The sequence below is a fragment of the Candidatus Enterococcus murrayae genome (genome assembly GCF_017315985.1).
Classification (GTDB): Bacteria; Bacillota; Bacilli; order Lactobacillales; family Enterococcaceae; genus Enterococcus_A; species Enterococcus_A murrayae.
Genome location: NZ_JAFLVR010000030.1, coordinates 1 through 115343, shown reverse-complemented (window position 1 = coordinate 115343; position 115343 = coordinate 1). Strand labels below are relative to the sequence as shown.

115 protein-coding genes (1 of these 115 running past the window's edge) are annotated in these 115343 nt (G+C 40.2%); 22 read left to right on the top strand and 93 right to left on the bottom strand.

Annotated features, from left to right (window positions below):
- The 3 genes from JZO85_RS13410 to JZO85_RS13400 all read right to left on the bottom strand — a co-directional run.
- Nucleotides 1–294 carry the 5' portion of a PTS lactose/cellobiose transporter subunit IIA gene (locus JZO85_RS13410; RefSeq protein WP_207109053.1) on the bottom strand. The gene continues 33 nt to the left of window position 1, outside the view, so only the first 294 of its 327 coding nucleotides appear in the window; the start codon lies at nucleotides 292–294; its stop codon lies off the left edge, out of view.
- Between the two features lie 4 nt (nucleotides 295–298).
- Nucleotides 299–2224 (bottom strand): BglG family transcription antiterminator, encoded by a 1926-nt coding sequence (locus JZO85_RS13405; RefSeq protein ID WP_207109052.1) that lies wholly within the window; start codon nucleotides 2222–2224, stop codon nucleotides 299–301.
- 253 nt (nucleotides 2225–2477) lie between these two features.
- Complete coding sequence (locus JZO85_RS13400; RefSeq protein ID WP_207109051.1) at nucleotides 2478–2795, bottom strand: DsrE family protein; 318 nt, start codon at nucleotides 2793–2795, stop codon at nucleotides 2478–2480.
- Between the two features lie 264 nt (nucleotides 2796–3059).
- Here JZO85_RS13400 and JZO85_RS13395 point away from each other — a divergent pair, with 264 nt between their 5' ends.
- A complete protein-coding gene (locus JZO85_RS13395; RefSeq protein WP_207109050.1) occupies nucleotides 3060–4826 on the top strand; it encodes a Na/Pi cotransporter family protein in 1767 nt (588 codons plus the stop codon).
- A 167-nt stretch (nucleotides 4827–4993) separates the two neighbouring features.
- Nucleotides 4994–5251, top strand: a complete 258-nt coding sequence (locus JZO85_RS13390) for a hypothetical protein (protein WP_207109049.1) — start codon at nucleotides 4994–4996, stop codon at nucleotides 5249–5251.
- Between the two features lie 44 nt (nucleotides 5252–5295).
- On the opposite strand, the gene ade is transcribed toward JZO85_RS13390, so the two are convergent.
- The 11 genes from ade to JZO85_RS13335 all read right to left on the bottom strand — a co-directional run bounded on the left by ade (nucleotide 5296) and on the right by JZO85_RS13335 (nucleotide 17969).
- The gene (ade, locus tag JZO85_RS13385) at nucleotides 5296–7035 is read right to left on the bottom strand and encodes an adenine deaminase (RefSeq protein WP_207109048.1); all 1740 of its coding nucleotides are present in this window, start codon (nucleotides 7033–7035) and stop codon (nucleotides 5296–5298) included.
- 173 nt (nucleotides 7036–7208) lie between these two features.
- Nucleotides 7209–8483, bottom strand: coding sequence for a S8 family serine peptidase (locus tag JZO85_RS13380; RefSeq protein WP_207109047.1), 1275 nt, complete (start codon nucleotides 8481–8483; stop codon nucleotides 7209–7211).
- A 345-nt stretch (nucleotides 8484–8828) separates the two neighbouring features.
- Nucleotides 8829–9710, bottom strand: a complete 882-nt coding sequence (locus tag JZO85_RS13375) for a sensor histidine kinase (RefSeq protein ID WP_207109046.1) — start codon at nucleotides 9708–9710, stop codon at nucleotides 8829–8831.
- Between the two features lie 20 nt (nucleotides 9711–9730).
- Complete coding sequence (locus tag JZO85_RS13370) at nucleotides 9731–10486, bottom strand: ABC transporter permease subunit (protein ID WP_207109045.1); 756 nt, start codon at nucleotides 10484–10486, stop codon at nucleotides 9731–9733.
- On the bottom strand, nucleotides 10486–11403 hold the full coding sequence (locus tag JZO85_RS13365) for an ABC transporter ATP-binding protein (protein WP_207109044.1): 918 nt from the start codon (nucleotides 11401–11403) through the stop codon (nucleotides 10486–10488). Before JZO85_RS13365 ends, JZO85_RS13370 begins: the two co-directional genes overlap by 1 nt.
- Nucleotides 11404–11495: 92 nt before the next feature.
- The gene (locus JZO85_RS13360) at nucleotides 11496–12182 is read right to left on the bottom strand and encodes a response regulator transcription factor (RefSeq protein WP_207109043.1); all 687 of its coding nucleotides are present in this window, start codon (nucleotides 12180–12182) and stop codon (nucleotides 11496–11498) included.
- 215 nt (nucleotides 12183–12397) lie between these two features.
- The gene (locus JZO85_RS13355) at nucleotides 12398–13843 is read right to left on the bottom strand and encodes an FGGY-family carbohydrate kinase (protein WP_207109042.1); all 1446 of its coding nucleotides are present in this window, start codon (nucleotides 13841–13843) and stop codon (nucleotides 12398–12400) included.
- A gap of 40 nt (nucleotides 13844–13883) precedes the next feature.
- The gene (locus JZO85_RS13350; protein WP_010743859.1) at nucleotides 13884–14660 is read right to left on the bottom strand and encodes an SDR family oxidoreductase; all 777 of its coding nucleotides are present in this window, start codon (nucleotides 14658–14660) and stop codon (nucleotides 13884–13886) included.
- A 41-nt stretch (nucleotides 14661–14701) separates the two neighbouring features.
- A complete protein-coding gene (locus JZO85_RS13345; protein WP_207109041.1) occupies nucleotides 14702–15628 on the bottom strand; it encodes an electron transfer flavoprotein subunit alpha/FixB family protein in 927 nt (308 codons plus the stop codon).
- Nucleotides 15628–16416, bottom strand: a complete 789-nt coding sequence (locus tag JZO85_RS13340) for an electron transfer flavoprotein subunit beta/FixA family protein (protein ID WP_207109040.1) — start codon at nucleotides 16414–16416, stop codon at nucleotides 15628–15630. Before JZO85_RS13340 ends, JZO85_RS13345 begins: the two co-directional genes overlap by 1 nt.
- Nucleotides 16417–16481: 65 nt before the next feature.
- Entirely contained in the window at nucleotides 16482–17969 is a 1488-nt protein-coding gene (locus tag JZO85_RS13335) for an FAD-binding oxidoreductase (RefSeq protein ID WP_207109039.1), read from the bottom strand.
- Between the two features lie 216 nt (nucleotides 17970–18185).
- Between JZO85_RS13335 and JZO85_RS13330 the strand changes: the two genes are divergently transcribed.
- A complete protein-coding gene (locus JZO85_RS13330) occupies nucleotides 18186–18899 on the top strand; it encodes a MurR/RpiR family transcriptional regulator (RefSeq protein WP_207109038.1) in 714 nt (237 codons plus the stop codon).
- Between the two features lie 38 nt (nucleotides 18900–18937).
- Here the strand turns inward: JZO85_RS13330 and JZO85_RS13325 are convergent, their stop codons facing one another.
- From JZO85_RS13325 to JZO85_RS13300, 6 genes are all read right to left on the bottom strand, one after another.
- Nucleotides 18938–19555: an ABC transporter permease gene (locus JZO85_RS13325; RefSeq protein ID WP_207109037.1), complete on the bottom strand. Its 618-nt coding sequence runs from the start codon at nucleotides 19553–19555 to the stop codon at nucleotides 18938–18940.
- Entirely contained in the window at nucleotides 19555–20463 is a 909-nt protein-coding gene (locus JZO85_RS13320; RefSeq protein ID WP_207109036.1) for an osmoprotectant ABC transporter substrate-binding protein, read from the bottom strand. Before JZO85_RS13320 ends, JZO85_RS13325 begins: the two co-directional genes overlap by 1 nt.
- A gap of 4 nt (nucleotides 20464–20467) precedes the next feature.
- Complete coding sequence (locus tag JZO85_RS13315) at nucleotides 20468–21088, bottom strand: ABC transporter permease (protein WP_207109035.1); 621 nt, start codon at nucleotides 21086–21088, stop codon at nucleotides 20468–20470.
- 11 nt (nucleotides 21089–21099) lie between these two features.
- Nucleotides 21100–22221: an ABC transporter ATP-binding protein gene (locus JZO85_RS13310; RefSeq protein WP_207109034.1), complete on the bottom strand. Its 1122-nt coding sequence runs from the start codon at nucleotides 22219–22221 to the stop codon at nucleotides 21100–21102.
- A gap of 72 nt (nucleotides 22222–22293) precedes the next feature.
- The gene (locus JZO85_RS13305) at nucleotides 22294–23070 is read right to left on the bottom strand and encodes an SDR family oxidoreductase (protein WP_242550361.1); all 777 of its coding nucleotides are present in this window, start codon (nucleotides 23068–23070) and stop codon (nucleotides 22294–22296) included.
- A gap of 203 nt (nucleotides 23071–23273) precedes the next feature.
- Nucleotides 23274–23840, bottom strand: a complete 567-nt coding sequence (locus tag JZO85_RS13300) for a glycerol-3-phosphate responsive antiterminator (RefSeq protein WP_207109033.1) — start codon at nucleotides 23838–23840, stop codon at nucleotides 23274–23276.
- A 420-nt stretch (nucleotides 23841–24260) separates the two neighbouring features.
- On the opposite strand from JZO85_RS13300, the gene JZO85_RS13295 reads away from it, so the two are divergent.
- The gene (locus tag JZO85_RS13295) at nucleotides 24261–25520 is read left to right on the top strand and encodes an MFS transporter (RefSeq protein WP_207109032.1); all 1260 of its coding nucleotides are present in this window, start codon (nucleotides 24261–24263) and stop codon (nucleotides 25518–25520) included.
- Between the two features lie 47 nt (nucleotides 25521–25567).
- Here the strand turns inward: JZO85_RS13295 and JZO85_RS13290 are convergent, their stop codons facing one another.
- Entirely contained in the window at nucleotides 25568–25975 is a 408-nt protein-coding gene (locus JZO85_RS13290; protein WP_207109031.1) for a pyridoxamine 5'-phosphate oxidase family protein, read from the bottom strand.
- 12 nt (nucleotides 25976–25987) lie between these two features.
- The gene (locus tag JZO85_RS13285) at nucleotides 25988–26884 is read right to left on the bottom strand and encodes a diacylglycerol/lipid kinase family protein (protein WP_207109030.1); all 897 of its coding nucleotides are present in this window, start codon (nucleotides 26882–26884) and stop codon (nucleotides 25988–25990) included.
- A gap of 190 nt (nucleotides 26885–27074) precedes the next feature.
- On the opposite strand from JZO85_RS13285, the gene JZO85_RS13280 reads away from it, so the two are divergent.
- Complete coding sequence (locus JZO85_RS13280) at nucleotides 27075–27398, top strand: DUF960 family protein (protein ID WP_207109029.1); 324 nt, start codon at nucleotides 27075–27077, stop codon at nucleotides 27396–27398.
- Between the two features lie 26 nt (nucleotides 27399–27424).
- Here the strand turns inward: JZO85_RS13280 and JZO85_RS13275 are convergent, their stop codons facing one another.
- Nucleotides 27425–27862: a universal stress protein gene (locus JZO85_RS13275; protein WP_207109028.1), complete on the bottom strand. Its 438-nt coding sequence runs from the start codon at nucleotides 27860–27862 to the stop codon at nucleotides 27425–27427.
- 210 nt (nucleotides 27863–28072) lie between these two features.
- Here JZO85_RS13275 and JZO85_RS13270 point away from each other — a divergent pair, with 210 nt between their 5' ends.
- Nucleotides 28073–28444 (top strand): hypothetical protein, encoded by a 372-nt coding sequence (locus JZO85_RS13270; RefSeq protein ID WP_207109027.1) that lies wholly within the window; start codon nucleotides 28073–28075, stop codon nucleotides 28442–28444.
- A 276-nt stretch (nucleotides 28445–28720) separates the two neighbouring features.
- On the opposite strand, the gene JZO85_RS13265 is transcribed toward JZO85_RS13270, so the two are convergent.
- Entirely contained in the window at nucleotides 28721–28963 is a 243-nt protein-coding gene (locus JZO85_RS13265; RefSeq protein ID WP_207109026.1) for a hypothetical protein, read from the bottom strand.
- A gap of 599 nt (nucleotides 28964–29562) precedes the next feature.
- Here JZO85_RS13265 and JZO85_RS13260 point away from each other — a divergent pair.
- On the top strand, nucleotides 29563–29817 hold the full coding sequence (locus tag JZO85_RS13260) for a DUF5960 family protein (RefSeq protein WP_207109025.1): 255 nt from the start codon (nucleotides 29563–29565) through the stop codon (nucleotides 29815–29817).
- A complete protein-coding gene (locus JZO85_RS13255; protein WP_207109024.1) occupies nucleotides 29804–30064 on the top strand; it encodes a hypothetical protein in 261 nt (86 codons plus the stop codon). Before JZO85_RS13260 ends, JZO85_RS13255 begins: the two co-directional genes overlap by 14 nt.
- Nucleotides 30065–30099: 35 nt before the next feature.
- Here JZO85_RS13255 and JZO85_RS13250 read toward each other — a convergent pair whose 3' ends face one another.
- Both JZO85_RS13250 and JZO85_RS13245 read right to left on the bottom strand, forming a co-directional pair.
- Nucleotides 30100–30525, bottom strand: a complete 426-nt coding sequence (locus JZO85_RS13250) for a universal stress protein (protein ID WP_207109023.1) — start codon at nucleotides 30523–30525, stop codon at nucleotides 30100–30102.
- Between the two features lie 453 nt (nucleotides 30526–30978).
- A complete protein-coding gene (locus tag JZO85_RS13245) occupies nucleotides 30979–31239 on the bottom strand; it encodes a hypothetical protein (RefSeq protein ID WP_207109022.1) in 261 nt (86 codons plus the stop codon).
- Nucleotides 31240–31363: 124 nt separating this feature from the next.
- Here JZO85_RS13245 and JZO85_RS13240 point away from each other — a divergent pair, with 124 nt between their 5' ends.
- Nucleotides 31364–32038, top strand: a complete 675-nt coding sequence (locus JZO85_RS13240; protein WP_207109021.1) for a hypothetical protein — start codon at nucleotides 31364–31366, stop codon at nucleotides 32036–32038.
- Nucleotides 32039–32176: 138 nt separating this feature from the next.
- Here the strand turns inward: JZO85_RS13240 and JZO85_RS23505 are convergent, their stop codons facing one another.
- From JZO85_RS23505 to JZO85_RS13210, 6 genes are all read right to left on the bottom strand, one after another.
- Nucleotides 32177–32320, bottom strand: coding sequence for a DUF4368 domain-containing protein (locus JZO85_RS23505; protein ID WP_488350009.1), 144 nt, complete (start codon nucleotides 32318–32320; stop codon nucleotides 32177–32179).
- A gap of 477 nt (nucleotides 32321–32797) precedes the next feature.
- Nucleotides 32798–33274 carry a GyrI-like domain-containing protein gene (locus tag JZO85_RS13230; RefSeq protein WP_207109019.1) on the bottom strand — a complete coding sequence of 159 codons (477 nt, stop codon included), beginning with the start codon at nucleotides 33272–33274 and terminating at the stop codon, nucleotides 32798–32800.
- A 17-nt stretch (nucleotides 33275–33291) separates the two neighbouring features.
- Nucleotides 33292–34080 (bottom strand): class I SAM-dependent methyltransferase, encoded by a 789-nt coding sequence (locus tag JZO85_RS13225; protein ID WP_207109018.1) that lies wholly within the window; start codon nucleotides 34078–34080, stop codon nucleotides 33292–33294.
- Nucleotides 34081–34090: 10 nt separating this feature from the next.
- The gene (locus JZO85_RS13220; RefSeq protein ID WP_207109017.1) at nucleotides 34091–34597 is read right to left on the bottom strand and encodes a GyrI-like domain-containing protein; all 507 of its coding nucleotides are present in this window, start codon (nucleotides 34595–34597) and stop codon (nucleotides 34091–34093) included.
- A gap of 267 nt (nucleotides 34598–34864) precedes the next feature.
- Entirely contained in the window at nucleotides 34865–35347 is a 483-nt protein-coding gene (locus JZO85_RS13215; protein ID WP_207109016.1) for a hypothetical protein, read from the bottom strand.
- 139 nt (nucleotides 35348–35486) lie between these two features.
- Nucleotides 35487–36569: a hypothetical protein gene (locus JZO85_RS13210; protein ID WP_207109015.1), complete on the bottom strand. Its 1083-nt coding sequence runs from the start codon at nucleotides 36567–36569 to the stop codon at nucleotides 35487–35489.
- A 103-nt stretch (nucleotides 36570–36672) separates the two neighbouring features.
- On the opposite strand from JZO85_RS13210, the gene JZO85_RS13205 reads away from it, so the two are divergent.
- Entirely contained in the window at nucleotides 36673–37506 is an 834-nt protein-coding gene (locus JZO85_RS13205; RefSeq protein WP_207109014.1) for a helix-turn-helix domain-containing protein, read from the top strand.
- 385 nt (nucleotides 37507–37891) lie between these two features.
- Here the strand turns inward: JZO85_RS13205 and JZO85_RS13200 are convergent, their stop codons facing one another.
- From JZO85_RS13200 to JZO85_RS13190, 3 genes are all read right to left on the bottom strand, one after another.
- On the bottom strand, nucleotides 37892–38650 hold the full coding sequence (locus tag JZO85_RS13200) for a MerR family transcriptional regulator (protein WP_207109013.1): 759 nt from the start codon (nucleotides 38648–38650) through the stop codon (nucleotides 37892–37894).
- 123 nt (nucleotides 38651–38773) lie between these two features.
- Complete coding sequence (locus tag JZO85_RS13195) at nucleotides 38774–39202, bottom strand: universal stress protein (protein ID WP_207109012.1); 429 nt, start codon at nucleotides 39200–39202, stop codon at nucleotides 38774–38776.
- Between the two features lie 155 nt (nucleotides 39203–39357).
- Nucleotides 39358–40080, bottom strand: a complete 723-nt coding sequence (locus JZO85_RS13190; protein WP_242550360.1) for a C39 family peptidase — start codon at nucleotides 40078–40080, stop codon at nucleotides 39358–39360.
- 273 nt (nucleotides 40081–40353) lie between these two features.
- Here JZO85_RS13190 and JZO85_RS13185 point away from each other — a divergent pair, with 273 nt between their 5' ends.
- Nucleotides 40354–40503: a hypothetical protein gene (locus JZO85_RS13185; protein ID WP_207109010.1), complete on the top strand. Its 150-nt coding sequence runs from the start codon at nucleotides 40354–40356 to the stop codon at nucleotides 40501–40503.
- 313 nt (nucleotides 40504–40816) lie between these two features.
- Here JZO85_RS13185 and JZO85_RS13180 read toward each other — a convergent pair whose 3' ends face one another.
- Nucleotides 40817–41245 (bottom strand): universal stress protein, encoded by a 429-nt coding sequence (locus tag JZO85_RS13180; protein ID WP_207109009.1) that lies wholly within the window; start codon nucleotides 41243–41245, stop codon nucleotides 40817–40819.
- A gap of 76 nt (nucleotides 41246–41321) precedes the next feature.
- Nucleotides 41322–41753 carry a universal stress protein gene (locus JZO85_RS13175; protein WP_207109008.1) on the bottom strand — a complete coding sequence of 144 codons (432 nt, stop codon included), beginning with the start codon at nucleotides 41751–41753 and terminating at the stop codon, nucleotides 41322–41324.
- A gap of 545 nt (nucleotides 41754–42298) precedes the next feature.
- Between JZO85_RS13175 and JZO85_RS13170 the strand changes: the two genes are divergently transcribed.
- Together JZO85_RS13170 and JZO85_RS13165 are read left to right on the top strand one after the other, a co-directional pair.
- Nucleotides 42299–42514 carry a hypothetical protein gene (locus tag JZO85_RS13170; protein ID WP_207109007.1) on the top strand — a complete coding sequence of 72 codons (216 nt, stop codon included), beginning with the start codon at nucleotides 42299–42301 and terminating at the stop codon, nucleotides 42512–42514.
- Nucleotides 42515–42600: 86 nt separating this feature from the next.
- On the top strand, nucleotides 42601–43332 hold the full coding sequence (locus JZO85_RS13165; RefSeq protein ID WP_207109006.1) for a class I SAM-dependent methyltransferase: 732 nt from the start codon (nucleotides 42601–42603) through the stop codon (nucleotides 43330–43332).
- Nucleotides 43333–43371: 39 nt separating this feature from the next.
- Here the strand turns inward: JZO85_RS13165 and JZO85_RS13160 are convergent, their stop codons facing one another.
- The 3 genes from JZO85_RS13160 to JZO85_RS13150 all read right to left on the bottom strand — a co-directional run bounded on the left by JZO85_RS13160 (nucleotide 43372) and on the right by JZO85_RS13150 (nucleotide 45065).
- A complete protein-coding gene (locus tag JZO85_RS13160) occupies nucleotides 43372–44055 on the bottom strand; it encodes a peptidoglycan amidohydrolase family protein (RefSeq protein ID WP_207109005.1) in 684 nt (227 codons plus the stop codon).
- Between the two features lie 82 nt (nucleotides 44056–44137).
- Nucleotides 44138–44353, bottom strand: coding sequence for a BhlA/UviB family holin-like peptide (locus JZO85_RS13155; protein ID WP_207109004.1), 216 nt, complete (start codon nucleotides 44351–44353; stop codon nucleotides 44138–44140).
- 322 nt (nucleotides 44354–44675) lie between these two features.
- Nucleotides 44676–45065 carry a DUF722 domain-containing protein gene (locus tag JZO85_RS13150; protein ID WP_207109003.1) on the bottom strand — a complete coding sequence of 130 codons (390 nt, stop codon included), beginning with the start codon at nucleotides 45063–45065 and terminating at the stop codon, nucleotides 44676–44678.
- Nucleotides 45066–45283: 218 nt separating this feature from the next.
- On the opposite strand from JZO85_RS13150, the gene JZO85_RS13145 reads away from it, so the two are divergent.
- Together JZO85_RS13145 and JZO85_RS13140 are read left to right on the top strand one after the other, a co-directional pair.
- Entirely contained in the window at nucleotides 45284–45610 is a 327-nt protein-coding gene (locus JZO85_RS13145; RefSeq protein ID WP_207109002.1) for a helix-turn-helix domain-containing protein, read from the top strand.
- A gap of 4 nt (nucleotides 45611–45614) precedes the next feature.
- Nucleotides 45615–46085: an ImmA/IrrE family metallo-endopeptidase gene (locus tag JZO85_RS13140; protein WP_207109001.1), complete on the top strand. Its 471-nt coding sequence runs from the start codon at nucleotides 45615–45617 to the stop codon at nucleotides 46083–46085.
- Nucleotides 46086–46139: 54 nt separating this feature from the next.
- Here the strand turns inward: JZO85_RS13140 and JZO85_RS13135 are convergent, their stop codons facing one another.
- The 16 genes from JZO85_RS13135 to JZO85_RS13065 all read right to left on the bottom strand — a co-directional run bounded on the left by JZO85_RS13135 (nucleotide 46140) and on the right by JZO85_RS13065 (nucleotide 61720).
- On the bottom strand, nucleotides 46140–46373 hold the full coding sequence (locus JZO85_RS13135) for a hypothetical protein (protein ID WP_207109000.1): 234 nt from the start codon (nucleotides 46371–46373) through the stop codon (nucleotides 46140–46142).
- A 78-nt stretch (nucleotides 46374–46451) separates the two neighbouring features.
- Nucleotides 46452–46652 (bottom strand): cold-shock protein, encoded by a 201-nt coding sequence (locus JZO85_RS13130; protein ID WP_028020787.1) that lies wholly within the window; start codon nucleotides 46650–46652, stop codon nucleotides 46452–46454.
- A gap of 376 nt (nucleotides 46653–47028) precedes the next feature.
- Entirely contained in the window at nucleotides 47029–47529 is a 501-nt protein-coding gene (locus JZO85_RS13125; RefSeq protein ID WP_207108999.1) for a hypothetical protein, read from the bottom strand.
- 71 nt (nucleotides 47530–47600) lie between these two features.
- Complete coding sequence (locus tag JZO85_RS13120; RefSeq protein WP_207108998.1) at nucleotides 47601–48593, bottom strand: DUF4767 domain-containing protein; 993 nt, start codon at nucleotides 48591–48593, stop codon at nucleotides 47601–47603.
- 248 nt (nucleotides 48594–48841) lie between these two features.
- The gene (locus JZO85_RS13115; RefSeq protein WP_207108997.1) at nucleotides 48842–49954 is read right to left on the bottom strand and encodes an ABC transporter ATP-binding protein; all 1113 of its coding nucleotides are present in this window, start codon (nucleotides 49952–49954) and stop codon (nucleotides 48842–48844) included.
- A gap of 24 nt (nucleotides 49955–49978) precedes the next feature.
- Nucleotides 49979–50620, bottom strand: coding sequence for a beta-phosphoglucomutase (pgmB, locus tag JZO85_RS13110; RefSeq protein WP_207108996.1), 642 nt, complete (start codon nucleotides 50618–50620; stop codon nucleotides 49979–49981).
- Nucleotides 50613–51734: a glycerate kinase gene (locus JZO85_RS13105; protein ID WP_207108995.1), complete on the bottom strand. Its 1122-nt coding sequence runs from the start codon at nucleotides 51732–51734 to the stop codon at nucleotides 50613–50615. Before JZO85_RS13105 ends, pgmB begins: the two co-directional genes overlap by 8 nt.
- 4 nt (nucleotides 51735–51738) lie before the next feature.
- The gene (locus JZO85_RS13100; RefSeq protein WP_207108994.1) at nucleotides 51739–53910 is read right to left on the bottom strand and encodes a glycoside hydrolase family 65 protein; all 2172 of its coding nucleotides are present in this window, start codon (nucleotides 53908–53910) and stop codon (nucleotides 51739–51741) included.
- A complete protein-coding gene (locus tag JZO85_RS13095; RefSeq protein WP_207108993.1) occupies nucleotides 53907–54938 on the bottom strand; it encodes a Gfo/Idh/MocA family protein in 1032 nt (343 codons plus the stop codon). The genes JZO85_RS13100 and JZO85_RS13095 overlap by 4 nt, the downstream gene beginning before the upstream one ends.
- Nucleotides 54939–54977: 39 nt before the next feature.
- Nucleotides 54978–55778: a sugar phosphate isomerase/epimerase family protein gene (locus JZO85_RS13090; protein WP_207108992.1), complete on the bottom strand. Its 801-nt coding sequence runs from the start codon at nucleotides 55776–55778 to the stop codon at nucleotides 54978–54980.
- Nucleotides 55779–55818: 40 nt separating this feature from the next.
- Nucleotides 55819–56868 (bottom strand): zinc-dependent alcohol dehydrogenase, encoded by a 1050-nt coding sequence (locus tag JZO85_RS13085; RefSeq protein ID WP_207108991.1) that lies wholly within the window; start codon nucleotides 56866–56868, stop codon nucleotides 55819–55821.
- Between the two features lie 22 nt (nucleotides 56869–56890).
- Nucleotides 56891–57730 carry a carbohydrate ABC transporter permease gene (locus JZO85_RS13080; protein ID WP_207108990.1) on the bottom strand — a complete coding sequence of 280 codons (840 nt, stop codon included), beginning with the start codon at nucleotides 57728–57730 and terminating at the stop codon, nucleotides 56891–56893.
- The gene (locus JZO85_RS13075) at nucleotides 57723–58598 is read right to left on the bottom strand and encodes a carbohydrate ABC transporter permease (RefSeq protein WP_207108989.1); all 876 of its coding nucleotides are present in this window, start codon (nucleotides 58596–58598) and stop codon (nucleotides 57723–57725) included. Before JZO85_RS13075 ends, JZO85_RS13080 begins: the two co-directional genes overlap by 8 nt.
- A 9-nt stretch (nucleotides 58599–58607) precedes the next feature.
- Nucleotides 58608–59897 carry an ABC transporter substrate-binding protein gene (locus JZO85_RS13070; RefSeq protein WP_207108988.1) on the bottom strand — a complete coding sequence of 430 codons (1290 nt, stop codon included), beginning with the start codon at nucleotides 59895–59897 and terminating at the stop codon, nucleotides 58608–58610.
- A 16-nt stretch (nucleotides 59898–59913) separates the two neighbouring features.
- A complete protein-coding gene (locus tag JZO85_RS23330; RefSeq protein WP_277988939.1) occupies nucleotides 59914–60039 on the bottom strand; it encodes a hypothetical protein in 126 nt (41 codons plus the stop codon).
- Nucleotides 60040–60049: 10 nt separating this feature from the next.
- Nucleotides 60050–61720: a sugar phosphorylase gene (locus JZO85_RS13065; protein WP_207108987.1), complete on the bottom strand. Its 1671-nt coding sequence runs from the start codon at nucleotides 61718–61720 to the stop codon at nucleotides 60050–60052.
- Between the two features lie 173 nt (nucleotides 61721–61893).
- Here JZO85_RS13065 and JZO85_RS13060 point away from each other — a divergent pair, with 173 nt between their 5' ends.
- Nucleotides 61894–62913: a LacI family DNA-binding transcriptional regulator gene (locus tag JZO85_RS13060; protein ID WP_207108986.1), complete on the top strand. Its 1020-nt coding sequence runs from the start codon at nucleotides 61894–61896 to the stop codon at nucleotides 62911–62913.
- An 86-nt stretch (nucleotides 62914–62999) separates the two neighbouring features.
- On the opposite strand, the gene JZO85_RS13055 is transcribed toward JZO85_RS13060, so the two are convergent.
- The 3 genes from JZO85_RS13055 to JZO85_RS13045 all read right to left on the bottom strand — a co-directional run bounded on the left by JZO85_RS13055 (nucleotide 63000) and on the right by JZO85_RS13045 (nucleotide 66826).
- Nucleotides 63000–63764: a MurR/RpiR family transcriptional regulator gene (locus JZO85_RS13055; RefSeq protein ID WP_207108985.1), complete on the bottom strand. Its 765-nt coding sequence runs from the start codon at nucleotides 63762–63764 to the stop codon at nucleotides 63000–63002.
- A gap of 129 nt (nucleotides 63765–63893) precedes the next feature.
- On the bottom strand, nucleotides 63894–65231 hold the full coding sequence (locus JZO85_RS13050) for a 6-phospho-alpha-glucosidase (protein WP_207108983.1): 1338 nt from the start codon (nucleotides 65229–65231) through the stop codon (nucleotides 63894–63896).
- Nucleotides 65232–65266: 35 nt separating this feature from the next.
- Nucleotides 65267–66826: a PTS transporter subunit EIIC gene (locus tag JZO85_RS13045; RefSeq protein WP_207108981.1), complete on the bottom strand. Its 1560-nt coding sequence runs from the start codon at nucleotides 66824–66826 to the stop codon at nucleotides 65267–65269.
- Between the two features lie 838 nt (nucleotides 66827–67664).
- Here JZO85_RS13045 and JZO85_RS13040 point away from each other — a divergent pair.
- Nucleotides 67665–68672 (top strand): hypothetical protein, encoded by a 1008-nt coding sequence (locus JZO85_RS13040; RefSeq protein ID WP_207108980.1) that lies wholly within the window; start codon nucleotides 67665–67667, stop codon nucleotides 68670–68672.
- A gap of 201 nt (nucleotides 68673–68873) precedes the next feature.
- Here JZO85_RS13040 and JZO85_RS13035 read toward each other — a convergent pair whose 3' ends face one another.
- From JZO85_RS13035 to JZO85_RS12970, 14 genes are all read right to left on the bottom strand, one after another.
- A complete protein-coding gene (locus JZO85_RS13035; RefSeq protein WP_207108978.1) occupies nucleotides 68874–70274 on the bottom strand; it encodes a YfcC family protein in 1401 nt (466 codons plus the stop codon).
- A 40-nt stretch (nucleotides 70275–70314) separates the two neighbouring features.
- Nucleotides 70315–71817 (bottom strand): amidohydrolase family protein, encoded by a 1503-nt coding sequence (locus JZO85_RS13030; protein ID WP_207108977.1) that lies wholly within the window; start codon nucleotides 71815–71817, stop codon nucleotides 70315–70317.
- 25 nt (nucleotides 71818–71842) lie between these two features.
- Nucleotides 71843–72553 (bottom strand): GntR family transcriptional regulator, encoded by a 711-nt coding sequence (locus JZO85_RS13025; RefSeq protein WP_207108974.1) that lies wholly within the window; start codon nucleotides 72551–72553, stop codon nucleotides 71843–71845.
- Between the two features lie 68 nt (nucleotides 72554–72621).
- Nucleotides 72622–73437, bottom strand: a complete 816-nt coding sequence (locus JZO85_RS13020) for a fructoselysine 6-kinase (protein WP_207108972.1) — start codon at nucleotides 73435–73437, stop codon at nucleotides 72622–72624.
- A gap of 14 nt (nucleotides 73438–73451) precedes the next feature.
- Nucleotides 73452–74420, bottom strand: a complete 969-nt coding sequence (locus tag JZO85_RS13015; RefSeq protein ID WP_207108970.1) for an SIS domain-containing protein — start codon at nucleotides 74418–74420, stop codon at nucleotides 73452–73454.
- A 288-nt stretch (nucleotides 74421–74708) separates the two neighbouring features.
- On the bottom strand, nucleotides 74709–75320 hold the full coding sequence (locus JZO85_RS13010) for a hypothetical protein (protein WP_207108969.1): 612 nt from the start codon (nucleotides 75318–75320) through the stop codon (nucleotides 74709–74711).
- Nucleotides 75317–76678, bottom strand: a complete 1362-nt coding sequence (locus tag JZO85_RS13005; protein ID WP_207108968.1) for a sensor histidine kinase — start codon at nucleotides 76676–76678, stop codon at nucleotides 75317–75319. Before JZO85_RS13005 ends, JZO85_RS13010 begins: the two co-directional genes overlap by 4 nt.
- Nucleotides 76662–77330 (bottom strand): response regulator transcription factor, encoded by a 669-nt coding sequence (locus JZO85_RS13000; protein WP_207108966.1) that lies wholly within the window; start codon nucleotides 77328–77330, stop codon nucleotides 76662–76664. The genes JZO85_RS13005 and JZO85_RS13000 overlap by 17 nt, the downstream gene beginning before the upstream one ends.
- 116 nt (nucleotides 77331–77446) lie before the next feature.
- Nucleotides 77447–87355 carry an InlB B-repeat-containing protein gene (locus JZO85_RS12995; protein ID WP_207108965.1) on the bottom strand — a complete coding sequence of 3303 codons (9909 nt, stop codon included), beginning with the start codon at nucleotides 87353–87355 and terminating at the stop codon, nucleotides 77447–77449.
- A 192-nt stretch (nucleotides 87356–87547) separates the two neighbouring features.
- Nucleotides 87548–88294 (bottom strand): winged helix-turn-helix domain-containing protein, encoded by a 747-nt coding sequence (locus JZO85_RS12990; protein WP_207108963.1) that lies wholly within the window; start codon nucleotides 88292–88294, stop codon nucleotides 87548–87550.
- A 713-nt stretch (nucleotides 88295–89007) separates the two neighbouring features.
- A complete protein-coding gene (locus JZO85_RS12985) occupies nucleotides 89008–90120 on the bottom strand; it encodes a tyrosine-type recombinase/integrase (RefSeq protein WP_207108961.1) in 1113 nt (370 codons plus the stop codon).
- Nucleotides 90121–90323: 203 nt separating this feature from the next.
- A complete protein-coding gene (locus tag JZO85_RS12980) occupies nucleotides 90324–90665 on the bottom strand; it encodes an ATP-binding cassette domain-containing protein (RefSeq protein WP_347401798.1) in 342 nt (113 codons plus the stop codon).
- Between the two features lie 53 nt (nucleotides 90666–90718).
- On the bottom strand, nucleotides 90719–91258 hold the full coding sequence (locus JZO85_RS12975) for a helix-turn-helix domain-containing protein (protein WP_207108960.1): 540 nt from the start codon (nucleotides 91256–91258) through the stop codon (nucleotides 90719–90721).
- Between the two features lie 686 nt (nucleotides 91259–91944).
- Nucleotides 91945–92340: a VOC family protein gene (locus JZO85_RS12970; RefSeq protein WP_207108959.1), complete on the bottom strand. Its 396-nt coding sequence runs from the start codon at nucleotides 92338–92340 to the stop codon at nucleotides 91945–91947.
- Nucleotides 92341–92748: 408 nt separating this feature from the next.
- Between JZO85_RS12970 and JZO85_RS12965 the strand changes: the two genes are divergently transcribed.
- From JZO85_RS12965 to JZO85_RS12945, 5 genes are all read left to right on the top strand, one after another.
- A complete protein-coding gene (locus JZO85_RS12965; RefSeq protein ID WP_207108958.1) occupies nucleotides 92749–94134 on the top strand; it encodes an APC family permease in 1386 nt (461 codons plus the stop codon).
- Nucleotides 94135–94137: 3 nt separating this feature from the next.
- A complete protein-coding gene (locus JZO85_RS12960; protein WP_207108957.1) occupies nucleotides 94138–95748 on the top strand; it encodes an amidohydrolase in 1611 nt (536 codons plus the stop codon).
- 177 nt (nucleotides 95749–95925) lie between these two features.
- Complete coding sequence (locus JZO85_RS12955) at nucleotides 95926–96201, top strand: CD3324 family protein (RefSeq protein WP_207108956.1); 276 nt, start codon at nucleotides 95926–95928, stop codon at nucleotides 96199–96201.
- Nucleotides 96202–96365: 164 nt separating this feature from the next.
- Nucleotides 96366–96512, top strand: a complete 147-nt coding sequence (locus JZO85_RS12950; RefSeq protein WP_207108955.1) for a hypothetical protein — start codon at nucleotides 96366–96368, stop codon at nucleotides 96510–96512.
- A 366-nt stretch (nucleotides 96513–96878) separates the two neighbouring features.
- The gene (locus tag JZO85_RS12945; RefSeq protein ID WP_207108954.1) at nucleotides 96879–100427 is read left to right on the top strand and encodes an InlB B-repeat-containing protein; all 3549 of its coding nucleotides are present in this window, start codon (nucleotides 96879–96881) and stop codon (nucleotides 100425–100427) included.
- Nucleotides 100428–100497: 70 nt separating this feature from the next.
- Here JZO85_RS12945 and JZO85_RS12940 read toward each other — a convergent pair whose 3' ends face one another.
- The 20 genes from JZO85_RS12940 to JZO85_RS12845 all read right to left on the bottom strand — a co-directional run bounded on the left by JZO85_RS12940 (nucleotide 100498) and on the right by JZO85_RS12845 (nucleotide 115318).
- On the bottom strand, nucleotides 100498–101079 hold the full coding sequence (locus tag JZO85_RS12940; RefSeq protein WP_207108953.1) for a hypothetical protein: 582 nt from the start codon (nucleotides 101077–101079) through the stop codon (nucleotides 100498–100500).
- Between the two features lie 143 nt (nucleotides 101080–101222).
- Entirely contained in the window at nucleotides 101223–101477 is a 255-nt protein-coding gene (locus JZO85_RS12935) for a DUF7336 domain-containing protein (RefSeq protein ID WP_207108952.1), read from the bottom strand.
- Between the two features lie 162 nt (nucleotides 101478–101639).
- Nucleotides 101640–102071, bottom strand: a complete 432-nt coding sequence (locus JZO85_RS12930) for a DUF4279 domain-containing protein (protein ID WP_207108951.1) — start codon at nucleotides 102069–102071, stop codon at nucleotides 101640–101642.
- Nucleotides 102072–102329: 258 nt separating this feature from the next.
- Nucleotides 102330–102683, bottom strand: a complete 354-nt coding sequence (locus tag JZO85_RS12925) for a DUF3969 family protein (protein WP_207108950.1) — start codon at nucleotides 102681–102683, stop codon at nucleotides 102330–102332.
- 108 nt (nucleotides 102684–102791) lie between these two features.
- Nucleotides 102792–103328, bottom strand: coding sequence for a DUF2716 domain-containing protein (locus JZO85_RS12920; RefSeq protein WP_207108949.1), 537 nt, complete (start codon nucleotides 103326–103328; stop codon nucleotides 102792–102794).
- A 139-nt stretch (nucleotides 103329–103467) separates the two neighbouring features.
- Nucleotides 103468–104160 carry a hypothetical protein gene (locus tag JZO85_RS12915; RefSeq protein ID WP_207108948.1) on the bottom strand — a complete coding sequence of 231 codons (693 nt, stop codon included), beginning with the start codon at nucleotides 104158–104160 and terminating at the stop codon, nucleotides 103468–103470.
- A 47-nt stretch (nucleotides 104161–104207) separates the two neighbouring features.
- Nucleotides 104208–104621, bottom strand: a complete 414-nt coding sequence (locus JZO85_RS12910) for a hypothetical protein (RefSeq protein WP_207108947.1) — start codon at nucleotides 104619–104621, stop codon at nucleotides 104208–104210.
- A gap of 230 nt (nucleotides 104622–104851) precedes the next feature.
- A complete protein-coding gene (locus tag JZO85_RS12905; RefSeq protein WP_207108946.1) occupies nucleotides 104852–105271 on the bottom strand; it encodes a DUF4279 domain-containing protein in 420 nt (139 codons plus the stop codon).
- A 168-nt stretch (nucleotides 105272–105439) separates the two neighbouring features.
- Nucleotides 105440–105796 (bottom strand): DUF7674 family protein, encoded by a 357-nt coding sequence (locus JZO85_RS12900; protein ID WP_207108945.1) that lies wholly within the window; start codon nucleotides 105794–105796, stop codon nucleotides 105440–105442.
- Between the two features lie 103 nt (nucleotides 105797–105899).
- Complete coding sequence (locus tag JZO85_RS12895) at nucleotides 105900–106202, bottom strand: hypothetical protein (RefSeq protein WP_207108944.1); 303 nt, start codon at nucleotides 106200–106202, stop codon at nucleotides 105900–105902.
- Nucleotides 106203–106300: 98 nt separating this feature from the next.
- Entirely contained in the window at nucleotides 106301–106666 is a 366-nt protein-coding gene (locus JZO85_RS12890; RefSeq protein ID WP_242550358.1) for a hypothetical protein, read from the bottom strand.
- Between the two features lie 448 nt (nucleotides 106667–107114).
- Nucleotides 107115–107342, bottom strand: coding sequence for a DUF7336 domain-containing protein (locus tag JZO85_RS12885; RefSeq protein ID WP_207108943.1), 228 nt, complete (start codon nucleotides 107340–107342; stop codon nucleotides 107115–107117).
- Complete coding sequence (locus JZO85_RS12880) at nucleotides 107335–107550, bottom strand: hypothetical protein (protein WP_207108942.1); 216 nt, start codon at nucleotides 107548–107550, stop codon at nucleotides 107335–107337. The genes JZO85_RS12885 and JZO85_RS12880 overlap by 8 nt, the downstream gene beginning before the upstream one ends.
- A gap of 194 nt (nucleotides 107551–107744) precedes the next feature.
- A complete protein-coding gene (locus tag JZO85_RS12875; RefSeq protein WP_207108941.1) occupies nucleotides 107745–108494 on the bottom strand; it encodes a hypothetical protein in 750 nt (249 codons plus the stop codon).
- A 489-nt stretch (nucleotides 108495–108983) separates the two neighbouring features.
- Entirely contained in the window at nucleotides 108984–109592 is a 609-nt protein-coding gene (locus JZO85_RS12870) for a hypothetical protein (RefSeq protein WP_207108940.1), read from the bottom strand.
- A 319-nt stretch (nucleotides 109593–109911) separates the two neighbouring features.
- Complete coding sequence (locus JZO85_RS12865) at nucleotides 109912–111159, bottom strand: zinc metalloprotease (protein ID WP_207108939.1); 1248 nt, start codon at nucleotides 111157–111159, stop codon at nucleotides 109912–109914.
- 192 nt (nucleotides 111160–111351) lie between these two features.
- Nucleotides 111352–111945, bottom strand: coding sequence for a DUF805 domain-containing protein (locus tag JZO85_RS12860; protein ID WP_207108938.1), 594 nt, complete (start codon nucleotides 111943–111945; stop codon nucleotides 111352–111354).
- A gap of 96 nt (nucleotides 111946–112041) precedes the next feature.
- Nucleotides 112042–112563, bottom strand: a complete 522-nt coding sequence (locus tag JZO85_RS12855; RefSeq protein ID WP_207108937.1) for a hypothetical protein — start codon at nucleotides 112561–112563, stop codon at nucleotides 112042–112044.
- A gap of 391 nt (nucleotides 112564–112954) precedes the next feature.
- Nucleotides 112955–114352: an MFS transporter gene (locus JZO85_RS12850; protein ID WP_242550357.1), complete on the bottom strand. Its 1398-nt coding sequence runs from the start codon at nucleotides 114350–114352 to the stop codon at nucleotides 112955–112957.
- 15 nt (nucleotides 114353–114367) lie between these two features.
- Complete coding sequence (locus JZO85_RS12845) at nucleotides 114368–115318, bottom strand: nucleoside hydrolase (protein WP_207108936.1); 951 nt, start codon at nucleotides 115316–115318, stop codon at nucleotides 114368–114370.
- Nucleotides 115319–115343: the final 25 nt, after the last annotated feature.

The following is a 115343-nucleotide window of genomic DNA, read 5'->3' as shown; positions in this document are numbered from 1 at the left end:
TAACATACCGATCATTTCTTCAATCAAATCACGAGCCAGAATACTGGTCATCAAGTGATCCTGTGCATGAACCATTAATAGGCTTGTTTCAGATTTCTCACCGTTGATCTCGCCAGTAATCAATTTGGTTTGCACATCATGGGCGTCGATGCTTTTTTCTTTGGCCTCCTGCATCTTAGCCTCAGCCTCGGCAAACTTCCCTTTGCGGGCCAATCGTAGGGCTTCAAAGGCGGAACCGCGTGAATCTCCTGCCGCGGAAATAATTTTGAAAATGTCCATTTCTTGTTCGTTCATTGTTTTATCCTTCTTTCATTAAGCTTTTCATATAAGACATAAAGTCTTGGAAATTGGTAATTTTTACTAGTTGATTGTCCAGTGTTGGATCATCCATCATTTTGATCATCAAACGACTGATTTCTTTATGCAGATTCAAATGGTCTTTCTTAATGTTGATCAAAAAGATGACCCTTACCTGTTTTTCACGATAGCTCAACGGCTTCTTCAATAAAATCACATCGATGACTTCCTTGACTGCTGCCTGCTCCATCGGATGGGGCCCTGCGATTCCCTGTTGATAGATCGTATCGATCATCTTTTCTCGTTCTAAGACACTTTGCTTAAACCCGGCCTCGACCAAACCATCGGTCTCTAAGCGATCACTCTCCGCTTCTAAAAGATACAGATAATCTTCTGCTTGCGTATTGATTTGGAACCAGCTTGGGTCAAATAAGCTGAGAACGAACTGCTGCACATCGACAGTCTTATTTTGCGATTCTCGCAAAAGATTCAAATCCTTTTCGATTTTCGTCAGCTCGGCAGGATTCAAGATCGGCTTCGTGTAAATAATCGGAATGTCAAACTGCTCCTGCTGAAGCGGCACCGTCGAAATAACCAGATCAAAAACCGAATCAATCTGATCGATTTCATTTAAGGCAAAGGTCGCGACTTCGGCGTTGCTGAACAACCGCTCTAGATTGACCTTTAATAGGTAGGAAGCCCCGCCGCCAGTCGAACAGATGACCGCGATTTTCTGATAGTCATCGATTACTTGATTGGACTGCTTTTCCAGACTTGCCGCAAAATAAATAGCGACATAGCCAATCTCATCCTTGCTGATATCCGCATCCAAATCCTTGTTCAACTCATTGATAAAGCCCATTGCTACATTAAATACATTGGCGTATTGGGTATAGATATCGTCAATGATGGGATTTTCCAACTGATGCCCTGTATAGAGCCGCTGCAGCAGTGGAGCTACATGCATCAACAAGGCGTTGGCCAGATCCTGATCTTCACGAAACTGGGTATGATAACGCCGATCGACATGCTCTAAAGCCTTTTCGATCGCCTGCTTTAATTGCTGGTTGCTGGCGGCATCGTCTAACACTGCAAATTTTCCCCGCAGCTGTTCCTCCAAATAATTCTTTTCGGCATGAGAAAAATCAATATGATACGCAGCTTCAACATAAGCCACTAATTCTTCGGTTAAACGATCATAGCTATCGCTGATTTTCAGCTCCTCGAATTCTTCATTATTCAAGGTATTGTTCTGCATGATGCGAAAACTCAACAAGCGAATATGCTGAACAATGTTTTCAAAGACAATATCACTGATTTTTAACTGATTCTTTTGAAGCTGCTCCTGCAAGAAACGTCGCAGGTCCGCTTCATCAAAGACAAAATTGAACTCCTTGTAGCGTTCTGTCAGCACCGGTGTATGAATCGTGTTGCGGATCAAGTATAAAATCGCCCGCCGTTTTTTACTTTCAGTTCCGATAATTTTCAACCCGTAATGGGCTTTACTGAAAAGCGTAAGCTCATAATTCTCGCAAAACTGCTCCACCTGCTTGATATCTGCTTTGACTGTCGATAGACTGACGTCCAGCCACTCTGCAATTTGCTGCATTGTGATGTACTCCTCATGAAACAGCAGCAGCAGCTCGATATTTTTGATTCGTTCCTGTGGGCTGGCACTGTCTATCTGTTCCTTGTGCTTTGTCTGCGACAAGTAATTGCCAAACCGCGGCTCATCGAGGATCTTCAGCTGATAGCCCTCCGAACGTATTCGTTCAACAGTAAACCCTTCTGCTGGACCAATTTCCTTCAGCCATTTCATATCATTTGCGAGTGTTCGCTCCGAGATTTGAAACTCAGCGGCCAATGCCTTGGGAGCAATCGCTTGCTTCTTTGCATATAAATACTCAACAATTTTTTCTTGTCTCATAATGACCTCCCGCTTACAACTAAACTATACAATGTAAGCCCTTTACTTAAAATGACAACTTTTTCAAATTAAAAATGCAAAAATGACCTCAATCAAAGGTGCTTCACTATTAAAGCATAGGCTGCCCTTATTCGGAAGTCATTGGTGAAAGGCAAAAAAAATAAGCCCTTCTCATCCCAGCATCTCTAAAAGTTCGCTAACGGAGCCAAACGTTTGAAGACACTGGAGGTTGAAGGACTTTTTATCTAATTTTCTAGCATTTGATATAGGAATATCCCTGCTCTTGCAAATTGACTAAACCAATCACACCTGACTCGATGATTTCGACCTGCTCGTGCATCTGCTTTGAACGAACATGGAAATTACGCATGGAATGGTGGCACGCCTGATAGGTAATATGGGGATATTCTTTCATGAATTTGATTACTCGCGGCAACAGATAGCCTTGGATTGCCTCGCCGTTCATCAATAGTACGATTTCAGCTTTTGGCTCTGACAATAATATATGCTCAATATCATGACGGGCCTCTCGAATCATTCCTAACTCATCGACATGAAAAACAACTTTCATCTAAATCGCCTCCTACTTTAAAAAATGCTTTTTTTTGAACAGAATAAAATTATTCCTACTACTTTAAGAGTAGCTGAAAGCGCTAAAAAATACAAAAGAATTCCATCCATTTAATCGTCAATTTCCGCTTTTTCTTCGAATCGATTCAAAATAAGGCAACTATTTCAAAAAAAATAGCTCTTTTTTAAATAAAAGACTTTCTTTTTACTGATGAATCCATTATTTTGGTAGTAGCATGCAAAAAAATTTAGCGGAGGACGCATTATGTCTTATCAAGAAATGCTTTTCACCTTCTTAGGTGGATTAGGAATTTTCCTTTTCGGGATCAAATATTTAGGTGACGGCCTGCAAAAAGCCGCCGGAAACCGCTTAAGAGAAATTTTGAATCGTTTCACGTCAACACCTTTTCGCGCTGTTTTAGCCGGAATTATTGTAACCGGTCTGATCCAAAGCAGCTCTGGCACGACTGTTCTAGCAGTTGGTCTAGTCAGCGCCGGCTTCATGACGCTGAAGCAAGCCATTGGGGTCATCATGGGAGCGAACGTGGGGACGACTGTCACCGCTTTCATCATTGGGTTCAATTTAAGTGAATATGCACTGCCCATTATCGGCGCGGGAGCAATTTTATTATTCTTTTCAAAACGAACGTCTCTACAATCAATCGGCCAGATTCTTTTCGGGTTTGGCGCACTTTTTTATGGATTAAAACTAATGGGAACCGCTATGGACCCGCTAAAAGATCTGCCGCAGTTCAATCAATTAATGCTTAGTGTCGCGGATCACCCTGTTTTAGGTGTTGGTATCGGGACCCTGCTCACGATGGTCTTGCAAAGCTCTAGTGCGACCATTGGGATTTTACAGCAGCTTTATATGCAGGGCAGTGTGACACTGACTGCTGCTTTACCTATTCTTTTCGGTGATAATATCGGTACAACGATCACTGCGATCATCGCCTGCTTAGGTGCAAGTGTCGCAGCTAAGCGGACAGCCGCTTCTCACGTGATCTTCAACTTAGTTGGGGCAATCATTTTTACTATCCTGCTTGCGCCATTTACGAAGCTGGTCATGTTTTTCGCCAGTTCGCTGGGGCTGAATCCGGCAATGCAGATCGCCTTTGCCCACGGACTTTTTAATATTTCGAATCTAGCCATCCAATTCTGGTTTATTCCGCAAATTGAGATGCTCGTGAAAAGAATCGTCCCAGGCAGCGAGAAGAATCTGAATATCCGCTCAGTAACCCTGAGTGAACCGATCATCCACACCTCTTCTGTCATGGCGATCGAACAAGCGAAAGGCGAAGTCATCCAGATGGGAAATTATGTATTGTCTTCGGTAAAGGCCGCACGAAAATACTATAATGATACCAAAGAAGAATGGCGCGATGATGTTTTGCAATATGAGGACGCCATCAATCAGTGTGACATTGAACTAACTGAATATCTCGTGAAGATCTCAGCGACTGAACTGACTCCCTTAGAAAGTCAGGAACAAGCCATGCTGCTGGAATTCACGAAAGACTTTGAGCGTATGGGCGACCACTCCATGAACATCATTCGTTATGTGGAAGAATCCATTGCCCTAGAAGAGAAGCAACGAGCGAAGGATAAACGAAACAAGACGAAAACAACGAATAATCGTCAAACCTTCCTGCTCCATGATGAGGATCTTGAACGACTTTTCGATAAAGTATTAAAAAATATTCGTGATGCGATGCAGGTTCTAGAAAATGATGACGTTGAGCTGGCTCAAAAAATGCTGGATCGCGAAGAAGAAATCAATCAATTGGTTGAATTGCTGCGTAAAAAATACATCAAACTGATGACGAAAGGCGAAGGCCGTGCAGCAGACGGCGTTCTGTTGATCGATATCAGTTCGAACCTTGAACGCTCTAGTGACCGTACGCTTCATATCGCGAAGTATTTCTTGGGGAACAAATACAACTTCAAATACGATACGTCGAACTTCCATTACCAAGACCCGGCAGGCTCTGCCGAAGCTGCTCTTGATAATGCTAGTGAAGCCTTAGACTAAACGTTTAGGCGGAGTGGAGCAATCCACTCCGTTTTTTTGCATTGATTCCCCTTCTATTCATGAGCTCTTCTACCTTTCACGATTGTAAGCTTGCACAGCTTTTCGTAAGTATTCTCCCCTTTAATTCCTTGGTATGATGAATTTATCAAAGAAAGGGAGTTGAAAAAATGGATACTATTACAATTACTTTGTTGGGTTGGGGACTTTATTTACTAATTACTTATTTTGAAAAACGCGGAGCACGAGGAAAAGCGATTATTGCGACCTTGCTTGTCAGTCTGGTAATCATTTTATCAAATGTCTTTGGTAATTTTGCCAGCGCTTCTCAGTTGGGACTGCCAAAACTATTACTGACAGTTGGAGCCAGTGTAATGATTCTTTCCTTTTTTCTTTTTCTACCTGCCTTTTTTAAAGCAAAAAAATAAGTTAGGGAAAAGATCCATTTCTGGGTCTTTTCCCTAACTTTTTCTTATTCCTCCACTGATACCGGCACAACCTCAAATTTTGTGACATCCACCAATCCAATATCAGTGATTTTCAAATTAGGAATGACCGCTAAAGACATAAAGCCTAGGGTCATGATTGGATCGACCTGCTCTGAAACACCTAATTTCTGATGAGCCAAACGATTGATCTCCGCTTCTTGAGTCGCGACCTCTTCTCCCGTAAGATCACTCATCAATCCCGCGATTGGCAAAGCCATGCTTCCGATGACCTCTCCTGCTTCAACTAATACCACACCGCCCTCTTGTTCCTTTAAGGCTTGGACAGCTGCCGCCATGTCTTCGTCATTTGTTCCAGTGACGATCAGGTTATGAGAATCATGAGCGATCGATAAACCGATCGCGCCTTTTTTCAAGCCATAGTCCTTCAATAATCCGACAAACACATTGCCTGTATTGTGATGACGCTCAATCACCGCGATTTTGGTCACATCCTGCTGCGGATCAAAAATGAAGTTTCCTTGCTCATCTCTTTGAACTGACACGATTGCTTCGTTCGTCAAGGCCTCCTGCGGGACCACTTCAACCGCACGTGCTTTTTGACTGATCAGGTTAAGCACTAATTGCTCTTTATGGAACTTGTCGATGTGCACGCTTGATTGCACTTTTTCCGTTGAAACACGTTTGATTGCTGGAAGATAGTTTCCCTTTTCGGCCATCAATTTCCCTGCGATATACGTCGCTTCGATCTCTATCTGTGATAGATCAGAGAAAATCACCAAATCCGCTCTCAGGCCAGGAGCAACAGCTCCGCGATCCTTCAACTGACAGCACTGAGCCGCATTGATGGTCGCCATTTGGATCGCTTGAATGGGTGAGACTCCTTCTTCGATACAAATACGAATACTATTATCCAAATGTCCTTTTTCCAAGATCGTTTTGGCCTGCAAATCATCCGCCGATAACACACAGCGCTGATAGTTCTTCGCCGTCACGCCCTTCAACAGAGTCCGCAAGTTTTGAGTGACCGAGCCTTCTCGTAAAAAGACGTACATGCCGCGAGCGATCCGATCCTTCAATTCCTGGACGGTCGAGCATTCATGATCGTTGGCGATCCCTGCCGCCGCATAAGCATTCAATGCCTCATTGAAGACCATTGGCGAGTGTCCATCGATCCGCAGGTTGCGTTCTTTTGCGGCCAGCAACTTGTCCAACACCGCGTCCTCAGCGTGGATCACACCAGGAAAATTCATGAATTCAGCCAGTCCATCGACCTGCTTCTTCTCGAAGGCTGGAAGCATATCCGCAGCTTCCACGACTGCCCCGGCGTTTTCCATGTTAGTTGCCGGCACACAAGAAGGCATCATATAACGGATATCTAACGCTGTTTCTTTTGCGGCCTCTGCCATATAGTCCAAACCGGGCAGACCCAGGACATTGACGATCTCATGAGGATCAGCCAACACAGTCGTCGTTCCGTGTGGCACCAGCAGCCGGCCAAACTCTTCTGGTGTTACATAAGAAGACTCCACGTGGATATGAGGATCGATAAATCCCGGCGCTACAAATTTCCCCTTCAAATCAATCGTTTCTTTTCCTTGATATTCTCCGCTGATGCCGGCAATCGTTCCATCCACGATAGCTAGATCGCCATGGATCGTTTCCCCCTGATATACATCGATCACATTGGCATTCTTTAACACTAAATCAGCCGGAACACGTCCCGCTGCTGCATCAATTAATCGTTTTAATGTTGCTTTGTCCACTTCCCTCGCCCCTTTTTAAATATTTTTTCTATTATAGCAGGGTTTATCGCTTGATTCACTAGCATTCAGTGGATTATTTGAAATAATGCTCACATAAAAAGAGGATTTTTTGTCAGAAAGTAAAAAGCGGTAAAAAATTAGGGCTGAGAAGGTGTATTCTCCCAGCCCTAATCCTATTCATTTTTAATAGTGTAAATCAATTGTTCTGGGTCAATAATCTGCTTGATTCTAAATGGTTTCCCCTTATTTTCTACCGTTTGCGCATTCGATGTTGCAACTGCTTGAGTCAAAAATACTTCAGGTGTTATCGCAGGATTTACCTGATAAGCTAATGCATACAGTCCCGCAAGATAGGGCACGGTCCAACTGATACCGCCACTTGTATCATATTGATAGTTGTCCCTGCCATAGACACCCGCATAGGTTCGGCCATCCATCGGCAGAAAAAGACATTCTTGATAGCTCGCAGCCTCTTCTTTGATCCAAGAACCGACTGAGTATGACCCCAGCTCATCAGGATCAGCCATCATTTTTCTTCCCAACCCTGCCAATCCAATTCCATATTCTTTATCTAACGACGCAGTAACGACTAAAACCTGTTGTTCTTTAGCTTTTTTTAGAGCCCTTTGAAATAAATCGTAACCATCATCCTTTTTATTGAAGCCTCGAGAAATAGAAATGACACGGATTTTTTCCTTTTCCGGCAATGTCTGATTCAACTCAAGAAAACGTTCAATTGCTTGTGCATAGTATTTATAAGTAAACCCCTTTGACGACATATTCCCAGCAGAATCATTATTTGCTTTATTCAGCATCATCGCGCCTAGGTTATTAGAAAGTCCCGCAGCAATGTAATACAAGTGTGCTTCTGGGGCAACACCCGTCGTTTTTCCTAATGCTAAGGAGGCAACCGCGGCTCCGTGCATTTCGGGTGTTTTTGATAAAAGATGGATTTCTTCGTAGTGCTTCAAGCGATCGGCATATTGTTCATGCTCGGTGAACAAGGTATGATCAATGATCCCAATCGAGACACCTTTGCCTGTGATGCCGGCTTGATGAAGATCACGAACATGCAGACCAGGATTTTTTCCAAATGCTAAACACGCTTCTGAATCAAAACCGGCTGGTAATTTTTTGGGCCATTTCGTAGCGGAATCAAAAATGGCATAATCCAGCTTCTCTTGCTGATGAGTCAGATCGAGCTTCGATAAATCCTTTGAACGCAGGTCTAGCTGAGGAAAACTGGAAAAATTTGTATTCGGTTGGGCTATTTTTTTCATCTTTACGACTTTTTTTGTATCCGCAGTTGTCTTTCTAGCGATGCCAACCTCTGTTCCTTTTGTACGGCTATCGATCGGTTGAATCCAAAGAATATAGATGGCGACGATCACGAATAACGCTGCTAAACCGGCTAGAACAATCAAACTGATTTTTTTCATTCTTTTCATTTTTTTCCCTCCTGTTCAATTTTTTTATTACTGGTCATTAATCCTCTGTTTTAAACTCTGCCGAGGCTTTCTTGACGTTTTCAAGTGAAGCCCCTTCCGCACGGCACGGCAATCAATTGGCGGACTTTATAGTACGAGAATACTGCCGCCAAAAAAAAGCCAACAGGGACGGTCATAAAAATGCAAACGACTGTTTTGAACTTCTCCCACATAATGTTTCCTCCTACTCTTTTTCCTACAATCATTTTAGGAAAACCTCCTCAATCTACCATCAAGGATTTATCAAGAAACCATCAAGTTTAATTTGAGATACAAAAAAATAGCTCCTCCGATAATCAGAGGAAACTACTTTCTAGGAAAGATTATTCGAATTGTGAAATCCGTGTCGCTCACTTCCGCGGCAACCTTGATACTTAATTTTTTACTCAATAATTCCACGATGGCTAAGCCTAACCCATGACCATTTCTAGTATTGCTGCCGACATAAAAACGCTGAAAAATTCGTTCTGGGTCAATCTGTGCATCATTTTCGTACTTATTTGTAAATGATAGAACGGTCTGGTCCTGCTGTGTTAGCTGGATTCGCAGTTGGTCTTTCCCATGCTGCAGCGCATTCGCAATCACATTTTGAAGGATCCGCGTCAGCAATTTCTCATCTGAAATGATCAGGCACTCTTCTTGAATTTCCAGTTCCGGCTCAATTGCTCGCTGCTCAAAGGTCGCTGCTTCCTTCAGCACTTCATTGATTAAAAGCCGACTCAAATTGATTTGCTGCAGTTCAGGCTCTACTGTTTTTGATTCATAATAGGATAGTTCGAAGAAGGCTTGGGTTAATGATTTCATAGCAAGAGATTTATCTAATAGGATTTGGATAGATTCCTGCTGCTCTAATGAGAGGTTCTCTCTTTCTAAAAGCTGCAAATAACCGATCATCGCTGTCAGTGGTGTCCGCAAATCATGGGAAATCTCAGAGATTGTCTCCTTCAACTCCTGTTCACGTTTCACTGTATCGATTCGCTCCATGCGCTGCTCCATAATCTGCTGATTGATGGTTTCCGTTAATTGATCGATCATCGGATTGAATAGATTGATTTCAACCAATTGATTGCTTTCTGAATCAATCTCTTTAATCCGTTGATTCAGTTTGCTGATCTCACGCTGTGTCAGCAAGATGAAAAAGAGGAGGATGAAAAGAAGGAGCAATACAATTATCAGCAACAATTTCATTTCCTCGCCTCTTTCACTATTTATCGTAAATCTTGTCGTTCAAAAAGGAACACTGACGCGCCAATTGAGACGAGCCAGAGGATGAGCGCCGACAGCAGCGCCTTCCCCAATTGGTTAGCAGACAAATGAACCTGTGCAACAACAGTCATTTGCTGCAATGGGAAATACTTATAAATATCGCCAAGTTGAGTCATTCTATCTGCAAACCAACCGCCCAACTCGATCACTACTAACGTAAATAACGCGCCCATAATCAATGTTTTCGGAATGTCTCTGCAAACAAAAGAGATCAGGATAAAAATACTCACCACCGACACATTCAAAACAGTTACAAGTACAACCACCCGCAGGATATAAAGCAGATCATCCACATGAAACGGACCACCCCAACCATTGACGATTGAAACAACCACTGTAGTTAAAAGTGGTGTAAGCAACAATAGAAAAGCTGAAAAGCTGCTATAAACGATTGTTTTCGCAAAAACAATACTCCGGCGGCTGTGCCCGTTGGCAACCTGCTGATGAAGGGTCCGATTAGTGAAATCCGAACCTAAGAAAAACCCTGCTAAAATGACTGGTCCGAAAATTGTTAAGCTAACGGAAAAGCTGTTGGCAAAGGTCGCTTGTCCACTTTGCAAAAATGAGCCTGGCAGAATATCACCAGTCAGCACCTTGTCGAGAACCGTGTAAGAAAAAAAAACAGCCAATAAAATCAGCAGCGGAACGGACCAAAGCTTGAACAATCTGCGGTATTCAACATTAACTAAATTAATCATCACTGATCCCCCCTGACTCTCTGCACAAAGTAATCTTCTAAACTTTCTTCGGCAATCGTCAGCGAATGGATCTCAATATTATGAGCAACTAAACACGTCAGCACACGATTCAAATCATCGACGTAATCATAGAGCTTGATAGAATGATCCGGCATAACTCGATAATTGGTGGTCGCTAAATATTTCTCGATCATCACCACTGCCGATGAAGGGTCATTCACTTTCATTGCGATATGGCGTCGGCAGCGTTCGTGGAGTTCTTTTTGACTGATTGCTTCAATGATTTTCCCTTCATTAATAATGATGTAATCAGTCACTAGCTGATGAAGCTCTTCTAAAATATGACTGCTGATCAGCATCGTTACCTTTTTTTCACGATTGATTCGTAACAGCATTTCTCTGAGCTCAACGATACTCACTGGATCTAAGCCGTTGTTTGGCTCATCCAAGATCAGGATATCTGGTTCGCTGACTAAGGCCTGGGCGATCCCTAAACGCTGCTTCATCCCAAATGAAAAATTCTTAGCCTTCTTTTTACCGGTATCAGCCAGTCCCACCGCCTCTAATGACCGATCGATCAATTCTTTGTTGGGCAGTCCCCGTGAAAGACGCACCATATTGATATTCTCATAGGCGCTCATCTCCGGATAGATCGCTGGTGCCTCGATCATACTGCCGATTCGTTTGCGACTCTGGCACAAACCTTTTTCACTTGATTGATTAAATAGCATGACCTTTCCCGAATCACTCTTGATCAGAGCCATCAAGATATTCATCAAGGTCGTTTTTCCAGCACCGTTCAAGCCAATGAAGCCATAGATTTTGCCACCCTCAAGTGCGATAGAGACATCCTTTAGGACCTTCACCCCGCCAAAACTTTTGGTGATTCTGGTTGTTTTTAAGACAATTTCTGACATAAGCTGTCTATCCTTTGCTAAATGATTTGTTTCTATCGTTCATTTTAGTTATGAGGTGTCAAGAAAGGCTCAGTGAAATTGTCAAGAATCTATCAAGATTCCAGTCTGCCTAATCGGTAGCCCACGCCCCACACTGTTTCAATGTATTCACTTTCTGGAGCAATAGCCGCAAGCTTGGTTCGCAACGAACTGACATGCACATTGATCGTATGACCATCATCGCGGTATAGATCCTGCCAAACGCTTTCAAAAATATTTTGCTTTGAAAAAACCTTATTTGGATGCAGCATTAATAATGCTAGTATTTCAAACTCGGTACTAGTTAATTGCAACTCCTGCTGATTCAAAACGGCTCTGCGCTCCTCGCGGTTCAGAGTTAGCTGTCCATGCCGCAATTCTGCGAAAGTTTCCTTTTTGATCGGGGTATTTCTTCTTAGTACTGCCTCCGCTCGTGCTGTCAGCTCATCAATATCAAAAGGCTTCGTCACATAATCATCAGCACCGATTTTCAGCAGATCGACTTTGGTAGTCACCAGCTCTTTAGCTGAAATAATGATCACCGGCACATCCGAAAACGTCCGCAGCTTCACTAAGACGGAATCGCCGCTTTTATACGGCAAGTTCAGATCCAGAAAAACCAAGTCAAAGGACTCTTTTTCTAAATAATCGATCCCCGCAAGTCCATCATAGGCAACTATACATTCCCAGCTATTTTTTTCCATCACCTTTTTTAACATCGAACATATCGCTGGATCGTCATCAATGATCAATACTTTCATGCAAGTCCCTCTTTTCTTTAGCAGATCGGCCATGTTTCTTCTCATTACTTCTATTATATACAAGTATCAATTATCTGCCTATCCAATGTCGAGATCCTGCTGACCGAAGCTAGTTCATTTTAAGGCGTACATTTTTCGAAAAAAACGAAAAATTACACTAAAAAAGCCGCTCCATTTAAGTCTGGAGCGACTTCCTACTATCAATAATGCTTTAATTATCCTTCTGGATGCAATATATTGTGCGTCTTTTTTAGGACCTCGTCAGTGTAGTCTGTCAAGCTTTGATAAACTTCTTCATTCAACCGTTGATAGATTGCCACGTTTTCTGGCTCTGGTGTGAAGACATCTTTCACTTTAACCATTTTTTCAACGGCCTCTTCATACGATTCATAAATCCCTAAACCAACTGCAGCGTTGATTGCAGCTCCGACACTGGCACTTCCGTTGACAACGTTTCTCTTGATTGGCAAATTAAAGACATCCGCAAAAATCTGCATCAACAGGTCACTATTGGAACCCCCACCGGTAACGATAACCTCATCGATTGGGTGCCCCATTTCATCCGTCATTTTCGTGACATTATTTTTCATCGTATAAGCGATTCCTTCCAGAATCGAACGATAGAGATAACGATAATCATGATGAGCATTAAAGCCGATCATTACGCCGCGCTTAAATGGTTCCCAAGGATTGGCTAACCAATCCAATTTCGTCATCAAGCCATCACTTCCGGCTGGAATATTAGCCGCTTGCTCATTTAAATATTCCTCTTCACTAATCCCTTGGTAGTTAGAACGAATACTGATTTTTTCGCCCAAAAGATCTTTGAACCAAGAAACAGTCCACATCCCGCGGCGAATCCCATAGCCTTCATAGATATAACGACCAGGCATCGATGACAGGATTCCCCAATAATTCACAGCATCGCTAGGCGGCATTTGCTTGCCCATCATCATACTGCAAATATACGTTCCTAAAGAAACGACAGCGCTCGTATCCTGGATCAGGCCTGCACCTAACGCTTCAACCGCTTTATCACTGGTCGTCGCGAACACCGGCAGCCCTTCAGGAAATCCAGTCTTTTCGCTTGCTTCTTTCGTAATGGTCCCCAGCTGTTCGCCAGGCTTGACTGCTTCAAACAACATGTCTTCTGGTAAGTTGTATTGCTTTAGCACTTCCTCATTAGTCGACCAGTCCCATGACTCATAATCAACCGGCCATTGACCAAAGTTGTTGCCAATATTATCTTTGAACTCACCCGTTAATCGATGAGTGATATACCCGCTGGTCGATGTCACATATTGAACATCCGGATTATCATGAACATAAGGTGTTGAGGTCCGCTTGTCCATCCAGCTGATTACCGGCTGAGCCAATGTACCGTCCTTTTTCAATAGCACACGGCAGCAGCGGATAAATCCCAGCCCGATCCCTACGATATTTTCTTTACGTACGCCAAACTCATCCATCGCTTTATTCGCTGCAACGCATAGCGAATCCCACAAATCATCACCTGGGTGTTCCACGACGACATCCTCGCCTAAATGCATCGGACGCAACGCCTCTTTGCCCTCGCCTACAATATTTCCTTCTAGATCAAAAATGACGATTTTCGTACTTTGGCTTCCGCCGTCAATCCCGACAATATATTTCTTCTCCATAGTCTCTCCTTGATATTTTTCTTCTATAATAATAGGCGAACTAACGGACTAAGAATCCACCGTCGACTGCCAAGATATGTCCGTTAACAAAGTGTGACGCTTCTGATGCTAAGAAGGCTGTTGCTCCCATCAAATCTGCTACATCGCCCCAACGTCCTTCTGGTGTATGATCAACGATCCATTTGCTGCGTTCTGGGTCTTCAATGGATGCTTTTGCTGCATGGGTCTTGAAGTATCCTGGTGCGATTCCGTTCACTTGAATATTGTATTGCGCTAACTCATCACAGTACGCTTTCGTTAACCCAGCCAAGCCATGCTTAGACGCTGCATAAGCGGGTGCCCATTGTCCGCCCAAGAAAGAGAACATAGAACAAATGTTGATGATTTTCCCGCTCTTTTGAGGGATCATTACTTTTGCGGCTTCGTGACTCATATCAAAGGCTGCAGTTAGATTGATGTTGATTGTTGGATCCCATTTATCGCGGCCATAGCTCACTACATCATCACATGGGCAAATGCCTGCACAGTTTACTAAAATATCAACCGAACCAAATTCAGCGACACATTTTTCTACCACTTCCTGGCATACGCCATCTTTTGTGATGTCCGCTTCCATATAAGCCGTTTTTGCTCCGCGTTCTGCTAAAACTGCGTTAAATTCTGGATCATCAGGCATGATCGACGGCATGAAAATATTCGCTCCTGCTTCTGCTAAAGCCAATGAAAAAGCTTGTCCTAAGCCAGTATTCCCGCCTGTTACGATCGCGTTTTTGCCTTTGATGTGAAACATATCCATTTTAAAGTCTTTGATTTCCATTTTTCTACCTTCTTTTCTTTTATTTTTTTACCCGTCTTGGGCTATTCCTTAAGTTTGCTGCTCAGCTTCCTTGCAAATTCTGCCGCATCGCCATGGACGACGATACTAGCTAAATAATTCATCGGTGCACCAAGATCTGTATTCACCGAAATGACCTCTTTTACATTTTTTAATCCTTCGATATGTTGAGTCGATCCGTAAATTCCTAGTGCCAGATAAAGATCAGGACTGACTGTTTTACCTGATTGCCCTACCTGAATCTCCCTAGGTGCTTTTTTTCGATCAACCAGCTGCTTCGATACTGCTACAACACCCTTCAGCTCATCCGCCAAATCCTGCAATTGCTCAATCGGCTGCGTAAAACCGCCGCCCGCCGAAACGATCACCTCTGCCTCACGAATATCGACACCGTTTTGTTCACTCTCCACGATCTCCAACACTTCAATTGATGACGCTTTCAATTCTTCTGGAATAAAATCAATATACTCTGGTTCTTTAGTCAGATGCTCCCCATGAAAGACATTCGGATGGACACTGGCCATGATTGGTGATGATTCGCACACGATACTTGCCATAATATTGCCTGAAAAAGCCGGACGTACCAGTTTCTTGCCGCGTTTGTCGACGTGAATATCCGTAATATCAGCCACTAATCCTACCTCAAGCCGCATCGCTAATCGTGGCGCCACCATTCGCCCAAACTCTGTTGCTAGAATGATTATACTGTCAAACTGATACTTCCTGTGAACCTGTTCAATGATATCTGTTAATACGCGACTGTCCTTTGAATGGATCGCCGGAGCCTCAACATTGATCACTGCATCAAGTCCTTTTACTTTTTCAGTCAAATTGATCCCTAAACCATAAACGAAGGTCTCTTCTTCGCCAGCTAAACGATTGACTACATCCATCAAATCTAATGAATAATCGATTTGATCGTTATCTATCAGAATGAGTCCTTTAAACATTACAAGTACCCCTTTTCTTTTAGAAAATGAACCACTTCGTCGATGCCTTCATCGTCGACCTTCACCACTTTGTGTTCCACCTGTTCTCTTTTTACAACGACATTTTTTTTCACCTTGGTTGGTGAGCCCTTGCCGCCAATTTGTTCCGCTGGTAACTGCAGCTCCTCATTCGTTACCAAGGTAAATTGGTCATCCACATTTCTCCCGATATTTTCATACCTTACAAATCCTAGACGCAAATTCATTTGATGAGTGACACTCAATACGCTGGGATTATCGATTTTCAGGCGATACATTTTTTCCTCTTGCAATGCCTCAACGATCGAATACTCCGGCGTTGCTTCTTTGATCGCGACAATATTCGAAAATTGATTGATTCCCATCGTTTCTGCGATCTGCGGTCCAACATGGCCGGTTCCGCCATCTAAAGTATGGGTACCGGTAAGCAGCAAATCATAGTTCTGGGAGGAAAGATAGCTGGATAAAATTCGACTCGTTGCCAACGAATCACTGCCGGCAAAACGGCGATCACTGATCAATGTCGCGTGATCCGCACCCAGTCGGACAAAATCCTTCATCGGCTCTTCCAGCTTCATCGGTCCCATAGTAACGACTTCGACATAAGCAGCAGGGTTCTGCTTTTTATACCTCATGGCGAAAGCCGCCGCATTCCTATCATCTGGATTTAGAATCAGACGAGAAGCTTCACGATTGATCTTGTCTGTTTCATAATCATATTCAAATTTTTCCGTATCTGGAACGTATTTGACTAAGCAAATGATTTTCATACTTGCCCTTCCTATCACTTCACTCCCTTCAAGGACGAGTGTTCGCCCTTGAAGGAATCAGATAATTATTTTTGATACTTCAAGCCTTCTTGAACTGGATAGATATTTCCGAAGCTCATAACACCCTTCGGATCAAAGACTTCTTTCAAGCTTTCCAGCATGTAATAGGCTGATTGGTGCTCTTCTTTGGTCCATTCGTTACGATATTTCCCAATTCCGTGATGGTGACACATCGATCCGCCTAATTTCAGCGTTTCTTCTACAATGATCGCTTGGATCGGATGATGATAGATCTTCATTTCATCTTCTGGCTCACAATTGATGTCGTAGTTGTAGACGAAGTACATGTTCGTTCCGTTTAAGTAGCTGTGAGAAGAATGACCACCCAGCATAGTTAAATCCTCGGCACGAGGAAACTCGTTGCGAATTCTGTCAATGACGTTGTTATAAATTTTTGTGATGGTTTCCCAGTCTGCAGAAACTTCTGTTGTATAGCCATCGTGCTTGTCATTATCAATCATGCCTTGAATTTCGTCATCAATCGTTTGCTGTGTCCAGTTTAATTGGTTAAACCAGTTTTCAATTAATTGAGAATCTACTTGCTTCACGATACCTTCTTTAAATTTCTCGACCGCTTCTTCGATTCCCTTGCCTGTTGCTTCAACGATTCCTTCCGGGCCTTCCGCCATGAAAATCAAGACACATTTGCCTTCGTAGAAATGATAGAAGTGCTGGCGCGCATCCTCTGGTGAATAGGTCCGGGCAACCGATGGACGATAGCCGTTTACCATTACTTCGCGAAGAATCTTCACTCCATCTTCTACATCATTCACTAGATAACCAAAGAATTTATTATTATCTGGATAATATTTAAAGATTTTCACTGTGACTTCTGTGATATAGCAAAGCGTTCCTTCATTTCCAATCACAATGTGGCGAATATCAGGACCGCCTGCACGGCGAGAGATATTTTTGATACGAGAGATATGACCATTTGGGAAGACGCATTCAAGCCCTACCACCATATCCTCGATGCCGCCGTATAAAGTTGAAAATTGTCCGATTGAACGAGTCGCGACCAAGCCGCCGTATTGTGCGATCGGTTTTGATTGCGGCGAATGACCTGTGGTATAGCCGATTTTTCTAAGCTCATCTTCTAAAGCCTGTAAAGGAACCCCTGCTTGAACAGTTGCCTGCATGTTGTAAGGATCGATTTTCAAAATCTTGTTCATATGAGAACCGTCGATCACTAATGCCAAATCTTTCCAGTTTTCCAAACCGCCTTCAGTTGCGGTCTGACCACTTCGAGGAATAACGTTGATGTCATTTTCGTTACAATACATCAACAGTTCTTTAACTTCTTCTGCATTGTCGGGATAAACGACTGCAGTCGGCAGCGGATTGTCTAGAACCCCTTTAGCTTTCATATATTTACGATAGCGGTCAGAGGCAGCATCATATAATGTTGCATGATCTGTTACTACCTGCTCCTCAGAGACGATCTTTTTCACGTCCTTAATGATTGCTTCTTTCACCAATGTTTCAGAATTCATTCCATTAACTCCATTCATCTTTTTTTCGAAAGCGCTTTTCCTGAGTTCAGTATAAAGGGTTCATTCTCGTTTTACATTAAAATTTGATTAAATTTTCTATTTTATTCCATCTTTTTTACCCTTTATGGAAAATTTTCCATAATATGTTTGCTTTTTAGATTCTGGCTATGCTATTCTGAATTCAAGATAAAATACTGAAAATAAGGAGGCAGTCCTATGAAAATACAATTGGATCGTTTAAACGATTTAGAAATAACCATCCATAATCGCTTGTTGAAGGAAAGCCAAGAAAATCCAAGCTTAACAATCACTGAAGCCGCGAAGCTGACAGAGGTCTCTCCCTCAAAGGTCTCAAAGCTGGTCAAAAAAATGGGCTTTTCCGGCTATAAGGAATACTCCCGCTTTTTGACAGGCAAAGAATTAGTCAAGCAAAAAAAGTTGAACAGTGAGTTTGCCCGCATCAAAGAGTTCATTGAAAATTTTGATGAATCAACCGTTGATTATTTAGCTGACCTGATCCAGCAGTCAGAAAAAATTTTGCTTTTTGGGTATGGCCCGACAAGCTTTTGCATGGAATACTTTGAATACAAGCTGAACTTCACCTTAAACAAAAATGTCATTCGTGTAAGTCAGCCTTCCCTGATTCCTGACCTTCTGACAAAAGACTCCCTGCTGCTGATCTTTTCAGTTGCTGGGAAGTTCGCCAACTTCGATCCGCTGTTCGAGGAAGCCAAAAAGCATCAAGCAAAATCCCTGCTGGTAATGGAGGAGCTGAACACAAACCTATCTCTGGATGCCAGTGAAATCATCTTTTTGACAAAATCACACCAAGACGAGCACTTGAAATCCCATGAAAAAACGCGGACAATCCTGTTGATGTACATCGAAGAAGTTATCCGTAAACTAATGCAAGAAGACCTCCGCGAATAAAATCGCAGAGGTCTTCTTCATTTTTCACGATCAATCAGCTATTTCATGATCCAATCAAACAGCCAATCCATCATCATCGCAATAAAGGCACACAAAACGGCACCAACAATAATAATCGGACCGCCGTCAGTGATCGCGATTCCCCGCAAGATCACATCGCCGACTCCACCAGCCCCTACAAACGAACCAATTGTCGTGATACCCACTGAAATTACCAGTGCATTTCGCACACCAGCTAAAATCACCGGCAGCGCCAGCGGGATTTTGATCATATAGAGAATCTGATAACGATTCATGCCGATTCCTTTGGCACTATCGACATACATCGGATCGACATTGATCAGCCCAACATAGGTATTTTTAACGATCGGCAGCAAAGAATAGAGAACCACTGTCGCAACGACTGTATTTTGCCCCAATCCCATCAAAATCAAAAGGACGGTCAGCATCGCGATCGAAGGGATCGTTTGAATCACATTGATAATTCCGATCACGATATCAGAAAGCTTTTGCCGCTCAGACAATACGATTCCCAATGGAAATCCAATCAAGAAGGTCAATACAACACCAATCACCGAGATATAGACATGCACACCAAATTGTGTAATCAAGTACGAAGAGTTTTCACTTAAGTATTGCATCAGATTATCAATCATCAGCTTCCCTCCTCAAAAAAATTATGCTTTTCCAAAAAGCGCTGAGCAATGATTTTCGGCTCTAACAATTCATTGTCCGACTCATAGTTCAATTGCTGCATCGTTTCCGTATCGATCGTATCCTGCAATTTCAATAAAATTGGTTTCAATTCTGGATATTTTTTCAAGGTATCTCCCGAAACAACGACGCTCGCAGTGTACGGCGGGAAGAATTTCAAATCATCCTCCAGCATTACAAGATCATAGCTGCCTACTCGTCCATCAGTTGAATACCCCAAGATCACGTCTAATTCCTTCGAAACCAGCGCATCATACAGCAACCCCACCTGCATCGGATATACCCGTTGAAATTTTGTGTCATACGCTTCGGTATAGCCCTTATAGCCATCCCCTTCACGTTTATACCATGTCTGGTCAGAACCCAAGCGCATTTTCCCTGCGTGTTTTTTCAGATCGCTTACTTTTTTCAAGCCATATTTTTGCGCGGTTTCCTGAGTGACCATAAAAGTAAATTGATTAGAAAAGCCGTAGCTTGGAAACCAATCAAAACCAAAGCGTTGATCAAATTCCCTTTGGACGATTTTTAATGCCTTCGCAGGATCCTTTTCTGTCGGCAGTCCCAAAGTGCCAATTAAATCCGTTCCTGTATAACGTGTCGGCGCTATATCTAAGTCTCCCCGCACCATGGCCTCATGCATCAAGTTAGCCGAACCCAGGTTATTCAGATAGACAATATTTTTATCAGTGGCATGCTGCAGCAGCTCCACCACGATGTTCCCTAAAATCTGAGATTCGGAAGTTACTCCGCCAGCCACTGTGATCGTATCGTCCTTGTTAGAAAAATTCCCCATGATGAAGCTTCCGAAAAGCAGGAGCGTCGCCGCGGCTAGAAACATTCGCTTTTTCATCGACTCACCCTCTATCCATCGTTAATTTTAATTCTGAACGCTTCAACAGTGCATCCGAAAGCAGCGCCAGCAATGTAATCGGAATGGTTCCCATCATAACAAGATCCAGCCGATACAAATTCAGTCCGTTAAAAATGAAATCGCCTAAGCCGCCGGCACCAATATACGAAGCCAGAGTCGTCCAAGAAATCACGTAGACGGTAGATACCCGAATGCCTGCCATGATGACACCCATTGCCAGTGGCAATTCAATCTGCAGCAGCCGCTGCATTTGCGACATGCCCATTCCCTTAGCCGCATCTAAATAGGTCCCATCTACTGATTTGATACCAACATAGGTATTTCTTAAAATCGGCAGCAGCGAATATAAAAAGAGGGCGATCACTGCTGGAACCTTTCCAATTCCAAAGAAAGGAATCATGATCGATAGCAGCGCCAGCGATGGGATCGTTTGAAAGACGCCAACCACTTTGATCACCGTTTCCGAGCCTTTTTCTACGCGAGTCAAAAGTGCACCTAAAGGAACCGCTACAAGGATGCCAAGAAAAATCGCTAAAAAGGACAAATAGAAATGCTCCCAAAACTTCAATAAAATCTCATTCCCGTATTCAGTCCAAAAATTCATGTCATCACCTCCTATTGCCATTGTTCCTGTACGAGCGACACCAATGATGAGCGGGTCACGATGCCCACCAGATGATTGTCATCATCCACCACCGGCAAATATTTGAAGACATGGTTGATCAGCGGTTCGATCACATCAGCGACTCGGTCATTTTGATTGACACTCGCCGTATCCGTCCCCATCACATCGAAAACAGAAGTAGTTGGTTTCAATTTGGACATATTTCGTTCAATAAAATTGATATCGACAAAGCCCTTCAAGCAGTTTTGATCATCCACTACTAACAAAGTATCGACCTTTTTCTCTGACATTTGACGAATCGCGTCAGTAATCGATTTGCTTATTGAGATGGCTTCGACGCGCCCCACCATCAAATCAGACACCGTCATTTCGTTATTGTAATAGCTGTTGCGTTTGCGTTTTCCAATTAATTCTTCAACAAAGTCGTTGGCGGGATGTGCCAAAATCGTTTCGACTGTGTCGTATTGAACAATCTCGCCATGATCCATGATAATGATTTTATCTGCCAGCTTGATCGCCTCGTCCATGTCATGGGTGACAAAAACGATCGTCTTTTTCATCTCCTGCTGCAGTCCTTTAATCATTTCCTGCAAGGCATCCCGGGTAATCGGGTCCAACGCACCAAACGGCTCATCCATCAAAATGATGTCCTGACTGGCTGCAAGTGCTCGAATCACTCCGATGCGCTGCTGTTGACCCCCAGAAAGATTTTTAGGCTTGCGCTCTAAATATTCCAAAGGCAGATCGACACGCTGAATCAGCCGTTCGGCGATCCCTGACTTTTTTTCCTCGCTCCACTTCAAAAGCTTAGGCACGATCATAATATTTTCTCTGATTGTCATATGGGGAAATAGACCGATATTTTGGATAACGTAGCCGATTTTTCTCCGCAGCTCATCCTCATTCAACTTGGTAACATCTTGCCCGTTGATCTTGATGCTGCCCTCAGAAGGTTCAATCATCCGATTGATCATCCGCACCAAGGTGGTCTTCCCGCTCCCACTCGTGCCGATCACACAAATGAATTGATTGTCTTCAATCGTTAAATCAAAAGGATGGACTGCGATCGCCTTCTCACCGTACCTCTTTTCTACCTGTTCAAACTCGATCATACCAATGATCCCTCCATTTTTATGTAATTGTCGTGACAGACTGTCCTTGCCACGACGAACAAAATTATCTGATTACCTTACTAAATAGCCGCCGTCGACTGATAAAATATGACCATTCACAAAATTTGAGGCCGGGCTTGCTAAATAGACCACGGCTCCCATTAAATCTGCTTCCTCTCCCCAATAGCCAGCTGGAACATGAGCCAGAACGCTTTGATTAGCCGCTGTATTTTCCTGATCGCTTTTTGTCATGTCTGTCGCCAAATAACCGGGGGCGATCCCATTTACTTGAATACCATACATGGCTAACTCGTCACAATACGCTTTAGTTAAACCAACCAACCCATGTTTGGCTGCCGCATTTGCCGGCGATTGCTGCCCACCCAGAAAAGAAGCCAGTGAACAGATATTGATGATTTTGCCGCTTTTTTGCGGAATCATGACCTTTGCTGCTTCATGAGACATGTCAAAAGCAGCGGTCAAATTTAATTGGATCATCGGGTCCCATTTTGAGCGGTCGAAGGGAAGAACATCTGCTGAAAGATGCATCCCAGCACAATTCACCAGCACATCTACCGTCCCGAACACGTCAACACAATGTTCCACCACCTGCTGCGGCACCCCTTCTTCGGTTAAATCAACCTCCATGAAGACATAACAGGAGCCGATCTCTTCGATAATTTTCTGCGTTGTTCCATCATCATCGATCAAGCTTGGAACAAGAATGTTCGCCCCGCTTCTTGCCAAGGCTAATGAAAATGCGCGACCAATACCGGTATTTCCTCCGGTCACGATCGCAGTTTTTCCGGCTAGTGAAAAAAGATCCATACTGAATTCTGTGATTTCCATTTGTATCCCCCCATTGATATAAGCTTCATGCTAGAAATAGTTCCATTCTTTGTAGTACTTGTCGTTTTGTTGAAACGTGGATTGAAGACACCGCTCGCACTTTACGGTGTATTCATTTTTCGAAAACCGCAAAAAAAGCGAACACCAAATAAGCTGGTGTCCGCTTTTCTCTGTCCTCTTAGCATCAACTACCGTTTTTTAGTTTATATTTCCCAAACATCCATGTTTGTCGTTGAAATGGCTACCGCCCCTGCCTGTAATGCTGTCATGACTAATTCCTTATCGCAAACGAGTCCGCTGGCCACAATCGGAACGTCGACAACATCCTGTACCCAAGATAAAACCTTTGGCATCGCCCCAGGTAAAACCTCCACCACGTCTGCTTTTGATGTTCCCAATTGCTTCGGCAAATTATGAAAGGACTTTGAGTCGATTAGGAAGAAGCGATGGATGGTAAATAACCCTCTGGCATTTGCCGCCCGCAGCAGAATTGATTTTGAGCTGATAATGCCATCTGCTTTAGTCGCTCGCTTCAAATAATCAACTGCTGTTTCCTTCGTTGCCAATCCATCGATCAGATCCACATCTACCATCACGATCTTGCCCGCTTCCTTTAAACGATCGACGATATCCACGATACTGCAAACATCGCCATACAAGACGAAAATGATATCACTTTCGCAGGTCAAGGCCTTCTCAAAACTGCGCTTGCTGTTGATAGCGGCAATCAGCGGATTGTCCTCCATCATCTGAATAATTTTTCTTTTCATTTTTATCCTTATCCCTACTAAGTAATTTAATACGCTTTCATTCTAGCATACCTCACAAAGACTTACATGAGAAACCCCAGGAACATCTGCCCCTTTTTCTTAATATTTTTCTGCGATTTCACGATGCAGCTTCATTTGAAAAACTAGTATTTTCTCAGTCTAAGGGAAAACCAGTTTTTCGTCAATCAGCAAAAAGAAATTTCATCCGATTAAAAACGTTGAAATACCAAGGTTTTATTTGACTTTCAAGTGGCGTTTCTTTGCATTAAAAAAATTTTTGCATGGAAAAAGATGTTGACATCGTTTTCATATGCTTCTATACTTTGGGTGTTACTGGAGACCAGAGAGAAGTAACGCTTACTTAAGCGTTGCTTCTTTTTTGTTTTTTTGTAAAAGAATTCACAATCAGGAGGGTGTTATATGAACAAGCAAGCAGTAAAAAAATGGGGAACGTTGTTGCTACTGTCGGCCGGCGCTGGAATTATCTTTCAGCTTCCTTACATTCGGGAGACGTTTTATGTGCCGATCCAAAAAGCGATGAATCTGACCAACGCACAAATGGGGATGCTTTCGTCAGGCTACGCTACCATGGCGACCTTTTCGTACTTTATTGGCGGAATCGTAGCCGACAAATTTTCAGCTCGTAAGTTGCTGACCTTTTCATTTTTGGTGACAGGTGTCTTAGGCTTTTGGTTCTCAACTTTTCCAAGCTTCCAGATCGCACGGCTGATTTTCGTCTTGATGGGGATTTCCACCATCATCACCTATTGGTCCGCGGCTATCAAAGCTACTCGGATGTTGGGCGACAGTTCAGAACAAGGTCGGTTATTCGGTTGGCAGGAAGGTCTGCGGGGACTGTTGAACGCGTTACTGGTATTCGGTATGACTGCTGTCTATAGTCGTTTTTCAAACGAAGTCTTAGGAACTACTTGGGCTATTCGTGTTTGTGCAATTACTGTTATTATTATTGGTATTTTAAACTGGTTTGTTATTGAAGATACAGCAGCAGAATCACATACCGAACCGATCTCTAAAGTAGCGATCGGAATGTTCAAGACGTTAAAAATGCCCCGTACATGGGTATTAGTTGCCATTGTATTCTTTGCTTACAGTATTTACGGTATCTTAGGCTACATCAATACTTACGCAATCAATGTCTACGGTTTGTCTGTTGCAGGCGGAACTACACTAGGAGGAATACGTTATTTAGTACAAGCAGCCGGCGGGATCATCGGTGGGATCATTGCCGATAAATTAGGGTCACGTATCCGGATTATCATCGGCGGTGCTGGCTTATTAACACTTTGCTTCGCTGGGTTCCTAGTATTGCCGGAAAGTGCCGGCTTACTGTCAGCAGTTATCGCAAACTTTATCTTTGGATTGTTCCTTATTTACGTAGTCCGCAGCCAATACTTCGCAATCATTGATGATGCAGGATTCCCAGTTGAAATGACTGGTCGTGTATCCGGGATTGTTTCATGTCTGGGCTACTTGCCAGATGTTTTCATGTACACTATGATTGGCGGCTGGCTAGATTCAAATCCAGGTAAAGCGGGCTTCAACATGATGTTCATGTATGCGATCGCAATGGGTGTGGGTTGTATCATTTTCTCTCTGGTTCTCACTGCCATCATCAAAAAAGACAAAGCGGCAAGTGTTGCCTCTGCTAAAGTCGATTAAACAAAAAAGGTTTCATCCCTTCAGGTTTAAAGGGATGAAACCTTTTTTTATTTTTCTGGCACATCTAAAAACTCACCATGCATATTCTCATAATGCTTCACACTCAAGGTCTCAAAAACAGCAATCATTGGATGCTCATAATTCAACTCTTTTTGAAATTCATTCAGCTGTGCAGCCAACTTCTTATATTCAACCAGTTCTTCCGCAAACAGATACCCCTTCAAAGCGATGCTCTCATGCTTTTCTTTATCAAAACAAAACAGACTGCCGGAACGATTTTGTTGAATATTTTCGGCTGTTCGGCCATCACCGTTGATATAAAACTTGAAATAATAAAAACCATTTCGTTCAAGCGGCGGTGATACAGCGATCGCATGTGGAAAACCGCGATGATCAATCGTAATCAATGTAAAGGTGTCAGCTCTGGCTAGCAGCGTTTCCATGTTTTTATCCAATTCGAAAACCCCCTATCTCTCATTTTTTTGGTGTTCTGGTACATATAGCGGCATAAAATCTGCCAAAAATTCCACTGTTAAAGGCAATGCAGGTCCCTTGTCACCATCGATCCGAGAATAAATTTTCTTGTCCGTCAATGGCTTTAACGCTAATTTGTTGGTCTCCAGATAAGTGACGGTATCAGAATCTTTTAGACGTCCTGTAAAAATAAATCGTATGAGTTCAAGTAATTTTCGAAAGTGCATGTTGTGTAAAATACTAACATGCAATTCATCATAATCAGAATCCACATAAGGTCTCCCGCCGATTGAGTGAGTCGTCGTTGCTAAAGAAAACCAGACTTTTAACTTTTCATGATAATCATCCGCTGTAATCTCCACAGGATAGGACGTATCCTTCCCGATCTGTTTGATGGCCTTCAATGGATAGACGATCAAACCAAATTTTCGTTTCTCACTCTGGCGAACTTCATTCGAGATATCTGCAAAGGAGCCAAAGGTAAAGGAGCTGATTACGGCTTTTTGCCGATCTTGGCAAGCTGCAATCCCTACTTTTCGTTGGTGTCCCGCGATAATCACATCCATCGCCTCTTCTTCATCCATTGGCAAGTGCCAGCGCTTAGCAAAATTATTGATTGTCCCACCAGGAATAATTCCTAGTGGCAAAGATTTCCCGGCTTGAAGAAAAGCCGTTCCAACAATATTCAATGATCCATCCCCGCCGATCGCTACGATCCCGTCGAGTTCATTGACTGCTTTTTTTATTGTTTCGATTGCTTGTTCTGGGTCAGGCGCTGTTAAATACTCTGCTGAATGACCCGCCTGTTCAAATTTTTCACGCATCTTCTCTGCTAATTTTTCTGCGTCCCCGCTTCCTGCATTAGGATTAAAAAATATTCCGTAACGCATCTTTCTCACCTTCATTCAAATACTTTAAACGCTTATATCTAATACTATTTTATCTAACCTTTTCTATTTCACTTTATCATTTTTAACCTAAAAAAACTGTTTTAACGAACTAAATTTTTATAAAATGATGGCTTTTACTTTTTTTCTAAAAAAAACCTGCTATGATGAAACAAAGAGAGGGTTGAGAAATATGTTTGAACCGACAAAACCACGACGAAGTGATGTCCCTTTTGACGTCGTTCCTGAGCATATGCAGCAGGAAATTTGGCATATGATTTTCATGCGCCCTTTAAAAGGATTACCTCTCACTTCACCACAGCGGTTTCATTTTTTTAAAAACAAAATAGCTCGAACATTAAGTGTCGTTTACTCCCAAAGTGATCCTTACTTTTCTGACGGAATCACCGCACCCTATGTCGAGGCTTATGAAGAAATAGAATTTCCAAAAATCATGTATGTCTATGATGACGGCTACGAGCTGATAATGACTCTAGACGAAAAAGCGCCTGATTAAAGTCAGACGCTTTTTATGTTAGACCCTTATTTTACGACCATGACATTGCATGGTGCCTGATTCACCACATAAGCCGTTGTCGAACCAACGAATAACAAGGACAGGGCACCTAGTCCGGTTGCCCCCATCACGATCAAATCTGTTCCCAATTTTTCTGCCAGCTCGATGATCTCACGTTTAGGATTTCCAGCGATGATCTGGGAGGTCATATGGACCTCTTGCTCCTCTGTTACGCGATGCTGCTCCAGCTCGGTAATGATATTCTGGGCTTTTTCGTGGACTTCCTGCATTAATGGAATCGAATTTCCTCCAGTTGTCCCGGTAAAACTAGCCGTATCGATCACTGTCACTAAGGTCAGTTTGCCCTTATTTCTTTTCGCGATATTGATTGCCTCATCGAACGCTTTTTTAGATTGTTCTGAACCATCTACAGCAACTAAAATATTTTTATATTCATCAACCATTTTTACCGCCCCTTTCAGTCCTAGTTTATCATTCCAGCGATCGTTCGAAAAATAATAATCAACGATTCTTCTTGTTTTTTTAATTTTGCTAATGATTAAAACTGCTTTAAAGACGGTTCGATAAATTGTTCTTTCCTCTTCAAGATGCTAAACTTTCTTCAATCGACAAGTATAACATTCCAAAAATACTACGAGTAAGGAGTTCCTGCAATGAATAAAAAACAACGAAGAAAGGCCCATTTGATTATCCATAGTGCTTCTACTGCCGCGGCAGGCGTTGGCGCCGGAATGGCTCAATTACCGTTTCCTGACGCAACGATCTTATTACCGATCCAGACTGCAATGGTGATCGCTTTGGGCAAAGTCTTTCATATCAAATTAGAAGAAGGCGCAGCAAAGTCCTTGGCAACTCAATTTTTAGCTCAAAAAGCCGGCCAAATGACCGCTCGTTTTTTGGCTGGAAAATTGCCAGTTGTCGGTAATATCGTGAACGGCTCCACTGCAGCAGCCATCACTGAAAGCTACGGCTGGATGATTGCGAGAGAATTCTCAGAGGAGTATGATAAAAAAATCAAAGTATAATATTTTTTTAATTACATATGATTCTCTTTTAAATAGTCTCTATCTTCGCTATACTAATAGACGTGGATGAACTTGGTGTTTTACTCGTTCAATGAAGTAGTCCGCATTTAAGAAAGAGGTGCTGGTTCGATTCCAGCCGTCCACGTACTTATAATAGTTCATGATTGAAGAAGCTGAATAGCTTCTTTTTTTATTACTCTAGAAAGCACCCCTGCAGCCAAATTAAAACACCTCCGCTTGTATTTTCACAAGTGGAGGTGTTTTACGCGTAAGTTCCTAAACTGCGGTGTTACTCAGCAAGCTTTCGCCTTTTTCAGATAGGAAGAAAAAACGAAACGGATTTTTAACAGACCCGTTACTATCAAAGATATTTCCTTGAATAAAGCCGTTTTTCTTTAAATCAGCGATACTATTGTCAAATTCTGTTTTAGAAATTTCGAAAAACTGGTGGGTTAAGTTGCTAAAGTTTTTATTCGCGATTTCATCCAAAATGACATACTCTAAATCCTTTATTTCCATATGACACCCCCTTTCTGGAGGATCATAATACCACTATTTGATCAAATTTGAGATTTATTTCACATTTTTTTCTTTTTACAAAAAAATTCTTATTAAATTAACAGGTTAATTCTAGACTTTCTGTCAGTATATCACCATTACTTTATAAACAAACTGTAACGTTTCTTCGTTTAATTGTTTAGGAAAACCCATTTTTTTCGCTTTAATTAGACTATATATCACGATATTTTCTTAATTTCCGCCGTCTACAGGTATATTTTTCCTCTCATGCACTTTACTTCTTCCCTTCAATACGGTAGCATTCCTGTTGGTAACAGATTTTCTGTTAGAAACACTGGATAAAAGGATTTTTTATATGAAAAAATTTTGTACTTGGCTCTATCGCCAGCCCAGATATACCATCTATCGAATAGTGATTATTTTCTGTCTGCTGTTTTGGCTTGCGATCTATTTTCTCTTAAAATAATGATTCGAAAGAAATCTCTATTAAAGTGGAGGTTTCTTTTTGTTTTTTGCGTATCTTTTTAAGAAATAATTTTTTCAGCTTCCTACTTTACTTTCCGAACAAATGTTCGTATAATGAAATTGAGGTGATGACCATGTCTATGATTAGTCCAGATTCTGTTGAAATTTTTTATCGAACTTATGATTCCTTAGTGAAGGATTCACTGCCATTAGCATTATTTTTGAACCAAATTACTGCCAAGATGGATGAAGAAAATCGTGATTACTTTGTTATCCCTGCCAAAAAGACCGGTCGCAAAAAAGATATTTGTTTTCAGTTTGAACGGAAGGACAATGAACTCGTTTTTAAAGGTATCCATACGAGGAGGAAAAGCGATGGAATCTCTTAAAGGAACCGTCACAAAACTAAAGATCGTTCAATTTTCCCAACAGCCTCTCGTTTATTTCCAATTAGCAGGTACGAATTGCCTGATCGCTGCGCATTCACTGAATTTTCTCGCAGACGTGGAAAATGGGATGAAGATTCTTGTTCTCGGAAAACGCAATGCCCGCGGACAATTGATTATCGCTAAATATGCGGTGTTAGGAAAAACCAAACTCATGAACGATTTCCAAACCTATCAGACAGCAAGCTAAAAGCCAGCACAAAATTGTGCTGGCTTCTTCTTTATTTATCGAACCACCATCACGTTACAAGGAGCATTATTTACGACATATGCGGTCGTCGATCCTAGTAATAAACGTGAAAAAGTCCCTGTTCCGGTAGCGCCCATTAAAATCAAATCGATCTTTTCCGCTTCGGCGTAAGCAACAATTTTGGCTTTTGGATTTCCATCATCAACGATCGAGGTGAAGGCGATATCTTCTGGAATCGATTCTTCTAAAGCTTCTACGATTGCTCCCGCAGCCTTCCTTGCTTCCTTGACAATGTGGTCTACTGCATAAGGTTCGGACCCTAGATGATTGGTGTCTGATACGATCAAAATATACAAATGTGCTTCATTTCTGCGTGTGACTTCGATGGCTTCTTGAAATGCGCGGCGTGCCTGCTCCGATGAATCCACTGCAACAAGTATTTTTTTGTAAGACTCTTTCATGGTAAGACCCCCTTTCCCTTATTCTCTTTAATTGTAAGCCAACTCGGCTAGAAATATCAAGCGCTTTCATTCGCCGTCCTAATCCTCTTTGTCCAAAAATAAAAAAAGCACCTTGATTAACAAGGTGCTTAAAGGGGATGCTAGTCAAATAAAACTAGCTAAGAAAGATTGAGAGAGGTCTTCCTCATATTCATATTTTAACAGATTTTTATCCTATTTTGGTGATTTTTTGAATTGTTTTTTTAACATTTTTAAATTTATTCTGAATGTTACTAAATATTTTCATTCCGTTAAAATGTCTATTTTCTATAATTAAGCAGAATTAAAATTACCAAAATAATTATTTTCACGCCCTAGTGACAGTTTAAAGCAATTAAAAAAACCTCGCAGCTCATTTACTGCAAGGAATTTATTCCGCAACTTTGATACATTTTTCACAAAAACAGGTAAAAATTAAAGCTTTACATATTCTAATTCAAAGCCTTTTGAATCATTCTTCATAGCAACTTGATACGCTGTGGCTAATGTCTCCAGCGTAGCAGGATCTAAAGCCAATTTCATAAAGGTCGGCAAGTCCATTTTCTCTACATCCGCTTCTTGCTGTGCAGCTAACGGTTGCATCATTTTAGCAAAGCCGCCTGTGATTGAAATATTTTGTTTCTCGCAACGAATAGCATCTCTTAGCTCCATCGGATTCGCAACTATTTTTTTCATTCCCATCACCTCTTCTTTTTTTTGATCATAGCATAGCATTTATCAGAAATCAATCGTTTTGTGAACAAAAGCACAAATTTTTCAATTTCAACTTCTGTTATACTGTAAAAAAGGAGCGAAATCCATGAATACCTATTTACAAAGAAAAAAGCGCGGCTGGGTTGAAGATAGTGAACTAGCTGCTCATAAAAATAAAGCTGTCGATGAACTAACTCCCCTGCTTTTCTCCAAAAAGGCCAGTGAAAGAACTCTTGCCGCCAAGCTTTTGCCACTAACTTGTGAAACTTCGGACAACTTATTGATTTGCTTAAAAACAGAACCTGCACTCTATACTCGCCTAGCGATCACTGAGAAATTAGAAAGCGGCAATCAAACGACGGCGTTAAAAATGATCGATTTTCTCGCGATCATCGGTGATAATCAGCATCGTTCGCCCGCCGCACCTTCAAAAAAGAAAAGCTTTCCCTTACCGCGAGATCTGATGGCTCGTTCTTTGGGGCGAATGACGCCGGAAATTTTTCCGACATTACTGGAGGCCGCGGACATACTTCCACTGCCACAGCTCAGTGAGCTGATTGACGCGATCGGCTATATGGCCTTTTATCATCCTGCATTAGCAACCACAGAAAATTATCAGCGGCTTTTACAAATCAAAAACACCTATAGCAATGAACCCTTGATTCAATGGAAATTTCTGATTTGCTTTTCTGCGTTTCCTCAAAGTAAATCGTTACTGCTGAAGGAGGAACAATTCGCAGCAGAAGCACAACGTTCAATAAATTTACTGGCATTAAAATAAGAATGTTATCGTGTTTTTTTGAAAAAGGTTTAAATTGGTGATCATCACAAGAATCCCGCATCAGTGGCGGCCTTTTCATTTCGCTTCACGGTCACCTGTATAGTAGGAATTTCTGGTGGGCCTATTATGCAAATGAAGTTATAGTAAATTTCGATTTTCTGTGTAGCTTTTTTTGGCGTGTTTCTTGTTCCGCTTGTGAACATCAATCAGCTCATTCACGATTTCGAGAGTGAGCTGATTGATGTTGGTGTACTTTTTCACTGTAGCTAAAAACTTATTCACGTTCACTGTCTTGCACTCTTGTATATACTGTCATAAAATGAATAGCTCCACTATGGTCCATGATTTTTATCTGAATATAAAAGCCAGATATTTTATGAAGCACATCCGACCTTTAATATTTACACGCTAGAGCGAAAATATCATTATGAGGTATTCTCGATCTATGTTACTTCACCAATCAGTGAAACTTATATGCTAGACTTTGATAGTATAGACAGCTTTGTGCAGTATATGAGCATTACCATTGATCGCTCATTTATCTGAACAGACACCATTCTGTACAGCACGGACAGATTAGTTACACTATTAACTTGCGACTATACCTATGATGTTGCTCGGATGATAGTACATGCTGTGTTCCATAAAGGAGGCAATAATTGACACAATATGCCAGTGATTAGGATGTCTGTAAAGTCAGCTTCGTGTTGTTCGGCAAAATAATCTCAGATTGAATAAATCCTTTTGTATCTATTGTTCTTAAGCTTTTATTTTTGCTGAAATCCAAATCTCAGATATATCTCCGGAATAGTTCCCATCTCCACAGGGGTATACTTCCAACTGATATTCAGATGGTTCGTATTTTGATGCGGGAAAGAAATCTGAATAAATATATGTCCAAATATCCTTATCCGCAGTATCCAAAACAAAACTTGAATACTTAAACTTAATCCACAAGGACGCTGGAAGGTTGATAATTGTAAAACCGTCAGAAATAGTTTCTCCATCAAAAGGTGTGGCTACATAATACAAGTAACTTTTCCCATCATAGGACGAAGAATCGGCTAACCCAATTAGTTCTTTGTCCAACGAAGTTGATCGTGTCGTAAGTTGCGTTAATGTGCCATCTTGTTTGCATTTGTTCCAAAAAATGTTTGCTTGAACATTGCCGATAAATTGTCTTTCCGCCTTACCCATTAGTTGGATTGAATCCATTGTTTCTATGCGATATACCATTATCAACCTTCCTTTTTTTATGATTTTCGACAGACCAAAACGGCATGGTTACTGGTGCCAGTACAGGAACCGCTACCAAACATGAAGTCCATAATTTCAGTCCAAGCCGCATATTGTTGATCATTCATTTTGTTTATGTCAGTGGGACTAAATGAATAGTCCACTCCTGCGTTACGAACCACAGTAAGTCCCTCTTGCTTCACATCATGCTCGATTTCTTCCGGCATGGTGAAGTAAAAAACTTCTGGTAGTTTATCATCAACTCCATGAACAAGGACAGACTTATTTGTCTTTGCGTTTGGATAGCCCGCTTTCATATTTTCATCTATACACGCTCGTAAGTAGGCTCCTATTTTATTGATGTAGGCAAACATAATTACGCCACCATTTTTACATATCCGCTTGCTTTCCAATATAACTTTTTGACGCTCGACATGCGGCAAATGATACATAGGCCCTAAAACCAAAACAACATCATAGGTATTATCCTGAATTTCAGGCAAATGCGCCGCATTTCCCAATGATGCACTAACGTTGCGCAAGCCTTGTTCGTTGATTTTAGACTGAAACTGTTCTATGTGCTTGGGAACAATGTCAATGCCTTGATAGGACTTGCATCTACCGGATAAATAAAGACCATAGTATCCAGTTCCACATCCCAACTCAACTACAATTTTGTCTGAAGCAATGTAATGATTAAGAAGCCGCTTTGTGTATATAAACTCTATATGCTCAGCTCTGCTTCCAAAAGCTCTTTGATCCTCGTCAAAGTCAGAGTAGTTTGAAATAATTGGATTACTATTCATTTTCTTCTCCTTATAAAAAGTTTTCTTTTTTACAGGGACAAATATAATGGATGGTTCCATTTTTTGCATCAAAGGACAAATCCTTTGGATAGGCTTCTGCGCTCCAACCGAAAGAGTAATCCGGTATAAATCCCACTACTCGGATGCCTTTTACAGTCATATTATGGGCTTGCTCGAAAACTTCCCCACCTGCAAAGCAACAGTTGATAGTTCCTAATCCAACCTGACATGATGCAATACGACGGTAAGAGAAGTCTTCTGGAATACTGTATCCTGTGGGCATTAGTAGTCCTGCAATATAGGTGAAAGTGCCACTGTCCTTGAGATACTCACCCATCCACCCAATATATAAATCCAGTATTGCTTGTTCTATAGGTAATTGAGCTAGTAGATTTTCCTGAAAGATCTTCTCCCATAATGCAGGTACTTGGTTCTGTCCTACGCCATTAACGACCTCGTACCCGACTATCATCGCGTCTGGTATCGTAATAATGTCTGTTTTCACTAAATTGGCCATATCATTTTCTCCCTTTAAGATGCCTGCTTCTCATTTCACACTGTATGCTTTTGGCTCTCTAATCCAGAAAGGTTCGTTCCACCACTTCTTTTGTTGGCAATTCTATTCGCCATATTGGAAAGCGGCCATTGCTATAAATGTTCAGAATATCAAAGAAAGTTTGTATATTGCTGAATATTGATACAAAACAGACATTGTAAACACAGTTTCACCTCGTTTTTTGCTGTTCATCAAATATTATAGACCAAATGCTGTATCGCAGATCAATCACTTGACGGGCATTAACTCAATGTATCCCCGTGTGCCAATAGGCTCCAACTGAATGCGAGGATTTGATTTATCCCAAGCAAACCCTAACGACACTGGGTTGTATCTGTTTATGGCAGACTGAACCTCCATGATGGCTTGGCCATAGTCTTTCTCCTCAAAGGGTTCCCCCTGAAACACGAGGTATTTTGCGGTAGGAAGATCAATGAGATCGAACCCTTCCGGAATTTCATCATTGAAATCAGCAGGCAGTTCCACTCCTTGAACATACTCCGAAGTGCCGGATTTGATGTATTGTGGAGGAAGCCAAAGACAGACTGGCTCACCCTCCAAGGTCTTGATACGAGTGAGTAGTTCCCACACGTCACAACCTACTTCCTCACAGTATGCGAAATACCCTGTTGCTTTTATCCCTCGTTTAATAAGAACCTTGCGAGCGGACTTTTCGATAGTCCGAATGAATACTGTTTTTACTTTTTCCATTATAATACCTCTCTAATTTTGAAATAATCAGTATGTGTGAGTAGATCAGTAAATGTTGAAGATCGTGTTTTTTTCAATAATCATTTGTACACTCTCTGTAGCCTTTTAAAAGATTGAACTCATAGAAAGTTGAACATTATCATTGAAGCGCATAGGCGATACAATCGGCCATTATCCCGTCTAATGTTCGACATTTTTCAATATCTTTAACTATTTTTTTCCGTACCTCCCAATCATATAAGGCGGTGTTTCCTATTTCAGTTTCATTAACGATTGAGTGGACATCCCACATCAAATTATGGATTTCATTACCAGCATCTACCGCCAGTAAAAGTTTCTCAGTGCAAAGCATATCTCCAACCTTTTTCAGAAATTCGGCACCATAGACACGGCGTTCAGCTAAATCAAAGATTTCAGGATATATGTAAGGAAATCCTTTAATATTTCCTGTCCAAAAACTCTCATCCCTCAGACCCTTAATCCAGTTATCATAATAATCCATATCCAAACCGTAAGATTCGCTACGGTGCTCTCTTAAAATTCTTTCGTTACGTATAAGCCCCCGGCGACAAATGTCAACTAGAACTTCCGCTTTTGGACGTTTAGCTTTCGACTTAACAATCGCAACTGCACTAATGTCTTGATACCATTTTGAAATATACAGGCAATCTTGGGGTGAAAATGTTTTATTCGGAATATCATTGCCAGATGAAAACGTCCAAGCAATTAGAGTATCACCATAATTCTCAAAACCGATAGCCAAAATTACCCGTTCTATTTTCTTTTGTCCTAAAAGCAACACTGGGAAACCTTCACATAGATTCTTCAAAACAAGGTTCTTTAATTCTTCCTTAGATGTACATACTCCATCAATACCATAAACCACTTTGGCAGAATATAAATCGCAAGTTAAGCCTATGGCTGAAAAACAATCCCGTATCGTTGCCGCCCCGTCTATCATAGAAATCTTAGAGTATTCTACCGTGTCAAACATAAAACGAAATGCTTCGCCAGAAATACCCATATGCAAGTTATGGTCATGATCCATTCGCCAAGTTCTTCCATGAGCTTCAATCAAGGTAGTATCGTGTTTGAGACCCATTAGTACGCCCAAAGACATCATTGCAGATGGAAAAGCGTTTCTATGGGGAACCAAAGGCTCTTGCGTGCGGTCTACAGAACCATTAAAAGAAATTAGTTTACTCCTTGGATACCTTTTCATGATTTCCCCCTTTCCAATATTACGTAACCATTGATATCTTAATATGATATAATACTAACATGATACAAAACAAAAAAATGAACCCAAATTGCGGAGATTTCCTGTGTCTATTGTTACCCAAATCAATAATACTTTTGAATATATTGAAAAAAACTTAAACAATTCAATTTCACTCGAACAGTTATCTTTGACTGCCAATCTAAGCATTTTTCAGTTGATACGCTTATTTGACCGTTTTACAGGAATGACGCCTATGGCTTATATCCGGGCCCGAAGGTTAGCTACCAGCCTGCCACAGTTATTGGCAGGTGATAAAATACTTTCTGTAGCATTAGATTGTGGATTTCAGTATGAACAGTCTTATATTCGCGCTTTCAAGGATAGCTATGGCATTACTCCAGCACGTTTCCGTAATTATGGTGACAGTATCGAGATAGTAGAAGTCCCATCCTTAGAGCGTTTTACTGTTTCAGCAGATGGTATGATTGGCGAAGCAAAGTTGTTGGTTCGTCCAGCATTTACTATATCTGGTGAGCTAAGACGCTACCATAACCTTGATAACCTGCTATGGGGGAAAAGTCTGTTAGAGGGCATTGAGCGTTGTACATCAACAATTTACACAGCCGCATGTAAGAATTTATCGCCGGGAGAATTTAGCCAACATTACTTAATCCAAAACAAAACGAATACTATCAACTCGGTTGAGTGGCGGTTTGCAAGCGGACAATGGGCTAGTTTTGAATATTTCGGCTTACATCCTTTGAATGGTACAGGCGTAACACGTATTAGAATTTTAATGTCACAGGTTATTGGCAATTGGTTTACAGATAATGCTATTTATTGGGATGGCAATTTTACCGAGTCGGTGAATTTAGATAAATGCTCCGACAATTACTGTGAAGTTACATTTACTTGTCATACCCAAAAATTTTCATAAACCAAGATCAAGATATAGTGGAACAGTTTGCAGCAAAGTAGGACACTTTGCTTTTTTTTCCAACAAAGTGTCAAATTGAGCCATATAGTCGGCCTTACCAATAAGAACGAAGGAGATAGTCTGCACAAAGTATTACAGCTTGTTCAGGGTTGTGTGCTGACCGAGAGATTTGTATAAAATCAATCCAAACCTCCCTAAAATCATGAAAACACGACTTTCAGGAGGCTTCCAATATGAATCGAGAAAACAAAAGAAAAACCTATAAAAAGGGTCATTATAGAAACCATGCCTACACGTTGATGAAAAGCCTGGAGATAGGGCATCAGACTGTGGGGTGCCGTTATAGACGCGCGCGGGCGGGAAGCGCTAAGCCACTAAATCCTTTTTAGCTTGTATAATACTGAATGATCTGACACAAAGCTTCCGTGGCTCCGACGCCGCATTTTTCATCGTAGTAGCGGGTAAAGCGCTCATCTCCTAAATACATCTCAGTCAGACCTCTGTGGATCTCCTTAGTGTATTTTTTCCAGCTGAATTGCAACCAGGTTTTGTGCAAATCAACTATCTCTTCCGCTAATGGGCTGGGTAGTTTTCCTTCTGCTAGATATTGAGTCAACTTGCTAAATAAAGTCGCTTCAGTTTCTTCCATTTTTTGATAATCAAGCTCAGTCATTCCCAGCCATTTTTGATTAGAGGCTTCCACTGCCTCTTCCCCATACTTCTCACGGATCTCTTGTCCATATTTTTCTTCATTTTCCAATACAGCTTTCTTTTTGAAAGCGTCAAATTTTTCTTCAGCTGTCATTTCAATCTCTCCTTTGTAATAAAGTAATGTCTTGTCGAGAACTTCCAGCAGCTGATCCAATTCATTTCTTTTTTTCACCACTTCAACTCTTTGCTCCAGCAACGTTTGCTGAATTTTTTCAGCGGGACGGTTAATTAATCCTCTGATGGTTTTCAACGGAACCCCTAGAGAGCGATATAATAAAATTTGCTGCAGGCGATCAACTTCTTTTTCAGTATACATACGATAACCGGCCTCGCTTAAAAACGCCGGCTTTAATAGGTCACGCTCATCATAAAAGCGCAAGGTGCGGGTACTCACACCGGATAGCTCGGCCATTTGTTTAATTGTATAGTTCATCTGATTCCTTCTATCTTTCTTTTATAGGGTTATTTCATCTACTGATTTCTCTCTCGACAAAAAATATCTTACACCTTGACGTAACGTGAAGGTCAAGGAAGAAAAGAAACTTTTTGCTGGCATCTATTTGACGACCATTACACTACACGGTGCATTGTTGACGACATAATCAGTGGTCGATCCCACCAGTCTGCGTTCGATCGCGCTTTTTCCAGTTGCTCCTATGTAGATCAAATCAATTTTATAGGTTTCCGGCAAATCAAAACAAAGGGCCTTTTTAGGACTTCCAACACAGGTTATCATCTGCTTATTATAATAATCAATTCCGGCAACCTCTTCCTCTAATAATTTGATTGCCGCACGGTTTTCTTCTTCGATCAGCTGAGAAACAGGCGTTGCACGGTTCATTAACATTCCAGCACTGTTGACAACTTGGGCAATGTACAGACGAGCGTTATTTCTACGCGCGGTTTCAACTGCCTCCATCAATGCCTGATGAGCCTGCGGTGATCCATCTACTGCGGCTAAAATATTGTAATAGCGTTCATTCATTGGCCCCTCCTCCTTTTCTTCCAGTATAGCAAGCCAAGATAAAATTGTAAGCCCTTTTTGAATTCAAAAGCTTATTCTATCAGTGTCTATATTGGGTTTTGATTTTTTATAAGTACCAAAAAACACCTCGAAAAATTTCGAGGTGCCGGTGCTGTTTAATTCTTTTCTAAATACAAGGATTGCTGATCAGATTCCTGGTAGATTTTTTTCATGTCCGACCAATCGACTTCTCGATTTTGATACCCATATGGATCGTTTACATACACGATGTTCTTCTCACGATCAAAACCCGTGATCACAGCAGAATGAATCAACGGTGTCACATACATACTGCCTTGATCCGTTTCCCAAAGCAGCCAATCATCATCCTTCGGGACCTGAAAATCCACCGTTGCAACGATCCAAACAGGCTTGCCGCTAGCGACCACATTTATAATTTTATTGAATGAAGCTTTCTCACCTGCTATGACGCGATAGTCATCTCCGACATATTCCTTCGCTAATTTTGCGATTGGCTCAACAGCAACACCCATCGCCTCATCTCCACCAGTAATGTCTCCTACAAAACCTAAATGGGGATTTCCATGATTTCCAGATTCTGTAAACAAAGGCTGATAATCTAACTTATCAGCTAACTCATTTTTATTGGTATCATAACCATAATACTGCAATAGCATCGATAGCGCAGTAACTTCACACCCATTTTCCAACGCATCTCCATCAAATTGACTTTCTACTGGAACGTCCAAAACCAGTTTATTTTTTTGCTGAGAGGGCTCCAATAATTCCGTGATCTCATTTTTTTCTTTCGCAAAATAAATCCCGCCGCTGATTAATGCTATAAAAATCAGCAGTATCGTTATCCTTTTTTTCTTCATCTCATCACCTAACATTAATAGTCCATCGGAAATTATACGGTCTATTAGGAAATGGACCAAAGAAAAACCCTCGGGGCACCGGAATTTTAAAGTATTTTAACGTTTTATCTTCTCTAATGGAGCAAGTCTTAAGGATTTGATAAATTCAATCCTTTATAGAGCGTTTACAAACTTTTTGTTAGTAAATAATGCCGTTCTATGATATATTAATAACTGGAATTTCGTTATCAACGTAATAGTTGCCTTTCGTCACAATAAGAAAGGAGAATGATTATGACATTCGATAACACAAACATGCAATACCGTGTCACATTGAACACTGACTTGAATCTTTTTATCGTTTTCGACAAAAATGATCAAAATCATGTAGCAACTGGCGTAACGATTGAAAAAGCGGTACAAGAATTGCAAAAAACGAAATAGGATCTCAATTCCACTTCGATCTTTAAATCGACTAAATGATTTCCTTAAAACGAATTAGGATCTCAGTTCCGCTTCAAGCTTTAGATTGATTAGCGGAATGACATACGTGGTGAGAATTAGACTCATTTTTCTCAAAAAATGATTTCCTTAAAACGAATTAGGAGTGACTCCTCAATGAAAGACGCGAAATTGCGTTAAAAGCACCTGCTGTGAATCCACGGTAGGTGCCTTTTTTGTCTTTTATTCAGCTAAAGGAGCGGCAAGGCCAATTCAAAAAAGGTTTTGACGAATAGAAACTCGTCAAAACCTTTATTTATCTTACAACCATCACGTTGCATGGGGCGTGATTAACAATATATCCACTCGTGGAGCCGACTAACAACCGTTGGAAACGCCCTTTACCGGTGGCGCCGACATAAATCAAATCGATATCATACTGCTTAGGCAGCTCTTCGGTCAAGGCTTTCTTAGGATTGCCGATGTATTGAATCGTTTCCATATTTTGATAACGACCACGTTCAACCAGCTTTGCTAAATACTGCTTCGCTCGCTGAGTTTCCTCTGCTAAGATATCATCCATCGGCTGCGCACTGCTCATTAAAATACTGGAATCATCAATTACCTGAACGACATATAGCTTTGCTTCATTTCGTCTGGCAGCGCCGATCGCTTCGAAAAAAGCCCCTTCCGATTGATCCGATCCATCCACTGCTACCATAATATTCTTATATCTGCTGATCATTGTATCCCCTCCTCATTCAAACCAATGTGCGGATTCTTCTAAAGAAACACACCTATTGTACCTCTCATCTAAAAAATTACCGAACCACCGTTACACTACATGGCGCATGATTCACAACATAGGCTGCGGTAGAACCAATTCGTGCTAAACTGATTTCTCCTTTTCCCGTAGCACCTAGATAAATCATATCAATGTCATTCTCTTTAGCAAATTCAACGATTTTTTCCTTTGGATTGCCTAAATCAACAAAAGGTTCAATATTCTCTAGTTCTTTTCGAGACGCATCATGAATTTTTTTCAACATTTCTTTTTCAACTTGTTCTTTTTCTGCCGCATAAATTTTACTGAAAGAAAAAGCACTGGTGGAGAGCTCGCTGTCATTAATGATTGAAATAACATTCAGTTTGGCATCATGGCGCTTGGCTGCTTCAACGGCTTCCTCAAAAGCGTGTTCTGAATGCTCCGATCCATCAACTGCTACTAAAATATTCTTGTATTTACTAATCATTGTAACCGCCTCCTTTATTAAATTATAAAGGAAAATAAGCTATCTGTGAAACGATAGCAACTTTTTGGATTTTTATTTTTTGTGTGCAAATAGCTGTTTTTAGATTTTAATCCATCACGTTACTCAGTTTCCGCTAAAATTATTTTTACCTGTGAGCATTTTTCTTGTATCTCTTTTGGCAATCCGTTAAAGTTACAGTAGTTCATTTGTTTATCCGAGTTCCTTCCCAGGACTCCGGCCGTCGTTGCCCTGCGACGGCTTTTTTTTTGAGCAAATTTTTTGCAAAGAAAGCCTTTTCCTATTATAGTAAAAAGCGGGTATTACCCATCCTTTATAGAATTTGTTTTTTCACTTGCGGACCGCAGCCAAATTTTTGGCCGGTCTTTTTTGTGCTCACTTCCTGCAGTACTAAAATTTAGACAGTATGACTGTTTTGTTTAATAGAGGCATATACATGACATTTCACATCAAGATTGCCCCTCTTTCTACAGCCTTTGTATGTTAAACTAGGTACGTTGACACAATGGGTAATTGGAGGAACGGGCATGTATAAAGCTAACTTAAGAAATATCCTGACTCGGAAAGAAGAACGGACGATAGATCTTTCTTTGATCCCTCATGTAGGAGATACACTGCAATTGAGGGAACCAGATAAATTTTTACTGGTTCATGGTGTAACTCAAATTATTGAAAAAGAGTCTATTGAATTCGAAATTTTTGTCGAACCAATTGACCGTACGTATTGGATGAACGAAATCTAACGAAAGCGAGGAACTAAAAATGATCGCTCACAAAAGAGGTCGACTCCATGTAGTTTAAAAAAATACAATTACATGGAGGAATTAGAATGAATACTATTTATGATAATGAGAAATTTTTTGAAAGCTATAGCCAAATGACTCGTAGTCAACAAGGCCTGGACGGTGCTGGTGAATGGCAGACGTTAAAAGAAGTGTTGCCTGATTTTGAAGGAAAATGCGTGCTGGATTTAGGCTGCGGTTATGGCTGGCATTGTCTTTACGCAGCAGAGCATGGCGCAACCTCTGTCATCGGTGTAGATCTCTCAGAAAAAATGTTGGCGGTTGCTCGTAAAAAAAATACTTTCAGCAATGTCACCTATCTACAGGCCAGCATTGATGACGTAGCTTTTGAACCGAATAGCTTTGATTTCGTTATCAGTTCTCTGGCGATCCATTACATTGCCGATTTTGAGAAACTGGCAAAAAATATTGCGAACTGGTTGGTCGCTGGCGGTCAGCTGATTTTTTCCGTCGAGCATCCGACTTTCACTGCAGAAGGTTCACAAGACTGGTTCTATGACGAAGCTGGGAAAATCGCACACTTCCCTGTCGATAATTATTTTTACGAAGGTAAACGAACTGCCCATTTTCTCGGCAGCGACGTCACGAAATACCATCGAACGCTGACTACTTATCTAGACAACTTATTAACTAATGGCTTTCAGCTCAAACGGATCGTTGAACCAATGCCCCCGGAAAATATGATGCACATTTCCGGTATGAAAGATGAAATGCGCCGGCCGATGATGCTGATTGTTAGGGCGGAGAAGAGTGAATAGAAAAGAATCCCTGAANNTTCAGGGATTCTTTTCTATGCTTTACTTAGTTGCATAATATTTAAACTCCACTAGTTCGGTAGTTGCTTCAATAGATAAAACCATGAACCCGTCATTTCCATACCAATTTTCATTAGTTTTACCTGTATAATATTTTACTAATGATCTACAAGCCTGCAACAAAGTATCATCCTTGATATACATTCTCTTATTCCCATTCACAAAATACCCATCATAGTTTTTTGATCCAATTTTTTGTTGCTTCCAATAAATATACATCATTATCTCTCCCTCTTTTTCTGTATTTTCTTCTGATCCACTATCTGCATTTTTCAATCTATAATATTCAATAGGTTCGTATCCCATGTATCCCCCATCTGCTGGAGTTGTGTAAATTCCATTTCTTCCATATGAACAATGAATGATTGTTTTATTATCTACAAAAATCCCTGTATGTCCGTCATTTGCCCAGTATTTTGATAAAAAGATATCTCCCTTTGTACATTCAGAACGAGCTATTTTTGTAGCAATTGGCGGAAGTGTTGTATCATGTAAAGAACCTGTCCATCCCATACTACCTGAGGGAATGAAGCCCCCGGCTGCTAGTGCAAAATAAACTGCGGAGCTACAATCATAACTATTCGGCCCCATGCGATTACTTTGGCTATAGGTTGTCTTACCTTCACGATCCTTCATCCATTGAATCATTTTATTTATATCTCCCATTTTTTCACCCCTTATCTATACTTTTTTAATACTTCGCTTACTATACTTTTTCACGACTTCTTAGATCAGACTATCCAAAACCTCACCCCTGATCTCCTATTCTTTCATTTATATGATTGACCGTTGTCTCAATTCTCTCGACTTGCTTAAGCGCTTCTGTCAAACCATCGATGGTGTTTAAGTAGCGTTCTTCTCGCGCATTATTCTGCTTCATCACCCATACTAAGAGAAATACAAAAAGCACTGGAAATCCGATGCTTTCAGGATTATTGAGAAACGTTGAAATAAAGTTATCCATGCTCCACCAGCTTTCCTGTATTGATTCTGTTATTGACCTTCTAGACAATTCAGAAGAACAAATTGATCCAATGAGTGAGTTCGTCATTCGCCATACATGCTGAAAAACAATCCATTAAACATCGAAAAATAGGAAAATCATTTGTCAAAAAACTTCCGAACTATCTAATTTCTTTGCTTGCACTCCCCCTCAAACATGCTTTGATGTTTTCCCGCCCATATTCAATGCAAACAATCGTTTACGCATACGCTTCATCCCTTTCTATTTGATCTATCTACACTATATACGAACTTATGTTCGTTTTGTTGCCAAAAAAAAGACATCAAATGCCAAGATGTTCAGCTAATTCTTCAAAAAAATGATCGCGTAGGCGCATCACTTGTCTTTTACTTAGGAAGACCTGATCAGCAACTAAATCAAGACTAGCTTTCTGCTTATCAGACAGATACAGTCGCTCGATAATTTCTTTTGTCTCTGCTGTTGCATTTTCTAAACACTGTGCAATGACCTTTTGATTTCGTTCCAAATTGATCAGCTGTCGATCCAAAGAAATAGAAATCAGCATTTTTTTATTTTGGGTCTCTGTAGTCGAATGCGGGTGTGTTCCTTTTGTATGAAAAAGTAGTTTTTCCTTCCTTTCTAAATAGTAATCCTCCATTTTAGGATAATCTCGCAGAATTCCTTTTAAATAGTCCTTCTTCCATTTTTCCATGAGCTCTCCCCCTTAAAATAACTATTACTAGAAGCAACAAGAAAATAGTCGATTATTTTTAATGCTAAATTTCCTCTATAAAGTATTCAAAATTAGTTTTGTAGCTTAATGGTAATACATTTCGCGTACCTTGTAAATCATTTTGTCGACGAATCGTCTGTTTTTTATAGAAATAGTTCGACGATTCGTGTTACTATACTATAGAAGGGAGTGTCACTATGTTTGCACAACAATTGAAAGAGCTGAGAAAAAGAACACCCCACCTCACCCAGATGGATATGGCAAAAGAGCTGGGGATCGCAAAAACCACTTACGCTTCCTATGAACAGGGAAAGCGGACGCCGGATATAGAAACGCAGAATAAAATTGCGGATTTCTTCAATGTCTCTTTAGACTATTTGCATGGTCGCGAGCAAAAGAGCTCTTTTTCTACTAAACAGAGGACCGTGGCAGCGCATATTGATGATGAAGTGACCGAAGAACAGATGGAAGATATTCTAAACTATATTGATTTTATTAAACAAAAACATGCAAAGAAGGACTGATCGAATGGATAAAGCAGAAAAATTGATGGCTCATTTTCAAGGAATCAATTACATCTTTGACCCTTCTATGCCTGATGGGCAAAAAGGACTATATATCGATAATCATGTTTATCTAAATCCCCGTCAAACAACGGAGGAGCTGACAGATACGGTCGCTGAGGAGATCGCCCACTATTTAACGAGCTCAGGTGACATCACACAGCAGGACACCAATGAAAAACGCAAACAAGAGCAGAAAGCCCGCGATGTTGGGGCTACTTTAATAGTGACTCCGCAAGATATCATTGATTGTTATAAGGAACGCTTTTCTACTGTTTGGGAATGTGCCGATTATTTAGGGATCAAAAAAGAATCGCTGGAGCATGCAGTCAAGGTCTACGCCCGAACCTACGAAGAGGGACTTTCCTATAAAAACTATCGCATTCTTTTTCGAGCAGATGGAACTATCGGGGTATTTGAGTTTTTTGACGAATAAAAATGACCTTAGCAGGCACGCTAAGGTCATTTCTTTTATTATAAATTAAGATGATTAAAAATTGGTCTCAGGATCGACTAGTTCACCATAACTAATAACCGTCGTAAAATCAATAAAGTCTTCTGTTTCACTTTTAATAATTTTGACGATCGCAGAATTGTTCAGTTTATTCTTTACAACCCCTAGTTGTGTTTCCTTTTTATATTCGAAAAATACTTCTTGTCCGATCGAGAAGCGCTCTCCTAAAAAAGAGGGCTGTGGAGATTTGAATCCATAGGTGTTCGCCATTTGAATATCCTCCTTCAAATATTATAAAAAAAGAAGATCGTCTCCGATCTCCTTAGTCATCCGTCAATACAACAATTCTTAGTCTTTTACAATGTTTGAAGCTTGTAAGCCGCGTTGGCCTTCTTCAACATCAAAAGTCACTGCTTGACCTTCGTCTAAAGATTTGAATCCGTCGCCTTGGATAGCTGAGAAATGTGCGAATACATCATTTCCGTCTTCTCCAGTAATAAAACCGAATCCTTTGTCTGCGTTAAACCATTTTACTGTACCTTTATTCATGTAAAGTACCTCCAATTACACATCACTGTGTTTATTTGTAATAAAAAATGACGTGTAATAAAAAAGTATCTTAAATTTCTTATAGATAACCAACTAGTCACATATCAAAGTATTACTTAGTTACCATACCATGAATGAATGGAAAAAGCAAAAAAACCTGAACATTGGTCGTTTTATCCACATATATTATTAAGTTTCACTGTTTTTTCTTAATAACTATAACCAAGCCTTGTATTCCCGTTTCTTTTCATAATAGCAAATAGGAATAGGCTGTTTACCATTCTAAAGAGCTAAACACGAACAATCAATCTGTAAAAAAGCATGCTGCCCAAAAATCAGACAGCATGCACTAGTACCTTTTAAATGTAATTTTCAACTATTCAGCGGTTTCTGCGTAAAAGCCAATCCCTTCTGAACGCCAGCCTACTCTTACCAGATGGTCGCGTTCGTTTGAATCCGGCGTATAGTGATGCGCGCCTGTTTTTGCATTAGGATTGTATAGGCGATAAATAGGAACTCGTGGTTGATTTGAAAAAGCAGATACAAAAGCCGTTCCTTCATCTCGCCAGCCCACTCGCTCTAAATGAGCTGCTTCATAGCTGTTCATCGTATAATGATGGTCTCCTGCATTTGGATTATATAAGCGATAAACAGGGGCACCCGTATGGGCATTCGGGGCAAACCAGCCGATCCGCTCTTCTCGCCAGCCAACACTTCTTAAATTTCTCGACTCCGACAAATTGGACGTATAAAAATGCTCACCAGAATTTGGATTGTACAAACGAAAAATGGCAACACTTGCGGAAGCTTCAAGAGAAAAACCAACTAGTAAAAGACCACTGAAAAAAAGTCCGACAACTACTGTAACTTTCTTCATCGCAAACGCCTTCTTTACTTAATTATAGAGGCATTTTCAGCATTGATAAAGTACTTTTTCTGTTTCCACTCCTACTTCTCATAGAGGTTTTCAGCTTGAATAACCTTATGCCCTTCATTTTGAATCGTATACCGTACACTAGGATCATTGGGATAAGCAGCATTCCCGCCATAAACAATCAGCTGCGTTGTCTCTCCATTTTTGAGGAATTCATCGTAGCTGCCGCCAGCACCTCCAATATTCGCCCAATGTAGTACCATCCGATTCCCGCTTTGTTCAACTAGACTCCAACATTTCCGGTCATAATTTTCCCAAATCATCTCTAGGTTATTCTCAGGATTCTTATACACGGCTTCATAAAACGCCATCGCCTCGTCCATGGATCTCCATGTGTTTGCTGATTGGTCTGCCTTTGGTGCGGCCACTGTGCCGCCATTAACGATACTTAAAAAGCCATTTTTTAACTCTTGATTTTCTGTCTCACTAAAATGAAATGCCTTATCTGGCATCCCTTGATTTTGCATTGAAACTAAAACAAGCGGCTGCTGATCATGAAAAGCAAAAAAGTAAACATGCTTTGCTGCATACGGAGCTGTTTCAGCATCAGAATAGACGGCAACGATCGAATACTCACTGGAGGATGTTCCTGTCTCTGACCATTCGCCAGTAACAATCTGTTCATCCACTGCCATCGGCTGCGTTTTAGTCCCCTCGATCACCCCATCCGGCAAATCTAATCCATAAAAATCAACGGACTGCTTAGGATAATACGCCTTGTAGGTCTGCCCCATCGTCTGTCCCCAGCTACTCATGAACTCTTGAAGCTTAGCAGATTTGTCTGTGCTCCAAAGGTCATTCATGGATGACTTAGCTGTTTTTCCAGTTTTTTCTTTAGTTTTCTCTGTAGAATTCTTAGCAGGCAAACTGCTTGTGGATTCCGTGTCAGATCTGCTGGTTACTTTAATTTTTTGTTCAGCAGGCTGTTCCTTTGATTTTTCTTGTTTACAGCCGGCGAAAAGCGACAGAGTAAGTAAGAATACCATACTTAAAATAGCCTTTTTCATAATAGCACCTCTTCCCATAAATAGAATATCGAACTGCTTGTTTTGAAACAAGATATATTTAATATTTATTATTTTTAATTTTATTTGTAGGAAAAAAGAGGATGGTCCTGATTATTATGTATCATGCTACACATTTTTTGTTAAGGCAAGCTTGTCAAAATGACAAAGCAAAAAAAGCACCTATATTCCTCATTTTTAAGGATATTTGAGTGCTTTTATTCTCAACTTCTGCTGTTTCTATAAAAGAATTAATTTTTCAAAGAAATGACTTCCTGTGTTTCTTCATCAAAGAAATGCGCTTTGCCTAAATTAAAGGCCAGCTCTACTCGTGCTCCCGGTTTGTGGAAATCGCGAGCGTCAACCTTAGAAACGAATTCTGTTTCACCGACCTTGGTATACAGCAGCGTTTCTGCGCCCAATAATTCGGACACCATAACTTCCGCTTTTACAACCGCTCCATCAGAGGAATCAATCGCAATTTGTTCACTATGAATATCTTCTGGACGAATGCCAAATACGAGCTTTCTGCCTTCGTATCCTTTGCGAACCAATACACTGTTTTCCCCCTCAGGAATTTTCAAATCCAACCCATGCCCGTCTTTGATAAAGCCTTCCTGCAAGGTGACTTCGAAGAAATTCATCGCTGGAGAACCAATAAATCCCGCCACAAATACATTTCGCGGTGTATCGTATACGTCTTGCGGTGTTCCCACCTGTTGAATAACGCCGTCTTTCATAATGACGATGCGGTCAGCCATCGTCATAGCTTCCGTTTGATCATGAGTAACATAAATGGTCGTCGTTCCTAAACGTTGATGCAATTTCGCAATTTCCGCTCGCATCGAAACTCGTAATTTTGCGTCTAAGTTGGACAAAGGTTCGTCCATCAAAAAGACCTGTGCATCGCGAACGATCGCACGTCCTAAAGCGACACGCTGGCGCTGGCCTCCTGATAGAGCCGCAGGTTTTCGCTTAAGGTATTCGGTCAGCCCTAAAATATCCGCCGCATTTTCTACCCGCTCCTTTATTTCGGCTGGATCGTATTTTCTTAATTTTAATCCGAAGGCCATATTGTCAAAAACAGTCATATGCGGGTACAACGCGTAGTTCTGGAAAACCATCGCAATATCACGGTCTTTAGGGGCAACCTCATTCATGATGCGATCCCCGATTTTTAACTCGCCTTCTGTAATATCCTCCAGCCCCGCTATCATGCGCAAAGTGGTGGATTTCCCACAACCTGAAGGTCCGACGAAAACGATAAATTCTTTATCGTCTATTTCTAAATTAAAGTCATTGACTGAATAATTTTCGGCATTATCATATTTTTTATGAATATGCTTTAGTGAAAGCTGCGTCATTTGAAATCCCATCCTTCTTATTATTTAAAGCTCCGATAATTCTATCTCTTCCAAACTTTCGACCAGTCTATCCGCATTTGGCAGGTTGCTTTTCGTTCCTACACCAATCGCCAGCATCCCAGCGTGTTTAGCAGCGGCGATTCCCGCTTTGGCATCTTCGAACACCATGCACTGGCCAGCAGGAATCCCTAGTTTCTTTGCACCCAATAAAAATACTTCCGGATCAGGCTTCGCCCTTGAAACATCATTTCCATCTACGATCGCATCAAAATAGTGCCGCAGCCCTGTCTTCTTTAAAATAATTCCTGAATTTTTACTCGCGGACCCGAGGGCAATTTTTATATTTTTATGCTTCAATTGTTTTAACAGCTCAACCACACCAGGTAAAATCTCAGTTTCATCCATTTGCTCAATATAGTGAACATACACCTTATTTTTTTGTTCCATAAAGTGTTCGCGTTCCTTTTCTGTATAGTGCTTGTTTCCCAATGATAGCAGGATATCTAAAGACTTGACTCTAGACACCCCTTTTAATCGCTCATTGTCTTCTGCTGAAAAAGGAATCGTTAGTTGCTCCGCTAATTGTTTCCACGCTAAATAATGGTATCTTGCAGTATCAACTAAAACACCATCAAGATCGAAAATAGCTCCATGATAGTTAGTCAAAAGATTGGCTCCTTGCTTTTTTGATTAAACGAGCAACATTCAAGCCCGTTCTTTGTAAATTTACTTCGGCCTTTTCTAATGCCTCATCCAAGCTGGCTGGCTGACCAATAATTGGAAAGCAGGCGGTGATTCCGTAGTCAGAAAAATCAAGCACCTGCTGGTCAACACTGCCGCAGATCGCGATCACGGTAGAGGTTTCCGGTGCACGTTGAGCGATCCCCACAGGGGCTTTTCCCGCCATGCTTTGCTGATCCATTTTCCCTTCTCCAACAATAATCAGATCGGCAGCCTCAGCACGCTGATCAAACGCCAGTACGTCTAAAACAAAATCAATCCCGTGAATGATTTTTCCTTTAGCAAAACCGGCAATACTCGCTGCTAAGCCGCCGCCCGCTCCACTTCCCGGAACATCAGGCAGCTTTTCATCGACCAAATCATAGACCTGTCGTAGCGCCTGGTCTGTTGTGGCCAATTCCTCTGATTTCAGCCCCTTCTGAGGGCCAAAAACATAGCTTGCGCCTGCCTCTCCGCATAAAACATTTTTTACATCCGTCACTGCGTAAATCTCTGTTGTCAGCATAGGGACATTTGAATCATCGATCCTCGCGATTTTAGCTAGGCTCCGACCATTTGGCTGTAGCAAATGGCCTGCTTTATCATAAAATCGATAGCCCAATCCAGCTGCGAACCCGATTCCGCCATCCACAGTCGCACTGCCGCCAATTCCGATATAGATTTTTTTAATCCCCATCGTCTGCAGCTGAAGGACCAGCTCTCCTAATCCAACCGTCAAGAAATCCAGCGGTCGTCTTTGTTCCTCGGAAAACATGGGCAATCCAACCAAATCGGCCATTTCAAAAAAGGCTTGCTCCTGAAAGTGCATGTATCTCATTGAAAAGGGCTGGCCATCCCAGCCGCTGACCGTTTGCCACTCTTCTTTCATCGTGACATTTTGCGATAATGCATCGAGTGTGCCTTCCCCTCCATCGCCAACTGGTAATAACTCGATCTGCGCTGATGGAAAAACCTGACTAAAACTTTCCCCTAAGATCCATGCCACTTTTTCAGCAGAAAGGCTGCTCTTGAACGAATCTGGCATCATCAAAATTTTCATTGTTTTACTTTCTGCTCCATTCTAGTTTTTCTTCCAATGAATAAGTCGCTCCCTCGATCACAATCGGCAATTTCTTTTTCGTTTTCTTCGTTAACACAAGCGTATCTTGCGTTAAATCAATAGCCATATTTTCACCTTTCCAATGGAACTGGAATGACATCCGCTTCCAAGCCTTTGGCAGCTGCGGATTGATTTCCAATACTTTATTTTTGGTGATTCCTGCAAAACCAAAAATAGCTGCGAGCCAAACTGCGCCTAATGCAGCGCCATGAATGCCTTCATCACTCGTATGGGGCAAATCGTTCAAGTCGATTTTGCAGGCGGCTTGAAACATTTCATAAGCCCACTCCGCCTCGTGGATTCGTGCCGCAACGATCGCATGGATCGCCTTGCTCAAGGAGGAATCATGAATCGTTCGATCCTCATAATAGTAAAGATTTTGCTTGATCGTCGCAAAATCAAATACATAGGGCTGTAAATAAAACAGCATCACCAGATCCGCTTGCTTCAAAATCTGCTGATCAATCACTTCTTGACGCGAATAATCGCTAAGGATCAGTTGATTCCCGGCTTGCTCCTTGTATGTTGATAGATCAATCACTGGTTTGCTCAAAAATGTATCATCCTGCGGAATCAACCCCTCCGCATTTATATTCGGTAAATACAGGTGCTCGAGAAAATATTCAAACTGTTGATGCAGCTTTGGATCACCCACCTGCTGCTCCAAAGCGGACCGCACGTTATGAGCTGCTAAATAATTGGTGTACGCATTATTATCCACATGCTCCGTATATTCATCTGGACCAATCACATCATGAATCTCGATCCGACCATTTACCTCTACACCGCGACTTAGCCAAAAAAGGGCGGTTTCTTTCAACAATTCCTTCCCGTACTGATCCATAAATTCTTGATCAGCGGTCGCTTGATAGAGATCCATCACAGCATACGCGATATCCGCGACGATATGATGCTCCGCTGCTGCCGAAGAAATGATCTGACGTTTGCCGGTGCGAATATTTATCGCTGCGTATTTAGGCGTCTCCTCGTAGCCCGTCAAGGCACTTTCCCAAGGAAACAATGCCCCTTGATAATCGTTTTGACGCGCCTTTTCTTTGGCTCCTGCCAGCCTAAAATAGCGATATTTCAATAAGCTTTTTGCGATCGCGGGTTTGTTATGCAGAAAGAAAGGAAGAATGAAAATCTCTGTGTCCCAGAAAACATGCCCCTTGTACCCTTCTCCAGTCAAGCCCTTAGCCGCCACACTAAACTGAGGATCGTCAGGCGTCATAATTTGCAGATGATAGCAAGAAAAATCTAGCGCTAGCTGGTCAAAAGCATTTTCACTGTCAATCACTACACGATGCGCCAACCAAAACTCGGCCCAAGATTCTTTTGCCGCCGCCGCAATTTCTTCATAAGTTATTTCCTGTTGCGCAGCCTTTTTTGCTGCCTTAAAGGGATCGTCGGTTTCTAAGCTAGAATAAACATAAACCACTTTCTCAAAGACAAAGGCATCCTTTCGTTGACAAGCTTCTTGGATGCTCGTTTGAATCTTTCTATTTTTTGCAGAAATAGCTCCTGATTTATTTAGCCGCATCGCTAATCCTAACGATAAATGACTCTCGATAGTCTCGTAATCAGCTACTAATACGCATTCATCATAGACACGCAGGTCCCGCTCAATTAAATGCTGGTTGCCGCCATTAGAAACCTGACCATCAATCCCTGCCTTGACTGAGAGAGTACAGTCCCTGCTTAATGGTTCAACAATCAGCTGAAAAGCGATCTGTTCTTTCTTTTTTTGACTGACTATTCGTTTATTAGTAATTTTGAACCAATCGCCCTGTTCTGTTTGCCACTTTAAGGAACGAACTAATTCACCTGTCGATAAATCTAAAAAACGCTGATAGTCTGTGATCTGAGGACTGTTTAGAGAAAAAATTTCTCCATTTATCCGTAATTCCAGTTCAGTGATATCAGGCAGATTCACTAACTCGGCGGTTTCTGTCCCAACTGTTTGGTCGAAGATTCCGCGAACGAAGAATCCCTGATCCTGATTCCGATACTTCTCCTCATGAACCGCCCGAACACCTAAATAGCCGTTGCCTGTGGTCATAAGTGTGGCTTCCTTATTGATCATTTCCTCATCAAATTGATTAAATTCTATTTTCATAGCTCTACTTTTCCACCTATTTCAGCCGATTGATATAATGCTTCGATCACTCTTTGAATAATGAACCCTTGTCTGCCATCTGCAATCATTGCATGAGGATCACCCGCAAGTTTACGGCAAAAATGATCTATACTTGTAAAATGATTATTGCTTTCTGTACTGGCGATTTCTTTGAGAATCTCAAGCTCACCTGCTTGATCCGTATAAATTTTTCCAGGATAGAGGTTCGCTCCAGCCTGATCACCGCAGAGCTGGACATCTAAAACTCTGTCGGACTGGATATTTAAAGCAAATGAGGTATTAAGACGAAGTATTCCGCCTGCTTCAAATTCTACTGTTCCAAACAAAGAGTCCTCCACTGTATATTTTTTTGGGTCCCAAGAACCAAGAGTACCCTGATTCTTCTTAGGCCCAATTTTTTGATATTGATAGGCTGAGACCGCCTTGATCGTTGGAAAATCCAACAGGTATAACGCTGTATCCAGCATGTGGATTCCATAGTCGATCAATGGTCCCCCGCCTTGTAATGCTTTATCAATAAAGTTGCCCCAGCCGGGAACCCCCGAACGTCTCAAGGCATTTGCTTCACTGTAATAAATATCTCCCAGCAAGGAAATATTTTCCTTCAGCATCTGAGCCTCTGGTGAATAGCGGTGTTGAAGATCATAGGCTAAAACGACGCCTTTTTCCTCCGCCCGCTTCCACATAGCTTGGGCCTCACCGCTAGTCATCGCTGGCGGCTTTTCGCAAAAAACAGAACAGCAAGCCTCCAACGCATGCATCACATTTTCATAATGAAACCGATTCGGCGTACAAATACTGACAATATCCGGCTGCACTTCTATCAGCATCTTTTCGATCGCAGTATACGCCTTCTGAAATTGATTTTTCTGGCAAAAAAGTTCTCCTCTTGCCAAATCTGGATCAACTACTGCTGCTAAATGAAATGCTTCGGGTTTTGTTTGATAGTATGCGGCATGGACTTTTTCTGCCACTTGGCCGGCACCGACAATCGCTACTTTTTTCATCTTTCGTTCCTTTCAAGAAAAGCATAGTTGAGGCTTCAACTATGCTTTTCTCATACATTCCTTCAAAAAGTTGATAGAATCTTGATAAACACTTGGAAGATCCTCGCCCCGTAAACGGCATTCGTATACTAAACAACCTTGATAGTTTAATTCTTTGATTGTTTTAAAGTGCTCGACAAAATCGATAGCTCCCGAACCCGGTTGATACCGATGATTGTCTGCTAAATGAATATGACCAACGTAATCCTTCTGCTCAATCAGGGCTTTTGAAATACTATCCTCTTCAATATTCATATGATAAAAATCAGCCGTGATCTCAACGTTCTTCAATTGATTTTCATCAATGTATTTACGCGCGTCGGCTAATAGGTTGATCATATGATCTTGATACCGATTCAATGGCTCCAGATATAGTTTTGTGCCCGTTTCAGCCGCGACTTTATCCAATTGGAGCAAAGAATCGCTGACTGCTTTAAAGTCGCCTGCTTGGCTTCTTGGAGAAACCATTGGCGGTAAGCGGTACGTAAACATCCCCCAAGCTGCGGGGACCACCATTCCTTTTCCGCCGACTTCAGCCAATGCCCGCAAAATTCCAGAAATTTGCTCGATTCCGCGTAAACGGCGCTCCTCGATGAAATCTCCGATCCAGCCGTCATAGCCATTACACGCCGTTTCAACTGTAATGCCCGTTTCCTTGATAGCTTCTTTAATTTCTTCTGTGTGCTCTAATAGCAGCTTTCCATCAATCTCGTAGGTTTCGAAGCCTAGCTCCTTAATAAAACGGAATTTTTCTTTGATAGACGTTGGGAAAAACGCTTGATCCTGTGTTCCAAATTTCATAACGAAATCTCCTTATTCGTAGTATTCTGGTGATTATGGTTTATAGTTCAACGCCCATTTTGACACTCAGTGAGGGCTCCTGATCAATATAACGCATATAGGCTTCCGCACTTTCAGCCATTGGGACAATTGGCGCAACGATCTCTGAACAATCCAAGTAGCCGCTCATCAATAAATCCCAGCAAGTATCTTCAATCCGTTTACGATCCCAGCGCGGGTACTCAGGATTGGGCTCACTTGATGCACGAGCAAAGACGATCTGCGCATTATTGAAGTGCGCCTCACGCCCAAAATTCAATCCTTCAGGAAACGGTTTGGCAAAGGCCACGTAAGAAATGATTCCACCATAAGCAAGACCACGAAGCGAGGCCTGCAGAGCACTGGCTGCACCGCTGGTTTCAATGACAGAGTCGACCCCTCGCTTATTGGTCAGCTCCTTCAATTTGAAGCCCACATCTTCTGTGATTGGGTTTAAACAATGACTCGCACCGAATTTTTCTGCTAAGCGGCAGCGTTCTTCGATTGGATCAATGGCAATTACTTTCGCGCCGGCATTCACCGCGATCTGAACTGCAATTAAGCCAATCGCTCCCAAGCCAAAAATCGCCACAAAATCACCTGCACGGACATTGGCCGCTCGTGTACCGCCCATCGCAAATTGGGCCGGATCATAGCATACGGCATTTTTCCAATTATCCAGGCTTGCCATCTTGCGCAACTTGTAATTATCGACACCTTTAGCAATGACTGTTTCCCGAATCGGACCGTACGTACAAACAATCTCTCCTAATTGATAGTCTGTCACGGCACTACCGATTTCTGCTATTTCTCCGACAACCATATTTCCTAATGGCAAATCACCGAATTCGATCCCGCGAGGACTACCTGCTTCACGAGGCATAAACATATTCCATTCAGAAGAAAACTCATCATCAATAAAAGGACTGATCCCTCTAAAATCGACGACCTCCGTGCCGGGTTTAGGAGAAGCAAATTTCACTTTGATCAAAACTTCGTCTGCTGAAATGGCTCTTTCTTCATATTCTTTTACTCCTGCGACTCTTGGTTCAAGTGCAACTAATTTTTTCATGTCTTTTCATCCTCTTTTTTTATTATCCTTTGACGCCGCCTTCAATGGCTCCGCCTTTAATAAAGCGCTCTGAAAGTGAGTACATAATCACTACCGGCAGCGCAGTAATCAACGAGGCCGCCATCATTCTGCCCCACACATAATCTGGCGTACTAAATAGTGTATTCAGCCCGATCGGCAGGGTAAACTTGTCTGTTGATGATAGGAAGATCGATGCAAATAGAAAATCATTCCATGAAACCATGAAGCAGTAAACGAAAACGGAAATAATCCCCGAAAAGGCTAAAGGTATCATGATTTGAATGATTATCTGAAAACGACTCAAGCCATCAATCATCGCCGCCTCTTCAATATCCTTTGGAATCGTTTCAAAATAGCTGCGCAGCATAAAAATAGCGGTCGGCAATGTTTGAACAACCATCGTGATGACTAAAGAGGTTCTTGTATCATACAACCCTAATGAAGAAATAATTTTGAACAGCGGAACGACAATCAAAATCCCAGAGAACATATAGACTGTATAGAAACTCGCATTGATTTTATTGCGTCCTTTAAAATTTAACCGAGCCAACGCGTAAGCCCCGCCGATCCCAATAATCACGGCAATGACTGATGCGAATAGAGAAATGATGAAGCTATTTTTGAAGTAGTCGACAAACGGAAAAATTTCCGGATTGAAAATGTCGACAAAATGCTCTGTTGTAAATTGACGAGGTAAAATCGTCGGAGTTGTTGATATTGCTTCACTGCTGCCTTTAAATGCCGTCATCAACATGATCCAAAATGGAAACAGGTTGATCGCTAAAAAGCAAATGACCATGGCATAAAAGAATATCCGTTTTGCTTTCTTATTTTTAGCCATTGTTTAGATTCACTCGCTTTCTTGAAATTAAAATCACGACGGCAATAATCACAAATAAAATCACCGAAATAGCCGAAGCCTTTCCTAAGTCATTAAAAGCAAAGGCCGTTTTATAAAGATACACCCCTAATATATCCACCTTATTCGTCAACAGATACACATCGGTGAACATATAGAACATCCAAATTGATCGCAAAACAATGACTGTCGCAAGAACCGGTTTGATGGCTGGCAGCGTAACGATTTTGAACTTCTGCCAAAAGTTTGCGCCATCGATATCCGCCGCCTCATACAAGCTTTTATCGACTGTTTGTAAAATCGCTAAGAGAGAAATGAACGCATAGGGATAGTATCGCCAGATCGCAAAAATCACCACCAAAGCAAAGCTGGAGCCTGGATTATCAAACCACAAGGGTGCTTCACTAAATAGATGCAGCTTATCCACTAAAAAATTATTGATAATTCCATACCCATTGTTAAACATGTATTTCCAAGCAAAGATCAATGAAATCGAAGGCGTAACATAACTCAAAATGATCAAAGAACGGACTAGCCCACGATATTTAAACTCACGGTTGAATGCGATCGCCACTGCCAATCCTAAAGCAGTACTTCCAAAAACAACCAGAATAGTATAGGCGATCGTCAAACCTAACGATTGATAAAACGCAGGATCTTTTAAAATATCCAAGTAATTATTTAAGCCAACAAAAGTAGCTTTTAGATTTGCGTTTAACGGCAAATCTAAAAAACTAATTTGAATGTTGGACAGCATCGGAAAGAAAACCAAAACAGCTAATAAAATCATGCTGGGTGCTAGTAACGCAATAGCAAATTTTGTATCAGCCTTTTTTGCTACATTCTTCATAGGCCACTCCTACTTTTCAATCGATTCTTGAGCAGTTTTTAAAGCTTTCTCCGGATCTTCTTTTCCTACAGTTGCACTATTGACTGCTTTGGAAATCGCACCAGAACTAGTGATATCACCCATTTTTGTAAAGTTTTTATCACCAACCAAACCAAACACCTGCACTTTATCAAATGAGCTGGCAATTTCTTTTGGAAGCTCGCCAAAAGCACTGATTACTTTATTTGATTGATAAGAAGAACTGTCTACCACTTGTTTATTAACCGGCTGAGCACCGCCAGGAGACATCAATACCCATTTTTCCATGTTTTTAGCCTCAGACAGATATTCAACAAATTTCTCAGAAGCTGCTTTTTGCTCTTTATCTAATCCAGCGGAAATCGTCAAACCAGAAACTGTTCCATAAACTGCCTCTTGCTTATTCGTCGGAATCGCAAAGCCGATATCATCCGCTTTTCCTTCTTCAAAAACGGAAGGCAAAATATACGTCGAGTAGATGGCCATTGGCGCTGAACCATTCATGAACGCGTCTTTAATCTCGGTAACGTCATTCGAACCTGGCATTGTGAATTGCGATAGTTCTTTATAGTATTTCAAAGCTTCGGTCATTTCCGGTGTGTTGATCGTCACTTTTCCTTTTTCATCTAAAACATTGGCCCCATTTGAGAGGGCAAATTGTGAAAATGCCTGCTCTGCCATCGTACTGTCCGCTGTCGGCATCGCGATCCCATATTTTTTATTCCCTGCATCATTGAAATGCTTAGCGATTTCTAAGACTGATGCCCAAGTGGTCGGCTCAGAAAATCCTGCTTCACTCAACGTTGCTTTGTTGTACCAGATTCCTTGAACCCATCCGCTGATCGGAGCTGCGATGTAGCCTGAACCATCCTCCGTCCGAACCAATTTCTTGGCACCGGCATAATAGTTGTCTTCACCGGCTTTTTTCATCACATTTCCAACAGCCTTTTGATCAATCAATTCGTCCTTGTCCATTACTTTCGCAAAATCCTGACTGACTTCAATAACTCCGGGAAGTTTATTTGAACGAGCAAGTGTAACAACTTTTGTATTGTAGGCATCTTCTTCAACAGGAATCTGCTTCACTTTGATCTCAGGATTTTCCTTTTCAAAATCAGCAACCAGCTTGTCGATTACTTTCAAGCGGTCCTGTTCAACCGAAGAATGCATAAATTCGATGGTTGTTTTCCCCTCATCCTTTGCACTTCCTCCACCACATGCCCCCAACGTCAGAGCAACCATTGCCAGTGCTGTACCAAAAATCATTTTTTTCGCTTTCATTCCACTATCTCCTTTTTCAATTTAATGTATGCTTTTTTTCCAAAACCACGAAGGATCGCTGCTCATTCGATGCTGCTAAATCACTCGTGTATTTTTTAAACTTTCTAGTTAAATAGCCCGCTGCCAATAAAATCTCCTGCAAAAAGTCAGCCTCACAGCTTTTTTAACCAAATAAAATCGTAAGGCTTCAAAGTAAGTGCTTCTTCGATCTGGCAGTCCGTTTTAGTTAATAAATTGATGTATGCTCCTGTCTCGAGTGAAATAGTCTGCGTCTGATTGCTCATATTGTGCAGCGCATAAACCTCTTCATTACGAACCAGTCCAAATGTGGCATCCGAGGTAGCAAGCACTCGCATTGTATGATTAGGATGGAAGGCTTCCTCCTCCCGCCGAAGCTGGATCAGTTCTTGCAGCTGATGGTAGACCAGATTGTTTAACGAGCCTGTCTCTGTCAAGCTGTGACGAATCTCTGACGCTTCGTATTTCTCCCGATTAATGGTGCGATTGGCGCCGGTACGCTCAACTCCCTCATAATAGTTCCGACCGCCTAAAATACTTTGAACATAAACAGCGGGTATCCCCACGATCGTCAATAGAATCGAATGAGCCAGCATGAAGCGTTTCACACGCAAGTCATCTTCATCCGCTTGATTGCTTAAGGCATCCATATAAGTGGTGTTGATCTCATAGGGGCTAAGAGAACCATCCGGATTTTGTTTGTAGTTGACTAAAGCGCCTTCTTTTTCTAAGTCAGCAACTAGGTTAAGAATTTCCTCTTCCGCGATAATCCCGCGAATCGGATTCATTCCGATCCCATCATGAGAGGCCAAGAAATTGAAAAAGCTGGTTTCTCGCGTCGGCGGCTGAACTTCACTTGCCCACTTCTGTAAATAGCTGGCGTTTCCGGTGCGAATCGCATGCAAGACCAAAGGCGGCAACGGAAACTGATAAACCATTTGTGCTTCGTTCGTGCCGTCTCCTAAGTAGCTGATATTTTCCTTGTGGGGCACATTCGTCTCAGTAATCAATACTGTTCCTGGTGCAACCTCATCAACGATACTTCGGAAAAGCTGAATGACTTGATGCGTTTCAGCAAGATGAATACTGCTGGTTCCAATTTTTTTCCATAAAAAGCCCACCGCATCCAGCCGTATGAAGTCTGCTCCCTGATCCACATAAAAGAGCAAGACATCGATCATTCTTAGCAGAACCTTTGGATTGGCAAAATTCAAGTCAATTTGATCGTCACTGAAGGTCGTCCAAATGTTTCGTGCCTTTCCAGCTTCATCAATAAACGCTGAAAGCAGTGGCGACGTTCGCGGTCTTGTGACCATACTTAAGTCTGTCGCAGGATCGACCTCAATAAAGAAGTCCTTATAAATGGCTTGGTTTTCTAAATAGCCTTTGAACCAGTTACTTTTCGCAGACATGTGGTTGCAAACAAAGTCAAACATCAAACGGGCTTCACGATTCATTGCCTGAATATCTGCCCAATCACCAAGCTCTGGATTTACCTGCTCATAATCAATCACTGAAAAGCCATCGTCTGAACTATATGGGAAAAAAGGCAGGAAATGCACGATCGGAAATGTATCTGAGAAAAATTTTTGATAGATTTCTTTGAAAGTCGTTAGCTTGGACTCCCCCTCTCGATAAAATTGATCGCCGTAAGTGATCAAAAAAACATCATCCTGATCCCATTGAGCCTTTCTAGTCCGAGAATTCTTATTTTTGTAGCTGTCAATTCTTTCAGTAATCGCTTGGTTCAAAAATGCCGCATCGGCTTGCTTTGGAACAATTTCCTGAATCAATTGTTCAATCAACAACAAAACTCCTTTCTGTGGGAGCGCTCCCATCTCACACCAAGATAATAGTATAGTAAGCGGTTTCTGTCAATTGTTTTTTTCGCGAATTTATCTGATTTTGTGGACAAATATCAAATAATCCAGTACTATTTAGCTGTGGTGGTACCGCTACCAGTGTTAGGAGGATTTTTTTGAAACCAACAATTTATGATATCGCGAACAAATCTGGCGTCTCCAAATCGACCGTTTCTCGCGTATTAAACAATCAGGAGAATATTTCACCAGAAGCGAAGGAAAAGGTTTTAGCAGCCATTAAAGAATTGAACTATATGCCGAGCAAGCTGGCTCGAGGTCTTACTGGCAATGGCTTTGACGCGATTTTAACCCTTTCTCACCGCTCAGTTAGCTCAACAAGCGGAAACCCGTTCTTTTCCGATGTTATTCAATCAATTTCAGCTGTAACAGAGAAACATGATTTTGATTTGATTTTGCAGACCTCTAAAAATAATCAGGAAGAGGCTCAAAAAATTAAAAATAAGCTGAATGAGAAGCTGATTCGCGGCATTATCATACTGAGTGCCTCTCAAGATGAACAATACTTAGAGGAATTGGATGCCCTGCAAATACCGATCGTCATCATTGGGAAGCTGGAAAAGGAATACGAGTATATCTACTCAGTCGATACGGATAACTATAGTGACAGCTACAAAATGATCCAAACATTGATCGATCTGGGACATAAGGAGATCGCTTGCCTGCACGCACCGCTGGATATTCATGTATCAGCTGATCGGGTAAACGGCTATCGCAAAGCTCTGTTCGATAACTATCTGGATATAAAAAATGAATGGATCATCGATGGCGGCTATGTACTTGAAGAGTCCATTCAGGCTGCCAAAAAATTATTTAGCGACAAACAGTTGCCTACTGCTATATTTGCTACAGATGCCCTAAAAGCCTTGAGCCTTTTCCAAGTCATTGAAAAAGAAGGCTATAAAATTCCGGATAATTTTTCCTTGATCGCCTTTAATGATGAGTCCTATTCTGCCTTTTTCACCCCGCGTCTTTCAGGAATCAATGTGCCCACAAATATTTTAGGTACAAAAGCCACCGAGCTGCTTTTCAAACTGATCGATGGTGAGAAGGATCTGCCAAAGAAAATCATCATACCCACAGAGTTGAATCTAACAAACTCTGTCTCAAAAAAATAACTGAACAAGCTATATGGGTTTTCCTAAAAATGAAAAGCCCCTAACCAACCTGTGACGCAGGGCTGGTTAGGGGCTTTGTTCGTTTTCTATTTTCGTCGGCAATAATCAACATAGCCGAAAGCGAAGGCTTCAATCAATAAGAAAAAGGAAGAAGAGGTTTGCAGCCACCAGTCGGTCGGATTGGGACTGCGGCTGCTTGAGGCGTAAAGTGAATAATCAGATCTGCCTGACAGCAAATTATTCTGCATATTCGTAATTGAAACAATCGTTGAACGGTAGGTCGAAAGGACATTCAGCACATTAAAAAGATGCTGGTTTTCACCTGACAACGACAACACAAAAATCAGGTCGTCCGCTGTGATATTCTCCATGATCCGCTTGAATTCATTGGATTGTGAAGAGGCAGGAATCATTTGGGCCGGCTTCCCAATCAGCAACAATAAGCGCTGTAGTTCCGCTGCTTGATTTTGCTGCGTGACACCGGTGCCCAACAAATAAACATTGCGGCTGTTTTCAAGCGCACGATAAATCGTTTCCCAATTATTATCTTCCAAATATTTGATCGTTCGTTCGGCATCAGAAAAGATTCTTTTTTTGAAGGTGGTTTCTTTTCCCCCGTCACCAGGATTATTTTGCCATTTCAAAAAATTGCGCAGCTCGCTGAACCCCGTAAACCCTAGCTTTTGTGTAAAGCGAATCACTGACGACTTTGATGAGTGACAAATCTTCGCAAAATCATTGGTCCCCATCGTAGTCATTTCTTTCGGATGCGCGTTGATATATTTAACCATTTGGATATCTACTTCATTTAACGTGTCATAGTGCTGATTAACAATATCAGAAAAAAGCATCTTCAGCCCCTCCTATCGTTTAGTCTTATTTTACCCTACAGAAAAACGAATTCAACTTCCTCCAATATCTAGGATAAGAAAAAAGTATTAATGATCGTTTCCAATCATTAATACTTTCGTTGGCAGAAGTTAGTTCAATTCTGGCCACCAGTCACCGTTTGCTTCAATCATTTCATCTAGGATTTGTTTAGCGACTGCTGCTGAAGGAACCGTCTTGGACAGCGTCATTGCCTGCCATAATTTTTGATACGATTTTTCTTCAAACGCGTCGACCACTAATTTTTCGACAGCAACCTGCTGCTCGATCATTCCTTTTTGGAAATGCGGAATTTTACCCATACATAACGGTTCATAGCCGCGCTTGCTGACAATACAAGGAACCTCAACCATCGCATCATCATCCAAATTAGCGATTGCTCCTTCATTTTTGACGATCAGCAGCATCCGTTCATACGTATTATAGGCTAAGGCACCAGCCAATTGAACGATAAACTCCGCGTGTTCGCCAGCTTCGATCGTCGTATCCTCTGCCGTTTGAGCCGCCGCGATCCGTTCGCATTCAGCGAAGACATTTTTCTCGCGGTTATCCATTACCTCATTCGCCCGAGTATAATTAGGATCTGCGTGGGCCACAACGTAGTCAGGATATAGGTAATATTTTAGATACGTATTTGGCACTGTTGTTGGATCGACCGCATAAACATCTTTTACCTTCTGGAAAGTATCCATCCAGCTAGTTTCTTCCAATAACGGATTGCCTTCGCCTTCCGCTGCAGCGTATCCATATTTAGCCACATGCTCTTTTAATTTTGGCATTAAATCATTGCCTTGCTTATCCGTCATTTCCGTCCACCAGCCAAAGTGATTCAATCCATAATACCGATCAACAATGTCACTTTCGCTTTCTAACCCAACAATATCAGCGATGGATTTTTTGATCGCGACAGGCATATCGCAAATATTGATGATTTTGGCATTTGGCCGCATTCTTCGTGTCGCTTCCGCTACGATTGCCGCTGGATTGGAATAATTAAGCATCCAAGCATCCGGTGAATATTTCTCCATATAGTCGATTAATTCCACCACTCCTGGAATAGAGCGCATGCCATACGCCATTCCGCCAGGGCCGCAGGTTTCCTGACCTAAAACACCGTATTTCAATGGGATTTTTTCGTCTTTTTCACGCATAGCTAATCCGCCGACGCGAATATGCGCCATCACGAAATCAATATCGGTAAATGCCTCTTCGGGATCCGTCGTTGCCAGAAATTCAATCTCTGGTGCCCGTTCTTTGACGATCACCTCGCAAGCCTTTGCGACAATATCCTGACGCTCTTTATCATTATCGTAAAATTTCAGCTTGCGCAAAGGGAACTTATCCTGATTTTCAATCAGCATCATGACGATTCCCGCAGTATAGGTACTGCCTCCTCCTGCTATTACAACTGACTGTTTTTCCAACTTCATCCTAATCTTCCTTTCAGTTTCAAGTTTCTAAATTTCTATGATTCACTTATACCTAATCTTTCACAGATATCCTCTTTAAATCCTTGAACACCCATGCCGATGATGACTTGGACATTCGTCCCATTTAGCACGACACCCTTTTGCTGAGAAATTTTCTCTAATTGGGCAGAATCTACTAATGCCTCATCCTTGACCGTCACTCGTAATCTAGTGAAGCAGTTTGAGATGCTCTCGATGTTTTCTTTTCCACCTAAGCCGCCAACAACTAAATCAAAATCATTGCCATTGCTTCCGCTAACAGCTGCGGCTCCAGTCGCGTCGTTTGGCAAAACAGCTTCTTCTGCAAGCTCGTCTTCTCTGCCCGGTGTTTTGATGTTCAATTTATTGATCAGTAAAACAAAAACAAAATACCAGATAACTGACATGATGATTCCAACGATGATTACTAAGTAAAATTTGGTGACTGAAGGACTGAAGACCGAATTCGAGACAAACGTATCGATCAATCCATACAGCATATACGTTCTTGCTCCGATTCCCCAAAGAATCGTTTCAGAAACAGCTGTCATCAAGCTGTGAACCAGCCACAATAATGGAGAAGCAAACAGGAATGAGAAATCTAACGGCTCCGTGATCCCTGCCACAGCCGCCACAAACATTGACGGCAAAATCATTCCCTTTACCTCTTCCTTGCGGTGCTTCTTAGCACAATGGATGATCGCCAAAGCCACTGCGATCGAACCAAATATTTTTACAAATCCGAAAGTCGCAAACCGTAAAGATGGATCTAAACTCGTGATAGAGCCCGCATTCGCCATTTCCGCGTAAAAAATATTGGCTGCCCCGTTATAAACCTGTCCGCCAATTTTGGCCGTTCCTCCTAAAGCAGTAAAACAAAACGGCATCCACAGCAAATGATGCAACCCTGTCGGAATCAAGAAACGATTGCCAAATGAATAGATGAAAACACCCAACAAGCCAGTCGTTAAAATGAAGCCTGATAATGAAGAAATCCAACTATTCACTACCGGCCAAATATAGCTCATACCGATCGCAGTAACTAAAATAACTGGAATCAAAATCATAAAGGAAAAACGAGACCCGCCATAAATACTTAAAAAGTCCACAAACTCCTTATCTGAGAAGCGGTTGTGAATAAACGCTACGATGCAGCCAACCAGCATTCCTAAAAAGACATTCATATCAACAACCTGAAACCCTAGTACAACGGCCTGGCCGGTACCGAAAAGACCCATTTCGCCAGCTTCAGCCAGCTGATTGGTCAAGGTCAACCAAGCATTATTCGCAGCTAAAAAGAATAAAAACGCGATCAATGAAATAAGAGCTGCCTCAACCTTTTTCTTCTTAGCTAAAGATGCTGAGATCCCCACACAAAAGATCAATGCCAAATTGTTTAACATGCTGTCCATCATTGTTTTGATTAGCCCACCAAACGTTTGCAGCACATTCGGCATGAATTCCAATTGTAAAATAACAGAAACTGCTAAAAACAACCCCATTACCGCCATAAACTTCACTGGAACGATTACTGCTCTAGAAAAGTCCTGCATTGTTTGAGAAAATTTATTTTTCATCATCTCTCTCCATTCACTTTATTGAGTATACGTATCTCTTGACCTTAGACTACCAACTTTTGAAACCAGTTACAATATCTCCTTGAACCTTTGGACCTAAGTCCAAAGGTAGGAACCAAGAAGCAGAGAAGCCGATTTTTAATAACAAGTCTTTTTATATAAGATTTTTTTCAAGTACAAAAAAACCTTTTGAGACAATTTTTAATCTCAAAAGGCGAAGCTTCTCTTTATACCGTCGGCTCTTCTCTCAGCAGCTTCTTCATAATCTTTCACCTCAAGTACAAACTATTGGAATAACCCTACCATGTTGCGACTTCAAGTCAAACAATTTCAAGTTTGTGAGCTTGTTCATACTGAAATACAAACAGAACCGATAATAAGCTTCTCAAAACGGTTTTGTTCAATGGCTAAGAAACGAGTTGCAACTCCTCTTGGCCCTCGTCCCACTTCCAGCAGCGTTTGCCCTCTCAAAGAATAGTCCTGCCACAAGAGTTTTTCATTCATTATGAACAACGATCTATTTTTTTATGCAAAAAAATTATAACAAGATAGATTACTTGGCAACAGATAAAAAAGTGAAAAAAACAAATAAACGTTCCGACCCTTTATCTACCTGCCACAAAAATCATCATTTAGTTATTTTAAAAACATCATGTCAAGCTATTTTTCACGGATAAAGTCTCTATTGACCTTACTATTAAACTATTTAACAGATAGTAAAGAAAAAAAGTATTCCCGTTTTCTATTTACAAATTCGTTATCAAACGCTACTATTTTAACTAAATAAATTGGAAACGATTACAGGGGTTAAATAATGATCTAGACGGGGGTACAAAAAATGGATGTAGTGAAGCTTGGGTCAAGACAAATTTTTGGAATGAAGAAAGAAACATTGATGAAAAGGGTTCTTCGTTATTTTGAACAAACACAGCAAGCAGCAGAAGTAGTGGAATACCTTGTGGCGATTCTCTTTCGTCACGCGCTTTGCGTGGGGGATTTTTCCCTTCAGCCGCTAAGCGAAATGATCCGTCAAATCTTTTTGACGGCGGCACCAAATGGTACCCTGCGCCGGCACTGTGTCTACTTTGAGCACTTCTTCTCATTAGAAGAATGGCAAACCGTGATTCAGCGCTTATTTTCCAGTGATGAAGAATATCAACAATTTACCAAGGAAACTTGTTTGTATAAAAAGCTATTAGAAAAGAAGAGCCTTGAAACTCATGAAATAGCCGAATTTCAATTCGATCTCGTGTCGATTTTTAAAGACGCCAACGGAAAACGCCATACGTGGACGCTCCGTGATACGAAGCAAGTACGTTCCGAAGAGGAAACCGCCAAAGTCTTGGGCGTTTTGACTACCTTGACGATCTTCCGCTCCTCAGGCATCCGCCGCTTCGCTGAATATGTGAAATTCAAAAGTAAAAAAGGCTGTATCGATGCAGAACACGAAGCCGTTCAAGCAGAGCCAGAAGAAGCTGTTCAAGAAACAGCTGTTGCAGAAGAACAACCTCGCGAATCAAAACCGACATCAAAAGCAGCTGCCTCAGCTGCCAGCAAAACCGCTCACGCTCAGTCATCCCGCGGTTCCGAATCAAATACGCTGACCCGCAAAGAGACAGATACGACCTCGCCGCTATCAAGTGACACACCGCCGACCCAATCAAAAGAAAAAGAGCCTTCTGCGGAGTCCAGTGAGTCCAAATCAAGTAAAAAAACGAAAATATCTTCGGAAAAATTGGATACATCCGATAAACATTATGGCAAAAGTAAAGAAAAGATCCAAGAAGAACGAGATAAACGAAAATGGAAAAATAGAGTCAACAAATTCTTGGGCAGAAAGAAATAAGAATGTTTTTTTAGCTGTAGGCTAGATATTCTATTGGGAGCTATTGACTACCCCTGCTATTTTTGAAGAAGATAAGAAACGGTGAGTAGCCGTTTAATAAATTAAAGACTCTTTTGCTGAAAAGCACTTCCTAAATAAGCGAAATATAGACGTAAAATCTCCCCTTGAGATACAACATCTGCAAGAGGAGTCAAGCTATCTCTATAGTAGTGTAGCGATATAAAGTAATATTGCCGAAGCAACTAATAAAATGACAAAAATTTTCGATCCAACTTTCAACCATTTAGAAAAATTGATTTCAGCAATCGCTAGACCAGCTAATAAAACACCCCCTGTTGGAGAAATCAGATTCATTAAACCATTGCCGAATTGATTGCTCAGTACGACTACATCACGATTGATATGGACTAAATCTGCCAATGGTGCCATTACCGGCATCGTTAATGCAGCAGCTCCTGATGAAGATGGGACAAAAAAAGTAACAATTATTTGAGCAATCAATAAAATAGCTGAGAACATAAATTTAGGCAAACCACCTAATAAATTGGCTAAACAGTTCAAAATAGTATCAATAATCATCCCGTTTTCCAAAATAACTAAGACACCACGTGCAAGTCCAATGATTACTGCTGCATAAGCAAAATCGGCACATCCATCAACAAATGCTTCAGCAATCTGCTTTTGATTAAATCTAGCAACGATTCCGGCATAAAGTCCTAATCCTACAAACAACGCTGAAATTTCGACCATGTACCAGCCTTGGGAAATAATTCCCCAGATCATAATCATTAAGCCGAAAATAAATCCGCCAATGATCCATTTATCACTCGTACTAAACGGCTGATCTATTTCAAAATTTTGGAATTTATGCTTCACCTTTTGGTCATTTTTATAAACAATGGACGATTCAGGATTTGCTTTGACCTTTCTAGCATAATGCATAGTAAATAGGATCGAAATTATTGTTATCACTGCCCAACAAATCACGCGATAGATTAACAGCGGGTTTCCATGAACATCAGCCACCCCTTGAGCAATCAAAACATTGAATGGATTGATTGTTGAACCGATGTACCCAGCCTGAGTCCCTAAAAATAGAATAAGAATAGCTGTCATTGAGTCAAAGCCCAATGAAAACATCAGGGAAACAAAAACAGCAAACAATGGAATGACTTCCTCACTCATCCCAAAAGTAGACCCGCCTAAGCTAAATAGGATCATGGATAGCGGAATAACCAATATCCCTTTATCACCAAGTGACTGAGCTAAAGTAAATAGTCCTCTATCTACCGCTCCAGTTTTTAAAATAATCCCAAAAGCTCCGCCAACAATTAAAACAAAGGCAACTACTTCTACTGCATTAATTACCCCTGCTGCTGGAGCTTCTAAAATCGCTCCAATTCCTTGCCCATAGCCAGCCTTATCGATCTGATGATAGGTGCCTGGCACAACCGTTGTTTTTTCCATCCCGTTGATGTTTTCAACGACTGTTTTGAATTGTCCGCTTGGAATAAACCAGGTTAATAAGGCAGCTATAATAATTAAGAGAAAAATCAACGTGTAGCTATGGGGAAAAACAAACTTACTTTTCTTGAGTTCCATACTTATTTAACACTCCTTATATCGTATCATAACGTTATATTTAAGGTAACACTTTTTCATATACGACAGAACCATCTATATAGGTCATTATCGTCTCAGCAGCCGCGACTTCTTCACAATCCCCTTGGGTCAAATCTCGATCAAAAATGGCAAATGTGGCTGATTTTCCTGGCTGAAGAACGCCATAGCGCTCTTCTCCGTTAACCAAAAAGCCATTTTTAGTAAAGCTTTGCAACAGCTCTAGCACAGAGAGCCCCTTCTCATACTGCCATGTTTCTTGACCTTTTGGAAAACGACGAAAACAAGCACGCATGATTGATTCCGGTAAATTGGTTATAAAAAGCGGCAAATCAGTCCCACTTGTTACTTGAATATCGGCTGAACGCAACAATTGATAATTAAAGAAGGCTCCTTCCGCTCCTGCTATAATTTCTGGCATGTAAGCCTCCTGATAAGAAGGATTCAATCCTAATATTTGAGGATAGATTTCCGCAACTACCCTGCCTTCCACCATTTCTTGAGTCATTTCCTGAGTAATCATTTCTAAATCACTGATGGAATTCCATACGTCTTTAGGTAAGCGCTTACCGAAATGACTAAGCATTTTGGCAGCCTTAAGCCCAGCCCTATCCCCTTCTGTAGTTAGACAGCAAGGAATACCTTTTTGATTCCATTTATCAACTTCATTTGCGATGAATTGATAGTCGATTTCCGGCCCTTTTTTTCCTGAAGCATATTCTCCGGTAATGTCGCCTGTTTCATCGGCGACAACACCATCCACCATTATTTTTACTCCCCCAAAAGCAACTTTAACGGGAAAATCTTCTGCCTTATACTGCTCTACTAATGTTGTTGAAATGGGACGTTCAACCGATTGAATATAAAAATGAGTCGCCAATTTTCGCGTATTGATTTTCTTCAGGAACTCAGCGTCATCGAAAACAATTTCCTTGATCGAAACGACTCCTCTAGAAAGCAGCAATTGCTCAAACTTTTGATAAACAGTTTGCAGCAAATCCTCATTAGCCAGCATTTCCTTGATAAGACGAAAACGACTTTCCGCACTCGTCTCGGTTTCATCGAATCCGTACCGTTGTTTCGCCTGCTGATTCATCCAGCAATAGGATCGATCCTTTGCAATGGCAGTAATAGGCCCATCATAATGAAGCTGGTTTAATGATTCCTCGGTAGGCAATGTGCCAAAAGCTTGCGGTGACCAGCCATAAGCATAGATAGGAACATCTTCTGCTTGCTCAAGGGCTGCTTCGATCTGTTCCAGAGCCTCTAATTCAGAATTTGCTTCTGTTAGATCAATTCCAGCGTGCATACTTAGATATCCGCTGAAAAAGACATGATTATCATGTATGCCCGGCATAATAAAATAGTCATCATATTCCAAAACGTTTGTGTGTTCATCCACTAAATGTTGATAGGACCAATCTTTCTCTATTTCTTTGATCGTATCCCCTTCAAATGCAATATATCCCTTAAAAGGAGAATTTTCTCCATCAAAAATATATTTTGAACGAAGTATCTTGCGCATCTCACTCACTCCTATTAACGGAAAATTATAGACTGAACTTGTAGACTTCGCTCAAATAATATTGATGCCCCACGTGAACAGGTCGTTCATTTTGATCATTAATCAGTGTATTCACGTAGAAAAATGGGGTGCCGATTCCAACCTCCATTACTTTTGCTAATTGGTCATCTGCGATCGCCATTTCAAGCGTCGTCTCACCTGGGTTAATTGCCATAATATCTTGCTTAGCCAAAATTTGGTAAAGAGAGCCCGTCAAATCAGACGTCATTAATGAGGCAAAACGTTTTTTATCGAAATAATTATTTTCCAATAAAATTGGCGTACCGTCCGCCATACGCTTCCTTTGAGTATAAATGACCTCATCCCCTACATTCAATTGCAGCTTCTTAGCAATCTCAGCAGTCGCGGGAATAACCTTTCGTTCTAAAAGCTCGCTAGACGGTGTGAAACCATTGGCTAGACAGCTTTCACTGAAACCAATCACATACTCGATTTTCCGAAAAACCTTATGCTGGCTTACAAAGGTTCCCTTCCCTTGCTTTTTAATCAAATAGCCTTCTTTTACCAAGTCTTGGATCGCTCTACGGACTGTAATCCGACTAACAGAATAAATTTCCGTCAATTCTGGCTCAGGTGGAATCTTTTCATTTTCCTTGTATTCTCCGTCTCGAATTTTACTTTTAATTATTTCTTTTAATTGTGTATATAAAGGTAATTGTGCATCTGCATCTAACATGGAATAGTCCTCACTTTTCTAGGTTATGTCTCCTAGTTAGAGTATCAAATGCCTTTTGATAAAACAAGCTACTCGTAAGAAACTCCATAGCCAAAAGAGCCTTCAACCATGCATGATTCACCCGCGAACTCATTGCCGCACTTCATCGCTGAGGCAATGTCATTTCCTTTAAGATAGTGAATCAAAAATGCGGTCAAGAAAGAATCTCCCGCAGCCATTGTATCCACAGGTTCTCTTAAAACTGGAAGGACTTCAAAATATTGGTTCCCATCGTAAGCGATAGCTGCTTTATCACCTCTAGTAGCAACTAGTACTTCATTTTTAGAGGAGAAATACTTTTTTAAAAATTCTTTCGTTTCTACATCTGATAAATCACTAACTGAGAAGAAGCCAAAATCTACCTTATTGATTGCTCGTAAAATATCCTCCTCAGTAAAATCATCTGAAAAGTCATATGAGATTTTTCCTCTAACCTCTGTCAGTTCCTCCAGTAAGTGATTGACATGGCTGTATAGTCCCATATGAATCAATGCAAATTGGTTTAAATAATCACGGTCATCTTGTGAGAGTTGGATAGGATGTTCACGTGTGACACCGCCTTCATTACTACCTAAAAAAATGCGGTCACCCTCTTTTATCTCTACTCGCGCGCACCCATTCTCTCCATTTTGAAAACGAGAATGACTATATTCAATTTCTAAATCCTTAATAGCTGATAAAACATGTGTCCCTTCTGCATCCGAACCGAAAACACCCATGAAGCTGCTGTCTTGACCAAGTTTTTTGGCAAAGACAGCAAAATTCAACGCGTTTCCTCCAGGATACATGATTGCAAGGTTTACATATTTATCAACAACATTGTCTCCTAAACCTAAAACTTTCATGCTTCTTCCTCCTATTAGTATTCAACTTTTCCCATGTACCGACGAACATCCAGATCATGATTTCGATTATTAGCTAAAGCTGAGCGATATTCTGACAATACACTATAAAACAGAATAGGATTGAAAAATTCGGAAACCTCGTCTGGAATCAAATCTAAGCCCAACTCCTTAGCGTCGACAACTTCTACTTTTTCAGCATATTTATCAAGGAACACTTTTGCCCGCTCATCAAGAGGTCGTGTGCGTCCTTGACTCATTAACAAGATAAACATCGTATCTTTGTCTGTCACTTCAAATGGGCCGTGGAAAAATTCGCCCGAATGAACCGAAGTTGAATCTAACCATTGCATCTCCATTAATGAACAAATCGAAAATCCATAGGCGTGGCCATAGCTTGGTCCGCTTCCTAAAATGTAATACATTGTTTCTTCCTGATACTTATCTGCAAAAACCTTAATACGATCCTGCACTTGTTTTTTCGCATTATCTACAACTGTGTCAATAATCGTCATGCCTTCACGGAATTTATCATATGAGGAATACCCTTCTGTCGCATTAACTAATGAAACGGTCAAATCCAAAATAATTGCCATAGGATTATTCAAAACCTTCGCTCCATCGCCCCATTCGTATAAGAAACTATAATCCGAAACTTTCAACAGCTCAGCATGCTTATTATGAGTCAAACCAATAGTAATTGCACCTCTTTTTTGTGCAACTTCTCCTGCTGCAACAGATTCTGGCGTATTGCCGCCATGAGAGCAAAGAATGACTACAGAATGTTCGTCCAAACGTTTAGGAACAACTTGAACAAACTCATTAGCAGTGTATAGACCTGTACCCGCTTTCAAAACTTCTGCTTTCATAAAATAATCTGCAACATACATATCCACTAATGAACCACCACAAGCAACGAAATATATTCCTGATAGCTCTCCTCCATTCTTCTTAACTATTTCAGCAACTACTTTGTTCACATCCATCAAAAAATCCTCCTTTTAGTTATAACGTTATATGACGTTATGTATACTCATATATTAATTTCTTGCGAATAGAAAGTCAATCTATTTTTCAAAAATATTTTTCTAGTGTCATACATTTTTATTACTAAAGAGTTTTGTTTCATATTCACTCCATATAAAAAAGCCCAACCATCAAGTAAAAACGATGATTGAACTCAGCTAACCTAGCATTCTTTTTTGGCGAATCGCGTTTATCTAAACATTTAATGTAGTTTATTGAACTTTTTTGAGCTTCGAGGTCAAAAAAATTTACTTGGAAAAAATCTCAATCAATTCGTTGATGACCTGAACGATATTTCTAGAAGAAAAGAGAACGATCACTAATGGTGTCAGCAAAATAAGCACTAATAAAAAGCCTAATGTCAACAGAAAACGCCAAGAGCTTGAGACAAATTTATTTTGGTAATTGTTCAACTCACGATTGCCTAATAGCGGCTCGTCTACTGTCACGTTTACTATCTTTGTCACCCCTTCGTTTGTTGAAAAAGCAGCTTGATACACACCAGTTTCTGGGCGAATACTAGACAAATCAACCGTTGTGATCACCTTTTCTGAGCCATCAATCGTACTCCAAGCCTTAGCCTCACTGTAATTGATCGCTTGTTTTGCGGTAAGTCTCTTCGCCTGGTCAACAGTCATTAAAAAGTCTTTTGCATCAATCGCAACATCGCCAACGATTACAGTATCCTCACTTTTTACAGTGACATAAATGATTTTTTGCAGCTCTTTTCCATCCTCAACATAGCTTGTTTTGACTGGGTAAGTTCCCGGTTCGTTAGGCAGCGTCGTCTCAGAAAAGCTTTCTTGCGGAAACAACCAACAGCTGAAAAACAAACATAGTATGATCACTCTTTTCTTCATGATACGTCACCCTTTAAAGGTAATTGGATTGTCAAATAGACTTTTCCGTCTTTCGGATAGAAGGTGTAATCTCCTTTATTTTTTTGAACGATCGCCGCAATTGTATACATGCCTAAGCCCGTACTAAACTCATTTTTCGCTGTTTGAGAATGGTAAAATAAATCAAATACATGCTCAAAGTCAATTTGCTCCAAATCCTCTGCCTCATTAGAAACCGTCAGAATTAGTTGATCCTCTTTTTCATCAATATCTAGAGTAAATTCTGCATCTTCTGGCGAGTAATTAATGACGTTTGATAGAACATTGTGCAGCAGCTGTTCCGCCTCTATCTTAGAAATTTGCAGGCTGATACTCTGCGGCATGTTGATTTCACAAAATAAGCCTTTATTTTTAATTAGTATTTGGAAATTATTGAGTGACTCTCGAATGATTGGGATTAAATCTATAGTCGTTTCAGGCATAAGTTCAACCTGCTGGTTTGAAGCTTTCAAAATATCATTGATGCTTGTCAGCATCGTGTTTTCCCGCTCGAGCAGCTCCTCTAATTGATTCTTTGCTGATTTAGGAATCGTTTTATTTTCTAATAGCATTTCCACCGACATGATCATAATACTCAATGGGGTCTTGAGATCATGAATCAACGAATTAACCAGCTTTTCCTTATATAGGCTTAAATCCTGTTCTTCTTGAAGCTTCAATTCGAGCTCTGTAAACTTTGTTCCAATCTCATCGATATTACTTTTTAGTTCCTTTGAAAACGTACTAAGATCAGCTAACAAGCCGTTTTCATCTTTATAATCAGTAATTAAAATCGCCTGATCAAAATTGAATTTCTTCAATGCCAGAATACTCTCGCGAAGCTTTCTTAAGGGCTGTAAAAGCTGACCATAGATAAAGTAAACAGCCAGAATAATCAAAACCACCAGCAAAGTGACTAGCAGACAAATAAAGGCGACCAGCCAATTAAATTGACTTTGGACTTTTTGCGGATGAAAGGCAATCCAGATAGCATAATCTCTATACTTATAGGTCTTTTGAAAAACTAAATTCTCTTTTCTGACAAATTTCTTTATGTCGGATAGTTTTCCCTGAAGCGGAAGAGATTCGTAGACTAAACGATGATTTTTTAAGACTATCAATTCTATTGCAGATTCCTTTGTTGTTGCTTCCAATTTTTTTGAAACATTTTTATCCTTCTTTAGAATTGTCTCCACTTTCGTCATTGTTTGGTCCTGCCGCTGTTTTTCAAAGCGATTGTAGATTGTCGGATAAAGCAGAAAAAGCAGCACGATGATTCCGATTAAAAAACCATATAATGCCACTACAACCTTAAATTTTCGATTATTCTGTCCACTCATACCCAACACCTCTGATATTGTAAAGACTTATAAGTGATAGCTTCGCCCGAATCTGCTTCACGTGTGTCGCGATTACCCGTGAATCAACTAGCTCACTCTCCTTATTCCAGACACTTCGAAAAATGACTTCGCGAGACAATACTCGATTTTTATTCCGAAGAAACAGCACCAATAAATCGTATTCTTTTCTAGTCAAAGCGACTAGCTCGTTGTTCTTATAGACCTGTCGTGTCCGTTTTTTAATCGTCAAGTTCTCCCTCTTGCTAAATAGAACTTCCTCAGAATCCTTGTTTTCTTGCTCTAAAACACGCACGATCCGTTTCAAGATAATCTTCAACGAAGTTCCTTTTTTCAAATATTCATCTGCCTTAAGATCTAGACCGCGAAACTCATCTTCTTCACTTTCGGAACTAGTCAAAATAATGACCTTTGCTTCTGGATAAGATTCTTGAATCAACGTCATAAATTGTATGCCGTCGATTTCCCCCATTTTTAGATCGGTAATAACTAGATCCACCATTGATTTACGAAAAAGGGTGATTCCTGTTAAAGGGTCTTGTGCAGTAATCACTTCAAAACCATGTGTTTCCAAGAATTCCTGCATGAAGTTGCAAAATTCAACTGAATCGTCTACCAATAAAATTTTTTTCATCTGTCATTGTCCTCATCTATTATAAATATCCTTCATTTAGTGGATAGCACAACAGAATCACCCGACTCAGCAACTAAATTTGCCGAGTCAGTGATTCTGTATATGCTAATTATTTTTTACTTAGATTCTGATTCAGACTCTTCGTCTTTTTTCTTTTTGAAACCGAACAGGGCTAGAAGTGCCAGCATCCCTCCAACAATCGTCATACCAACTGTTGGCGTATCATTAGTTTTCGGTAATGATTTTCCGCTAGTTGAAGTCGTTGATGTACTAGATAATCCGTTTATACTTGTTTTACTTCCGCCAGTGCCCGCGCTGGTACCAGAGTTGCCATTGTCTTGTGACCAATGAGCCACTAGTTTCATGCCATTTTCTGGCATTTCGACTGTCTCCCCAACTTTTGTTTCCCCGTTGAACCAGCCAGAGAACGTATAGCCTGATCTAGTTGGATTTTTTACGTCCTTCAGACTAACTGTTGTTCCAACCGGTGCTGTGATATCCGCTGGTTGAGTCTTCGTATCCCCTCCATTGACATCAAAGCTGATCGTTTGTATCTTTTGAGCCGGATCAATAACGGTTACATCGATTTCTCTTGATTCTACAGTTGACCGTGCTTTTGTTTCATAAGAAAGTGCCGCTTTATAAACACCCTTCTTACCTTTCACTGCCGAGATATCAACACTAATATTTTCATAAGAAGCGAGTACATCGTCGGTATTTTCATCTATTACTTTTGCATCTGAAAGTTCCGCGATTTTCTTATCTAAAACATTGGCAGTCATAAACTCTTCAACTTGTTCAGTAGTTAAAACAATGTTATTCGCCTTAATAACTGGCAGAACTGCTTTCTTCTCCCAAATTGCGTAAAGAGTGACCGTGTCTCCATCTTTAGCTGTTAAGTTGTCCACTGAATCTTTGTCATAGTGTGCAACAACACCATCTTTTTCAGTTGACCAGCCGATAAAGTCATAGTTTTTACGTTCAAAAGCATTGGCAGTCAGTTCTTGAGGTGTGTCATAGACAAACGCCTGATCCTTCATCGTACCCGTTCCGCCATTCGCCTTGAATGCCACCTTATAGTGGTTTGCTTTCCAGGCAGCGACTAATACCATGTTTTTATCTGGCATTGGAATCGTTCCTGACACAGCTGCTTTCGCTGCATCTTCTTTGTCATACCAATGATCAAACGTATAACCTTCACGTGTTGGCGCGGTTACTTTATCTAACTCAACATTTTCTCCAATACCTGTTTGAATATCCTTCGGTTGTGTTGCCAAATCGCCGCCATTCACATCAAAGGAGATCACTCGTTCTTGAAGCTTCCACACTGCGTATAATGTTTCAGTGCCGTCCTTCACGTCCGTTAGATTCTTAATGGCCTCTTCGTTGGCATACTTCACTGAACCAGTCTTAGTCGTTGACCAGCCAACAAAATCATAATTGGTTCGATCAAATGCATTTGCAGTCAGTTTTTGTTCCGCGTCATAGGTAAAGCTTTGATCACTCATCGCACCCGTTCCGCCATTTGCATCAAACGCTACGGTGTAATCATTGGCTTGCCATTCGGCAACTAGTACTAGACCGCCAGCCGGCATCTTGAATGTGCTGGTCATTGGCGCTTTCGCTGCATCGCCCTGCACATACCAGTGAGTGAAGGTATACCCTTTACGAGTCGGCGCTGTAACTTTCGCTAAATCAACATCCGTATCTGTCTTTTGCTTGATATCGGCTGGTTTCGTTGCAGCATCGCCGCCATTCACATCGAATGCGATGGTTTGCTCTGTTGCGTTCCATACCGCGAACAATTCAACCTCACCGTCTTTGTCCCCTGTCAGATTAGTGACATTGGCTTTATCGGCATAATTCACAGCTCCGTTAGCGGTTGTTGACCAGCCGGCAAAGTTATAGCCTGCTCGTTTGAATTTGTTTTCTGTCAAGGCTTGCGCTTTGTCATAAACAAATGCTTGATCGGCCATCGCTTCTGTCCCGCCGTTTGCATTGAATTTGACCGTATAATTATTGGCCTCCCATTCAGCGACTAACGTCATTCCTTTAGCTGGCATCGTTACTGATTTACCAACATCTGCTTTAGCTGTATCGCCTTTCTTGTACCAATGTTTGAAGGTATAGCCGGTTCTCGTAGGGTTCTTCACGCTACTTAAATCAATCGTATCATCTGTATTACCAGTGATGTTTCCTGGTTTACTCGATACATCGCCTCCATTAACATCGAATTGAACGATTTGGGCACTGGCTGACCAAACCGCATATAGATCAATGCTGCCGTTATTATCTGCAGTTAGATTCGAAACAGTTGCTTCATCGACATAACTTGAAGTACCGCCGCTTGTTGTTGACCAGCCGACAAACGTATAGCCGTCCTTAACAAAGCTGTTCTTCGTTAATTTCTTCGTTTCATCGTATTTGAAGTCTTGGGCTGTCATCGTTCCAGTACCGGTATTCTTATGGAAGTTCACTGTGTAAGTGTTCGCTTTCCAATCAGCTACTAAAGTCACGCCATTAGCTGGCATCGTGATTGATGCTCCTACATCTGCTTTTGCCGCATCCCCTTGTTTATACCAATGCTTGAAGGTATAACCGGTTCTCGTCGGTTCTTTGACCTTACTTAAATCAACAGTGCTATCAGTATCGCCTGAGATATTCCCTGGTTTCGTTGAAATATCACCGCCATTGACATCAAACTGAACGATTTGACTATCCGCTTTCCAAATTGCGTATAAGGTTACCGTTTCATCCTTAACTGCAGTCAGATTATTCACTGACGCATTATCCAAGTACATATAAGCGCCTGTTTTCTTCGTTGACCAGCCTTGGAAAGTATAGCCATCTCGCGTGAATTTATTCGCAGTCAGATTTTGTGCCGTATCGTATTTGAAGCTTTGATCGGCCATTGTTCCTGTTCCGTCATTCTTATCAAACGTCACTTTATAGCTGTTTGCTTCCCATTCGGCCACCAAAATAAGTCCACCAGCCGGCATTGTGATTGAGTCGCCAACATCTGCTTTACCTGCGTCTCCCTGTTTATACCAATGCTTAAAGGTATAACCGGTTCTCGTCGGTTTTTTAACTTTGCTTAGATCAATCGTACTTGCTGTATCTCCTGAGATGTTATCTGGTTTCGATGAAGCATTGCCGCCGTTGACATCAAACTGAATAACTTGTTCAGCTGCTGTCCATACCGCATACAAATCAAAAGTGCCATCCTTATCAGCAGTCAAATTGGACACATTCGCTTCATCTACATAACTAGACGTTCCATCAGCAGTCGTTGACCATCCAGCAAAGGTATAACCATCTTTCGTAAAGCTGTTTTTAGTCAATTTCTGCGCTGTGTCATACTTGAATACTTGAGGTGTCATTGCTCCCTCGCCAGTATTGTTATGGAAGTTTACTGTATAGCTGTTCGCTTCCCATTCGGCTACTAAGGTCAAACCATTCGCTGGCATTGTGGTTGATCCACCAACATCCGCTTTACTTACATCCCCTTGCTTGTACCAATGCTTAAAGCTGTAGCCGGTCCGTTTAGGTGCTTTGACTTTACTCAAATCAACGGTGCTGTCAGTATCTCCTTCAATATCTGCTGGTTTACTTGTCAAATCACCGCCATTCACATCAAACTGGATCGTCTGTTTATCCGCTTTCCAAACCGCGTATAAGGTCACGACTTCGTCTTTAACAGTCGTCAGATTCGTTACTGAGACGCCATCTGAGTATGCGACAGTTCCCAATTGTTTAGTTGACCAGCCTTGGAAAGTGTAACCATCACGTGTGAAAGTATTAGCAGTTAGATTTTGTGCGGTGTCATATTTAAAGTCTTGTTCCGCCATTGATCCTTTACCGCTGTTGCTGTTGAAAACAACCTTGTAATCATTCGCTTCCCATTCAGCGACTAACGTCATGCCTTTAGCTGGCATCGTAACTGAAGCACCGACATCTGCTTTAGCGACATCGCCTTGCTTATACCAATGCGTGAAGGTATAACCGGTTCTTGTCGGGATCTTCACACCGCTCAAATCGATTATTTGATCCGTACTTCCATCAATATTATCCGGTTTACTTGATGTATCGCCACCGTTCACATCGAATTGAATCACTTGAGCACTTGCTGACCAAACGGCATATAGATCAACACTGCCGTTATTATCTGCAGTCAAATTCGAAACACTTGCTTCATCTACAAAGCTTGAAGTACCGTCGCTTGTTGTTGACCAGCCGATAAACGTATAGCCGTCCTTAACAAAGCTGTTCTTCGTTAATTTCTTCGTTTCATCGTATTTGAAATCTTGGGCTGTCATCGTTCCAGTACCGGTATTCTTATGGAAATTCACCGTGTAAGTGTTCGCTTTCCAGTCGGCTACTAAAGTCATCCCATTAGCCGGCATCGTGATTGATGCTCCTACATCTGCTTTTGACGCATCCCCTTGTTTATACCAATGCTTGAAGGTATAACCGGTTCTCGCCGGTGCTTTGACCTTACTTAAATCAACAGTACTATCAGTGTCGCCTGAGATATTCCCTGGTTTCGTTGAAATATCACCGCCATTGACATCAAACTGAACGATTTGACTATCCGCTTTCCAAATTGCGTATAAGGTTACCGTTTCATCCTTAACTGCAGTCAGATTATTCACTGACGCATTATCCAAGTACATATAAGCGCCTGTTTTCTTCGTTGACCAGCCTTGGAAAGTATAGCCATCTCGGGTAAATTTATTCGCAGTCAGATTTTGTGCCGTATCGTATTTGAAGCTTTGATCGGCCATCGTTCCTGTTCCGTCATTCTTATCAAACGTCACTTTATAGCTGTTTGCTTCCCATTCTGCGACTAACGTTACTCCACCTGCTGGCATCGTAATTGAATTTCCAACGTCCGCCTTACTTGCATCACTTTGTTTATACCAGTGTTTGAAGGTATAGCCTTTTCTTGTTGGGGCAGCTACACCACTTAGATCTACAGTTGTCGCTGTATCTTGTTTAATATCTCCTGGCTTGCTCGTCGCATCCCCGCCATTGACATCAAATGTGATCGTTTGTTCGTTCGCTTTCCAGACAGCATATAGGGTAACTGTATCCTTATCTTTATCAGAAAGGTTCTTGACGCTTTCATTGTTGTCATATTTCTTTGCGCCAGTTTTGCTTGTTGCCCAGCCTTGGAAGCTGTAGCCGTCTCGCGCGAAGCCGTTTGTTCTTAAGTTTTGTGCTGTATCATATTTGAAGTCTTGATCAGCCATCGTTCCCGTTCCGTCGTTCTTGTCAAACGTGACTTTATAGCTGTTCGCTTCCCATTCAGCGACCAACGTTACTCCACCTGCCGGCATGGTAATTGAATTTCCAACGTCCGCCTTACCTACATCCCCTTGTTTATACCAGTGTTTGAAGGTATAGCCTTTTCTTGTTGGGGCAGCCACACCACTTAGATCTACAGTTGTCGCTGTATCCTTTTCGATATCATCTGGTTGTGTTGAAGCATCCCCGCCGTTAATATCAAATGTGACTTTTTGTTTGGCAGCTTTGAAGGTTGCTTTCAAGACCAGATTTTCTTCAGAAATTGTTCCTGTCGAGAAGTCCCATTCAGTATTATCTGAGTCCTTCACCCACTTATCAAAGACATAGCCTGCCTTCGTTGGATCAGTTTTAGGCTTCGTTAATTTTCCTGAATATAATAGTAGATTTTCTTCTTTCGCATACTCTGTCGCTTCCACCATGTACGATGCGGTTGCAAATTTGATTGAGAAGTTCTTGGTTACAGTCGTTTTATTTCCAGCAAAGTCCGTTACAGTCATCTCAACCGTATAATCTCCGGCTTTTTTATCTCCAATCAAATAGCCGATTTGATCTTCTAAAGAAATTGTCCCTTTTGCAGAGGTCCCAGAATATTCAACTGTCCCACCTTTGGTAATCTTCCAATCAGTCGAGATAGAAGTCGTTTTATCTGCCGCCGTCAAGGTTACTGAATCCGGGTTAATATCCTTGCCTGATCCATGTCCATTATCGATAGCGATGCTCGCAGTCGGTGTGTCTGTATCTGTAATATACAAATCAGTCGCATCTTTCGTACCGATCCCCGGCTCCATATCGATCGTAATTTCACCAGTAGAATTTGCTGTAGTGAAAACAAAGCTCTTACCGCTCGGAGCAGTGGCTTTTATTTTATATTCATCTGAACTGTCGATACTAAGATTTTCAAATACATAAGCTCCATGATCACCAGCAGTCGTTCCAGCAATCCTCGTGGTTCCTTTGTAAAGTTCTACTGTGAAATCTTTACCATAATCACTAGCAACTACATTGCCGTCTTTATTAACAAAATTAATCGTTCCATTCAACGGCGTACTTACATAAAGCGGAACACTTAAGTCTTTAATCTCATGAGACGTCGCATCGTTAATAGTGAATTCGGTACTGCCATTCTTCATGACCCAAGCAGTTGTTGCATCGATTTTCTCGACTTTGTCCGTTCCGATAGTGATGAATTCTGCCCCTTTAGTTGACGGCAAGGTAACTTTGACTTTATAAGTACCATATTTCAAATCGTTAAAACCAAAGATCCCATTGTTGTTTGATGAGTCGGAAGAGGATTCACTTGTTAATCCAGTTGTAACAAAGTCGCTGCCTTCCTTCTTGAAAAGCTCAAATTGTACTTGGTTCAAACCTGGTTCTGTACCCGTTTTATTCCCGTCTCTATTTAAATCGATGTAAACATTTCCTGAGATCAGTCCATCATTTTGAGCGATACTTGTTTTCACGGAAGAAACAGCTGGTTCGTTCACTCGCAAAGTCCCAGCTTCTGTCTCAAACTTATAGGCTACGCTATTTTTCGCAACAAAAGTTTCCGTATCATTGGCTGGTCTTTTCGCATCCAGTACGACGACCCCGCTGTACTCAAGAACTAGTTCATCACCTGGATTTAATCTCGCATTTGGTAAACTCACTCGAACGGCCCGAACCTGCGAGAAATCACTTACTGATGATACCCACGCTCCACTACCGATAGGATCGCCACTTGGTGAAGCGAAACGAACTGGATCATTCGACAATGAATATTGTAACGTCACATCATTTGTTTCAACACCATTTAAATAAACCTTGATTCCGCCTGAATCTGGATTAATCTGAAATTCTGACCCTCTTGGTGAGCCGGGTGAACTCACTAACGCGTCCCCAATATGTGGTAGAATGTTGACTAATTCAACATCGGAATAACGTTCTGCACCGTCATTTTTCATGGAAATTTTATATGAGACTTTTTTCCCAGGAGTAACTGTTCCTACCTCATTCTTAGTTGCATCTTTCCAATCAGCATCCTCACTACCTTTTACATTTACAGTGGTATTAACACGTTCCCCTTGTCCAACAGTTAACACTTTTTTATTCGAGTAGTAATTAGAAACGCTGGCTCCTAGTTTCGTTTGCATCTCTGTCGAAAGAGTTTCAGCAGTGAAATCATTCAATTCAGGTTCAGTAAAATCTTCAGTCAGTGAGCCCATTCCGACTTCTACTTCATAGTTGCCTGACATCATGTACCCAATTGTGTACTGATTTTCAACCAACAACATTTGAATATAATCTGCAGCAGACAGTTTGGTATCATCTGCCTTAAAATAGTAAACCGTATCCCCATCTTCTGTTTGGAATGTTCCTACGTTATTCGCTTTCGAAATAGGTGATGCGGGTGTTCCGATCCGCGGATAGTCAGACTTATACGTATTGTCGTATGGATATTGAATAGAGTTATACTTGTTCTCAACAGTAATTCCCTTAGGCACCTTAACAAAGATATAAGGTTGATCTATTTCACCTGTGATCGATACTAGCCGATAACTTCTAGTATACTTATCTCCAGAACTAACGATTCCAAAATCTCCCTTAGGCAAGTACTTATATGTAGCAATTTTATTTGCCTGTTCTTTTTTATCAGCTACTACTACATAATCCAAGGTATTAGGAGTTGATTCTATTGTTCGAGCATCCCCTTTTGCATCTGTAAAAGTTACAGAATTTGGCAACTCAAAAGTGTCTCCCGCCCCACTAGTTGATTTAACTGTATAAAATGTCCGGAATGGTTGATGAGCTCCAGGACGATAAGGTACTTCTATATAATAGTATCGTATTTTCGTTATAGTCTTATCCTGTGGAAAAAGGAAATCATCTCCCTGACTAGTTGCTTCAAACCAATTTACACCATCAAAGTATTCCACTTTTTTAAGTGCAGGAAGACTGCTCATAATTCCATTCACTACTTTATTGGGCTGTACTTCATCAGGCACCTCTGTCTCAACAACCACGTCATCAATTGGTTTTCCTGTAGTACCCATGATCGTAACCGCTGTATTGAAGGTTTGACCTGGAGCGAGTTCTTTTCCTTGGGTATCTCTTCTATAACGGAAAGTGAAATTTGTTTCCGCCTCTTTGACAGTTATGGTCATAACTGGGACATCAAAGATTTGGGTATCGTCATTATAGTATTCTGCTTTAACACTAACTGATTCACCTGGTTGCGCATCTTCTGGTAGATTAACATTCATAAATGTTAATAAATTATTTACTTCTTCTGGGCTAATATTTCCTAATGTAAATATATAGGTCTGATCATCAATTTTTTGAATTTGATTGTCTTCTAAGGTGATTGCATGCAATGAATTTTGAATATCATGGTATGCCATTTGTTTGAACAATTTAGAGAACCAATTCAATTTAGTTACATCTGAAATATGAATTTTTATTTTTAGATTTGAAAATCCTTCTTTTGTGCTTTCATTATCTTTTCTTAAGTAACCAAGTATTTCTGTGTCTGTTCCTGCATAAACTTCTGTATCTTTCCAGCCCGTTATCGCCCAATCTGAAGTCCCAGGTTGAACGTCTTTTATTCCTTCTGTATCAAATAGAATATCTTTCTTTGCTACATTACTAAATGAATCGGTCTCTTTTTTAAATTTCCCAGTAAATTCGGCATTTAAAGAAATATTGTCACCTTTCGAAATTCCAACGGCTGATTTTACCGATAACGAAACAGAATCAACATTCCCAGAATTCCAATCATCATTTAATTCAATCGTAATTGTTTTTTTATCATAGCTCATGGTTAAAGTTTTCATATTTGAACTCTTAGTAGGCACTTTGACAAACACACCATTTGTAAGAGTAATAACGATCTTGCCATCTGTTAAAACATCTGTAGATAAACTGTGACTAAAGTCCACAATATAATTAATAATTTTTGAAGAGTCAGTAATCTTATCATCCGGTGTAGAATTTACATTTAATGAAACGTTACTATGTTGAGCAGCTTGTGGTCCGATCTTTGTTTTTGTTTCACTTTCCTTTTTCTGCTCTTCTCTTGGTGTTTCTTCTTTTTTATCTGCGTCTTTCTGCTCTTCTTCTTTTGATTCTTCTGTTTCTTCTGCTTTTTCAGCCACAGCAAAAACCAATTTATCGCCAATCTTTTCCTGAGCGTCATCGCTCATTTGAAGTTCATAGTCTCCTGCTTTTTCGGCAGTCAATACCAGCTCGATTTCCTCATATTCATCAATCTTAGTTAGTTGCAACTCCCGCTTTTCTTCATCGAAGGAGATAAGTGGGCGAAGCTCTTCCGTATTTTTCTCCAGATCATATTCGATACCCTCTGGTAATACGATTTTAGCAAACGAATGTGTTCCCTTTATTTTTACAGTGAAATCGTCACCTGCAGTAAGGGCTTGTTTTGGGTCTTTGAATTCCCAATTAAGTGTTTTAGCCTCCTCTACTTCAGTGGTTTCTGTAGTAGACTCTGCTGTTTCTTCAGCAGTCTCGCTCGCAGTACTTTCAGATTCTGCTGCAGGCTCCTCTGCATTTTCTGCCGCGTTCAATGGCAGGTCATCCAAAATTGTATTGGTCTTTAAGTCCTCACTGTTCATTGTTCCAGTCACTGTATTCTCATTTTCATTCGCTAAGGCCGTCACAGGTGCCAAACCATACTGGCTAAGAACTGCGACACAAACTAAGCTAATCAAATTCTTTTTTTTCATGAAATCTTTTCCTCCCTGTTGCTAAAAAAACATTAATACAAAATAATTAAAATATTTTCATTTTATTATAATCTAAAATTATGTTTAATAGCAACTTTTAATTTATCTTTTTAACTTATTTAGTTTAAAAAAATAAAAATCAGATACAAATAACGCTTTTTATTTAATCAGAAGATTACTTTTCCGTAATAATTACAAGCTGATTTGCAGCCCATTTTCCGTAACCTCATCTGATAGAAGATAGCCCTCACCCCACACGGTTTGAATAGCTTCCTCATTGAAACCAAATTTCCCCATTTTCTTCTTTATTTTCTTTATAAGCATCGAGGTTTGAGACAAACGCGAATTACTTGGTGTTTCATTCCAAACATACGTACAGAGATCCTCTCTTGAAACAACCTTCCCTTTAGCCTTGAACAAGCATTCTAAGGTTGCTTTTTCTCGTTTTGATAAACTGCGTTTCAACTGAACAACATCACTAGTTAACCCTGCTTCTTGATATAAAAAAATAATATTTGATTCTTCATTTTGATAAATAGCTAATTTTTCAGATAATTGCTCCCGCAAGCTGTTTATCGAATGATCAATTAGAAGCCAATCTATGATACCTAAGTCGTTTAACCGCTCTTTTTCCTTTTTCGATGGTTCTTCAACTAGTTTTCGTAGAAGAATTTGTTTGTTCAATTGGATATTCGGTACCAGCTCCTGAATCTCATTGTCGGAAATGGTTTCGCTTAAAATGATAGCTTGATAATTAATTAATAGATTTTTTTGAAAATTTCGTTGATTCTCATCTGTTATATTCATTTCTTGAATACTCATTTTTATTTGATTTAACATTTCCACCGAGCATAAAACTTCGTAGTTTAGATGTTGCAGTTGCTGCTGCAGCTCTTGTTCTATCAAAAGATTCTTAGTTAAAATCAATATTGGTCGCATTTGTTTCCCCCCAGCCTTCTCCTCAAATTTTCAGCCCTAATGTCTTATCTATTTAAAAAAAGCAAAATAAATAAAATGTAGGTGATTATTCTTTGTCATTTTTGCAATACAGAACTTTATCTTTCCATCTGCACACCTCACAAAAGATTATTTTCTTAATTATATTAATAAAAACATCTCTCATTCAATCTTCTAAGTGGATAGTTTTTTGAAGATTTTTGAAGTTCTTATTTTTATAGTATTTTTAATGAGGAATATTCGAAAATATACGCATTAACGTTTTTAAGTATCTTTTTGTTGATCCATTAATTGAGATACCTTTAAAAGAGATAGAAGTAAACGAACCTTCTTTCTCTTCCTCCAACCCCCATTCCTCGAAAATAATTGTTCCTCATGTTAAAATCACATGACAGCTATTATTTTTTACGTTTCTGGTGAATTTCTTGTTTTAAATAAAAATAAGGGAATGGTCATAAACGTTTTTATTAAAAGGATCAGAACCTCTGACGGCGATAACTGACGGTCGAAAAAATAAATGGACTATCCTTTAAATAACAATATTCAAAAATTCGTCTCAACGAATGCTCAATAATGAGAAGATCAAGTAGGTCTAGATTTTAAAAATCCTTCAGCTTAAATTGATAGCGCTTACTCTCGTAAAACAAGAATGATTCACCTAGCAACGACCTCTATCATTTTTTTAAACGTCTTTTCTAAACAGTGACTTGCTCAATGGCGAAGACGGCGTGAATACGTTCCTCAAGCATAGAATCCGAATAGACATCCAGCGTCATTTTGGTTGAGGAATGGCCTAATAGCGCACTCACAGAGGCAATACCGATCTTCGCCTCCAGACAACGAGTCGCGAAGGTGTGGCGTAATTGATGGAAATGAATCTGCTCTAAGTTGGCTAGTTGACGAACTCGATGGAAGTGATAAGTCAATACTCGCGGCTCGCAGCCTTTGGTTCCGACCGAGAAAACAAATTGGCTTTTGCTCTTTAATTTCAGGTTTTTTAAAAGTTTTTTAACAGCGCGATTCATTGGTATCATGCGCTGTGAGGCGTAGCTTTTCACTGTATCGTAATGCAAGCAGGTCTTCCTTTCTTCTTCCAAGGTTACTCGGTGACAGGTTTGATCTACGTGAATAATGTCCTTGTCAAAGTCGATATTTTCCCATGTCAATGCAGCGATTTCGCCAATGCGCAGACCTGTGTTGAGGGCAAGGATAGCCGATTGCCCTTTTTCATCTGGGTACGAGCTCACAGCCTCGACTAAAGAGCGTTGCTGTTCAACGTTCAGTGCATGAATTTTTTGCGGCAGTCTTTTGGGAAGTGTTACTTTTTCGCAGGGATTCTTATCAAGCATTCCTTCTGCTTGAGCCATTTTTAGCGTCTTGCTTAGTAAACGGACAATGATATGAATACTATTAGGCGATAGTGTTTCTGTGAGTTGTTCGTCAATCACTCCCTGTATTCTTTCAGAAGTAATTTGGTATAAAGGAAGTTCCCCTAAATTGGGCAACAGATACCGATTCAATTTATAACAGTAATCTGAAAAGGTTGATGTTTTGACTGTGCCTTGAACAACGATCTTCCATTTTTTAATCCACTCCTCGTACAGCATCAGGCTCCTTCCATATAATTGAAACCTGTTTTGTGCTGACTGTTTTAGTGGCCGCAGCTTTGTCTGCACTTCTTGGTAGCTTTTACCATAGACGTAGCCATATTTAAGTCTGCCATCATTCCTTCTCCCTAACGCATAGCGGCCTTCCCAACGCCCATCCTTTCTAAAATAGATATTTTCTCTACCAGATCGTTTGTCCATAAAATAACCACTCTTTCATTCCTAATTGACGGTTCAGGTGACGGCTTCGCTGAAAATGTTATTTTCACCGAATATCTAGATTATTTATACGTGATCACGTTCTGTATATTCTAATTTATTGTTGAAATATTAACTCGAATATCATATACTTTTTAACGAAAGTGTAACCACATTGAAATCCATATATATTTTTTTGATTATTTCTAAAATCCCTTATTTTTATTTAAAACAAGAAAAAGACCACCAGCCATTAAATAACGACGTGGTGATCTATCCATTGATTTTATTCTATTAATCTGCGAACTACTTTCTTCAGCAATATCCCCATCTGATAAAACAACAATTTTACTAAAAAGACTACATTTATGTGCAACAATAATACCGATCTTTTCTTTTACTGAGTCAAAATAGTATTTAGAAAGCTCTAGTTCCGATATTGGGTCTAAAGAAGAATTTGGTTCATCAAGCACAATAATATCTGATTCTTTTAAAAATGCTCTGGCAAGTGCAACTTTTTGCCATTGTCCAATAGACCAACTTCCAATTTGAACAAGAATAGCAAAGCTTCCGAATCGCGCTTTAACCTTTTTACTATTATCTAGTTAATGATTATCGTGTTAGTAAAAGCTAATATAAATAATAAAAGTAATGATAGACAAAGCAGCGCAACGATGAGTAGGAGTATAAACGAAATTCTAACTGCCTTTTGCTTAAAAAGATGACTGTTCCTGTTAAGAAAAACTATCACCATAGAAAAACTGCTCATACATAAAAGAATCTGCCACGGTAATACTAATGATAAAATCTCGTCACTTCCTCTAATTATGAAAAGTAAAACAAATGAAAAAACAATTACAAACATATATATTAGGATATAGAATGGCAATTCTTTAAAAAAAGCCAATTGTTTTGAATCATTCTCAATTTTCTTCATGAGATTTACATCCCCTCTCAGCATTGAATCCAGAGACAACGAATAGAAATCTGCCAATCTTACCAACATAAAAACATCAGGATAATTTTTGCCTATTTCCCAATTTGAGAGAGTTTGTCTTGATATGTTTAGTTTTTCCGCCACCTCCTGTTGTGTCTTGTTCATGTCATTTCTGCTTTTTTTAATAATCTTTCCCAATTCCATAAAAAATCCACCTTCGCATAAATTGGTTGTGCTTAATCAACTTATAGAAATAATTAGTCATTCATTGGTTCATCACAATTTTATTTGATTCACAGACTTATTTCTAGAAAATAATGTTTGCAAACAGAAAAATTAGCGCAAATCATTCTTGCAAACCCTGTTTAATCGCCTTTTTGATAAGATATCCAAAAAGGAGGAAATTTGTTTCTCTGCGTTAGAAGATTGCGATATTTGTCTTTAATATTTCGTCAAATGTCCAATTATTAGAGTACAACAACAAAGGAGATGCAATCCGTTTTGTTTGTGTTGCATTCAAATCTCATTCTGTCGTGATCCAATATTTTAAATCTCTTTTATTCCAATGCGATATAATGCAACTGAACGATACTCCATCCCCCCTCATCAGCGCTTTTAAACAGCATATTGATACACTTCTCTGATTCTTCACTTCTGTTCTGGTTTATATAAAAAAATGCTAAGTCCCGTGCTACTTGATTGCTATAGGAATCCTCAGGGAACCTGAAAGAGGTGCAGCTTCATGTATTCATTTTAAAGAGGGAAAGACCAAACGAAAAATGTCCAAAAGATTGATTTTATCAGCCTTTTGAACACCTCAACTTTTATACTTCTTTTAATGTTAAAAAGCATGCGGCGCATAAAATCACACCACATACTCATTAATTTTTTTAGATCACAATAATATTCCACACAATGCCAAACTTGTCTTGAATGGTTGTATGCAGCGGACTATAAAACGTCTCCGTCGGCGGAAGAAACACTTCTCCCTCTTCACTCAGCTCGTTGTAAATTCTCATCCCCTCAGCTGCATCGCTCGGATGTACCGTCAAATGAATCTGGTTTCCAGAAGTAACAGGCTTCGAAAATTCATCCGCAAAGGTAAATTCAGTCTCAAATAATGTCATTTTCCCATGAAGCACATAATTTCTCACATCTTCGACAACGCCCTCAGGAACGTAGTCGTTGTATCTTAGGATTTCCTTCTTTTCGCCAGAAAAAACCTTTTCATAATAAGTCATCGCTTCTTCACATTGCCGGTTGAATACTAGATAAGGTGTCACCATAGGCCTATCCCCTCCGAATTTATGATTCCTTCATTATACCATGTCTAATATAGAAGCAACGTGCCTTTACCCGAAAAAAGAGGGACAACTTCTTGTCATTCCTGCCTTACCTGCAATAGATTTGATTGTATTATTAAACAGACTTCCAGCTCAATAGTAGCTTCTCAAAAAGTTTTTTTCTGATAGAATGGACTTATGCACTTTTCACAAAATAAATGAGCTTGGGCTGTTTCTTATTAGAGCCATTTTTCATCAAGACGTTGATGAAAACGAAGCATTTTCTGTTAAAAAAGGTTGTTTGACTAAGTGAATAGAAACATTTTAAGTAGGCCTGTTTTTGAAGCCTGCTTATCTTTAAAATGTTTTTTTCAGAATATTTTGACATTTACTAAAAGGGGGAGTTAATGAATGGATCAAGAGAAACACTTGCAGGAGCTGAGCACGACTGAGACGGAATTTAATCGGGAATTGGGTGTCTTTGGCGGGGTCAGTATTATCGGCGGAATCATGATTGGTTCTGGAATTTTTTATTTAGGTTCCTATGTTTTGGAACGAAGCGGGATGAGCTTAGGGTTAGGCTTACTTGCTTGGATAGTTGGTGGTTTAGTGACCCTATTGGCTGGATTATGCTACGCGGAGCTAGGAGTTAGTATGCCTCGAGCTGGCGGTTCAACGGTTTATTTGACGGAGGCCTTTCATCCAGCGGTTGGCTTTTTGAGAGGGTTTACCGATTGGCTGATTGGCGGACCTGGCTCGATCGCTGCTATGTCGATCGCCCTGCCGACGGCGATGAGAAGCTTTTGGGACATCTCTGACATGCAGGTAAAAATCATCGCTACGGTCTTGATTATTTTACTGACCGTCTACAATCTATTTGGGATCAAGCAGGGCGCTTTTTTACAGAACATCTCTATGGTGGCGAAATTAATCCCGATCTTGATTATCCTGTTTGCGGCTTTGTTTTTAGGGACGGAACGTCCAGACCTGTCATTGACACCAGTGACCAATCCTGATGCTTCGTTCTTTGATATTATTCCTATGATTGCTTTCGCGACAGTTGCCAGCTTGTGGGCCTATGAAGGCTGGACCAATCTGAACTCGATGACAGAGGAAATGAAAAATCCTAAGAAAAACCTGCCTAAAGCGCTAATTGTCGGGATCGGCGGGATCACTATTTTATACACCTTGTTCAATTTTGCTATTTATAAGGTACTGCCTTATGACGAAATCGTAACTAATATTGAAAATGGAAACCTCTATCTTGGAACAGAGGCCGCTAGAAGTGTGCTAGGCAATTGGGGCGGGATCATTGTTTCTTTAGGGATGATTCTGGCGATGTTTGGCGGGATAAACGGACTGATCATTGCTCAACCGCGAATGTATTATGCGATGGCTGTTGAAGGGCATTTCTTTAAGTCTTTTGCTAAATTACATCCAAAATACAAAGTACCGACGGCTTCGATCGTTGTCCAAATGGTTCTATCCATTATTCTTGTCTTTTCACGTAATTTGGATCAGCTGACATCTCTGGTTGTGTTTACGGCGATGCTGTATAACCTTCTGACAATTATCGCTGTCTGGGTAATGCGCCGCCGCTATCCTGAATTGCATCGACCTTATCGAGTGGCCGGCTATCCATGGACCGTCCTGATCACATCGATTCTATTTATTGGCCTGCTGATTAACACCTTTACAGAGGATATCCAAAATGCGGTTCTGGGGATGGGTGTACAGATTATTGGGATCTTAGTCTACTGGTATTTTGATCGACAGCTTAAAAGAAAGAAGGCGTAGTGAATGCGGAAATTATTAACAGGCGGAAAATTTTATCTTGCTAGAGAAGAGTTTGCGGAAGCAGTACTGGTTGAAAAGGATCGAATAGTCAAGGTTGGTACCGATGAGGACCTGCGTAAATTAGCGTATGATGCGGTTATCGACTTAAGCGGTAAAACGATCATCCCCGGATTGAACGATTCACACTGTCATATTTCTTGTGTCGGAGCAGCGTATTTACAGGTAGATTTGTCTGGTTGCCGCTCGATTGCAGAGATTATTGATTTGACGAAGGAGTTTATCGCGAAAAATCCGGAACTGACGAAAAATGGCGTTAGAACAATGGGCTGGAATCAGGATTTATTTACCTCTGGTGAAAAACGAGTGCTGAATGTGCACGATGTCGACCAGATTTCAACAGATATCCCCGTTATTTTGGAACGCGTTTGCGGTCATATTTGCGCCGTGAACTCCAAGGCACTGGCTATGAAGAACATCACGAAGGACACACCTCCCCCACGAGGAGGAACGATTGAAGTTGATGAGGACGGCAATCCAAATGGTGTGTTGACGGAAAATGCCGTGCAATGGATCGAGGAAGTGATCCCTAATTATACGCGGGAGGAAAAGATCCAATTTATGTCTAAGGCGTTGAACTACGCGGCTAGCGTCGGTCTAACAAGTGTCCAATCCAACGATATCGCAGCACCAAATACGTACGGTGATTTCGAATCTATTCGAGCTATCTATGAAAATAAATTGACAAAGGTCCGTTATCGTCATCAAATCTGCGCATATACGCCGCAGGAAATGGATCAGATTATTAACGTTGAAGCCTTAGAGCCGATTTACCAAGAGCCTTATTTAGACCTTGGTCCTATTAAAATGTTCAAGGATGGAAGTTTGGGCGCTAAGACTGCTATGATGCGCGACGGCTACCTAGATGAGCCGGACAATCATGGGGTTTGTGCTTTAGATTATGACCTTCAGGTTGACTTAGTAAAAGCTGCCAGCAATCGCGGGCTGCAGGTCGTAACCCACGTGATTGGTGATGGCGCGATCGCCGAAACAGTGGCCGCATATCAGAAAGGCTTTATCGATGGCAAAAATAAGCTGCGCCATGCCTTGATTCATTGCCAGATCACAGACCGGCCATTATTAGAAGAAATCGCGGCGAAGGACATCGCTGTCTTTTTCCAACCGATCTTCTTAGATTACGATATGCAGATTCTTGAGGATCGTGTCGGCGCTGAACTAGCCAGTACATCCTATGCCTTTAAAACTTTAGCGGATTTGGGCGCACCTATCGGGTATGGAACAGACGCACCCGTCGAGGACCTCAATCCCTTCCCTTGCATTTATGCCGCGGTCGCAAGAAAAAATCAACAGGGTGAGCCTGACGGCGGCTTCTATCCAGAAGAAGGGGTCGACATTTATACAGCCATCGATGCCTATACGATAGGCTCCAGCTACTTAGAGTTTAAAGAAGCGGAAAAAGGGCGAATCGCTGAAGGCTACCTGGCTGATTTCACCGTTCTGGATGAGAATATTTTTGATATACCGCTGGATGACATCAAGGACATCCAGCCAAGAATGACCATCATCGGCGGCGAAGTGGCCTTTGAACGAGACTAGCCGAGCCAGTACCTACTCTTGTCTGCTAAATAGATATGCTATACTTTACTAAATGAGTAGCGGAAAGGAGCATTATGATGGGGGTAATTATTTTAAAAGCCTAGCAAAAGCTTGGCAGGAATGCTTGAAGAGCTTTTGCTGAATCCTAAAGTTTATTTTGAATTAGGAGGATAAAAGATGGCTTATCAAAACGCATTCGAACATTTACCAGAGGAAATCGTCAAAGAAATCCAAAAATATGTTCATGGTACAGTCCTTTATATTCCCAGAAAATCCGAAGAACGCCTGCCTTGGGGCAGCAAAACGGCTGGTAAGAAAACGCTCCAGCAGAGAAACCAGCAGATTTTTCAGGAATATCAACTGGGCAAAAGCACCCGAGAGCTGGCAGACAGCTTTTATCTGGATATCAAAAGTATCCAGCGCATCATTCGCACAATGAAAAAACACTGTTAAGAAAGAGCCGTTTCTCACTGGCTCTTTCTTTTTTTATAAAAAAGGCTGCTCCTCCCCTTGCCCCATTCTCCTTTATAATAAAAATAGAACAACGAAAGGAGCGGATCGCCATGAAACTATTTGCTGACCGCTAGATGCCATTTTTGCTGAAAGGAGGAGCATTCATGACAAAGACTAAGCTGGAGCAGTTTCTTCATGCGAAGAAGAACAAATCCGTTGAGCTCTCACAGCAGCGTTCAAAAAATAAAGTAACGGGCAAACAAACGATGGCTCATGGACAAAAAAAGCGCGGCCGCCCATTATCAAAATGACCTGCCGCGCTTTCATATATGTGGATCAAAAGAGGCTGAGCCAGTGATTGATCATTGGCTGGCCTCTTTTAAACGTCCTCCGCTGATGCCTACCAACCTGAAAGTACCAGATATCCTCCCTTTCCAACCCTCCCCATCTCTAAAAATAACTCAGTTTCTCCTATCTTCAATATCCAGTAATGTTATTGTTCTTTTTGGTATAAATGATTTAAATAGGAAATCGAAGTTAAATTTGTCTTTTATTTAAAGAAAAATATCCAAAGAAACGTTGAAAGATAAGTGTTTATTTAAACTTAATTTGAAATGCTGTTTATAATAATTCCTAGCTAATATTTTAGAACCCAATGTTTTTTAGGAGGAATTTTTATGAAAAAGAATGCCGCTCGGCTCATGCTTCTCAGTATTTTTTTAGTCACTCTATGTGAGCCGATTGCGAAAGTATACGCCAATCAGGTCCCTGCGACGAACAGCAGCTCATCACTCTCGGAAGCTTCAAGTAACACGCAGCCAGCATCGTCAAGTAATGCGGCTTCAACGAGCAGTCCAGCAGAGTCCTCTTCTGCTTCAAAAGCACCGCAGGAAGGGACAATTCCAAGCGAAAACAAGTCTGCTGCTGAAACTGAACAGCTTACAGCAACCTTCATTAATGGCAACGAAGTGTTCAATCAATCCAAAGTACATAAAAATGAACGGGTCCCTTATCCTGGAGAACCGGCTGCTCAAGCAGGACAAATTAGTTTCATTGGTTGGTTCACAGACCCGGTTGCCGGAAGTCAATTTGATTTTGCCACCCCGCTTCAAAAATCGACGACGTTCTATGCACGCTTCAGTCAAACCTATCTTGTGCAATATAAAGACAATGCTGGAAAACTCGTTGATTCCAAGGAAGTGAAGCCTGGAGAGCGGATTCCCAAAAGTACTGTGGAGCTGACGCCTCCAGCGGGAGAACATTTTTCTTATTGGTATATCGAGGGGGATTCTACCCAAACGCCCTTCAACTTTGAAGCAGCAAAAGCCGATAAAAATTTGGTTCTCGTTCCAAAATTCACTGCGGAAAGAACCGTTCTATTCGTTTCAAATGGCTCACAAGTGGACCCGCAATATATAAAGGATGGAAAAGTTGCCGCAAAACCGGCTGATCCGATAAGAGACGGCTACACCTTCTCTCATTGGTCAATAGAAGAAAATGGCTCGGTTCCTTACGACTTTAATACGCCGATCGCGCAAGATATCACTTTATACGCGATTTGGACGCCAGAAAAGGTAAACTACACGATCGCCTATTGGATAGAAAAGCCGAATCTAGCAAACGATCCAGGAAATGATGCTGCTAATTACAATTTTGCTTGGTCCACCGAAAGAAAAGGACAAGCTGGAGAAAGCCTCACCATCGATCAAGATTTAGCAGACAGCATCAAAAATTCCAGCACTCAGGGAAAAGCTGCCTTGAACTATTCAGATTACGCCTTTAGTGAAAAAAAGGTCATCTCTGGAAGCGGCCAAACAATCATTAATGTTTACTATAAGCGGACAGTTTACAAGGTGAAATTTGCCTTAAAAAATACACAAGCAGAAATGGACGCGAACGGACAGCACATTACCGGAAGCGATCCTGAATTATACACGATCTCAGCAAAATATGGTCAAGATATCAAAGAACTGTGGCCAAGTAATCCCACAGTCAAGAATTCTTCCCTTAACTTCCAAGGCTGGCTGTATCCGTCAGATTCTATTAGTTCAGGAAATATCAGTACTGGGAACCCAATTACCTTAACCAGCAACCTCATCTCTAAAACAGCCGGGAAAAAGGAACTAACGTTAACCGCAGACTATACAACAACGGCCAGAAAGAATGTCCGCAAGATGTATGTCGAATCCCTTGATAAAACCGATGAACTCTTCGAAGATCGTTACTATGACCTATTCGATACTCAAATATACTACTCCGCCTCAGGAGGGTATATAGAAGATCCGATTTACGGATTCACCTTTTATAAAGATCAAATAGAAGATTCTTATAATGGAAGCTACTACTACTTACGGAACAAACACACCTTAACCTATAATACCCAAGGCGGTGAGTTCCAAGGCGCGGATCAATCAGTCGTAAAAAAATATCAGGAAACCCTCACTGCTCCAAAAGACCCCACTCGGGAAGGCTATGTTTTCGCAGGCTGGTATTTAGATTCAGACTATCGGCAAAAAGTCGACTTCGATCATTTCGTTATGCCCGATAGTGATACAACCTTTTTTGCGAAATGGGAGTCTAATCAGGATACCGTCCACTATTTTGATTCTTTAGGCGGAAAACAGCTGCTCCAGCAGGGTTACTCAGACAATGATCATATCGTTTTTCCAAGTAACTATGTAAAGGGCAAAACCTATGTAGACGGCAAGGGCGTCTTTAACGGATGGTTTTGGCAAGTTGGTTCGTCTAGCTTTGAGTTCTCTGACACGATTCCAATAACCCACGATATTGACTTATATGCGAAGTGGCAAACAGATGGCTTTCATGTTACTTATGATCTCGGCGCTGGAACAGGCACCCAGCCAGTTGATGAAAAGGACTATGATTTAACGACGAAAGCATTGATTAAAAACGATGATGGCATCAAAGCGCCTGCTGGCAAGGTATTTATTGGCTGGCAATCCGATCAGGAGTCTACGATTTATTACCCCGAAGATCACATGCAGGTTCGCGGGGATACAAAACTAACTGCTGTATACGCTGCTGCTGAAGACGTGGTCCATATCACCTATCACGCTGGCGACTATGCCGATAGTCCAGTAGACGTTTCTCAAAAGGCGCTAAAAAATACGAACATCTCTTTACAAGGCGCTCTATTTGAACGCCCTGGTAAAACACTCTCCGGCTGGAGTAAAACCGTCGCTGGAGCAAAGGATTATGACCTCAGCGAGAGAAATTTCGCAGTAGGAACGACCGACAGTGATCTGTATGCGGTATGGGAAAATAAGAAAGTTACTATCACCTTCCTGCCTGGAGAAAACGGCACCCTAGACTACAACAACCGCTCAATCACTACCGCTGTCGATTACGGGACCGCTTGGGGAGATGCCTTAACGACAATGCCCGAACCAAAACCAGACGCTGGATATACATTTGCCGGCTGGGCACCAGTATTGCCAGCTGCGAATGAAGAAATGACAAAAGACCAGATTTTTACCGCGCAATTCATCAAGAAAGCAGCAGGCAGTGTCACTGTTCGATATGTCGATGAAAATGGGGAAACAATCGCTGCTGATCAAACTGTATCCGGAACTGAGGGAGAAGCGTACGATGTCTCAGGGCCAAAATATAAATTAGCCACAATCAAGAATTATCACTTTGACCATGCATCAGATAATCTCACAGGAACTTTTACAGAAGGAAATATTCTGGTCCTCTTGACCTATAAAAAAGAAGCACCTGCCCATGTAGGAAATGTAGTCGTGAAATACCTTGATACTCACGGAAACAAGATCCATCCAGATTTAGAGCTCAACGGCGACGTAGGAAGCACCTACGATATCAAAGGCTCAAACATCCTGATCGACGGCTACCATTTCTTGAAAACGACCGGAACTTTAACCGGACGCTTCAGTGAGGCACCGGTCTATATCACACATATCTATGAAAAAAACACGAAGGAAAAAGATAGTCCAAAACAACCGGACAACAAGCAGAAAAATACTAAAATCAAAAAAACTGCAGAAATAAGCAAAACGAAAACCTATAAAAAGATTCCATCCCGCTCTCGCGGCGCTATCAACAATAAAAACATTCAGTCTATTTCAACAAAAAGCTATCCCAAGACTGGAGAAAAAAACTCTCCTCTATTGAAAATAGCCGGACTGCTAGTAATCATCCTCGTTATTGCGGCAATTTTTTTAAGACGAAAAAAACAACGAAAATAAACTGATTTCCAAATGACTGAATAAAAGAAAAGGTGTCGGTCCAAAGCCGACACCTTTTCCTTTGTTTTCACTATACTGGTTCTGGTTGTTTCTCTGCCATTTTAAGTAAACTGGCCGCTTCCTTCAGCTTTTCCCGATTGTCGTCAAAGCGACTTTGAGTGGTCGATGCGTAGACCTGAACATAATTTTGCTCAGCCTCTAAAAGATAGATCAAAGCCTTGATCTTTGCTCCTTCTCTATCGGATTCTACTACCAATTCAACTCCAGACATTCCTTGAGCCTCAACAGGATTTCCTTGTTCGACAACCTGGTCACCCAAATCTTCATAAGTATTGATGATCGCGTTTTGATAGCTTGCTAAATCAGTATAATCTGCTTTATTTTCTATGAGCAAACTTACTCCTTCTTTGCTTGAACTAACAAATAAGTCTGAATTTTCATCCTTACGTTTTTGCCATCTTTTAGGCAAAGTATAGTGAAATAACTCACCATTTTCTGCTTTTACTTCTAATACTTTTCCCTTCTCAATTTTTGACTCGCTTTTTTGTACCTTTTGCGTTTTTTGAGTTTCTTCGACAGCCTCTTTATCCTCCGGTGCACAGCCACTGACCACCATCAATAACAATCCTAAAACAACGAGTTTCTTTATCATTTTTTTCTCCTTTACAGATAATTTATCATAGATATTCTTCGCAGAACTACTTCTTAACAAACCAACACTTATCCTTGATACCATTTCTTCAATGTTCTACCTTTTCTTCCCTATTCACTATCTTCTCCTTTAAACCTGCCACCTTACTCAATCCATTCATCTTTTTCACCATTCCATGTAATAAAGCCTTCAGTCCAATGATCTCGATCTATTTCATATTCATCAATATAGAAACAATCTTCTGGAAACCTATTGAAGCCTTTCTTTGTCATAAATGATTTCTTTACCTGTTTCGCTTTTGATTCTGTGCCATATATCCCAATAATTTTTGTTTCTTCTATTTTAATATTCTGGTCTATTTCATATTCATAGCTGTGTTGAAGCAAATATACTTTCATATTGTCATACTCCCTAATAGTTTCATCATTGGAACGAGCTTCTTAAACTAGCTCTGCACAACTTGTACTCTTCCTTCTCATAAATGAGTTATAAAAAAATGAGGTTTTATAATCATCTCAAAATTTGGGCTTATTTACTAACTCGAAATAGTATTATTTCCATCAATAAGTATAAATATCAAAGGGAATTGGTGTTCTAATTTTATTCAAAAATTCTATGGTTTCAATTTCTAAACCTACCTCCGGCATACCTGTTGATTCAGCATGAATGAGCACTTGTACCGATTTTTCTATAGATTTTTCTTCGAATGTTTCAGCAAATATTGATATTTTGGAACTAAAAATTGCTATTAGGCTTTTCAATGCATCATCTATATTCGTACACCTTTCATATTCTATACTCCACACCCATTCATTTCTTGGTTTCATTTGTTCTGGCAGATTAGAATTTTCTTTTATACTATCTGGCCAATCTTCTACGCCTCGTTCCTTGCTGGGCCTCACTTGAAGAAAATCCGTTATACACGTTGTTTTTATCTTCTTGCTGGACAAAGCAACGGATACTTCAACTATGGGAAATTTTGTGTAGTCCATCCTCGTTCTCCCTTATGCCATTCTCTGTAATATCCTGAAAGAATATACGCTTTTTATTTTTTTATTCCTAACTAACGATTTAATCCGATGTCGATTTTTTCCTAAAATAAAAATAATTCACGAAAAGTCCCTTTTCTTGATGCCAACAAAATGTTAAACATGGATTACCATTGGATCATGTGTCAAAATCATAAAATTTTTGATATACAAGTCATATTGACTTGTTTTTGCTGATCCTCTATGTGCAAAAACTCTACATCATTTCTTATTTAACCACTTCTTTTCCCCATAGTATATTCCATCTGGTTTAATTTCCCTTAGCAGATCTTTTGCTCGTTGATGTAATTCTTGAATGTTGGCCTCCAGTCTCTCAGGAAGCAATGATTCTACATCCTCCAATTCAGTTCCTAAGTGTACGATATCGATAATTCTCCTATCTATACCTTTTCTTTTTAAAACATCTAAAGAATAGGGGCTAAACAAATACTGTTCACATTCGTCTATTGCTAATATTCCATCTTTTAAAGAATCTAGTAATCCTATAATGCATACCAGTAACATTATGTTGGCGTCTTTTTTATTATAAACGGATAATTTTAGTTTCGATCGCATTGTTAATCTCCTTACTAATATTTATTCTGTTGATTACGTCATTTATTTTTTATTCAGGTACATGCTTTAAACCAACTAAAACAATTTATTAATCTTCATTTAACCGTTTTAGTCATTCTCAATACTAGATTCAATCAGCCTAAACCCTAGATACTGTGCTTTCTTTTGAATTTCTTTTCTCAACTGCTCACCATACACAAAAATATGCTGCCGCCATGGATCAGTCAAATACCCCCATGATAAATCCTTGGAAAAGAACAAATAGTAATCTCCATCAGGATAATACTCTGGGAAGTACGCAAAATACCCACCCTGAGCATCTAAAATGAACGTCGGATTTTCTTTACGTATCTTTACTTGAGGATAGTATTTATAGCAGGTATGCTGCCAATCTAGAGCATACATGTATTCTTGATCTTTCAAGCACGCACAAAAAATACTTCTGATTGTTTCACGCCAGTTAGGATCAGAAGTTGCTATAGCGCCTACATCTTTGCAACTGTAAAGATCGTAAGGTTCTGTTAATGTATAGCGAACATCTTTTGCAGAATAATCTGGCTCAAAAGAAAATCGTTGGTAGACAATTTTCCAAAGCTCCTCTGATCGTTGGTCCGAAAGAATTTCCCACTCTTGTTGCTCTTGCATGATACCCCTCATTTCTTGGTTAATAATTAGCTTTCGAAATAGATACATATTTTTTTTAACGCTATCAACTTATGGTGTCAGCGTCTAGTCTAAATTGATCGGGGCACAGTAAAAATAATTTCTCTTTATTGCATGAAAGTTAAATCCCAAAATGAATAACCAATTTGCCTTCAGAAATAGATGTTTCCAAAATTTGCTTCAGAGTGTCCCACTCACTACCTATAAAATACTCCGCTTGCTCTGCTTTATTTCCATCCAAATAGGTTCCTACAGTTTCAAGGAGATTTCTAGCTATATCGGGAGTAATAATGGTTATCCCATAATAACTAAATCCCTGATCAATGGTGTACATATTGTTCCAATACATTTTCACATTCTTGAAAACATCATAATTTTCTTCAATAAATTGATCTTGAATTTTGATACTAATGCTTTTGTACTTTCTTGGATTGAGGTCTTCCGGTAATTCTTTGCATAAGATAAAATCATGGATCAGTCCTCCTGTTGATGGACTTCCATCCACGTGCAACACTTGATTTCCGCTAGAAAGGCATTCTTCTAAGAACGACATGAACTTCATATATTCAGGTGCATTACTACTATTTGAAACCAGACATTTTTGAAGATACAAAATGTCTTCCTTGCCAAGCAATGTGTCACTTCCATTAAGTCCATAAATTTTCTCTTCCGAATTATATTCCGTGAAAATATGCTTACTTAAGCAATTACTTAACTCCTGTATTAGAGAATGTGATATTCGAATAAAATCATCCTCTTGTACAAATTGAATTTGAAAATTTTCATCATACTTATAAAATTTGTGATTTAGCATCTTAACCTCCAAATCCAACTCATTAAAATGGGTATAACATTCCTTTTCTAAATGTTCAAATTTATTTCATCAACTTTACTTCTTGTCATTTGGATTAAACTCTTGCCGAATCGTTCTACAAGACCAATTTCACTTTGTATATAAAAACAGCTTCTATGTCTTCCTTCATCATTATCATCAATTTCCATATCAACTTCTATTAATATATTTCCTGTCTTATCCGCTGGCAAAAATTCCAACGAAAAAGCAGGCGTCCTATTTCCACTCTTTTCTCCAAATTCCACATAACACTTCTTATTAAAATTAAAAGAAAAATCTTGGATATTCTTTCCAATAGTTTGTAAATCCTCGTTCTGAACATAACAAACCTGAGTAACCTTGATGTACTTAGATTTTGCACTGACTTTTAACTCTAACAAATTTGAATCCTGCCAAACCCTCTCTATTTTAAGGTTATCCATATGCCCTCCCAATAATATGCCGCTATTTGACTCAGTATTTCTAATCTATTTATTTCATATCCAGCCATTTTTTTCGCCATAAATTGTTTTCTTCAATATTTTTTCGCTACCTCAGGAAGCTCCCTGTAAATTACTTAAAAATAGAATTGTGTCTCATCGCGTATTGCTTATTTACTAAGTTCGAACGAAGCAACCCATCATTCTTACTTAAGTCGAAAGCGAAAGCCATCCTATGAAATCAATAATATGTCTACATCCATATCGGCCTCCAATTCGGCTAATAAAGTAATATGCTGATTCTCAAAGGTGACTCCTGGAATTGTTTGATTCTCCACCTCGATAACCACGCTCAAAATTACATCTCCCTTATACATTTTTTTTACTTCTAAAATTATTTCTTTTTTATCCCGAATCATCTTAAATAATTTTTCGACTTGAACAGAAATGTCATACGATACCTCATATGGAACAATTATTGACCAACATCCTTGTTTGTAAGGTTTGTGATTTTGAGCTATCTCACCTTTTTTGTAAAAAATGTGCGGTTTTAATCCAATTTTTTTAGTCACATATTCAGGGTCTAAGTTCAATCCTTCAAGGCTAAACTCAACTTTTACTTTTGGCTCGCTCAGAATTTTTCCCTCCTTCAATTGTTTTTCTACTAAAAGAATTCCCGTTTTATGATGCACATAACTAGTAGTGTTGATGGACACAGTTGTCCATTCCTTGACGCGAGGAAATTGTTAGTACTTAAGTTTCAGGTGCTACTTATAAAATGCGACGAAAACATTCGCCTTCCAATTTTCTCAAAATTTTGTTTATTTAGCCTGTTCCTGTTCTTTCACTACTCTCTTTGTTTCTTTTCCCATCACAGACAGAAATCCTCTATTTTGATTTAACAAATATTCAATACTCTCAAGTACACTAAAAGTAATTACTTCCTCAATATATGAATCTTTTTTTGATAATAGAAAATCAATATAAGTAAATATTTTTTTTATCTCTTTTTGATTATTATTTTCTATACAGCTAATTACGTACGGGGTTAAAACATCTCCATAAACAGTATGAGAACCAGTACGATTCCCTTCTTGCCAACTAACTTCTTGCTCATAAGCATTATTAAGGTTTGGGAATGTTTTTATCAATAATAAATTCAATTCTTTACTTGTCATTGTCACTGCCCCCTTCTTAACGATTCACCAAATCTCTATTTTAACTCCGAAAGAGCTTGCGAGTTTTGTTTCAATTTGACTAAGGAGCAAAAAAACAAATACATCAATTCCCTGAAAATCTGGTGATCGATGCAAAGGGCACACTCTCAAATTTAAATATTATGCTTCCCTCATCGAATACTTCTGGGCATTCTTTAACTTTCGAAACCAAGAACATCAATTTTTCTTCAGTAAAAATATGCTTAATATAAATGGGTACGTTTTCAATATTTTGTTCACTTATTAGTATTCTTTGATCATATTCACTTTCAAAAAATTGAGTTCTCCAATAATCAGATTGACTGATTTCAAGAGCTACATCTTCAATACTAGTTATATATTTTTCACGTAATAGATGATTGTCCATTTTCTACTTCTCCAATTTCTCGATCAGATGACACTTGTTAAACAGAGTCTTGAAAGTTAATAAGTTGTTAATCTGGTCATGCCATCAGTTTTCAAGTTTTAATATCCTAGTGATTTTAATATTTCTAATCCCATATCTCTACATTCTTTCCATTCTTCTGCATTCTTAAGCGCATTTTCATCCCAGATATCTTTGTTAGTTTTACTCATTTGATGCAATTTTTTATCAATGTTTAAAAAATCCTGGTACTGTTCTCCTGTGATCCACTCGTTTTCGAATAGTATTTTTACATACTTCATCGAAATATCAGAAAAATCAGAAGCTATCTCATCAGCAACTGCAAAACCTTTTAGTCGTTCTATTTGCTTGTCAGCAGGTGCAGTGAAATCATATAAGTTTTTTACCACTCTATTAAACAGATTTAATAACTCGTCTAGCTCGTCCATATCCACGTCTTCATTCATTTTTATCCACCTCTGCGTACATGCAATTCCTATTAATTATTTCCAGTTCGATCCAATATCAGCAGTCTCTTAAAAAGTTTATGGAATCAGTCATTCTAAAAATTTCTAAGGAAAAATTATTAGAGGGGTTGTAGTCTCTAAGTTTTCATCGTTCAGTATGTTTCCACAAACGCATCCTATTTTCATAATATACTCACTCTCTAAAAGTCGGTCATAATCATTATATGCTGGTCCAGTAATTAATTTTCTCATTCGCCAACTAAATAGATATCAAATTTCTTAGAAAATATCCCTCCACATCACCGCAAGGTCATAGTAACCGATGCTTCAAGTTGTTAAAATACAGCAGGCATAAATCTCCTATATCCACTTCTTCTCCCATTACTTCTAAAAATATTTTTATAAAGTTTCATTCATTTAGCGATTTTAAACGATAGACTATACAGATTTAAAATTCGTTTTGCCAATAGGTTTTACCTATCTCATATTCAAATATTTTAAAACACGTTACTGAATGATCTCTAAAACCTTTAGAATCTTTCATTGTTTCAATGACATCCTTGCACTCTTTTCTTGTATTAAAAAAACCTATTCTCTTGCTTTCTCGCCAAGCAACACCGTCGAAGGTTCGATTGTATATATGATACAGCACAAATATCACTTTTGGTTTAGACATATACAAAACCTCCTTCCCATTGGATTTTGCCCATTCTAGCACCACTCACATAAAGATACTCTTCATTGATTCGTTTCTCTTTAATTATTTCTTTCTTGACATTTTTGGCTTCTATTTCTGTTAAGTATATTCCTATGAGATTATATTCTTCCGTTTCAAAATTCCCATGATCAATCTCTTCGTAATACTCTAGTAAATAAATATTCATATAAAACACCTCCGTTGCCTATATAAGCCAGTAATTCTGTTAGCTCACCTTTATGCTTATCAGTTGGTGCTTTGGCTAACTCTTCTAATTCTTGTTGAGAAAACATCGTATACACATCATTTTCATTTATTTCATCATCAGTCTTATTCAGCAGCTTTTTTAATCATTTATCAATTACTATCGATTTCATTGAGCTATAAATCATGAAGTAGTTGACCTGTTAACCAAAATGACCCCGAGAGGATACTCTGATCCGTAATTTTTTCAGTCACTAGCTCTGGGTCCATGACCACATCAATTTCTCCTCCCAAGGTCTTGACCTTAGCATAATAGAAAAATTCAGCTGTGTGAGAATTTTTTATTTTTTTAACGGTCAACACTCGCCCACCAAAAATTGCAGTGGAGTCTGGCACAAAATCTGGCTCTTCCTCGCTGAATAGACCGGAAGGAATAAAAAATTCTGTTGCAAAATTTACTCCTCCTTCACTTTCTTGGGCTTGCTTATAGTTCTCCTCATTGGTATAAATGGTCAACTCATGAGCAAAAGCCGCTAGCTGAACCTTTTTAATCACGGGAAAGCTCAACTCATGCAGAGCGGCATCCGGCATATCAAAGACGAAAGGGTAGGTGAAGCCTCCATCTTCACTCGGTTCAGCTTCACCATACATTTGTCCATCCAAAACCGTAGCAGCAGGATTATTGATCTTTTCTGTTAAACGAACAATTGAGACCGCATTTCCTCTAAAATGCGGATTCAGACCAATCATTTCATTATCCTCGTCTACTTGTCCCCATAACTCAATTCCTTCTCCAAGCGCTAATTTTAAATAAGACCTCTGACCAGCTTTGATTTTCTCTCCAGATTCATAAACGAACTTGGCGTATTCCATAAACTCCTCGTTAGAATTAAGCGGTAATCCAATTGTTGAAAAATGACTGACCATAGCTCCCTCACCCTTTCACTCCATTGATTTTTGTTTTAATTGACTAGTTTATTGCGTTATTGATTATCCCCAAATAAAATATCGATTTTTTCATAAAAGAAAAATAATTCACGAAAAGTCCCTCTTCCTGATGTCAGCGAAATTTTAAAAACAGATTTTTTCTGAGCTTTGCACTATATTCCATCTGTTCTAAACCATACGAAACCATACGAAAAAAACACTAAATGGCTTAAACTCACAATATAATTTAAGCTATTTGGCGTGTAGATCCCGAGTTATTAGACATTTGCGAAATGACTAGCCTATTTTCTTCTCCCTGTCATTCTGTTGATCTCAATCAATAATAGTAGAAAAACCAATACTCCTAATAAAAACTTTAAGAGTATTGGTTTTTAATACGTTAAGATCTTTCAACATACATAAAGACTTTTTCGCCAATTTTTGGTAAAACAAGAAAAATTGGGTTCCTATCGAAACGATGCCTTTGTCTTATCCAGCTACAAATGAATTTAACATCTCAGTGACTAAATCATTATTCTTTTCAAAGAATGAAGGTAGCCCTATCACATTAAGAACAACATACTCTGTCTCTGTTTCTAAAAAATAAAAACGAACTTCTGCTTTTACTCCCTCAGTATTCCCAATAAAGCTGTATAATTCACCTGCATAATGAGATGTTTGATACGGTTCTTCTTTAATTGTTTCTTCTTTGATATGGAATTCATCATCAGACTTCATGTCCTCTTTCATTGCTTTTTTTATAGCATCGAAATTCTCGACATCCGTCTTTTTGACACCAGTTACCATCATGTATTCCGCTTTATCTTCGTTTTCAGCAGCAAATGAGAACTCTTCGTCTTCAACGACATCCCATCTATCCACAATTTTCATTTTATAATTCGTTCCCTCAACTTGGAAATCGACGTCCTTTAGTTCAATCTTCTTTTCTGAAGATGATTGAACGGTCGTAGAGCTAGAAACCTCTGTCGTAGAGGCCGACTTAGTATTTTTCTCTGATTCACTCGTTTCCTTTGCTCCATCGGAACCGCATCCTGCTAAAACCGCTACCATTCCTACAAAAACAACCCATTTTTTCATCCTGTATTCTCCCAACATTCTAATTTTGAACACTCTTTCGACTTTAGTTATAGTTTACACTAATTCCAAAGTAATTAATAATGTAAAATGTAATTTTTATAAAGATAAAACAAAGAAAACTATTTATTCGTCATATTTGCTTTTGGAATAAAGAACTATTCTCTTTATCTATTTTCTAGTAATACCAACATCCATTAATTGCATGCATTAGTCGGAATCTGTCTCAGTTTGACTTGTCATTTTTAATGTCAACTTTTACTCTCTTTTATTAATCCGAAAATTTTCCGCAAGAAAACGTATTCTCTTTTTGTTAGCGTTATCACTTTATGCTGACTAAGTCCACAAAGAAAATGCAAGCCCAATGAGCTATTGCAACCAAAACAATCATTAAAATGGCAAACATGATTAAGGATCTTCTATCTTCGGCTTTATCCAAATCGTCGACTTTATTGACTATTTGAGAGGTATCTATTTCATCAGATAAAGTCCCCTGTTTCATCATCCGCTTCCTTAACCAATGAGCTAATTGAATTTCCCTTTCTTGATCACCTAATGTATGCGAGTTCGCAAAAAACTTTTCCCCGTTTTTCAAAGTATCTAAAGCATCCGAAAGATTTTTTTCTCTATAATAAAGAAAAGCTGCTCTTAATCGAGGAACTATCGGATCTTCTAACTGCAAGATTGTTCGAAATTTTTTATCTTGCCAAATCTCTTCAATTCGTGGATCATCAGGATGAAAAATCAAGAGATAAAACAAAAATTCTGCTTTAACTTTAGTTCGATAAATTGGAGCGACCTTATCTAGTTGCTGCCAAAGATTTTCCAGTTCCAGCTCAAGCTTATCCCATTGTTCTGTATCAAAAAAATAGGATACTCGCAATAGATCATGACTATCATCAAGATGTGTGCGCATAGAACCCGTTTCTATTTTCTCAAAATATTGCCTCGGCATCTCAGTAAATACCAGACCTTTATTAAGTAATTGGTTCACTTTCAGCTCCAAATAGAGTAAATAGCGATATCCTTTCTGTTGCGAAGCCAGCAACAAAGTTTTACCATCGTTATGCTCCGCGGGAATCCCATTAATTATAGCAAAATCAAGTCCCACACAAGAAAAGATTAATGTAACCCATGACAGATCAAAAGCCACTAGAACAAAAATACTCACAAGCAAATTCAACAGCACGCCACCTGACAGATACCAACGAAACGGCCATTCATTTTCACTATAATCTGGCGGTGCCATTAAGCACTGTCCATCCGCGCTCGCATTAAAATATTGTTTGAAAGCTATTTTGCCATCCGGTTGCCAGATCCACATAAGTGTATATATCCGAAAGCTGTTCATTCTGTAGCCCGTCAATTTGCCGAAAAGCGCATGTCCAGCTTCGTGGATAATCACTTGTAGGCCAGCTAAAAGAGCAAAACTGGGTAATAACCATACAAGATCATAAATACCGAAATATCCATCATAGACACTGCCGATTTGCACCGTCGTTAAAAAATACCACATTAATAAAGTGACTCCTATCGAAAGCCCCCACCGTATAACATTTAAATTTTTCATTTTCCCCACCTTTGTAACATCGATAAAAATATTTTCACCCTAAAAAGTTAAAATGTACCAAATTATTCTCGTCTTCTACTTATTTCATGTTTTCCATTTGAAATGGACGTGTGTCTGTAATAGAGAAAACTCTTATGATTGATCGTTTACTATCCCCTTCCCACTTTCAACTTCACGAATCTAGCTGTCATTCTATTGCAGGTCCTTCGTTCTCAGAAAAAAGGTCACTAATTTATTTTTGCTACTAGTAGTTAAAAAGTCTGAAGGAAGAAGAGTTAAAATAAAAAAGAATAGTCCGATAATATAATTCATATACACAAAAACCACATCCGCTCCAGACCGATAAGAAAAATAGATCAATGATATATTAAGAAAAAAATCCATTGAAGCGAATAGCGTTGATAATAAAGAAACGATCCATAATACGAAAAAACCTCGTCCTCTTAACCCAGCATCCCGACAGCGTCTTGCATGCAAAGCTAGCGTCGGAATAAAAAGAAATAATAGATAAATGACCAGTACACCAATTGTTAACATCAGCAAATTATTCGCTCCATAATCCAAAGCCAGTTCATCGTCAACACCTTGAATCATCATATTTATCATAATGGCAATTTGATAACCTACGACGGGAATTAGAAAGAGTGACAGAATAAGAAAACCAATCATAACCCACCAATATCCCGCTCTAGTTGTCTTCCCTTTAAAATCAAAATAGCCAATAAAAAAGTGCTTTATTGCTGGTGCAAATCCTACGTATACAACATCCTTATTAATCTTTATCAATGCATAACTCCTTTATTTTTTGGGAAACAGTTGATTTTGTTATCTAAATCGCAGAATACTAGACATCCAATATTGTTAAGCTTCTATGTCCAGTGCCTAATATTTAAGCTTTTGAAGTTCCTGTTTATTTACTGGAAGAATTTTACCAAATGGCCCCTTGTATTCTTCACCCTTAAGGTTCTCCGTCCATCCACACTGCGAGCATTCCAAAATGATAGTTTCAGAACCACAATCGGAGACATTTTTTACATATCGCAGTTCCATGTCTGGTGTAAAAGGGCACTCTTTTTCTGAATAAATTGTTATCATGTCCCACAATGTACTACTAATTGACATTGCTAGGGTATCTGCACTTCCAAAATCTATACTGCCTATTCCACGTTTTTCCATACCTAAAGATAAATCAGGCTTTTCGACAATATACTCCATCGGATTAATAGCCATTAACTCAGATAATCCCCAAGCATCTTTAATACTTTTAGTAAAATATTTAGGATGCTTTTTAACAAAGTTTACTAAGGAAATATAGTAAATATAAAAAGTTTTCAAATTATCGGGATTTTCATATATATCTTGAAACTCTTTTAGTAATTTTGGCATATACTTTTTTCTACTCATCTTTTCCTCCCACCAGATATTATGGTTTTGGAACTGGATATGTGGTAATTAAATTCTCGGTTTTATCAGTAAACACCACTACCCATGTTGTTTTTTTCCACCGTGATTTAGTGAAGTATGACCATCTATTTTTCTCTTTTCAATCTACACTTTATAATAAATATTATCTAGTATTAGGGTAAGGTTACAAAACAACAAAGTCAACGAATAAATATCTTTTTATATTATTTAATTCGATAAATATCATATAAATACTTAGTAATAAAAAATATTTCACTGAAAAACGCTATTTAACATCACATGCTCACCCCTTCTACCATAGCTCTGATCGCAAAAAAATCATGATCCGAAATTGGGATCATGATTTTTTCTCTATCATTAAAATCTAAACCTAAGCATCCTTCTTCTGTACAACCTTGAGCTTGTTTTTATTGAACTGGAAAAATACTATCGCGAGTATTCCAACGATGCTTAATAGGAAGAAAATAGTTTGAAATGTGCGCAAATTTTGAGGTGTCGAGAGTAGATTGATCTTATCTGCCGCTTTGCTGGCAATCAGCTTTCCGCAAATGGCTACACCTAATGAACCACTTATGTTTATTGATAAATCATTCAAGCCAATGCCTCGACCAAGTTCATTCGAGGGAAGGGTACCTGTTACTGTGTCCAATAGTGGTGAATAAAGAGTATTGAACCCTACAAAAAATAGAATCCCGCTAATTGATAAAATTATTTTTCCTTGTGTAATGAATACTCCTGCAATCAGTAAACCTGCCGTAATAAGGGATATTCCTAAAAGAATTGTATTAAATCGACCAAGCTTGTTTGTAATTTTATCCCCTATTCCACCTATGATCGCTGCTGCAATATACGCTGGTAGTAGAATGTAGGATACCAAAGACAACGGTTCTTGATAACCATCTGTCACAACAAACGTGCTGACAAAAGAGAAAGCAAATTGGACTAAATAAATACTAATAACCATGTAGAGTGCACGAAAATAACGCTTATTTTCTTTGAAGAACTGAGGAGTAATAAATGCCTGCTGATTTCGACTAATATAAAATAAGAAAATCAACGTTAAAGCAAACATACCTATTAGATAAGGAACTCGTAAGCCATCTACGAACAATGTAAGCAAAACAATCATTCCGCTAAATAGGACTAAGCCGATAAAATCTACTTTTTTTCTTTCTCCCTGCTCTTCTACAGGCGTGTATCTCATAACAATCGGAATGAACACAATTGAACATAGTGGAATCAGAAGCAGTAACTGCCAAGAAATATAAGTCGTTATGATACCACCCACTAAAACGCCTGCTGCCTGAGCCAATTGAAAACAAGCTGTAAAATAAGCAAAATATTTTATTTTGGTGCTTCCTTCCAAATATCTTGATGCAATGACCAAATAAAGAGAACTTATGGCCGCCTGCCCCATTGTTTGAACCGCTCTCGCAACAACAATCATCCCGTAATTCCCTTGAAAAACAAAGCCCAGAATAGAACCAAAACTTAATACAGAAATGCCAAAGATGAGCAGTTTTTTGACCGGAATATAATCTGATAGTGTCCCATAAATGACACTGCAAACACCTAAAGTAATTGTGGTGATCGTCGCTTGAATACTTGCTGTACTAGCAGAAATATTGAAATTTGTGGCAATCAACGGTGAAACAGTCACGAATGCCTGAACCATCAAGTTCGACAAAACAAATAGGATCAAAAGACTTGGCATCAGCTTTTTCACATTCGAATGTATCTGTTCATTCAACATAACTTTCTCCTCCATAGTCGTATCCCTCCATTATTTTTTAAATAGTGTTTCTAACGTTTCGCATAAATCAGCGACTACTTTCTCCGAATCAACTCCAATGCATACCGAAACATTTGGATTCTTTTCTCGTAATTTCTCAGTTCTTCCGATTGTTCTGCCGACAGATGGTCCGTCTGTCTCAACCGTCATATACAATGGAAGCGTCGTAAAATATTCTGGATGAATCGCTGCTGCAACTGCTGATGGATCATGCAAGCAACATCCGTTTAAAAATGGCGCAATTTCCTCATGAATATGAATATAATAATCAACAATATCAGCATAGTTTCTTCCTGCTGGACTACCTGTTTCTCTCCAACGATTGGTATCTGAATATTGGAGTACTGAGCGCATTGTTACATCTAGCCCAACCATAACTATCGGGGTACCGCTTTCAAAAAGAAGTTTAGCCGCTTCTGGATCTTGAGAGATATTTGCCTCAGTAAACGGGCTCACATTGCCAGGTACAGTTAGGGCCCCTCCCATGATCACTACTTGACCGATTTTATTAGACATCTCAGGGTATTTTTGAAGTGCCATTCCTAAATTAGTCATTGGTCCTGTCGCAACAATCGTTAACTCACTGCCGTATTTTTTGATAGCGTCAATGATAAAATCTACGCCTCCTATTGATTCAACCTCTCGTTGAGCAGTCTTAAGAGGGATTTCTCCCACACCGTTTTGACCATGGATTTTGGCGCTGATTTCTAGGCGATCAAAATAATCTTTCTTCATTGCATGCTCTTCTCCTAAATACACCGGGACATCGGTTCTCCCAAGCATTTCGAGAAGATTTAAAACATTGGTTACCCCTTGTTTGGTATACACATTGCCATAAGTTCCCACGACACCAATCAACTCTACTTCCTTCGCTCCTGCTGCGTAGGCTAACGCCATTGCATCATCTACACCAGTATCAATATCTAAAATCATTTTCTTCATAACCTATTCTCCTCGTAAAATATTA

Coding starts and splice junctions, on each gene's coding strand:
- JZO85_RS12885 (WP_207108943.1), bottom strand. CDS start 107,342: ATGTCTAAACCAAAAGTGATATTTGTGCTGTATCATATATACAATCGA.
- JZO85_RS12865 (WP_207108939.1), bottom strand. CDS start 111,159: ATGAAAAATTTAAATGTTATACGGTGGGGGCTTTCGATAGGAGTCACT.
- JZO85_RS13250 (WP_207109023.1), bottom strand. CDS start 30,525: ATGAAAGAGTCTTACAAAAAAATACTTGTTGCAGTGGATTCATCGGAG.
- JZO85_RS12850 (WP_242550357.1), bottom strand. CDS start 114,352: ATGGAGGAGAAAGTTATGTTGAATGAACAGATACATTCGAATGTGAAA.
- JZO85_RS13365 (WP_207109044.1), bottom strand. CDS start 11,403: ATGTCAGAAATTGTCTTAAAAACAACCAGAATCACCAAAAGTTTTGGC.
- JZO85_RS13130 (WP_028020787.1), bottom strand. CDS start 46,652: ATGAATAAAGGTACAGTAAAATGGTTTAACGCAGACAAAGGATTCGGT.
- JZO85_RS13270 (WP_207109027.1), top strand. CDS start 28,073: ATGAATAAAAAACAACGAAGAAAGGCCCATTTGATTATCCATAGTGCT.
- JZO85_RS13090 (WP_207108992.1), bottom strand. CDS start 55,778: ATGAAATTTGGAACACAGGATCAAGCGTTTTTCCCAACGTCTATCAAA.
- JZO85_RS13220 (WP_207109017.1), bottom strand. CDS start 34,597: ATGGCCAATTTAGTGAAAACAGACATTATTACGATACCAGACGCGATG.
- JZO85_RS13165 (WP_207109006.1), top strand. CDS start 42,601: ATGAATACTATTTATGATAATGAGAAATTTTTTGAAAGCTATAGCCAA.
- JZO85_RS13025 (WP_207108974.1), bottom strand. CDS start 72,553: ATGTTAGATGCAGATGCACAATTACCTTTATATACACAATTAAAAGAA.
- JZO85_RS13120 (WP_207108998.1), bottom strand. CDS start 48,593: ATGAAAAAGGCTATTTTAAGTATGGTATTCTTACTTACTCTGTCGCTT.
- JZO85_RS13320 (WP_207109036.1), bottom strand. CDS start 20,463: ATGAAAAAGCGAATGTTTCTAGCCGCGGCGACGCTCCTGCTTTTCGGA.
- JZO85_RS12960 (WP_207108957.1), top strand. CDS start 94,138: ATGCGGAAATTATTAACAGGCGGAAAATTTTATCTTGCTAGAGAAGAG.
- JZO85_RS12965 (WP_207108958.1), top strand. CDS start 92,749: ATGGATCAAGAGAAACACTTGCAGGAGCTGAGCACGACTGAGACGGAA.
- JZO85_RS13030 (WP_207108977.1), bottom strand. CDS start 71,817: ATGCGCAAGATACTTCGTTCAAAATATATTTTTGATGGAGAAAATTCT.
- JZO85_RS13185 (WP_207109010.1), top strand. CDS start 40,354: ATGACATTCGATAACACAAACATGCAATACCGTGTCACATTGAACACT.
- JZO85_RS13405 (WP_207109052.1), bottom strand. CDS start 2,224: ATGAGACAAGAAAAAATTGTTGAGTATTTATATGCAAAGAAGCAAGCG.
- JZO85_RS13215 (WP_207109016.1), bottom strand. CDS start 35,347: ATGGAAAAAGTAAAAACAGTATTCATTCGGACTATCGAAAAGTCCGCT.
- JZO85_RS13395 (WP_207109050.1), top strand. CDS start 3,060: ATGTCTTATCAAGAAATGCTTTTCACCTTCTTAGGTGGATTAGGAATT.
- JZO85_RS13335 (WP_207109039.1), bottom strand. CDS start 17,969: ATGAATTCTGAAACATTGGTGAAAGAAGCAATCATTAAGGACGTGAAA.
- JZO85_RS13255 (WP_207109024.1), top strand. CDS start 29,804: ATGGAATCTCTTAAAGGAACCGTCACAAAACTAAAGATCGTTCAATTT.
- JZO85_RS13195 (WP_207109012.1), bottom strand. CDS start 39,202: ATGAATGAACGCTATTACAATATTTTAGCCGCAGTAGATGGATCACCG.
- JZO85_RS13150 (WP_207109003.1), bottom strand. CDS start 45,065: ATGGAAAAATGGAAGAAGGACTATTTAAAAGGAATTCTGCGAGATTAT.
- JZO85_RS12870 (WP_207108940.1), bottom strand. CDS start 109,592: ATGAAAAAATGGGTTGTTTTTGTAGGAATGGTAGCGGTTTTAGCAGGA.
- JZO85_RS13310 (WP_207109034.1), bottom strand. CDS start 22,221: ATGATCGAGTTTGAACAGGTAGAAAAGAGGTACGGTGAGAAGGCGATC.
- JZO85_RS12845 (WP_207108936.1), bottom strand. CDS start 115,318: ATGAAGAAAATGATTTTAGATATTGATACTGGTGTAGATGATGCAATG.
- JZO85_RS13350 (WP_010743859.1), bottom strand. CDS start 14,660: ATGGAAATCAAAGACTTTAAAATGGATATGTTTCACATCAAAGGCAAA.
- JZO85_RS12990 (WP_207108963.1), bottom strand. CDS start 88,294: ATGCGACCAATATTGATTTTAACTAAGAATCTTTTGATAGAACAAGAG.
- JZO85_RS13230 (WP_207109019.1), bottom strand. CDS start 33,274: ATGGTATATCGCATAGAAACAATGGATTCAATCCAACTAATGGGTAAG.
- JZO85_RS12985 (WP_207108961.1), bottom strand. CDS start 90,120: ATGGACAAACGATCTGGTAGAGAAAATATCTATTTTAGAAAGGATGGG.
- JZO85_RS12880 (WP_207108942.1), bottom strand. CDS start 107,550: ATGAATATTTATTTACTAGAGTATTACGAAGAGATTGATCATGGGAAT.
- JZO85_RS13050 (WP_207108983.1), bottom strand. CDS start 65,231: ATGAAGTTGGAAAAACAGTCAGTTGTAATAGCAGGAGGAGGCAGTACC.
- JZO85_RS13170 (WP_207109007.1), top strand. CDS start 42,299: ATGTATAAAGCTAACTTAAGAAATATCCTGACTCGGAAAGAAGAACGG.
- JZO85_RS13115 (WP_207108997.1), bottom strand. CDS start 49,954: ATGACGCAGCTTTCACTAAAGCATATTCATAAAAAATATGATAATGCC.
- JZO85_RS12955 (WP_207108956.1), top strand. CDS start 95,926: ATGGCTTATCAAAACGCATTCGAACATTTACCAGAGGAAATCGTCAAA.
- JZO85_RS13175 (WP_207109008.1), bottom strand. CDS start 41,753: ATGATTAGTAAATACAAGAATATTTTAGTAGCAGTTGATGGATCGGAG.
- JZO85_RS13355 (WP_207109042.1), bottom strand. CDS start 13,843: ATGGAGAAGAAATATATTGTCGGGATTGACGGCGGAAGCCAAAGTACG.
- JZO85_RS12975 (WP_207108960.1), bottom strand. CDS start 91,258: ATGGAATTGGGAAAGATTATTAAAAAAAGCAGAAATGACATGAACAAG.
- JZO85_RS13275 (WP_207109028.1), bottom strand. CDS start 27,862: ATGGTTGATGAATATAAAAATATTTTAGTTGCTGTAGATGGTTCAGAA.
- JZO85_RS13210 (WP_207109015.1), bottom strand. CDS start 36,569: ATGAAAAGGTATCCAAGGAGTAAACTAATTTCTTTTAATGGTTCTGTA.
- JZO85_RS13280 (WP_207109029.1), top strand. CDS start 27,075: ATGTTTGAACCGACAAAACCACGACGAAGTGATGTCCCTTTTGACGTC.
- JZO85_RS13345 (WP_207109041.1), bottom strand. CDS start 15,628: ATGTTTAAAGGACTCATTCTGATAGATAACGATCAAATCGATTATTCA.
- JZO85_RS13015 (WP_207108970.1), bottom strand. CDS start 74,420: ATGGATGTGAACAAAGTAGTTGCTGAAATAGTTAAGAAGAATGGAGGA.
- JZO85_RS13105 (WP_207108995.1), bottom strand. CDS start 51,734: ATGAAAATTTTGATGATGCCAGATTCGTTCAAGAGCAGCCTTTCTGCT.
- JZO85_RS13260 (WP_207109025.1), top strand. CDS start 29,563: ATGTCTATGATTAGTCCAGATTCTGTTGAAATTTTTTATCGAACTTAT.
- JZO85_RS13360 (WP_207109043.1), bottom strand. CDS start 12,182: ATGAAAGTATTGATCATTGATGACGATCCAGCGATATGTTCGATGTTA.
- JZO85_RS12915 (WP_207108948.1), bottom strand. CDS start 104,160: ATGCTAAATCACAAATTTTATAAGTATGATGAAAATTTTCAAATTCAA.
- JZO85_RS12900 (WP_207108945.1), bottom strand. CDS start 105,796: ATGACAAGTAAAGAATTGAATTTATTATTGATAAAAACATTCCCAAAC.
- JZO85_RS12995 (WP_207108965.1), bottom strand. CDS start 87,355: ATGAAAAAAAAGAATTTGATTAGCTTAGTTTGTGTCGCAGTTCTTAGC.
- JZO85_RS13155 (WP_207109004.1), bottom strand. CDS start 44,353: ATGGATAACTTTATTTCAACGTTTCTCAATAATCCTGAAAGCATCGGA.
- JZO85_RS13245 (WP_207109022.1), bottom strand. CDS start 31,239: ATGAAAAAAATAGTTGCGAATCCGATGGAGCTAAGAGATGCTATTCGT.
- JZO85_RS13285 (WP_207109030.1), bottom strand. CDS start 26,884: ATGCGTTACGGAATATTTTTTAATCCTAATGCAGGAAGCGGGGACGCA.
- JZO85_RS13095 (WP_207108993.1), bottom strand. CDS start 54,938: ATGAAAAAAGTAGCGATTGTCGGTGCCGGCCAAGTGGCAGAAAAAGTC.
- JZO85_RS12930 (WP_207108951.1), bottom strand. CDS start 102,071: ATGGACTACACAAAATTTCCCATAGTTGAAGTATCCGTTGCTTTGTCC.
- JZO85_RS12940 (WP_207108953.1), bottom strand. CDS start 101,079: ATGATAAAGAAACTCGTTGTTTTAGGATTGTTATTGATGGTGGTCAGT.
- JZO85_RS13295 (WP_207109032.1), top strand. CDS start 24,261: ATGAACAAGCAAGCAGTAAAAAAATGGGGAACGTTGTTGCTACTGTCG.
- JZO85_RS13325 (WP_207109037.1), bottom strand. CDS start 19,555: ATGATTGATAATCTGATGCAATACTTAAGTGAAAACTCTTCGTACTTG.
- JZO85_RS13190 (WP_242550360.1), bottom strand. CDS start 40,080: ATGAAGAAAAAAAGGATAACGATACTGCTGATTTTTATAGCATTAATC.
- JZO85_RS13315 (WP_207109035.1), bottom strand. CDS start 21,088: ATGAATTTTTGGACTGAATACGGGAATGAGATTTTATTGAAGTTTTGG.
- JZO85_RS13380 (WP_207109047.1), bottom strand. CDS start 8,483: ATGAAAAGAATGAAAAAAATCAGTTTGATTGTTCTAGCCGGTTTAGCA.
- JZO85_RS13085 (WP_207108991.1), bottom strand. CDS start 56,868: ATGAAAAAATTAGTTGCACTTGAACCAAGAGTCGCAGGAGTAAAAGAA.
- JZO85_RS13305 (WP_242550361.1), bottom strand. CDS start 23,070: ATGGAAATCACAGAATTCAGTATGGATCTTTTTTCACTAGCCGGAAAA.
- JZO85_RS12945 (WP_207108954.1), top strand. CDS start 96,879: ATGAAAAAGAATGCCGCTCGGCTCATGCTTCTCAGTATTTTTTTAGTC.
- JZO85_RS12910 (WP_207108947.1), bottom strand. CDS start 104,621: ATGGATAACCTTAAAATAGAGAGGGTTTGGCAGGATTCAAATTTGTTA.
- JZO85_RS12950 (WP_207108955.1), top strand. CDS start 96,366: ATGACAAAGACTAAGCTGGAGCAGTTTCTTCATGCGAAGAAGAACAAA.
- JZO85_RS13035 (WP_207108978.1), bottom strand. CDS start 70,274: ATGGAACTCAAGAAAAGTAAGTTTGTTTTTCCCCATAGCTACACGTTG.
- JZO85_RS13000 (WP_207108966.1), bottom strand. CDS start 77,330: ATGAAAAAAATTTTATTGGTAGACGATTCAGTTGAATTTTGCAACTTC.
- JZO85_RS13225 (WP_207109018.1), bottom strand. CDS start 34,080: ATGAATAGTAATCCAATTATTTCAAACTACTCTGACTTTGACGAGGAT.
- JZO85_RS13375 (WP_207109046.1), bottom strand. CDS start 9,710: ATGAAATTGTTGCTGATAATTGTATTGCTCCTTCTTTTCATCCTCCTC.
- JZO85_RS13125 (WP_207108999.1), bottom strand. CDS start 47,529: ATGAAGAAAGTTACAGTAGTTGTCGGACTTTTTTTCAGTGGTCTTTTA.
- JZO85_RS12875 (WP_207108941.1), bottom strand. CDS start 108,494: ATGGTCAGTCATTTTTCAACAATTGGATTACCGCTTAATTCTAACGAG.
- JZO85_RS13390 (WP_207109049.1), top strand. CDS start 4,994: ATGGATACTATTACAATTACTTTGTTGGGTTGGGGACTTTATTTACTA.
- JZO85_RS12935 (WP_207108952.1), bottom strand. CDS start 101,477: ATGAAAGTATATTTGCTTCAACACAGCTATGAATATGAAATAGACCAG.
- JZO85_RS13330 (WP_207109038.1), top strand. CDS start 18,186: ATGAAAATACAATTGGATCGTTTAAACGATTTAGAAATAACCATCCAT.
- JZO85_RS13055 (WP_207108985.1), bottom strand. CDS start 63,764: ATGCTTTTTTCTGATATTGTTAATCAGCACTATGACACGTTAAATGAA.
- JZO85_RS12855 (WP_207108937.1), bottom strand. CDS start 112,563: ATGAGTAGAAAAAAGTATATGCCAAAATTACTAAAAGAGTTTCAAGAT.
- JZO85_RS13340 (WP_207109040.1), bottom strand. CDS start 16,416: ATGAAAATCATTTGCTTAGTCAAATACGTTCCAGATACGGAAAAATTT.
- JZO85_RS12920 (WP_207108949.1), bottom strand. CDS start 103,328: ATGCAAGAGCAACAAGAGTGGGAAATTCTTTCGGACCAACGATCAGAG.
- JZO85_RS12890 (WP_242550358.1), bottom strand. CDS start 106,666: ATGAATGAAGACGTGGATATGGACGAGCTAGACGAGTTATTAAATCTG.
- JZO85_RS13100 (WP_207108994.1), bottom strand. CDS start 53,910: ATGAAAATAGAATTTAATCAATTTGATGAGGAAATGATCAATAAGGAA.
- JZO85_RS13070 (WP_207108988.1), bottom strand. CDS start 59,897: ATGAAAGCGAAAAAAATGATTTTTGGTACAGCACTGGCAATGGTTGCT.
- JZO85_RS13200 (WP_207109013.1), bottom strand. CDS start 38,650: ATGAACTATACAATTAAACAAATGGCCGAGCTATCCGGTGTGAGTACC.
- JZO85_RS13370 (WP_207109045.1), bottom strand. CDS start 10,486: ATGATTAATTTAGTTAATGTTGAATACCGCAGATTGTTCAAGCTTTGG.
- JZO85_RS13075 (WP_207108989.1), bottom strand. CDS start 58,598: ATGAAGAATGTAGCAAAAAAGGCTGATACAAAATTTGCTATTGCGTTA.
- JZO85_RS12970 (WP_207108959.1), bottom strand. CDS start 92,340: ATGGTGACACCTTATCTAGTATTCAACCGGCAATGTGAAGAAGCGATG.
- JZO85_RS13140 (WP_207109001.1), top strand. CDS start 45,615: ATGGATAAAGCAGAAAAATTGATGGCTCATTTTCAAGGAATCAATTAC.
- JZO85_RS13160 (WP_207109005.1), bottom strand. CDS start 44,055: ATGGGAGATATAAATAAAATGATTCAATGGATGAAGGATCGTGAAGGT.
- JZO85_RS13300 (WP_207109033.1), bottom strand. CDS start 23,840: ATGAAAAGAAAAATTATTCAGATGATGGAGGACAATCCGCTGATTGCC.
- JZO85_RS13045 (WP_207108981.1), bottom strand. CDS start 66,826: ATGAAAAATAAATTTTCTCAAACAATGCAGGACTTTTCTAGAGCAGTA.
- JZO85_RS13400 (WP_207109051.1), bottom strand. CDS start 2,795: ATGAAAGTTGTTTTTCATGTCGATGAGTTAGGAATGATTCGAGAGGCC.
- JZO85_RS13135 (WP_207109000.1), bottom strand. CDS start 46,373: ATGGCGAACACCTATGGATTCAAATCTCCACAGCCCTCTTTTTTAGGA.
- JZO85_RS13040 (WP_207108980.1), top strand. CDS start 67,665: ATGGATGTAGTGAAGCTTGGGTCAAGACAAATTTTTGGAATGAAGAAA.
- JZO85_RS12895 (WP_207108944.1), bottom strand. CDS start 106,202: ATGGACAATCATCTATTACGTGAAAAATATATAACTAGTATTGAAGAT.
- JZO85_RS13180 (WP_207109009.1), bottom strand. CDS start 41,245: ATGATCAGCAGATATAAGAATATTATGGTAGCAGTGGATGGATCGGAT.
- JZO85_RS13020 (WP_207108972.1), bottom strand. CDS start 73,437: ATGAAAGTTTTAGGTTTAGGAGACAATGTTGTTGATAAATATGTAAAC.
- JZO85_RS13080 (WP_207108990.1), bottom strand. CDS start 57,730: ATGGCTAAAAATAAGAAAGCAAAACGGATATTCTTTTATGCCATGGTC.
- JZO85_RS13265 (WP_207109026.1), bottom strand. CDS start 28,963: ATGGAAATAAAGGATTTAGAGTATGTCATTTTGGATGAAATCGCGAAT.
- JZO85_RS12925 (WP_207108950.1), bottom strand. CDS start 102,683: ATGCGATCGAAACTAAAATTATCCGTTTATAATAAAAAAGACGCCAAC.
- JZO85_RS13010 (WP_207108969.1), bottom strand. CDS start 75,320: ATGAAGAAAAGAGTGATCATACTATGTTTGTTTTTCAGCTGTTGGTTG.
- JZO85_RS13005 (WP_207108968.1), bottom strand. CDS start 76,678: ATGAGTGGACAGAATAATCGAAAATTTAAGGTTGTAGTGGCATTATAT.
- JZO85_RS13240 (WP_207109021.1), top strand. CDS start 31,364: ATGAATACCTATTTACAAAGAAAAAAGCGCGGCTGGGTTGAAGATAGT.
- JZO85_RS13145 (WP_207109002.1), top strand. CDS start 45,284: ATGTTTGCACAACAATTGAAAGAGCTGAGAAAAAGAACACCCCACCTC.